The sequence below is a fragment of the Streptomyces sp. NPDC046909 genome (assembly GCF_040644695.1).
In the GTDB taxonomy this organism is placed as follows: Bacteria; Actinomycetota; Actinomycetes; order Streptomycetales; family Streptomycetaceae; genus Streptomyces.
Map to the genome: position 1 here is coordinate 56,004 of NZ_JBEYXC010000001.1, position 115,343 is coordinate 171,346.

The 115,343-nt window shown below is 70.2% G+C and carries 97 protein-coding genes (2 of these 97 cut by a window edge); 55 read left to right on the forward strand and 42 right to left on the reverse strand.

Annotation, left to right across the window (positions count from 1 at the left end; translation table 11 throughout):
- The 3 genes in view from ABZ928_RS00285 to ABZ928_RS00295 are tightly spaced (at most 18 nt apart) and all read right to left on the reverse strand, a layout consistent with a single transcriptional unit that may run on beyond the window.
- Positions 1-1,022, reverse strand: partial view of an NAD(P)-dependent alcohol dehydrogenase gene (locus tag ABZ928_RS00285; RefSeq protein ID WP_361514057.1) — the 5' portion only. Its footprint begins 79 nt before the window's first position; only the first 1,022 of its 1,101 coding nucleotides appear in the window; it begins with the start codon at positions 1,020-1,022; its stop codon lies off the left edge, out of view.
- Between the two features lie 18 nt (positions 1,023-1,040).
- Positions 1,041-1,232, reverse strand: coding sequence for a ferredoxin (locus tag ABZ928_RS00290; protein WP_361514897.1), 192 nt, complete (start codon positions 1,230-1,232; stop codon positions 1,041-1,043).
- Entirely contained in the window at positions 1,232-2,839 is a 1,608-nt protein-coding gene (locus ABZ928_RS00295; protein WP_361514059.1) for an AMP-binding protein, read from the reverse strand. The genes ABZ928_RS00290 and ABZ928_RS00295 overlap by 1 nt, the downstream gene beginning before the upstream one ends.
- Before the next feature lie 474 nt (positions 2,840-3,313).
- Here ABZ928_RS00295 and ABZ928_RS00300 point away from each other — a divergent pair, with 474 nt between their 5' ends.
- The gene (locus ABZ928_RS00300; protein ID WP_361514061.1) at positions 3,314-4,783 is read left to right on the forward strand and encodes an MFS transporter; all 1,470 of its coding nucleotides are present in this window, start codon (positions 3,314-3,316) and stop codon (positions 4,781-4,783) included.
- A gap of 92 nt (positions 4,784-4,875) precedes the next feature.
- The gene (locus ABZ928_RS00305; protein WP_361514063.1) at positions 4,876-5,253 is read left to right on the forward strand and encodes a limonene-1,2-epoxide hydrolase family protein; all 378 of its coding nucleotides are present in this window, start codon (positions 4,876-4,878) and stop codon (positions 5,251-5,253) included.
- Between the two features lie 689 nt (positions 5,254-5,942).
- Here the strand turns inward: ABZ928_RS00305 and ABZ928_RS00310 are convergent.
- Positions 5,943-6,182, reverse strand: coding sequence for a hypothetical protein (locus ABZ928_RS00310; RefSeq protein WP_361514065.1), 240 nt, complete (start codon positions 6,180-6,182; stop codon positions 5,943-5,945).
- A 305-nt stretch (positions 6,183-6,487) separates the two neighbouring features.
- On the opposite strand from ABZ928_RS00310, the gene ABZ928_RS00315 reads away from it, so the two are divergent.
- From ABZ928_RS00315 to ABZ928_RS00325, 3 genes are all read left to right on the forward strand, one after another.
- The gene (locus ABZ928_RS00315; protein ID WP_361514898.1) at positions 6,488-7,504 is read left to right on the forward strand and encodes a zinc-binding dehydrogenase; all 1,017 of its coding nucleotides are present in this window, start codon (positions 6,488-6,490) and stop codon (positions 7,502-7,504) included.
- 209 nt (positions 7,505-7,713) lie between these two features.
- Positions 7,714-8,799, forward strand: coding sequence for a helix-turn-helix domain-containing protein (locus ABZ928_RS00320; RefSeq protein ID WP_361514067.1), 1,086 nt, complete (start codon positions 7,714-7,716; stop codon positions 8,797-8,799).
- Between the two features lie 9 nt (positions 8,800-8,808).
- Positions 8,809-9,687, forward strand: a complete 879-nt coding sequence (locus ABZ928_RS00325; protein WP_361514068.1) for a hypothetical protein — start codon at positions 8,809-8,811, stop codon at positions 9,685-9,687.
- 289 nt (positions 9,688-9,976) lie between these two features.
- Here the strand turns inward: ABZ928_RS00325 and ABZ928_RS00330 are convergent, their stop codons facing one another.
- Positions 9,977-11,578: an acyl-CoA synthetase gene (locus ABZ928_RS00330; protein ID WP_361514070.1), complete on the reverse strand. Its 1,602-nt coding sequence runs from the start codon at positions 11,576-11,578 to the stop codon at positions 9,977-9,979.
- Positions 11,579-11,697: 119 nt separating this feature from the next.
- Positions 11,698-13,491: an FAD-dependent monooxygenase gene (locus ABZ928_RS00335; RefSeq protein WP_361514072.1), complete on the reverse strand. Its 1,794-nt coding sequence runs from the start codon at positions 13,489-13,491 to the stop codon at positions 11,698-11,700.
- A gap of 161 nt (positions 13,492-13,652) precedes the next feature.
- On the opposite strand from ABZ928_RS00335, the gene ABZ928_RS00340 reads away from it, so the two are divergent.
- The 13 genes from ABZ928_RS00340 (at position 13,653) to ABZ928_RS00400 (ending at position 24,299) form a co-directional block, all read left to right on the forward strand.
- On the forward strand, positions 13,653-14,273 hold the full coding sequence (locus tag ABZ928_RS00340; RefSeq protein WP_361514074.1) for an RraA family protein: 621 nt from the start codon (positions 13,653-13,655) through the stop codon (positions 14,271-14,273).
- Positions 14,274-14,290: 17 nt separating this feature from the next.
- A complete protein-coding gene (locus tag ABZ928_RS00345) occupies positions 14,291-14,704 on the forward strand; it encodes a RidA family protein (protein WP_361514076.1) in 414 nt (137 codons plus the stop codon).
- A complete protein-coding gene (locus tag ABZ928_RS00350) occupies positions 14,704-15,675 on the forward strand; it encodes an amidohydrolase family protein (protein ID WP_361514078.1) in 972 nt (323 codons plus the stop codon). The genes ABZ928_RS00345 and ABZ928_RS00350 overlap by 1 nt, the downstream gene beginning before the upstream one ends.
- A 15-nt stretch (positions 15,676-15,690) precedes the next feature.
- Positions 15,691-16,674 (forward strand): hypothetical protein, encoded by a 984-nt coding sequence (locus tag ABZ928_RS00355; protein ID WP_361514080.1) that lies wholly within the window; start codon positions 15,691-15,693, stop codon positions 16,672-16,674.
- Positions 16,671-17,381: a 4-carboxy-4-hydroxy-2-oxoadipate aldolase/oxaloacetate decarboxylase gene (locus ABZ928_RS00360; RefSeq protein WP_361514081.1), complete on the forward strand. Its 711-nt coding sequence runs from the start codon at positions 16,671-16,673 to the stop codon at positions 17,379-17,381. The genes ABZ928_RS00355 and ABZ928_RS00360 overlap by 4 nt, the downstream gene beginning before the upstream one ends.
- Entirely contained in the window at positions 17,378-18,049 is a 672-nt protein-coding gene (locus ABZ928_RS00365; protein WP_361514083.1) for an RraA family protein, read from the forward strand. The genes ABZ928_RS00360 and ABZ928_RS00365 overlap by 4 nt, the downstream gene beginning before the upstream one ends.
- A gap of 28 nt (positions 18,050-18,077) precedes the next feature.
- Positions 18,078-19,016 (forward strand): NAD(P)H-binding protein, encoded by a 939-nt coding sequence (locus ABZ928_RS00370; RefSeq protein ID WP_361514085.1) that lies wholly within the window; start codon positions 18,078-18,080, stop codon positions 19,014-19,016.
- Between the two features lie 68 nt (positions 19,017-19,084).
- Positions 19,085-19,759 carry a GntR family transcriptional regulator gene (locus ABZ928_RS00375; RefSeq protein WP_361514087.1) on the forward strand — a complete coding sequence of 225 codons (675 nt, stop codon included), beginning with the start codon at positions 19,085-19,087 and terminating at the stop codon, positions 19,757-19,759.
- Positions 19,760-19,824: 65 nt separating this feature from the next.
- The gene (locus tag ABZ928_RS00380) at positions 19,825-21,003 is read left to right on the forward strand and encodes a thiolase family protein (protein ID WP_361514089.1); all 1,179 of its coding nucleotides are present in this window, start codon (positions 19,825-19,827) and stop codon (positions 21,001-21,003) included.
- Positions 21,004-21,041: 38 nt separating this feature from the next.
- A complete protein-coding gene (locus ABZ928_RS00385) occupies positions 21,042-21,827 on the forward strand; it encodes an enoyl-CoA hydratase-related protein (protein WP_361514091.1) in 786 nt (261 codons plus the stop codon).
- Positions 21,828-21,919: 92 nt separating this feature from the next.
- Entirely contained in the window at positions 21,920-22,657 is a 738-nt protein-coding gene (locus ABZ928_RS00390) for a GntR family transcriptional regulator (RefSeq protein WP_361514093.1), read from the forward strand.
- Positions 22,658-22,711: 54 nt separating this feature from the next.
- Positions 22,712-23,035 carry a hypothetical protein gene (locus tag ABZ928_RS00395; protein ID WP_361514095.1) on the forward strand — a complete coding sequence of 108 codons (324 nt, stop codon included), beginning with the start codon at positions 22,712-22,714 and terminating at the stop codon, positions 23,033-23,035.
- A gap of 133 nt (positions 23,036-23,168) precedes the next feature.
- Entirely contained in the window at positions 23,169-24,299 is a 1,131-nt protein-coding gene (locus tag ABZ928_RS00400; RefSeq protein WP_361514097.1) for a DUF3500 domain-containing protein, read from the forward strand.
- A gap of 63 nt (positions 24,300-24,362) precedes the next feature.
- Here ABZ928_RS00400 and ABZ928_RS00405 read toward each other — a convergent pair whose 3' ends face one another.
- Positions 24,363-25,184, reverse strand: coding sequence for an alpha/beta fold hydrolase (locus ABZ928_RS00405; protein WP_361514098.1), 822 nt, complete (start codon positions 25,182-25,184; stop codon positions 24,363-24,365).
- A 17-nt stretch (positions 25,185-25,201) separates the two neighbouring features.
- A complete protein-coding gene (locus ABZ928_RS00410; RefSeq protein ID WP_361514100.1) occupies positions 25,202-26,311 on the reverse strand; it encodes an LLM class flavin-dependent oxidoreductase in 1,110 nt (369 codons plus the stop codon).
- Between the two features lie 311 nt (positions 26,312-26,622).
- On the opposite strand from ABZ928_RS00410, the gene ABZ928_RS00415 reads away from it, so the two are divergent.
- The 4 genes from ABZ928_RS00415 to ABZ928_RS00430 all read left to right on the forward strand — a co-directional run bounded on the left by ABZ928_RS00415 (position 26,623) and on the right by ABZ928_RS00430 (position 30,666).
- The gene (locus ABZ928_RS00415; RefSeq protein ID WP_361514102.1) at positions 26,623-27,075 is read left to right on the forward strand and encodes a flavin reductase family protein; all 453 of its coding nucleotides are present in this window, start codon (positions 26,623-26,625) and stop codon (positions 27,073-27,075) included.
- Between the two features lie 43 nt (positions 27,076-27,118).
- Positions 27,119-28,012 carry an LLM class F420-dependent oxidoreductase gene (locus tag ABZ928_RS00420; RefSeq protein ID WP_361514104.1) on the forward strand — a complete coding sequence of 298 codons (894 nt, stop codon included), beginning with the start codon at positions 27,119-27,121 and terminating at the stop codon, positions 28,010-28,012.
- Positions 28,013-28,114: 102 nt separating this feature from the next.
- Positions 28,115-28,999: a fumarylacetoacetate hydrolase family protein gene (locus ABZ928_RS00425; protein ID WP_361514106.1), complete on the forward strand. Its 885-nt coding sequence runs from the start codon at positions 28,115-28,117 to the stop codon at positions 28,997-28,999.
- Positions 29,000-29,094: 95 nt separating this feature from the next.
- Positions 29,095-30,666 (forward strand): long-chain-fatty-acid--CoA ligase, encoded by a 1,572-nt coding sequence (locus ABZ928_RS00430; RefSeq protein WP_361514108.1) that lies wholly within the window; start codon positions 29,095-29,097, stop codon positions 30,664-30,666.
- 69 nt (positions 30,667-30,735) lie between these two features.
- On the opposite strand, the gene ABZ928_RS00435 is transcribed toward ABZ928_RS00430, so the two are convergent.
- The 5 genes from ABZ928_RS00435 to ABZ928_RS00455 form a co-directional block, all read right to left on the reverse strand.
- Positions 30,736-31,890, reverse strand: a complete 1,155-nt coding sequence (locus ABZ928_RS00435) for an acyl-CoA dehydrogenase family protein (protein WP_361514110.1) — start codon at positions 31,888-31,890, stop codon at positions 30,736-30,738.
- Positions 31,891-32,046: 156 nt separating this feature from the next.
- Entirely contained in the window at positions 32,047-32,808 is a 762-nt protein-coding gene (locus ABZ928_RS00440; RefSeq protein ID WP_361514112.1) for a nuclear transport factor 2 family protein, read from the reverse strand.
- Between the two features lie 84 nt (positions 32,809-32,892).
- On the reverse strand, positions 32,893-34,404 hold the full coding sequence (locus tag ABZ928_RS00445) for a carotenoid oxygenase family protein (RefSeq protein WP_361514114.1): 1,512 nt from the start codon (positions 34,402-34,404) through the stop codon (positions 32,893-32,895).
- A gap of 289 nt (positions 34,405-34,693) precedes the next feature.
- Positions 34,694-35,656: a LysR family transcriptional regulator gene (locus tag ABZ928_RS00450; RefSeq protein WP_361514116.1), complete on the reverse strand. Its 963-nt coding sequence runs from the start codon at positions 35,654-35,656 to the stop codon at positions 34,694-34,696.
- Between the two features lie 105 nt (positions 35,657-35,761).
- Positions 35,762-36,787: a LysR family transcriptional regulator gene (locus tag ABZ928_RS00455; RefSeq protein ID WP_361514118.1), complete on the reverse strand. Its 1,026-nt coding sequence runs from the start codon at positions 36,785-36,787 to the stop codon at positions 35,762-35,764.
- Positions 36,788-36,976: 189 nt separating this feature from the next.
- Here ABZ928_RS00455 and ABZ928_RS00460 point away from each other — a divergent pair, with 189 nt between their 5' ends.
- On the forward strand, positions 36,977-37,732 hold the full coding sequence (locus ABZ928_RS00460) for a CoA transferase subunit A (protein WP_361514120.1): 756 nt from the start codon (positions 36,977-36,979) through the stop codon (positions 37,730-37,732).
- On the forward strand, positions 37,729-38,379 hold the full coding sequence (locus ABZ928_RS00465) for a CoA transferase subunit B (RefSeq protein ID WP_361514121.1): 651 nt from the start codon (positions 37,729-37,731) through the stop codon (positions 38,377-38,379). The genes ABZ928_RS00460 and ABZ928_RS00465 overlap by 4 nt, the downstream gene beginning before the upstream one ends.
- A gap of 15 nt (positions 38,380-38,394) precedes the next feature.
- On the opposite strand, the gene ABZ928_RS00470 is transcribed toward ABZ928_RS00465, so the two are convergent.
- Positions 38,395-39,315, reverse strand: coding sequence for a LysR family transcriptional regulator (locus ABZ928_RS00470; RefSeq protein ID WP_361514123.1), 921 nt, complete (start codon positions 39,313-39,315; stop codon positions 38,395-38,397).
- Between the two features lie 118 nt (positions 39,316-39,433).
- On the opposite strand from ABZ928_RS00470, the gene ABZ928_RS00475 reads away from it, so the two are divergent.
- Genes ABZ928_RS00475 through ABZ928_RS00510 form a run of 8 tightly spaced genes read left to right on the forward strand, consistent with a single transcriptional unit; the run spans position 39,434 to position 47,087 of the window.
- Positions 39,434-40,969 carry a carotenoid oxygenase family protein gene (locus tag ABZ928_RS00475; protein ID WP_361514125.1) on the forward strand — a complete coding sequence of 512 codons (1,536 nt, stop codon included), beginning with the start codon at positions 39,434-39,436 and terminating at the stop codon, positions 40,967-40,969.
- Between the two features lie 8 nt (positions 40,970-40,977).
- A complete protein-coding gene (locus ABZ928_RS00480) occupies positions 40,978-41,619 on the forward strand; it encodes an MBL fold metallo-hydrolase (protein WP_361514127.1) in 642 nt (213 codons plus the stop codon).
- Between the two features lie 39 nt (positions 41,620-41,658).
- The gene (locus ABZ928_RS00485; protein WP_361514129.1) at positions 41,659-42,414 is read left to right on the forward strand and encodes an SDR family oxidoreductase; all 756 of its coding nucleotides are present in this window, start codon (positions 41,659-41,661) and stop codon (positions 42,412-42,414) included.
- A gap of 27 nt (positions 42,415-42,441) precedes the next feature.
- Complete coding sequence (locus ABZ928_RS00490) at positions 42,442-43,017, forward strand: carboxymuconolactone decarboxylase family protein (protein WP_361514131.1); 576 nt, start codon at positions 42,442-42,444, stop codon at positions 43,015-43,017.
- 57 nt (positions 43,018-43,074) lie between these two features.
- Positions 43,075-43,947 (forward strand): fumarylacetoacetate hydrolase family protein, encoded by an 873-nt coding sequence (locus ABZ928_RS00495; RefSeq protein WP_361514132.1) that lies wholly within the window; start codon positions 43,075-43,077, stop codon positions 43,945-43,947.
- Complete coding sequence (locus ABZ928_RS00500; protein ID WP_361514134.1) at positions 43,944-44,804, forward strand: fumarylacetoacetate hydrolase family protein; 861 nt, start codon at positions 43,944-43,946, stop codon at positions 44,802-44,804. Before ABZ928_RS00495 ends, ABZ928_RS00500 begins: the two co-directional genes overlap by 4 nt.
- On the forward strand, positions 44,801-45,586 hold the full coding sequence (locus ABZ928_RS00505) for an SDR family oxidoreductase (RefSeq protein WP_361514136.1): 786 nt from the start codon (positions 44,801-44,803) through the stop codon (positions 45,584-45,586). The genes ABZ928_RS00500 and ABZ928_RS00505 overlap by 4 nt, the downstream gene beginning before the upstream one ends.
- A 40-nt stretch (positions 45,587-45,626) precedes the next feature.
- The gene (locus ABZ928_RS00510; RefSeq protein WP_361514138.1) at positions 45,627-47,087 is read left to right on the forward strand and encodes an aldehyde dehydrogenase family protein; all 1,461 of its coding nucleotides are present in this window, start codon (positions 45,627-45,629) and stop codon (positions 47,085-47,087) included.
- Between the two features lie 217 nt (positions 47,088-47,304).
- Here the strand turns inward: ABZ928_RS00510 and ABZ928_RS00515 are convergent, their stop codons facing one another.
- The 3 genes from ABZ928_RS00515 to ABZ928_RS00525 form a co-directional block, all read right to left on the reverse strand.
- Positions 47,305-47,721: a roadblock/LC7 domain-containing protein gene (locus ABZ928_RS00515; RefSeq protein WP_361514140.1), complete on the reverse strand. Its 417-nt coding sequence runs from the start codon at positions 47,719-47,721 to the stop codon at positions 47,305-47,307.
- Positions 47,722-47,817: 96 nt separating this feature from the next.
- Positions 47,818-49,758, reverse strand: coding sequence for a nitrate- and nitrite sensing domain-containing protein (locus ABZ928_RS00520; RefSeq protein WP_361514142.1), 1,941 nt, complete (start codon positions 49,756-49,758; stop codon positions 47,818-47,820).
- A 544-nt stretch (positions 49,759-50,302) separates the two neighbouring features.
- Complete coding sequence (locus ABZ928_RS00525) at positions 50,303-52,699, reverse strand: SpoIIE family protein phosphatase (RefSeq protein ID WP_361514144.1); 2,397 nt, start codon at positions 52,697-52,699, stop codon at positions 50,303-50,305.
- Positions 52,700-53,095: 396 nt separating this feature from the next.
- On the opposite strand from ABZ928_RS00525, the gene ABZ928_RS00530 reads away from it, so the two are divergent.
- Complete coding sequence (locus ABZ928_RS00530) at positions 53,096-53,731, forward strand: TetR/AcrR family transcriptional regulator (protein WP_361514146.1); 636 nt, start codon at positions 53,096-53,098, stop codon at positions 53,729-53,731.
- Between the two features lie 37 nt (positions 53,732-53,768).
- Here the strand turns inward: ABZ928_RS00530 and ABZ928_RS00535 are convergent, their stop codons facing one another.
- Genes ABZ928_RS00535 through ABZ928_RS00550 form a run of 4 tightly spaced genes read right to left on the reverse strand, consistent with a single transcriptional unit; the run spans position 53,769 to position 57,501 of the window.
- Complete coding sequence (locus ABZ928_RS00535) at positions 53,769-55,082, reverse strand: Gfo/Idh/MocA family oxidoreductase (RefSeq protein ID WP_361514148.1); 1,314 nt, start codon at positions 55,080-55,082, stop codon at positions 53,769-53,771.
- Positions 55,083-55,093: 11 nt separating this feature from the next.
- Entirely contained in the window at positions 55,094-55,666 is a 573-nt protein-coding gene (locus ABZ928_RS00540) for a hypothetical protein (RefSeq protein ID WP_361514150.1), read from the reverse strand.
- Between the two features lie 12 nt (positions 55,667-55,678).
- Positions 55,679-56,539 carry a carbohydrate ABC transporter permease gene (locus tag ABZ928_RS00545; RefSeq protein ID WP_361514152.1) on the reverse strand — a complete coding sequence of 287 codons (861 nt, stop codon included), beginning with the start codon at positions 56,537-56,539 and terminating at the stop codon, positions 55,679-55,681.
- Complete coding sequence (locus tag ABZ928_RS00550; protein WP_361514154.1) at positions 56,536-57,501, reverse strand: sugar ABC transporter permease; 966 nt, start codon at positions 57,499-57,501, stop codon at positions 56,536-56,538. Before ABZ928_RS00550 ends, ABZ928_RS00545 begins: the two co-directional genes overlap by 4 nt.
- A gap of 225 nt (positions 57,502-57,726) precedes the next feature.
- Here ABZ928_RS00550 and ABZ928_RS00555 point away from each other — a divergent pair, with 225 nt between their 5' ends.
- Together ABZ928_RS00555 and ABZ928_RS00560 are read left to right on the forward strand one after the other, a co-directional pair.
- Positions 57,727-59,028 carry an ABC transporter substrate-binding protein gene (locus tag ABZ928_RS00555; protein ID WP_361514156.1) on the forward strand — a complete coding sequence of 434 codons (1,302 nt, stop codon included), beginning with the start codon at positions 57,727-57,729 and terminating at the stop codon, positions 59,026-59,028.
- A 36-nt stretch (positions 59,029-59,064) separates the two neighbouring features.
- Positions 59,065-60,393 (forward strand): enolase C-terminal domain-like protein, encoded by a 1,329-nt coding sequence (locus tag ABZ928_RS00560; protein WP_361514158.1) that lies wholly within the window; start codon positions 59,065-59,067, stop codon positions 60,391-60,393.
- Positions 60,394-60,417: 24 nt separating this feature from the next.
- On the opposite strand, the gene ABZ928_RS00565 is transcribed toward ABZ928_RS00560, so the two are convergent.
- A complete protein-coding gene (locus tag ABZ928_RS00565; protein ID WP_361514160.1) occupies positions 60,418-61,422 on the reverse strand; it encodes a LacI family DNA-binding transcriptional regulator in 1,005 nt (334 codons plus the stop codon).
- Between the two features lie 247 nt (positions 61,423-61,669).
- Positions 61,670-64,975 carry a S8 family serine peptidase gene (locus ABZ928_RS00570; protein ID WP_361514162.1) on the reverse strand — a complete coding sequence of 1,102 codons (3,306 nt, stop codon included), beginning with the start codon at positions 64,973-64,975 and terminating at the stop codon, positions 61,670-61,672.
- Positions 64,976-65,318: 343 nt separating this feature from the next.
- Between ABZ928_RS00570 and ABZ928_RS00575 the strand changes: the two genes are divergently transcribed.
- Genes ABZ928_RS00575 through ABZ928_RS00585 form a run of 3 tightly spaced genes read left to right on the forward strand, consistent with a single transcriptional unit; the run spans position 65,319 to position 67,802 of the window.
- Entirely contained in the window at positions 65,319-65,780 is a 462-nt protein-coding gene (locus ABZ928_RS00575) for a hypothetical protein (protein ID WP_361514164.1), read from the forward strand.
- 37 nt (positions 65,781-65,817) lie between these two features.
- Complete coding sequence (gene cseB, locus ABZ928_RS00580; RefSeq protein ID WP_361514165.1) at positions 65,818-66,486, forward strand: two-component system response regulator CseB; 669 nt, start codon at positions 65,818-65,820, stop codon at positions 66,484-66,486.
- The gene (locus tag ABZ928_RS00585) at positions 66,483-67,802 is read left to right on the forward strand and encodes a HAMP domain-containing sensor histidine kinase (RefSeq protein ID WP_361514167.1); all 1,320 of its coding nucleotides are present in this window, start codon (positions 66,483-66,485) and stop codon (positions 67,800-67,802) included. The genes cseB and ABZ928_RS00585 overlap by 4 nt, the downstream gene beginning before the upstream one ends.
- A 374-nt stretch (positions 67,803-68,176) precedes the next feature.
- Here the strand turns inward: ABZ928_RS00585 and ABZ928_RS00590 are convergent, their stop codons facing one another.
- Complete coding sequence (locus ABZ928_RS00590; RefSeq protein ID WP_361514169.1) at positions 68,177-68,821, reverse strand: TetR/AcrR family transcriptional regulator; 645 nt, start codon at positions 68,819-68,821, stop codon at positions 68,177-68,179.
- A 92-nt stretch (positions 68,822-68,913) separates the two neighbouring features.
- Here ABZ928_RS00590 and ABZ928_RS00595 point away from each other — a divergent pair, with 92 nt between their 5' ends.
- Positions 68,914-69,240 (forward strand): hypothetical protein, encoded by a 327-nt coding sequence (locus tag ABZ928_RS00595; protein WP_361514171.1) that lies wholly within the window; start codon positions 68,914-68,916, stop codon positions 69,238-69,240.
- 103 nt (positions 69,241-69,343) lie between these two features.
- On the opposite strand, the gene ABZ928_RS00600 is transcribed toward ABZ928_RS00595, so the two are convergent.
- The 7 genes from ABZ928_RS00600 to ABZ928_RS00630 form a co-directional block, all read right to left on the reverse strand.
- Entirely contained in the window at positions 69,344-70,261 is a 918-nt protein-coding gene (locus ABZ928_RS00600) for a shikimate dehydrogenase (protein ID WP_361514173.1), read from the reverse strand.
- A gap of 12 nt (positions 70,262-70,273) precedes the next feature.
- Positions 70,274-71,020, reverse strand: coding sequence for an ABC transporter ATP-binding protein (locus ABZ928_RS00605; RefSeq protein WP_361514175.1), 747 nt, complete (start codon positions 71,018-71,020; stop codon positions 70,274-70,276).
- 67 nt (positions 71,021-71,087) lie between these two features.
- A complete protein-coding gene (locus ABZ928_RS00610) occupies positions 71,088-72,968 on the reverse strand; it encodes a branched-chain amino acid ABC transporter ATP-binding protein/permease (RefSeq protein ID WP_361514177.1) in 1,881 nt (626 codons plus the stop codon).
- A complete protein-coding gene (locus ABZ928_RS00615) occupies positions 72,965-73,834 on the reverse strand; it encodes a branched-chain amino acid ABC transporter permease (protein WP_361514179.1) in 870 nt (289 codons plus the stop codon). Before ABZ928_RS00615 ends, ABZ928_RS00610 begins: the two co-directional genes overlap by 4 nt.
- Before the next feature lie 10 nt (positions 73,835-73,844).
- A complete protein-coding gene (locus ABZ928_RS00620) occupies positions 73,845-75,011 on the reverse strand; it encodes an ABC transporter substrate-binding protein (RefSeq protein WP_361514181.1) in 1,167 nt (388 codons plus the stop codon).
- A 57-nt stretch (positions 75,012-75,068) separates the two neighbouring features.
- Positions 75,069-76,826 (reverse strand): thiamine pyrophosphate-binding protein, encoded by a 1,758-nt coding sequence (locus ABZ928_RS00625; RefSeq protein WP_361514183.1) that lies wholly within the window; start codon positions 76,824-76,826, stop codon positions 75,069-75,071.
- Positions 76,823-78,322 carry an aldehyde dehydrogenase family protein gene (locus ABZ928_RS00630; protein WP_361514185.1) on the reverse strand — a complete coding sequence of 500 codons (1,500 nt, stop codon included), beginning with the start codon at positions 78,320-78,322 and terminating at the stop codon, positions 76,823-76,825. The genes ABZ928_RS00625 and ABZ928_RS00630 overlap by 4 nt, the downstream gene beginning before the upstream one ends.
- Before the next feature lie 129 nt (positions 78,323-78,451).
- Between ABZ928_RS00630 and ABZ928_RS00635 the strand changes: the two genes are divergently transcribed.
- The 5 genes from ABZ928_RS00635 to ABZ928_RS00655 all read left to right on the forward strand — a co-directional run bounded on the left by ABZ928_RS00635 (position 78,452) and on the right by ABZ928_RS00655 (position 84,634).
- A complete protein-coding gene (locus tag ABZ928_RS00635) occupies positions 78,452-79,243 on the forward strand; it encodes an IclR family transcriptional regulator (RefSeq protein WP_361514187.1) in 792 nt (263 codons plus the stop codon).
- A gap of 24 nt (positions 79,244-79,267) precedes the next feature.
- Positions 79,268-80,470: a CoA transferase gene (locus ABZ928_RS00640; RefSeq protein ID WP_361514189.1), complete on the forward strand. Its 1,203-nt coding sequence runs from the start codon at positions 79,268-79,270 to the stop codon at positions 80,468-80,470.
- Positions 80,467-81,288 carry a citryl-CoA lyase gene (locus tag ABZ928_RS00645; RefSeq protein WP_361514191.1) on the forward strand — a complete coding sequence of 274 codons (822 nt, stop codon included), beginning with the start codon at positions 80,467-80,469 and terminating at the stop codon, positions 81,286-81,288. The genes ABZ928_RS00640 and ABZ928_RS00645 overlap by 4 nt, the downstream gene beginning before the upstream one ends.
- Positions 81,289-81,473: 185 nt before the next feature.
- A complete protein-coding gene (locus ABZ928_RS00650) occupies positions 81,474-83,636 on the forward strand; it encodes a PQQ-binding-like beta-propeller repeat protein (RefSeq protein ID WP_361514193.1) in 2,163 nt (720 codons plus the stop codon).
- 14 nt (positions 83,637-83,650) lie between these two features.
- On the forward strand, positions 83,651-84,634 hold the full coding sequence (locus tag ABZ928_RS00655) for a ThuA domain-containing protein (RefSeq protein ID WP_361514195.1): 984 nt from the start codon (positions 83,651-83,653) through the stop codon (positions 84,632-84,634).
- Positions 84,635-85,124: 490 nt separating this feature from the next.
- Here the strand turns inward: ABZ928_RS00655 and ABZ928_RS00660 are convergent, their stop codons facing one another.
- Both ABZ928_RS00660 and ABZ928_RS00665 read right to left on the reverse strand, forming a co-directional pair.
- Positions 85,125-85,523 carry a hypothetical protein gene (locus ABZ928_RS00660; protein WP_361514197.1) on the reverse strand — a complete coding sequence of 133 codons (399 nt, stop codon included), beginning with the start codon at positions 85,521-85,523 and terminating at the stop codon, positions 85,125-85,127.
- Positions 85,520-86,374, reverse strand: a complete 855-nt coding sequence (locus ABZ928_RS00665; RefSeq protein WP_361514199.1) for an IS5 family transposase — start codon at positions 86,372-86,374, stop codon at positions 85,520-85,522. The genes ABZ928_RS00660 and ABZ928_RS00665 overlap by 4 nt, the downstream gene beginning before the upstream one ends.
- A 447-nt stretch (positions 86,375-86,821) precedes the next feature.
- Between ABZ928_RS00665 and ABZ928_RS00670 the strand changes: the two genes are divergently transcribed.
- Both ABZ928_RS00670 and ABZ928_RS00675 read left to right on the forward strand, forming a co-directional pair.
- Positions 86,822-88,870 (forward strand): APC family permease, encoded by a 2,049-nt coding sequence (locus tag ABZ928_RS00670; protein ID WP_361514201.1) that lies wholly within the window; start codon positions 86,822-86,824, stop codon positions 88,868-88,870.
- Between the two features lie 150 nt (positions 88,871-89,020).
- Positions 89,021-90,349 (forward strand): class I SAM-dependent RNA methyltransferase, encoded by a 1,329-nt coding sequence (locus ABZ928_RS00675; protein WP_361514203.1) that lies wholly within the window; start codon positions 89,021-89,023, stop codon positions 90,347-90,349.
- 192 nt (positions 90,350-90,541) lie between these two features.
- On the opposite strand, the gene ABZ928_RS00680 is transcribed toward ABZ928_RS00675, so the two are convergent.
- From ABZ928_RS00680 to ABZ928_RS00690, 3 genes are all read right to left on the reverse strand, one after another.
- Positions 90,542-91,591 carry an amidohydrolase family protein gene (locus ABZ928_RS00680; protein ID WP_361514205.1) on the reverse strand — a complete coding sequence of 350 codons (1,050 nt, stop codon included), beginning with the start codon at positions 91,589-91,591 and terminating at the stop codon, positions 90,542-90,544.
- Positions 91,592-91,756: 165 nt separating this feature from the next.
- The gene (locus ABZ928_RS00685; RefSeq protein WP_361514207.1) at positions 91,757-92,560 is read right to left on the reverse strand and encodes a fumarylacetoacetate hydrolase family protein; all 804 of its coding nucleotides are present in this window, start codon (positions 92,558-92,560) and stop codon (positions 91,757-91,759) included.
- Positions 92,557-93,189 carry a TetR/AcrR family transcriptional regulator gene (locus ABZ928_RS00690; RefSeq protein ID WP_361514209.1) on the reverse strand — a complete coding sequence of 211 codons (633 nt, stop codon included), beginning with the start codon at positions 93,187-93,189 and terminating at the stop codon, positions 92,557-92,559. The genes ABZ928_RS00685 and ABZ928_RS00690 overlap by 4 nt, the downstream gene beginning before the upstream one ends.
- 184 nt (positions 93,190-93,373) lie before the next feature.
- On the opposite strand from ABZ928_RS00690, the gene ABZ928_RS00695 reads away from it, so the two are divergent.
- From ABZ928_RS00695 to ABZ928_RS00715, 5 genes are all read left to right on the forward strand, one after another.
- Positions 93,374-94,981: a bifunctional 3-(3-hydroxy-phenyl)propionate/3-hydroxycinnamic acid hydroxylase gene (locus tag ABZ928_RS00695; protein WP_361514211.1), complete on the forward strand. Its 1,608-nt coding sequence runs from the start codon at positions 93,374-93,376 to the stop codon at positions 94,979-94,981.
- 13 nt (positions 94,982-94,994) lie between these two features.
- Positions 94,995-95,870 (forward strand): alpha/beta hydrolase, encoded by an 876-nt coding sequence (locus ABZ928_RS00700; protein WP_361514213.1) that lies wholly within the window; start codon positions 94,995-94,997, stop codon positions 95,868-95,870.
- Complete coding sequence (locus ABZ928_RS00705; protein WP_361514215.1) at positions 95,867-96,883, forward strand: VOC family protein; 1,017 nt, start codon at positions 95,867-95,869, stop codon at positions 96,881-96,883. The genes ABZ928_RS00700 and ABZ928_RS00705 overlap by 4 nt, the downstream gene beginning before the upstream one ends.
- A gap of 272 nt (positions 96,884-97,155) precedes the next feature.
- Entirely contained in the window at positions 97,156-98,862 is a 1,707-nt protein-coding gene (locus ABZ928_RS00710; RefSeq protein WP_361514217.1) for an RICIN domain-containing protein, read from the forward strand.
- Positions 98,863-99,097: 235 nt separating this feature from the next.
- Positions 99,098-101,755 carry an RICIN domain-containing protein gene (locus ABZ928_RS00715; protein ID WP_361514219.1) on the forward strand — a complete coding sequence of 886 codons (2,658 nt, stop codon included), beginning with the start codon at positions 99,098-99,100 and terminating at the stop codon, positions 101,753-101,755.
- Between the two features lie 72 nt (positions 101,756-101,827).
- Here ABZ928_RS00715 and ABZ928_RS00720 read toward each other — a convergent pair whose 3' ends face one another.
- The 5 genes from ABZ928_RS00720 to ABZ928_RS00740 form a co-directional block, all read right to left on the reverse strand.
- Complete coding sequence (locus ABZ928_RS00720) at positions 101,828-104,248, reverse strand: non-reducing end alpha-L-arabinofuranosidase family hydrolase (protein ID WP_361514899.1); 2,421 nt, start codon at positions 104,246-104,248, stop codon at positions 101,828-101,830.
- 189 nt (positions 104,249-104,437) lie between these two features.
- Complete coding sequence (locus ABZ928_RS00725) at positions 104,438-105,229, reverse strand: hypothetical protein (RefSeq protein WP_361514221.1); 792 nt, start codon at positions 105,227-105,229, stop codon at positions 104,438-104,440.
- A complete protein-coding gene (locus tag ABZ928_RS00730) occupies positions 105,226-105,756 on the reverse strand; it encodes a SigE family RNA polymerase sigma factor (protein WP_361514223.1) in 531 nt (176 codons plus the stop codon). Before ABZ928_RS00730 ends, ABZ928_RS00725 begins: the two co-directional genes overlap by 4 nt.
- A gap of 115 nt (positions 105,757-105,871) precedes the next feature.
- Complete coding sequence (locus tag ABZ928_RS00735; RefSeq protein ID WP_361514225.1) at positions 105,872-107,071, reverse strand: acyl-CoA dehydrogenase family protein; 1,200 nt, start codon at positions 107,069-107,071, stop codon at positions 105,872-105,874.
- Positions 107,064-107,924: a MaoC family dehydratase N-terminal domain-containing protein gene (locus ABZ928_RS00740; RefSeq protein WP_361514227.1), complete on the reverse strand. Its 861-nt coding sequence runs from the start codon at positions 107,922-107,924 to the stop codon at positions 107,064-107,066. Before ABZ928_RS00740 ends, ABZ928_RS00735 begins: the two co-directional genes overlap by 8 nt.
- Positions 107,925-108,012: 88 nt before the next feature.
- On the opposite strand from ABZ928_RS00740, the gene ABZ928_RS00745 reads away from it, so the two are divergent.
- On the forward strand, positions 108,013-108,945 hold the full coding sequence (locus tag ABZ928_RS00745; RefSeq protein ID WP_361514228.1) for a LysR family transcriptional regulator: 933 nt from the start codon (positions 108,013-108,015) through the stop codon (positions 108,943-108,945).
- Positions 108,946-108,983: 38 nt separating this feature from the next.
- Here ABZ928_RS00745 and ABZ928_RS00750 read toward each other — a convergent pair whose 3' ends face one another.
- Positions 108,984-109,913, reverse strand: coding sequence for an alpha/beta hydrolase family protein (locus tag ABZ928_RS00750; protein WP_361514900.1), 930 nt, complete (start codon positions 109,911-109,913; stop codon positions 108,984-108,986).
- 263 nt (positions 109,914-110,176) lie between these two features.
- On the opposite strand from ABZ928_RS00750, the gene ABZ928_RS00755 reads away from it, so the two are divergent.
- From ABZ928_RS00755 to ABZ928_RS00765, 3 genes are all read left to right on the forward strand, one after another.
- Complete coding sequence (locus tag ABZ928_RS00755; protein ID WP_361514230.1) at positions 110,177-111,640, forward strand: WGR domain-containing protein; 1,464 nt, start codon at positions 110,177-110,179, stop codon at positions 111,638-111,640.
- 136 nt (positions 111,641-111,776) lie between these two features.
- On the forward strand, positions 111,777-112,706 hold the full coding sequence (locus ABZ928_RS00760; RefSeq protein WP_361514232.1) for a pirin family protein: 930 nt from the start codon (positions 111,777-111,779) through the stop codon (positions 112,704-112,706).
- 207 nt (positions 112,707-112,913) lie between these two features.
- Positions 112,914-115,343: the beginning of a glutamate synthase-related protein gene (locus tag ABZ928_RS00765; protein ID WP_361514234.1), read on the forward strand. 3,045 nt of this gene lie beyond the right edge of the window; 2,430 of the gene's 5,475 nt are visible here — the first part of the coding sequence; it begins with the start codon at positions 112,914-112,916; the stop codon falls past the right edge of the window.

Sequence of the window (115,343 nt, forward strand, 5' to 3'; positions counted from 1 at the left end):
ACCGCGTCGAGCGCGTAGGTGCGGATCAGCCGGTCGAACGGGAACCGGCCCCGCTGCCACAGGTCGATGAGCCGGGGAATGAGCCGCTGGGGGACGGCGTCGCCCTCCATCAGGTACCTCACCGTCACGCCCGCCGCCATGAGCCGTCCCGGCAGCGTGAGGTCGCCGCCCGCTCCGACCAGGCCGCACACGCCGCGGGCGCGCAGCGAGTCCAGCGCGGAGACCACCACCGACGGCACGGCGGTCGTGTCGAGCGCCCGGTCGACGCCGCCGGTCCAGCCGGTGATCCGCGCGGCCACGTCCGGATCGGCGCCGTCGACGACCCGTGTGGCGCCCAGTTCCAGCGCCAGCTCCCTGCGCTTGGCGTTCAGGTCGACGGCGATGATCTCGCTCGCTCCGGCGACCTTGGCCGCCATGACGGCGGCGAGTCCCACGGCGCCGGCCCCGAAGACCGCGATGCTCGATCCGGCCCTCACCTCCAGAGCGAGCAGGACGGAACCCGCACCTGTCTGTATCCCGCAGCCCAGAGGACCGAGCAGTTCCAGCGGAAGCTCCGGGTCGACGCGGACCATGTTGCGCTCGGTCGCGATCGCATGGGTGGCCAGCGAGGACTGCCCGAACCAGCGTGCGGCGACGGGTTCGCCGTCCCGGTCGGTCATCGGCGTCGAACCGTCCGGGCGGACACCGAACAGATTGCGGGGGGCGAATTCGGCGCAGTAGGACGGCTCCCCGTCCAGACAGTGAGCGCACCAGCCGCAGGAGTCGTAGCTGAGCACCACGTGGTCCCCGACGGCGAACCGGGTGACGCCGGGACCGACCTCCTCGACGACTCCCGATCCCTCATGTCCCATCACCGTCGGTCGCGGCAGCGGAAATCCATGACGGGTCAGCAGGTCGGTGTGGCACAGTCCCGTGCCGACGATCCGGACCAGCGCCTCGCCGGGGCCGGGAGGCGCCAGTTCCACCTCTTCGAGGGTGAACGGTCCGGCACCGTCCCGGAGTACGACGGCATGTGTCTTCATCGCGCTTCGTCCCTTGGTTCAGTCGGTGGCTGCGATGGCGGCGGCCGGACACACGCGGACCGCCTCGCGCACGGACTCCGCCTCGGGAGCGTCGGCTTGTTCCTTGACCAGGACGACGACGCCGTCGTCGTCCTGGTCGAACACGGCGGGAGAGATCATCACGCACTGTCCCGAGGCGACACAGCGGTCGGGCTCGATGGTCACGCGCATCATTCGGTCTCCTTGACATAGGCGTCGCGCAGCACGCGGCGCTGCAACTTTCCGGACTCGGTCCGGGGGAACTCGGACAGGAACTCGAACTGGCGCGGGCACTTGAACGACGCGAGGCCCTGACGGCAGAAGTCGCGCAGGTCTTCGGCGAGCGAGTCCCCGGGGACGGCCTCCGGCGCGGGCTGGACCACCGCGAGGAGGCTCTGGCCCCACTCCGGATCGGGCCGGCCGATCACCGCGACGTCCGCCACGGACGGATGGGTGATCAGGTGCTGCTCGATCTCCGCCGGGTAGATGTTGACCCCGCCGGAGACTACGAGGTCGGTACGGCGGTCGAGCAGGAAGAGATAGCCGTCCTCGTCGAAGTACCCCATGTCACCGACGGTCACGAGGCCGCCGACGCGGTTCGCCGCGGTCTTCTCCGCGTCGTGGTGGTACTCGAAGTCGGCCATGCCCACCTCGAAGTAGATGATCCCGGCCTCGCCCTGGGGCACCTCGGCACCGGTCCCGTCGAGGATCTTCACCGTCATGCCGGGCTTCGGCCTGCCCAGGGTGCCCGGTCTGGCCAGCCATTCGTCCGGGCCGACCGTGGTCACATGGCCCTCGGTGGAGCCCAGGTACTCCCACACGATGGGGCCGACCCAGTCGAGCATGCGCCGCTTGGTCTCGACCGGGCAGGGCGCGCCGGCGTGGATCAACAGCCGCAGGCTGGACAGGTCGTGACGCTGCCTCACCTCGTCGGGGAGACGGAGCAGACGGTGGAAGTGGGTGGGCACCATGTGGCTGCTGGTCACCCGATACCGTTCGACGTCCCGCAACGTGGCCTCGGCGTCGAAACGGTCGTGGACGACCAGCGTGTGTCCGGCGTGCAGGAAGCTGAGCGCGTGGAACCCGGGGGCGGAGTGGTAGAGCGGAGAGCAGACCAGGTGCACGCCGTTTCCCGGAGTGATGCCGTATTTCCCCAGCGAGTCGCGGTGAATGGCGGGGAGGAACTCTTCCGGTTCGACGGCCGGCATCCTGCGTTTGACGCCCTTGGGCCGCCCCGTGGTGCCGGAGGTGTAGCCCATGGTCACGCCTGTCCTGCGGTGATCCGGTGGGGTGCTGGGTTCGCCGTTGCCGAGCCGGTGGTAGGCGCGCCACCCATGAAGGTCGTCGGCGGAGGGGGCGTCGCCCACGACGAACCGGTGGCGCGGTAGCACTTCGGCCGGCTCTGTGTGGGTGGTGAGGGAGCGGGCGATGTCGGCGTTCGCGACGACGACGCTCGCGCCGCTGTCACTGATGATGTACGCCATCTCGTGCGGGCTCAGATGATGGTTGACCGGGACCAGCGTCATCCCGATCTGGCCGGTGGACAGCGCGAGTTCGAAGTACTCGGAGCCGTTGCGCACGATGGCCACCACCGTGTCTCCGGCGGTCAGGCCGAGCGACCGCAGGGCGTGCGACAGGCGGTTGGTCCGGGCGCCGAGATCCCCGAAGGTGAGCTGCGGGCCGGTGGGAAGTAGGAGCGCCGGCCGATCGGGGTGCAGCGCCGCGAGGCGATAGAACCCTTCGATCTGCTCGGCGGATCGGTCGTGGGGGGTCGTGGTGGAAGAAGCGCGCGAGGGCATCCCGCCTCCGTTTGGCGCTGGTGAAGTTCAGTGGGGGTCACAGATCGCTGGGGAACCGCGTGAGGCGATCACAGGGCGGCAACGGCTCGGTCGGGCCGCCCAAATTATTTCGGACGAAAATCGTCTGCTGAAAATCAGAGTACGACACAGGATGGGTCGCGCGTCAACTGTGTCGATCCACCGCGCGTGTTCCGTCGGGGTGGTGGCAGGCCTTGACGTGCGGTGTATGCGATGACTTACTGTCTCTACATCGGACGGAAATCGTCTGAAAATCTCTCGGAGCGGCCCCGGGGCCCGCTGACGGGGCCACGGCGCGCGGGCGAGGAAGCGCCGCTGCGCGGTCGGTCTGACCGAACCGCTCGGCACACCTCCGCTCCCCACCCGGCACCTGCCGCCGGCCGGAGGGGAAGGCCTGCCCGGCGCTCCGCCGGAATCACTTTCCCTCGGAGACGACTACTCGAATGGGACATACGCGTGGCCCGTACCTCTGAATCCGGCCCAGCCCTCCGACACGATCGTGCGGTCGTCTACGCACTGGCGTACTCGGGCGTCATCGTCGCGTTCGTGTACACCCTCATGGTGCCGCTGCTGCCCACACTCCCGTCGCTGTTGCGGACCTCCGCCTCGGACGCCTCGTGGGTCATCACCGCCACCCTGCTCACCGGGGCCGTCTCCACCCCGATCGCGGGCCGCCTCGGCGACCTGTACGGCAAGAGACGCGTCCTTCTGGGCAGCCTGGGGCTGCTGGTCGCCGGGTCGCTGATCGCTCTGCTCGACGCATCGCTGGTCCCGGTGATGGCCGGCAGGGCCTTGCAGGGCTGTTCCCTGGGCGTCATCCCGCTGGGCATCAGCGTCATGCGCGATGCACTGCCCGCCGAGCGGCTGGGGTCGGGGACGGCACTGATGAGCACTTCCCTGGGCGTCGGCGCCTCGTTCGGCCTGCCCGCCTCCTCCGCGATCGTCCAATACCTCGACTGGCGCGCCCTGTTCGTGTTCTCGGGCTGCCTCGGCGCCGTGGCGATCGTGCTGGTCCGGCGTTTCGTACCCGCGTCGTCCGATCACCGCTCCGGGCGATTCGACCTGCCCGGCGCGGTCGGGCTGACAGCGGGTCTGGTGTGCCTGCTCCTCGCCGTCTCGAAGGGGGACGACTGGGGGTGGGGCAGCGTGGTCACACTCGGACTCTTCGTCGCCGCCGTCCTCCTCCTCGTCGGCTGGAGCGTCCTGGAGCTGCGGACCGCCGAGCCCCTGGTGGACCTGCGCACCAACGCGAACTCTCAGGTCCTGCTCACCAACATCGCTTCGGTCATGGTCGGTTTCCTTCTCTTCGCGCAGTCTCTGGTGTCTCCTCAGCTCCTGCAGTTGCCTGAGGCGACCGGCTACGGACTGGGTCTGTCGGTGGTCGCCGCCGGACTGTGCATGATCCCGTCGGGCATCGTCATGATGGCCGCGTCCACGGCGGGTGCCCGCCTCTCGGCGGCCCGCGGCCCGAAGGCCTCGCTCGTCTGCGGATCAGCGGTCGCCACCTGCGGCTACGCCATCGGCATCGGGCTGATGGACAACGTCTGGCAGGTCATTCTGGCCACCACCGTGATCGCCAGTGGCATCTCGCTCGCGTACGCCGCGATGCCCGTGCTCATCATGGAGACCGTGCCGCCGTCCGAGACGGCCGGAGCGAACGGCGTCAACGCGCTGATGCGGGCGATCGGCACGTCGACGTCCAGTGCTGTCATCGGCACTGTGCTCGTCCGGACGAACCAGCCTTTCGGAGACGGCTCGGTCCCGTCCATGACCGGCTTCCGACTCGGGTTCGGCATCGCGGCCGGGGTCGGCGTGGCAGCTGTGGTGACCGCGGCTGCCATTCCGGCCGCCATACGATCCCGACGGCTCACGCGCCGAGAAGCCGCCGCGCCACCGGCCGGCCACGAGATGCGCCAGAGTTCGTAGCCCGCGCACCCCAGCCACGCCGACCGGTGGCCAAGCCCACCGCGCGATCCCTCGAGTGTCCGCCTTCACCGTCCGGAAAGTGAGCCAAGCACATGCCAAGCCCCGATGCCGTAGTCCGTTCGATGTGCGAATGCTGGAACGCCTCGGCCCCCGACCCCGGCCGGATCAGTGAGTTCTTCGCCGAAGACGCCGTCTACCACAACATTCCCGTGGAACCCGCGGTCGGCCGCACAGCCATCCGCGACACCATCGCGGGCTTCCTGACCATGGTGGATCGCATCGAGTTCGAGATTCACCACCAGCTCGCGTCCGGCAACGTCGTCATGAACGAACGCACGGACACGTTTCACGTCGGCGGGCGCGCGACCCCGCTCCGCGTCACGGGTGTCTTTGAGGTCGACAACGGCCTCATCACCGCCTGGCGCGACTACTTCGACATGGCCCAGGGCAGCCGGGCCATGGGACTCTGACCGGCGGTCCGTATCGGTGAGGGCGGGCAACCGGGTCGGGGCGTGTCCAGCATCGGCCGATGTATTTCGGTGAGTACGCCGCTGAGCGGGAGGCCGATGGCCACGGCCTCCATCACTGCCTCGCCCGGTCACTCGCCCGTGCCGATCCCTGGATCGCGCCGCCCACGCTGTCCACCCGCTGTCGGGTCTGCGCCCGACCGGGCCCGCCGCGAAGGAGGACGCGTTCGGGGTGCCCGATCCACGGGGCGCGGAAGCCGCCCGTACGTGATGAGCCCGGCCGACGGCGGATGACGGGCTCGGACAACGTGTGCTCCAGGGCCGGGCGTTGACCGGGGCATGAGTCCTGGAAAGACGCGTGTTGCCGTTCCGCCCCTCGTCCTGGTCGCCTACGGCGGATGGTCGTGACGCCCTCTCGGGCCCGGGCAGCGGAACGGGGTCCGTCAGGCATACGACGGACCCCGCGTGGAGGCGTGACCGAGCCGGGCGGCGGTTGTGACCGCAGGCCGCAGGGCCGACTCGTTGCCCGGTGACCGGCCTTGCTCTCACACCGGCAGGGAGATCCCCGCGGCTCTGCGAGAGGTGTCTCGGCCATCACCCCGTCCGTCGGTTCGACAGACACACCGGACCCGAGCCGTCGCCGACACTCCGGCCGCGAACGCAGCCGGGGGCGCTGCACCCGCTGCCCGGTACTACTTCACCTGCCGCTTACAGTCCGCGATGACCCGGGTCGAGTCGTAGGGACGAATGTTCGTCAGCTTGGTGCCGCCGTCCTTGGCGCATTGCTGCGTGAGGGCGTCCTGCGTCCCGATCCGGTCCTGCCAGACATCCTCCCGCCCGGCGAAGGCGGAGCCGGCGCCCGCGACTTGGAGCCCGAGGAGGGTGAAGGTGACCGCGGACAGCGCCCACCGGGTGCGACGACGACTGGTCACGGTCCTGTTCTTCCTGAAGTCCGGGGTTTCTGCATGAGTGGTCGACTTGTGCATGGGGGGTCCTGACAAGAGAGGCGTCATGTGGGGGTCTGCTCCGTGCCGCAGGAGCAGGCGGTTCGGGAACCTGAAGCGATTCCTGACGTGCGTCAGATTATCTCCCGCCTGATCAATGTCAAGGGCGGGGCTTCAGATCCGGGCCGGCCTCGTGAGGGGTTCGTGGCGTCGCTTGACAGGTGTCAGATTCCAAGTAATCTGACACCTGTCAGGCGCTTCTGTGAAAGGAACTCATGATGACCCCGACGACAATGAAGGCGGCTCGGATCCACCGGCAGGGCTCGCCGGAGGTGCTTGTTCATGAAGACGTGCCGGTCCCCTCGGTCCGTCCGGGTGAGGTACTCGTGCGCAACGAAGCCGCAGGCGTCAACTTCGCCGACATCGAGCGCCGCCGCGCCGGCTACTACCCGGTTCCGGTGACCGAGCTGCCGCACATCCTGGGCGGCGAATACGCGGGGGAGGTCGTCGAGGTGGGCGAGGGGGTCACCGATGTGAGCGTCGGGGACAGGGTCTTCGGGATCGTTCCGACCCAGGCGTCCGGCTGTTACGCCCAGTACGTCGCAGCGTCGGCCGACGACGTGTACCCGCTGCCCGACGACATCGCGTACGTTGACGCGCCCGCGCTGCTGATCCAGGGACTCACGGCCTACTTCCTCGTCCGTGACGGAGTCCGGCTCGACAAGGGCGAGTCCATTCTGGTGCTGGCCGCCGCCGGAGGGGTCGGCTCACTCGCCGTGCAGCTGGCCCGGATCATGGGGGCGGGCCGGATCGTCGGCGCGGCCAGCACACCGGAGAAGCGGCGTCTGGTCCTCGATCTGGGCGCCGACGAAGCCATCGACTACACCCAACCGGGGTGGAGCGCCGACGTGTTGCGTGCCACCGACGGCCGGGGCGTTGACGGGGCGCTGGTCAGCTCCGGCGGTGACTCGGTCAGCGAGACGTTCGCCGCTCTGGCGCCCCGTGCACGCGTGGCGATGTACGGGACGGCGAACGGGGAGATGCCGGCCGTCGACCTGGTCGCCGAGACCGCGGCCGGCCGGCTCCTGATGAACCAGTCGCTGGGCCTGTTCAGCCTGTACTACTACCAGGCCCACGCCCGTGACGAGATGAGGCAGGCACTCCACGAGCTGACCGAACACGTCCGCATGGGACGGCTGCGGCTCGACACCGGTCGCCGAATGCCGCTGTCGGCAGCGGCCGAAGCCCACCGGTTGATCGAGAACCGGCAGACCACGGGCAAGGTGGTCCTGCTGCCGTGGGCGGACTGACCTCCCACCGCCAAGGATGTGGGACGAGGCCATCGGGCGTCTTCAGGGGTGAACTGGCCGTTCGCCAGGGAGATCTGCTCGGTGGCCTGTCCCATGCGCAGGAAGCCGCAGCCGTCACCGGACGCGCGCTGCGGCGTGTGCTGTATGTCTCAGGGGCCGCCGGCGAGGGTGGACCAGAAGTCCCTTAGCAGCGATTGTGAGTGGCCTTGATGACTCCCGACCCCGTGCGAGAACTCACCGCCGCGCAGCACGCCCAGTTGGTTCGGCTGAGCAACGGCACGTCGACGCCGCAGGCACAAGTGCTGCGCTGCCGCATCGTGTTGGCCGCGGCGACCGGGGCGACGCGGGCCGAGGTCGCCCGCAGATTCGGGGTCTCCGCGCAGACGGTGGACAAGTGGCTCAGGCGGTACGCGGTGGAGGGGCTCGCGGGGTTGCGGGATCGCCCCAGGCCAGGGGCGCCGCGCAGGATCGAGGACGCGGCGGTCGCCGAGGTGTTGCACATCACCCGCCACGAGCCGCCACCGTTCGGCGGGAACTGGTCCAAACGCACGCTGGCCCAGCGGGCCGGGGTGTCGGCTTCGACGGTGGCGCGCATCTGGCGTGCCCATGGAATCACGCCGGGTGTCGACGCAAGGCCGGTCGCACCCGTGCCCGGCTACGCTGCGTACAGCGAGCAGCCGCCCATCGTGCCGAGAGCCATCTATACGAACGGGGCACTCTCCGTTCTCGCGCTCCGGAGCACCGCCGGCCCGAAGGCCGTCGCAGGCCTTGTCGCTTCTCCTTCCGGGAGCGGCCCCGCGGAGCCCTCCGAAGGAGCGGGAGGCGGCGCCGGGCATTTCGCCGCCGCTCTCGCCCTCCTTGCCTCCGCGGCCGAACGAGAGCCGACCGTCGGGGGGCGCCCGACTCCCGGGTTCACGGCGTTGCTGCAGCGCTTGGCGATGACCAGGCAGGCGGACACCGAACTGCACGTGATCTGTTACGCGGGCAACCCTGCCGCCTTACTGGCGCTGCACCGCTGGCAGTTCGAGCAGCCCCGGCTGGCCGTACATCTGACACCGACCCGCAAAGCCTGGTTGTGGGTGGTGCAGGACGTGCTGGCCGGGATGGAGCCGCAGGCTCCGGGTTCCGGGGCGCGGGAGGCCCAGGCGGAGATCGAGACGGAGCTGCGCGCGTGGCGGTGCGGGCGTGGAGCCGACCCGTTCATCTGGGAGCGAGCCGACTGGCCCGACCCGGTACCTCGAGCTCCACTTACTTCTGGTCCAGACGTCAAGAGACGGTCAAACAGATCCTCCTAGGCTCCGGCCATGACTTCTGACAACACGTCACCGCACGCACAGAAGACCGGTGCCCCGGCGTCCGAGGCCACAGCGCCCGCCGCACACAGGGAGCCCAACAGGAAAGTGGAACGCCGTACGGTCCTTGCGGCACTCGGCATCGGCGCCGCCGGCCTGGGGCTGGTGGGCGCCGCCTCCCCGTCCCAGGCGAGCGCCGTCCGGTCCGCGCGCGCCAAGACGGCGGCGGGCACACAACCCGCCTGTGTCCTGGCGCCCGAGGTGACGGCGGGGCCGTACTACATCGACGAGGAGCTGATCCGGCGGAACATCGCCGAGGACTGCGAGGGACTGCCGCTGGAGACGCGGATCATCGTCGTGCACGGCACCGAGTGCACCCCCATCCCCGGGGCGGAGGTGGAGGTGTGGATGTGCGACGCGGGTGGCTACTACTCGGGACACCTGGACGTCTCTCCGGACGTTCCGCCGAAGGGCTCGGAACACCTGGAGCCCACCGACTCCTCCAGGTTCCAGCGGGGTATGCAGATCGCCGACCGGCGCGGCGAGGTGCGCTTCCGCTCCATCTACCCGGGCTGGTACTACGGGCGGGCGGTCCACATCCACATCACCGTGCATGTCGACGGGCTGGAAGTGCACACGGGCCAGCTCTACTTCCCCGAGGAGATCAACAAGAAGGTCGCGCTCATGGAGCCGTACGTGCGGCACACCGGGACCAGGCGGATCCCCAACGAGGAGGACATCGGCTACCTCAACTACGGCGGCGAGAAGTCCACCCTGGACGTCCGGCCGTTCCGTCCGCACCGTCCGGAACTCGGCTACCTCGCGTCGATCACGACCGGTGTCATCCCCGGACAGACCCCGCCCGAGCCGACCTTCCCGCCGTCCGCCTGACAGCAGGCAGGGCAAGGGGCCGCCAGCGGTCTTCCCCGGCTGACCGCTCCGGTCTGCGGTGACGCCCGCTCCGCGTCAGGCCGGGCGGGTCCGCCGCATCGGTTTGGACACGCGAGACGAGAACCCCGGTCCGCTCGACGGCCGGGGTTCTCGGCATGCCGGATCCCGCGACCCCGGGCAGCTACGTGAACGAAGTCCCCGTGGTCGGGGCAGCCTGACCAGGGCGGCGCCCGGTACCGGCCGTGCGCCGCACCGGCGTACTCCGTCTCTTCGTGTACCCGGCGCGGTATCAGGCCCCGGACATCCAGGGAGCCCGCGCGTCGGCGCGCAGCTCCCGCTTGAGGATCTTGCCGCTGGCGTTCTTCGGCAATTGGGCGGCGAACTCGATGTGCTTGGGCGACTTGAAGCCGGCCAGGCTCGCTCGGCAGTGGGCGATGAGTTCCTCAGCGGTCGCCGAGGCGCCCTCGCGCAGGACGACGACCGCCGTGACGGCCTCGATCCACTCGGGGTGGGGGAGGCCGAAGACCGCGGTCTCGGCCACTGCCTGGTGCTGGTAGAGGACTTCCTCGACCTCGCGGCTCGCGACATTCTCGCCGCCGCTCTTGATCATGTCCTTCTTCCGGTCGACGACCGTGAGGTAGCCCTCCGAGTCCAGCACGCCGAGGTCGCCGCTGTGGAACCAGCCGTCGGCGAAGGCGTCGTCGGTGCGTTCCGGGTCGTTCCAGTAGCCGAGCATGGCGTGCGGGCTGCGGTGCACGATCTCCCCGATCTCTCCGGGCGGCACCGGCCGGTTGTCGTCGTCGACGACGAGCGTCTCGACGTTCAGCCCGGGGCGGCCGGCAGAGCCGGCCTTGCGGACCTGGTCCTCCGGCTTCAGGATCGTGGCCACCGGTGACATCTCGGTCTGGCCGTAGAAGTTGAACAGCCGGACGCCGGGCAGCCGTTCGCCGATCTCCTTCAGCACCTCCACCGGCATGATCGAGGCGCCGTAGTAGCCCTTGCGCAGCGAGGACAAATCCCGCTTGTCGAAGTCGGGGTGGCGCAGCAGCGCGATCCACACGGTGGGCGGACAGAACAGCTTGGTCGCCCGCTCCTTCTCCACCGTCCGCAGGATCGCCTCGGCGTCCGCCCCCGGCAGCACGATGTTGGTGGCGCCGAGGTAGATGCCCGGCGTGAGGAAGCAGTGCAGTTGGGCGCAGTGGAACAGCGGCAGGGCGTGGATCTCGATGTCGTCCCCGCTCATCTCGCCGTCCACGGCGCAGGTGACGTACTGGGACATCAGGCTCCGCGCGGACAGCATCGCGCCCTTGGGGCGGGACTCGGTGCCGCTGGTGTAGATCAGCTGGGCGAGGTCGTCGTCGGCCACGAAGACGTCCGGCGCAGTGGGGTCGTCGTGCGCCATCCAGTCCTCTACGGACTCCCAGCCCGCCGGCGCCGCCGCCCCGCTGTCGGGGATCACGCCGCGAACCGTGACCGCGGCGGCCAAGTCGGCGTCCTCCAGAGCCTGTTCCGCCACCGGGAGCAGGGCGTCCTCGACGACCAGCCCCGTCGCGCCGGAGTGGCCGAGGACGTAGCCGACCTCGCCCGCCGTCAGCATGAAGTTGACCGGCACGGACACCGCGCCCAGCCGCGCGAGGGCGAAGTAGAGGACCACGTAGGCGTGGTTGTTGTGGCTGAGCAGGGCGACCCGGTCACCCCTGCCGACACCGCGGGCGGCGAGCGCGTTCGCCGTGCGGTTGACGGTCTCGTCCAGTTCGGCGTACGTCTGCCGCAGATCGCGGTAGACGACAGCGGTGCGGTCCGGTACCCGGGCCGTCGAGCGGCTCAGCAGGTCGCCGAGCGAGGCGCTGCGGACCCGTGCGATCCGTTGCGTGAGTTCGTCGTTGAACATGTCGCTCCTGTTGGGCTCTTGTGGGGGTTCGCCCCCAAGGGGCGCGGGGCTGTAGTGGACATGCGGCTACCGCCGCGTGGGCGCGACCAGCCACGACGGCGCCGCGGACGACCGACGGCTCATCGCCGCACTTCCAGCGGAGCGCTCAGCACCGCGGACACGGCGTCGCGGAGTTCGGCGGGGCGGTCGGCGGACCAGTCGGCCGCCCGCCAGGCCACGTGCAGGTCCGGGCGTACGAGCAGGGCGCCCCCCGCGCCGACCTCGCGGGCCTCGGCCCACTCTCCGTGCGGGTCGGTCCACTCGGCGCCGTCGCCGACGACGCGCAGATGGACGGTGGCTTCGAGGCCGGCGACGGCCGCGGCCCAGCCGTCGGCGTGCGCAGGGTCGACGATCAGGGTCAGGCCCCGCGGGGCGACCGTGGCGTGCACCGACTCCCGGACACCGTCCCGGTCGAGCCACACATGGGGGAGGTGGTGGCCGGGGCGGGTGCTGGGCGCGTAGTCACGGAGCGGGTCCTTGGTCACGGGCGGCGGGGTGCCGTCGGGGACCAGCGCGCCCGACTCGTAGTGGTAGCCCAGCTCCACCCCGAGCTGGCTGTAGTTGTCCACGTTGCTCGCCACGGCCTCGGCGACCGCGCGCCGCCTCTCGCCGTCCGGTCCCTCGGCGAGCCAGGAGCGGACCGCCTCCCAGCCCTCCTCCTCGGACTGGTCGGCCCGCAGGCCCAGGGCCGCCGCGATCCGGCCGTGTCCACCGACGTTGGTGAGGGAGTGGCCGACGTTGAACGCGCCGACCGGTCGCCGCTCCGTCTCGTAGCTGTCGAGGAGCGCGTCGGTGGCCTCACCGGACAGGACGGCGTCGAGCTTCCAGGCGAGGTTGTGCACGTCCTGGACCGCGGTGTTGAGTCCGAGTCCTCCGGTCGGCGGGTGCCGGTGGGCCGCGTTGCCCACCAGGAAGACGGGGCCGAGCCGCTGGTGGCGGGCCGTGACGCCCTCGAGCTCCCAGTGGCTGACGGTGTGCACCTCGATGTCCAGATCCGGGATGCCGAGCATCCGGCGGAAGCCGGCGAGGACCGCCTCATGGTCGTGGCGCGCCGGATCGTCGGTGCGGAAGGAGGCGTGCACGGCCCACTCGGCGGAGTCACGTCCCCAGGTGTCGGGGCCCATCGCGCACAGGACGCCTGAGAAGGAGCCGCGGCCGTCCGGGTTCAGGAAGTAGTAGAGCAGCGTCTCGTCGTCCTCGATCCACTGCGACAGGTCGATGGTGGCGTGTGCGGTGACCATGTCGAGCAGCCCGGTGGGGCCGTCCATCTCGATGCCGAGCAGATCCGCGCAGGTGCGTCCGCCGTCCGCCGCGACGACGTACCGGGCGCGCACCTCGTACTGCTCGCCGCTGTCCCGGTCCCGCACGGTGGCCGTCGCCCCTTGCCCGCCGCCGTCCTCGTCCGGGGCGAGGTGGACCAGCTCGTGGTGGAAGCGGATGTTCTCCACCCCGCAGACCTCCTCGGTACGGACCCGCAGCAGCCTGTCGAGACGCATCTGGGGCACGTTGGCGTACCGGCAGGGACTGGCCCGTGCGTAGCGCTCGGCGTCCGGGCCGCCGCCCCAGGCGGGCAGCGACCCGATCAGCTGTCCGGCGGGAGCGTCCCCGGCGAGGGTGGTGTGCCAGGCCACCTGGTGCCAGCGGTCCTCCGGAGGGCAGATGTCGTAGACGGCGTCGGCCACGCCCATCTCGGTGAAGACCTCCATCGTGCGCTGGTTCAGCAGATGCGCGCGGGGCAGCTTCGACGCCTCCCGATGGCGTTCCACCAGCAGGACGTCCACACCTCTGAGGGAGAGCAGGACGGCCGCGCAGAGTCCGGCGGGGCCGCCGCCGACGATCAGGACATCCGGTTCACGGTGGGGGTGACTGCTCATCACGTCGGCTCCTTGCCAAGCGGACTGGTGCGTCTCACAAACCGTAGAGCCGTGGAGAGATTGAATGCAATAGTGAACTCAAAATCGGGCGAAGGATTGAATTCAATCTTGCATCCATCTACGGTGGAGTGCATCCGCCGACCAAGGAAGGACGGGACACCATGACCATGGGGAGCACGGGGAGCATCACAGCCGCCACGCTGTCCTCGGCGACGCTGCACGAGGCGGCGGGCCGGATCGGAGCGCTGCCGTCCGCCATCGGCCCCGCCTTCACTGGAGCGCGGGTCGTGGGCCCGGCCTTCCCGGTCGCGTCCCCGCCGGGCGACAACCTCTGGATCCACCGTGCCGTGTACGCCGCCGAGCCGGGTGACGTGCTCGTCGTGGACGTCGGCGGCGGAACCGAGTTCGGCTACTGGGGCGAGATCCTGAGCACCGCCGCCCTGGCCCAGGACCTGGCCGGCCTCGTCATCAACGGCAGGGTGCGCGACAGGGACGCACTGGCGGATCTCGGTCTGCCGGTGTTCTCCGCCGGGCTGTGCATCCGCGGCACCGGCAAGGACTTCGACGCCACCGGCTCGCTGGGTACGCCGGTGCGCATCGGTGACGTGTTCGTCGAGCGCGGCGACCTGGTGGTCGGCGACGCGGACGGCGTGGTGGTGATCCCGAAGGCGGACGCCGAGGCCGTACGGAAGGCCGGCGCCGAGCGCGATGCCAAGGAGACCGAGCTGATGCGTCGTATCCGCGCGGGGGAGCGGACCCTCGACCTCTACGGCTGGCACTGAGACAGGAGCGACGACCGATGACCGCAACCCGCAGACAGCCGATCGAAGTACCCGGAGTGCACCACGGCGGAGCCCCCTTCCCGCTCGCCGTCCGGATCGACAACCTCCTGGTCTCCAGCGCCGTGCACGGCATGGACCCCGACACCGGGAAGGTCCCCGACGGCCTGGAGGCGCAGACCGCCGGGGTGTTCGCCAACGTCCGCCGGATTCTGGCCTCCGCCGGTGCCGGCACCGGCGACATCGCCAAGGTCACCGTCTTCCTCGGCGAGGGGCAGTCCCGCGAGCCGCTGAACACCCAGTGGCTGGAGATGTTCCCCGACCCGGCGGACCGGCCGGTGCGCCACACCGTGCCCTCTACGCTCCAGCCCCCGCTGCTGATCCAGTGCGAGTTCACCGCCGTACTGCCCACCCGATCCCCCGAGGAGCCCTAGTGATCATCGACAGCCACGCCCACCTGGTGGCGCCCGACTCCTTCTACGGTCTGTGGACCTTCCTGGAGGCGGCCGGCACCTACCACGGGCGGCTCCCCTCCAAGGCCACGGAGGAGGAGCTGCTCACCTCCGCGCGCCGGCAGATCTCGCTGATGGACGAGGTCGGCACCGACATCCAGCTGACCTCGCCGCGTCCGTTCCTGCTGAAGCACTCCGCCCGGTCCGCGCAGACGGTGCACTGGTGGATCGAGGCGAACAACGACGCCATCGCGACCCAGGTCGAGGCCTTCCCCGACCGGCTGCGCGGTGTGTGTGCCCTGCCGCAGGTCGCCGGCGAGCCGATCACCACGGTCTTCGACGAACTGGACCGCAACCTGGAGCGCGGCTTCGTCGGCGTGCTGCTCAACCCCGACCCCAGCGAGGGCGCCGGGACCACACCGGTCATGGGTGACGAGTACTGGTACCCGCTGTACGAGCGGCTGGTCGAGCGTGACGCGCCGGCGCTGCTGCACCCCGCCGCCTGCTACGGCCGCGAGAGCTACAGCGAGCACTTCATCACCGAGGAGAGCCTCGCGATCAACAGCATGATCCGCGCCGGGGTGTTCCGCGATTTCCCCGACCTGAAGATCGTCGTCCCGCACGGCGGCGGCTCGGTCCCCTACCAGCTGGGCCGCTGGATCGCCCACGACCGCGGCATCCTCAGCGACCGTACGGGCGACCGCGAGACCTTCGTGGAGACCCTGAAGCGGTTCTGGTTCGACACCTGCCTCTACACGCAGGAGGCCTTGGAGCTGCTGATCGCCGTGGTCGGCGCGGATCGCGTCCTGTTCGGCACCGAACGGCCCGGCAGCGGCGGCAGTCTGGAGGACCTCAAGCCGGTGATCGAGAAGATCCCGACGCTCTCCGACGACGAGCGGCGCGCGGTGTTCGAGGGCAACGCCCGTCATGTCTACACGCGGCTGAACAGCTGAAGGGATAAGTCTCAGATGGCGAACATCGTTGCCGTGGCAGGCACTTCGCACAGCCCCATGCTCGGCATGGAGCCCGCGAAGATGTGGGCGCTGCGGGCCGAACACGATAAGTCCAACACCGAGTTGTACGACACCGACGGGGTGATCCGTCCCTACGCGGAGATCGCCGAACGTGCGGGAGACCGCTACCTGGACGAACTGGCGCCCGATGTCTGGGACCGTAAGTTCAACCAGGCGCACGCCGACATCAAGCGGCTCGCCGCGGATCTCGTCTCTCTCGACCTGGACGCCGTCGTCATCGTCGGCGACGACCAGGACGAACTCTTCAACCACCGGAACCTGCCCTCCATCGCCGTCTACCACGGCGAGGAGATGACCACCCACCATCCCGTCGAGATGGGCCTGGGCCCCCAGATCATCGAGGTGCAGCGCCACCTCGGCATGGACGGCGAGACCTACCCCGCCGACGCCAAGCTGGGCCGCCACATCATCGAGAGCCTGGTCGACCAGGGCTTCGACATCTCCTCCAGCGACTCCACCGCCCCGGACACCGGCTTCGGGCACGCCTTCGCCTGGGTCGCGGGACGGCTCCTGAAGGGGCACACGATCCCGTCCGTGCCGATCCTCCTCAACACCTACTTCAAGCCCAACCAGCCGACGCCCGCCCGGTGTTACGACCTCGGAGTGGGGCTGCGCAAGGCTGTGGAGGCCCTTCCGGGCGACGCCCGGGTGGCCGTCGTGGCCTCCGGCGGGCTCAGCCACTTCGTGGTGGACGCCGAACTGGACCGCACGCTTCTCGACGCCATGGGCGAGCACGACGCCGCCACCCTGCGATCCCTGCCCGCCCACCGGCTGGACTCGGGAACCTCCGAGATCCGCAACTGGATAACGGTGGCGGGCGCGGGCGGCCACCTGGCCACCAAGTGGGTCGACTACCTGCCCGCCTACCGTACGCCCGCCGGCACCGGCGTCGGCCTGGCCTTCGGACTGTGGGCATGACCGGCCGGGCACATCCAGCCCCGGCCGAGGAGAAGGTGGCGGACGAGCTGGTGGTGCGGCTGGCCGCGCTGGACGCCTGTGCCGTCTCCGACGCGCTCGACAGGCTCGGCCTGCCCGGCGCGGCCCTGGGCCTGACCGCGTTGGCCGCGCCGCGTCGGATCGCCGGACGCGCCGTCACCGTGCACCTGGTCGACGACCGGCCGGGCGCGGCACCCGGCGGGCGCCACCTCGGCACGGCGGCGGTCGACGCGTCGGGGCCCGGTGACGTCATCGTCGTGGCCCACCACGGCAGACGACATGTGGCCGGCTGGGGAGGCGTGCTCTCCGCGGGTGCCAGGCGCAACGGCGTGGAGGGTGTCGTCGTGCACGGCGCCTGCCGGGACGTGGACGAGGCCCGCGAACTCGACCTGCCCCTGTACGCGACGACGGGCGTGCCCGTCACCGCTCGGGGCCGGGTGGTCGAACGCGCCTGGAACGTCCCCGTCGACATCGCCGACGTACCGGTGTACCCCGGCGACCTGGTCATCGCCGACGCCAGCGGTGTCGTCTTCGTCCCGGCCGCACACGCCGAGGAGGTGCTCGCCACCGCCGAGGCGATCGTCACGAAGGAGCGGGCCATGGTCGAACGGGTACGGGCCGGCCATCCGATGGCCGAGGTGATGTCCGCCGACTACGAGACCATGCTGGACGGAGGAGCGCGACGATGACGGAATCGGCGCAGAACCTGGTGAAAGCGCTGAACGACCTCGACACCAGTCATGTCAGCGACGCCCTGGACCGCCTGGGCATCAACGGGCAGTGCCTGGGCGTGCTGCCCCTGGACCGCTCCTTCCGCCTCGCCGGACCGGCTTTCACCGTGCGGTACGTGCCGGTGGGCACCGACCCCGGCACCGTCGGCGACTACATCGACGACCTGGACCCGGGCACCGTCGTCGTCCTGGACAACGCGGGGCGCCTGGACGTCACGGTCTGGGGCGACCTGCTGACCGCCACCGCCGCGCGGCGGGACATCGGCGGCACCGTCATCGACGGCGTCTGCCGCGACTCCGACCGCGCCTTCGAACTCGGTTACCCCGTCTACAGCCGGGGGCGCTGGATGCGCACCGGCAAGGACCGGGTCCGAGTCGACGGCTACCAGGTGCCGGTGAGCATCGGTGGCGTCCGCGTGGAACCGGGCGACCTGCTGCTCGGCGACGCCGACGGCGTCGTGGCCGTCCCGATGTCCAGGGCCGAGGAGGTCATCGCCGCGGCCGAGCGGATCCGCGACGCGGAGAACCGGATCCGGGCCGAGGTGGAACAGGGCACCTCGCTGACGGAGGCCCGCGCCGCGGCGGGCTACCACACGCTCCAGACCCGGGACCGCTCCGGCCACTGACGGCACGCCCCCTGAGAGAGGACTTCCGATGTCCCGCGACACCATCAGGAAACCCGTTCCGGGCAGCGTCCTCGTCTTCGGGGCGACCGGCCGGATCGGCAGGCCACTGACGGAGTTCCTGCACCGGGAGGCACCGCGGATCCGGCTGCGCGTGGCGACCAGCGACCCGGAGCGCGTCGACGGACTCCGCAGCGCCTTCCCGTACGCCGAAGTGGTCCGCGCCGACTACTTCGACCTGCCCTCACTGGAGGTCGCCGTACAGGGGATGGAGGGCGTCTTCGTCATCGCCCCGACCGGGACGGACGAACAGAGCGCCATGACGAACCTGGTCACCGCCCTCAAGGGAGCGGGCACGGCCGTGCACGTCCTGCGCGTCCTCGGCATGCAGCCGGAGGCCAACCCGCGCCGCCTCCCGCAGCACATACGCGACCTGGGGACCGGGCTGCCCACCCAGCACCCCCTCGCCAAGCGGCTCCTCGACGAGAGCGACCTGCCGGTGACGTACCTGAACGTCGGCGCCACCTTCATGGACAACCTCATGCGCACGAAGGACGGTCTGCGCCGCGAGCGCAAGCTGGTCTGGCACGACCGACTCATCCCATGGATCCATCCCGCAGACGTGGCCGAGGTCGCCGGACGCCTGTTCCTCTCCGACAACCACCGGCACATTGGCCAGTTCCACACCCTGAACAACGGCCATGACCTCAAGCGCTACAGCGATGTCGCCGAGCTCATGAGCGAGGTCTTCGGTGAGGAGATCACTCACGACGGTAGCAAGGAGGGCTTTCTGCGGGCGTACGACAGGTTCGGGGTGCGCCCGGCATCGGAACTCTGGGACTTCTTCACCTATGAAGAAGAGAACGAAGTCGTCTGGGCCCGCAACGACTTCGTCGAGCGCACCATCGGGCGCAAGCCGCTCACCCTGCGGGAGTGGCTGAAGGACAACGCGAGCGCACTGCTGCCGTAGCCGGGGCCGGGGAGGTGACGATCCTTATACTGCCTGCAAAATTGGATTCAACCTCCAGGAGTGATCGCGTGACGGCAACCCATCGGCGCACTTTGGTCAAGGAAGGCGCCAGCGCCGAGCGGGCGGTGCGCGAACTGCGGAACCAGATCCTGCAGGGCCGGCTTCTGCCGGGTGAGCAGATCCGGCAGGAGGAGATCGCGGAGCAGCTGCGGATCAGCCGGGTCCCGGTGCGCGAGGCGCTCAGCGTCCTCAGCAGTGAAGGACTGCTGACGCACCGCCCCCACCAGGGGTACTTCGTCACCAAGCGTTCCGCGGAGGAACTCGCCCAGATCGGCCTGATGCTGGGTCTCCTGGAGAACGAGCTGGCGCGCACCGTCGTATGGCCCTCGGACGAGGTGATCGCGGAACTGCGGTCGCTCAACGAGGCGATGGAGCGTCTGGTCGACCAGTCCGAGTGGGTCGAGATGGTGGACCTCAACCACGAGTTCCACCTACGCATCTTCGGTCTCTCCCCACTCCGGCTGGTGCTCGACGAGGTGCGACGGCTGTGGATGCTGGCGGACGCGTTCATCGCGATCGACTACGCGACACGGGAGCACCGGCGGCGGACGGTCGCGCAGCACGAGCGCATCGTCAAGGCGCTGGCCGCCCGCAGCAGGGCCCGGTTCCTGAAGAGCGTCCACGACCACCGCGAGAGCACGGATGTCGGAGCCCGGGCGGGCATGGGGCATCGCAGTACCTGAAACGGCCCGTCGTCCCCTGCGACACGACGGGCCGCACAACCGTAGACAACGGAAGGACACCCGTGATGGAGCAGGAGAAGGTCCTCGTCCTCGACGGGGCACGCACGCCCATAGGGGGTTTCGGGGGCGCGTTCGCCGATGTTCCCGCACACGAACTCGGCGGCGCCGCGGCCCGCGAGGCGCTGACCCGGGCGGGCGTGGCGCCCGGCGAGGTCGACGAGGTCGTCATGGGGTGCATCGGCCAGGTCGGGCCGGACGCGTACAACGCCCGCCGCGTCGCCCTCGCTGCCGGTCTGGACATCGCCACCCCGGCGTACACCGTCAACCGGCTGTGCGGCAGCGGACTGCAGGCCGTCTGGTCGGCGGCGATGCAGATGCGTTGGGGCGGTGTGGACATCGCGCTCGCCGGCGGCGACGAGAACATGAGCCGCATGCCGTTCTACGACTTCGGCGCCCGCTCCGGCTACCGCCTCGGCGACCGCACGCTCCACGACGGCACGGTGCTGATGCTGACCGACCCGTTCCACGGCATCCACATGGGCGTCACCGCGGAGAACGTCGCCGCCAAGTACGGCGTCTCCCGCCGGGACCAGGACGAGTTCGCGGCGCTGTCCCAGCAGCGCGCGGCGTCCGAGGCGGCCCACGCCGCCTTCGCCGAGGAGATCACCCCGGTCGGGACCGGCGGCCGCAAGCCGCGCACGGTGGACACGGACGAACACCCGCGTCCCGGCACCACGGTTGAGACGCTGGCCGGGCTGCGCCCGGCGTTCCAGTCCGGTGGCACGGTGACGGCCGGCAACTCCTCCGGCATCAACGACGCGGGCGCAGCCCTGGTGCTGGCCAGGGAGTCCGTGGCGGCCGAGCGGGACCTGCCCGCGCTGGTGTCACTGGAAGCGGTGGCGACCGCCGCGATGGAGCCCGAACTGATGGGCTACGCGCCGGTGCCCGCGCTGCGCAAGCTGTTCGAGCAGACCGGCACCTCGCCCTCCGACATCGACACCGTCGAGCTGAACGAGGCCTTCGCCGCGCAGGCCGTCGCCGTCATCCGGGACGCCGGGCTCGATCCGGAGAAGGTCAACCCGTACGGCGGCGCCATCGCCCTGGGCCACCCGGTGGGCGCCACCGGGGCGATCCTCACCCTGCGCGTCGCCAAGGACCTGGTCCGCCGCGACCTCGAACTGGGCGTGGTCACCATGTGCATCGGCGGCGGACAGGCCCTCGCGGCCCTGTTCCGCCGCGTGTGACGCTCCCCCCGCACCTCTCAGGAAAGAGTGGGCACCACATGACCGATCCCGTCCGTTGCGACTACGAGGACGGAGTGGCCCGGATCGTTCTCGCCAGGCCGGACCGGGCCAACGCCGTCGACCTGGCGACCGCACGCGCCCTCGGTGCGGCGGTCGACCGGGCGGGCGCGGACGACGTGCGCGCCGTCGTCGTGCTCGGGGAGGGCAGGAGGTTCTGCGCCGGCGGCGACGTGGCGGCGATGGCCGCCGCACCTGACCGGCCCGCGTACCTGGAACAGCTGGCCACGGAGTTCGACGAGGTCCTGCGCAGGCTGGCCGCGCTGCCGAAACCGGTCGTGGCGGGCGTGCGGGGAGCCGCGGCGGGCGCGGGCCTGGCACTGATGCTCAGCTGCGATGTGATCGTGTCGGCCGTCTCGACGAAGTTCGTCATGGCGTACGGGGACATCGGGCTGACGCCCGACTGCGGCGTCTCCTATCTGCTGCCGCGGGCGATAGGCCAGCAGCGCGCGCTCGAACTCGCCCTCACCGGCCGTGTGCTCACCGCGGTGGAGGCCAGGGAGTGGGGGCTGGTCACCGAGGTCGTGGACGAGGCGTCCGTCGACGCGCGGGCCGTCGCGCTCGGCGAACTGCTCGCGGCGGGACCGGCACATGCCCTCGGGGAGACCAGGCGCCTACTGCGCTCCCAGCACCTGACCCGGGAGGAGACGGGCCGGGAGGAGGCCAGGGTGATCTCCGAGGCGGTCGACGGGGACGAGGCCAAGGCCCTGGTCGACGCCTTCGCCGCCCGTGGCCGGAGGGGCGCCGCGGGGAGCCCCGCCCGCTGACATTTCACAGAGTTCCTTGTGCAATGCATCCGATAGACTGCGCGTCAGTGAGCGCTGCAGCCGGTGCAGGACATGAGGAGGGACCGGACCCTGTGAGTGAACCCCAACCCGATGCCGTACCCCTCGGGGAATCTGCCTATCTGCGGATCCGGGCCGACATCATCAGCTGCCGGCTCGCTCCGGGCGCGCGGCTCACCGAGCGGCGGCTCGCCGCCGACACGGGATTCGGGATCTCGCCGGTCCGGGACGCGCTGACCCGCCTCGATCACGAAGGGCTGGTGCGCACGCTGCCGAGGAAGGGGTACCAGGTCAAGCCCCTCACCATCAAGGCGGTCGACGACCTCTTCGACTTCTGGTCCGTCATCGGGCCCGAGGTGGGCCGCCGGGGCGTGGCCGGGGCCACCGCCGCTCAGCTCGACCGGATGATCGCCATCAGCGAGGAGATGGTGGCTCTCGCCAGGGAGCAGGGCCGCACACGCGAGGTGGTCCGGCGCTCGGTCGAGCTCACCGACGAGATGTTCACCGTTTTAGCCGCGGCGACCGACAACGAGTACCTGACCGCCACGGGCGCCCGGCTGTCCGGAGAGCTGTCGCGGGTGTGGACCCTGGTCATCGACTCGGAACTCCTGGACTACGGCGAGCCGCTCATCCACGCGGACAAGTGGAAGGACATCTTCCTGCGCCGGGACGGAGACCGGATCGCGGAGTCCATGCGGCACTACATCGAGCAGGCCCACAACCGGGTCCTGCGCACTCTCGCTCGCTGGCCCTCCGTGATCGCGACCGAGGTCGTGCCGCTCGGCCGGACGTCGGTCGGGAACGACTCTTGACACCGTGATATGTCAGATCTAGTGTCTGGCATATCACAAGGGAAGGGGTGGCTCGTGTACCTCCGTGTGGACCTCCAGGAGGTTCCTCCCCTCGTCGAGGTGCACGAGCCGGAGGACTTCACCTCCTTCAAGGTCGTACTCGTTCCCTCCACGCACACGTGGGTGGAGCCGGAGGCGCTCACGCGCCTGGCGGGACGTGCCCGGGACGACGCCTGGCGGGAGCGGCTCGCGGCGATGACCGCCTACGCGCGGCGTCAGGGGTGGACCGACGGGCAGGGCCGCCTCCGGGCGCACGTCGAAACCGTCGTGGAGCCCGATGAACCGGTCGGGCACCCGGAACGAGACATGCGACCACCTGGTGCCGGGACGGCCTCCTGACGATCGCTCACTCCCCCGCGTCGTCAGGAGGCATTCACCATGGCCGCCGGAGCCTGTCCGCGGCCCTGACACGAGCCGCCGCCGCACTGTTTCCCGCACGTCCACCGGGGCGGCCGGCCAGGAACGGTCTGACATGACGATCGACGCCAACGCCGCGACGCAGACGTACGAAGCCCCGGAGACCATCCGCCGGATGCTCGTGACCACGTGGGCGCTGCTGTACAGCCTGGACGGCTCCCAGCGCCGCGAGTGCGAGTTCCCGATGGACCATCCCGGCCGTACCGACTGGGACTTCATCCCCAAGCCGGACCGTCAGGGGATACCGCTCGCCCGCCTGAACTCTCATCAGCGCACCCTCGTGCACAGCCTCCTGGCGGCCTCGCTGAGCGAACAGGGCTACACGCAGGTGCTGCAGATCATGGCGATGGAGAACATCCTGCGGGAGCGCGAGCAGCAGGTGCTCGGCGCGCCCACGGGCGACTTCCGCAACAGCGACCAGTACTTCCTGGCCTTCTACGGCCGGCCCGGCTTCGAGGACACCTGGGGCTGGCGCTTCCTGGGGCACCACGTCTCGCTGAGCTACACCGTCGTCGGCCAGCGCTGGCTCACCGTCACCCCCTGCAACCTGGGCGCCCAGCCCGCCAGGGCCGGAGTCCTCGCCCCGCTGGCCCCCGAGGAGGACCAGGCGTTCGCCCTGCTGCGTTCGCTCACGCCGGCACAGCGGGAGCGAACGGTCATCCACACGGTGGCACCCGCCGACTACGTCACCCGGCAGGTGCCGTTCATCGGCAAGGTCGAGTACCCCGACCACGAGGACCTGGGCATCCCCTGGTACCGCATCACCGACGAGGACCGTGAGGCCCTGAAGTTCGTCAAGGACGATCCGAAGGGCGTCCGCGGCAGCGAACTCGGCGGCGGGCAGGGCGACGCGCTCATGGCGCTCGTCGAGACCTTCCTGCGCCGCATGCCCGACGAACTGGCCCTCAAGCAGCTCGCCCGGGTCGAGCGGGAGGGCCTGGACAACCTGTACTTCTGCTGGGCCGGGGGACAGGAGCCCGGCACGCCCCACTACTTCCGCATCCAAGGGGCGTCCCTGCTCGTCGAGTTCGACAACGCCATCGACGACGGCAACCACGTCCACTCCATGTGGCGGGACTACCGCAACGACCTCGGCCACGACCTCCTCGCCGACCACTACGAGCGGGAGCGCACCACGGGGCACCACCTGGCCACGCGACTGCGGTCCAGCGTCGCCGACGAGTGAAGGCAGATGCGTGAAGGCGGGCGGGCCAAGGTCCCGGCCCGCCCGCCACGGGATTGCCCCGGATCACGGGTTGACGAGGGTGGACTCCTCGGGCAGCAGGAACGCCCAGCCGCGGGCCAGGAAGTCGCCGACCAGATCCGCGAAGGCCTCGGGCCGGTCCGCCTGGGCGTCGTGCGCCGCCTGGTGGATGAGGACGTAGTTGCAGTTCGGCATGGCGCCCTTGAACGTGCGCCCGTTCTCCGGCGGGATCACCCCGTCGCAGTCCCCGTACACGACGAGCGTGCGCACCTTGCAGTCCGCGAGGCGGGCCACCAGATCCTCGTCACGGTGCGGCAGCGGCCCCAGCAGCCGTCCGACCAGGGGCCACGCGCGGGCCATGACGGCGGGGTCCGGCGGCTGCCAGGCCGGGGCGCGCTCGGGGTGCCGGCGGAACCTGCGGAGCATCTCCTGCGGCGGCATGTCGGGGGAGGGCCGGGTCTCGCCCTCCCGGAAGGTCGCCGGGGCCTCCAGCACCAGGGAGAGCAGCCGCTGAGGGTGTTCCAGCGCGACGAAGGTGGCGACGGCGCCCCCGAAGGAGGTGCCCAGCAGATGGTACGAGTCCAGTCCCAGGGCCGTGGTGATCGCGTCGACGGCCCCGGCCAGCTCGGCGAGCGACTGGTGCCGGTCGTTGGGCTGTTCGCCGAAACCTGGCATCTCGACGAGGATCACCCGGAAGCGCTCGGCGAGCAGATCCAGTGCGAAGGAGAACGCCGGGCCGCCCGCGCCGTGCAGCACGACCAGCGGAACGCCCTCCCCCGACTCGTGGTAGCGGACGGTGAAGCCGTCGGCCTCGACCGCGTGCGCGGTGAAGCCGGTCCCGGGCTCGGTGGTGGTCGCGGTTGTCATCTGCGGCTCCTGTTCGGTCAGACGGAGGCGGGGGCGTCGTCGTGCAGGGCGGGGATCAGTTCCCGGCCGATGAGCTTGATGGAGCGCATGACCTGCTCGTGGTCGAGCGCGCCGCTGGGATCCACGAGGACGAGCTCCACGCGCCCCATCCCGACGTGCCGCTCGACCTCCCGGATCTGTTCGAGCACGGTCTCCGGGCTGCCCAGGAAGGACGGGCCGAACTGAGGTGCCATGGAGGGGTCCAGCGGCGCTCCCTTGGGCGCCCCGGCCATCGCCGCGCCCGCCGTGGCCACCGTGAGGAAGACCTCGAAGTTGTCGGTCGACGCTATTCCGTCGCCCCACGGCCACCGGTCGCCGGTGTCCAGCCGTGCCTGCTCGTCGGTCTCGGCGACGTAGGCGCCCTGCCGGTACAGGATGTTGTCCGCGGTCGGCGTCCAGCCGGCCTCCTCCGCGGCCTCGCGGTACGCGGCCACAAGAGGGACGACCTTCTCGGCCGCCATGAAGCTGAAACCGGCGTCGCAGCGCATCCGTCCGGCGAACCGGGCCGACGCGAGACTGTTGGCGGACAGCAGGATCCTCGGGTGCGGCTTCTGCATCGGCTGGGGGAACAGGGCGATGCTCCGGTAGCGGTAGTACCTGCCCTCCCAGCCGAACGGCTCGGGCTCGGTCAGGGCCCGGATGACCAGTTCGACGGCTTCCTCGAACTGCTCGCGGGACTCCCAGGGGTTGGTGCCGTACGTCATGTACTCGTTCGGCGTGCCGCGCAGCAGGGCGAAGCGCAGCCGGCCCTCCAGCATGTTGTCGAGCGTGGCGTACTGCTCGGCGACCAGGATCGGGTTGTGCAGGGGAAGGTCCGTGCCCATGACACCGATCCTCGCGTCCGGCAGCCGCTCGCCGATCACGGCGGCGAACAGGTGCGGAACGGCGGTGAGTTGTGCCGTGTAGTGGTGCTCGGCCACGTTGAGCTGGTCGAAGCCGGCCTCGTGGGCGGCCTCCATCTGTTCGAAGCCCTGCCGGATGGACTTCGTGCCCTGTTCGCTGTCGTACCACCGGGGCCGCAGGGGCCAGGCCTCCGGTGTTTCGAGCTTGCCGTAGTACTTGACAGGAGAGAAGAGCTCGACCTGCATGCGGGAACTCCTTCGGAGGAGACTTCTGCTGTGGCAGGAAATCCAATCTGAGACATCACAAGCTAGGTTTGAGGTGTCAGCCGCGTCAACAGGTGCGATGCGGCGCGTTTGCCGCACCTTGATTTGCTGGTGCGAGAAAACTTGAAACATCACCTTGACCAGAGTGACACATCACAAGCAGGCTGTAGGAGTCGCCGACGATCCGCTCATGCCACGTTCGAGAAGGCGGTATCTCCGTGAAAAGCAGCGCTCCTTCGCAGTCCGCGCCTCCCTCTCGGGGCGGTGTGCCGGCCGAGCTCTTCCGACGCGTCATGGGATCGGTCTGCACACCTGTCGCCGTGGCGACGGCCGTCACCGAGGGCCGGCCGCACGGCACCACGGTCAACGCCTTCTCGGCGCTGTCCCTCGACCCGCCGATGGTGATGGTCGCGCTGGACCGCGGTTCCGCACTGCTCTCGATCCTGGAGCACACCCGCAGGTTCGGGCTCAACGTCCTCAGCGCCGACCAGGGCGACCTGGCGCTGAACTTCGCCGGCAAGAGCGCCGACAGGTTCGCCGGGGTCGCCTGGCGGGAGGACTGCGCACTGCCCCGGCTGGACGGCGTCATCGGCTGGCTCGCCTGCGAGGTGACCCGCTTCGTCGACGGCGGCGACCACCTCGTGGTCCTCGGCACGGTCAGTTCCGCGTCCTGCCGCGACACCGCACCCCTGACTTACCACCGCCGGGCGTTCGGCACCCACACCGTGCGGGCCGCCGGCCTCTGACGCGACGCCCTGCCGCGCACCACGACCTGTCCAGGAGGTCCCCTTGACCCTCAAACTCAGCTGCGACCTGGCGTACTTCGGCGCACCGGAGGCCATCCGCGACGTCGCCCAGGCGGCGGAGGACCTGGGCTACGACAGTCTGTGCTTTTCCGAGCACGTGGCCGTGACCACCGACACTCCGCTGCCCCCAGGTTTCTCCCGCGACGACCCCTGGCACGAGTCCATGACGTTCGCCGCCTATGTCGCGGCCGTCACCAGCCGCATCGAGATCACCACCTCGATGATGCTGCTGCCCCTGCGCCCCACCGTGCTCGCCGCCAAACAGGCCGCCGAGATCGATCTGCTCTCCGGCGGACGACTGCGGCTGGGGGTGTCGGTCGGCTGGAACGAGCCCGAGGTCGCCGCTCTCGGCCAGAACCCCCGGGAGCGCGGCGCGCGTCTGGAGGAGCAGGTCGAGGTGATGCGCCTGCTGTGGACCGAGTCCGAGGTGAACTACGAGGGCCGGTTCCACGACCTCACGGGGGTCGCCATCCACCCCCGGCCGAACCGTCGTATTCCGCTGTGGATGGGCGCGGGCGGATTCGCCCGCGGTGTTCCCACGGACGGTGCTCCCACCGACAGGGCGCTACGCCGCATCGCGCGGTTCGCCGACGGTTACAAGATGATGGCGCCGCTCGGCCTGCACCCGGAGAAGGCGCGCGACACCGCGGAACGGCTGCGCGCGTACGTGCGGGAGGCGGGACGGCCCGAGGAGGCCGTCGGGATCGAGGCCAGGTTGCTCACCCAGGTCGTGCCCGAGGAGAAGTGGCGGGATGTCCTGGAGGAATGGTCCAAGGCCGGCGCGACCTATCTCGGCCTGGGCAACCGCATCGTCGGAGGCACTCCCGACGACCAGATCGCTGCCCTCGCCCACGCCATGAACGTCCTGCGGGGCTGAGGCGGGGATGCGAGGCGCGGCGTGCTCAGGGCTCGGGCCGGGCGCCCGGTGCTCGTGGACGGTGTCGCCGGCGGGACGCCGGCCGGGCCGAGGAGGACTGGTATGACGGAACTGACATGGGCCGAAGGCGTCGGACTGGGGCGCGCGGACCTGCCGGACGGCGCCGCCATGGTGCTGTACCGGCCGGGGGCCGACACGGCGCACCTCGCCACGGTGGACGGCGCGGGATTCGCCGATCTGCCCCCGCTGCTGGAGGCGGCCGCGGGGGACGCCGTCCGCATCGAACCGGGCGAGACGGTCGCGCTGGACGAGGCCCGCCTGCTGAGTCCCGTCGGCCGGCCGCGCAAGATCATCTGTGTCGGTCAGAACTACCCGGCGCACATCGGCGAGACGGGCAACGCAGCCGCCCCGCCCCATCCGGACCTGTTCCCCAAGTGGGACAACGCGCTGGCAGGTCCCCTCGACGAGCTGGCCCTGCCCCCGGAGTCGGACCAGGTCGACTTCGAGACCGAACTCGCCGTCGTGATCGGCCGGCGCTGCCGTCGGGTGCCCGTCGAGGACGTGGCCGACGTCGTGTTCGGCTACACCGTCGCCAACGACGGCTCCGTGCGCGACTACCAGATGCACACCAAGGGCCGTACGGCGGGGAAGGCGTGGGACTGCCTCACCCCGCTCGGGCCGGTCGTCGTCCCTGCCCAAAGGCTCGGCGGGGTCCGGCCCGACCTGCGGATCACCGGGCTACTCAACGGCGAGGTCATGCAGGACGACCGCACCGGCGGCATGGTCTTCGGGATCACCGAACTGGTCACCTACCTCTCGACGTTCCTCACCCTGGAGCCCGGCGACTTGATCCTCACCGGCACCCCGTCCGGCGTCGGCTTCGTCCGGCGCCCGCCCCGGCTGCTGTGCGACGGCGACGAGTTCGAGGCGCGCGTCGAGGGCATCGGAGCCCTGCGCAACCGCTACGTCGCGGAGAAGCGGGCCTGAGCGCCAGACCCCCTCACCGGCTCATCCGCGTGAAGGGGCAACACCTCGAAAGGCCCAGCCCACTGGGCACATCTGCCGTCTAAGGAGATCGCGCAATGCAGGGAACACTGGCCTGGCCGCTGGAGAGCGCGGCCCGCTCGCACGGCGCACGCACGGCCGTCATCGAGGGGGAGCGGCGCCTCACCTACCGGGAGCTGCACGAGCGCGTCCGGCGCATCGGGGCCGGACTCGACGAGGCGGGCATCGCACCGGGCGCGGTCGTCGCGGTGCTGCTCGCCAACACCCTGGAACACCTGGAGGCATGGCTGGCCGTACCGGCGTACGGAAGGGTCTTCACCAGCCTCAACACCCGCCTGGCCGTACCCGAGTTGGCGGCCACGCTGGAGGACAGCGGCGCCGAGACCCTGATCGTGGACGCGCCGAATCTCGATGCGGGCCGCTCCGTCCGCGAACGTGTCCCGGGTCTCAAGCGGCTGCTGTTCGTCGGCGTCGCCTGCCCGGAGGACTGCGAGCCCTACGAGTCGCTCATGGCCGCCGAGGGAGTGGCGCCGCCCGAACTCGATTCCGACGCGCTCGCCGTCCTCCTGTACACGGGAGGTACGACCGGACGCTCCAAGGGCGTGATGCTCAGCCACGCCAACATCCTGGCCAACTGCAAGGCGCTCTGGCACCAGGACGGGTTCACCCGTGAGGACGTCGTGCTGCACGCCCCGCCGTTCTTCCACTCGGCCGGCGCGCAGATGATCCACGCGGTCACCTGGGTCGGCGGCACCCATGTCCTGACACCCCGGTTCACCCCTGAGGGCTATGTGCGGGACGTGGCCAAGCACCGGGCCACCGTCGCGTTCCTGGTCCCCACCATGATCAACATGGTGCTCGACCATCTCGACACCCATCCCGCGGACCTCGGCAGCCTGCGCCTGCTGCACTACGGTGCCTCCCCCATGTCGGAGAAGCAGCTGCGCCGGGCGACCGCCGCCCTGGGCTGCGAACTCGTGCAGGGGTACGGCACGTCGGAGACCAGCCCGGGACTCACCATCCTCTCCCCCCAGGACCACCGCAGGGCGCTGGAGGGCGACCACCCGGAGCGGCTGGGGTCCGTGGGGTACGCGCTGCCCGGTGTACAGCTGGAGATCCGGGACCTCGACGGGCGTCCGGTCCCGGACGGCACGGTCGGTGAGGTCTGGGTCCGGGGGCCGAACGTCATGCTCGGCTACCTCAACCACCCTGAGGAGACCGCCCGTGTCCTGGTCGACGGCTGGTACCGCACCGGTGACGGCGGCTACTGCGACGAGGACGGCTATGTGTTCCTCGTCGACCGGATCAAGGACATGATCATCACGGGCGGGGAGAACGTGTACTCCCTGGAGGTGGAGCGGGTCCTGGACAGTCACCCGCTGGTGCGGGAAGTAGCCGTCGTCGGTGTCCCCGACGAACGATGGGGCGAGCGTGTGCACGCGGTGGTCGTCACCGACGCCGGGTCCGGCCTCACGGAGGCCGCTCTGATCGACCACTGCCGCGAGCACATCGCCCGCTACAAGGTGCCCAAGTCCGTGGACGTGCGCACCGAGCTCCTCCCGAAGTCCGGCGCCGGGAAGATCCTCAAGACGGTTGTCCGCCGCGAGGCGCGGACCGGCGGGCAACCGGTGACGGAGACCGGCCACTGATGACGAAAAGCCGGGCGCTCCCGTGAGGGGAGACGCCCGGCTGCAGCCGTGCGCGCGGGGAAACCGGCCTCACTCGCCGATGGTCCCCAGAGCAACATGCCCCTTGAGCAGGTTGCGGGCGATCGTGCGGCGCTGGATCTCGTCGGTGCCCTCGAAGATCCGCATGACGCGCAGGTTGCGGTACCAGCGCTCGACGGGCAGCTCCCGCGTGTAGCCCATGCCGCCGTGGATCTGCAGGACCCGGTCCACCACCTGATTGGCGATCACAGAGCCGTGGAGCTTGGCGACGGCGGTCGCGTGCCGGGCGTCCAGACCCTGCTGAGCCCGCCACGCGGCGTACAGGGTCAGCCATTTCGCGGACTCGATCTCCACCTGGCTGTCGGCGATCTGCCACTGGATGGCCTGGTAGTCGGCGATGGGCCGGCCCATCGACTCGCGGACCCGCGCGTGCTCCAGGGCCATCCCGAGAAGCCGCTCGGACGCGCCCACGGCACGGGCGGGAATGAGGTACCGCTTCTGCCCGATCCACGACAACGCCAGATCGAGGCCGCCCCCGACCTCTCCCAGGACGTTCTCACCGGGCACCCGCACCTCCTCGAAGGACAGCGACGCGGCGGGCCAGTCGCCCATCAGTGCGATCGGCGAGGACTTCCAGCCCATCTCCCGGTCCACCAGGAAGGCGGTGACGCCCTCCCCGGTACGGGCGAACAGGATGCAGAAGTCGGCCTCCGAACCGTCGGTGATGAAGGTCTTCTCACCGTTGACCACCCAGTCGCCGCCGTCCCGCCGGGCGGAGGTGCGGATGTTGCGCGCGTCGGAGCCCGCCCCCGGCTCGGTGAGGGCGAAGCACGAGCGGCGTTCCCCCGCGATGGTCGGCAGCAGATAGGTCTCCTTCTGCTCCGGAGTACAGGCGAAGAGGACGTTGTCCGCGCCGCCGCCGAACTCGAAGGGTACGAAGGTGCGCCCGAGTTCCATCTCCACGATCGCGTGCATGACGGCGCCCAGGTCCATGCCGCCGTACTCCTCGGGCGTGGCCGGTCCCCAGTAGCCCGCGGCACGGGCCTTCTGCTGGAGAGCGGTCAGGACGCCCGGTTCGAGCGAGGGAAGCCCCGACCGCTCGTTGCGCAGGACGGTCTCCTCCAGCGGCCTCAACTCGCGGTCGACGAACCGCCGGATCGTGTCGCGTACGGCACGCTCCTCGTCGGAGAGCGAGAAGTCGATCATTGCTGCCTCCAGGGATGACCATGTGCGGGGGAGGGGGCGGGAGACGGAGCGGACTCACCGCCCCGGAGCTGCTCGGCACGACCGGCACCCCGGATCGCCCGGCCGTGCGGGAGATCCGGGGTACCGGGAGATCCGGGGGGTGGCCCGGGCGGATCGTCAGAACAGGCCGTTGTCGTGCGGGAGTCGGTCGGGGACGGGCATGACGACGTCCCAGTGCTCCACGATCTTTCCGTCGGCCACGCGGAAGAGGTCGTAGCAGGCGGCGGGGCCGCCGAAGTCGACCTCGGACTGGGTGAGGACGAAGTTGCCCTCGGCGACGACCAGGTGGAGCTTGAGGTAGCGGGCCGTCCTGCCCTCCGACTTCCACTGCGCGACGGCGGCGGTGAGGCCGTCGAGACCGTCGGCGATCTCGGGGCTGTGCTGGTGGAAGGTGTCGGCGGAGACGTAGTCGGCGACGGTGGTGGGGTCGTCGCCGACGAGGACGGTCTCGACGAAGGCCGTGACGAGGGCGCGGTTGGCCTCGGTCCGGTCGAGGTCGGTGATCTCGGTAGGACCATCGGTCTGGGTGCGGCCGGAGACGGTGGTGGCCGCCTGGGGAGCGAGGGCGTCCCAGTGCTCGGCCGCCTGGCCGTCGGTGTCGTAGCGGAAGACGTCGAAGGCGACGAGGGGCGTCGGGCCGGCACCGTGGTAGGTGCCGTGCAGGGCGACGAGGTCGCCGTCGGCGAGAACACGGTGGGTCTCGTGGTGGAAGCCGTCGGGGATGCCGGCGATGAGCTGACGCAGGGGCTCGCGGCCGGGGCCGGCGGTGGGGCTGTGCTGGATGTAGTCGGGTGAGACCCAGCGGTCGACGGCGGACGGGTCCTTGTCGCCGATCAGTTCGCCCCAGGCCTTGAGGGCGGTGGCCTTGACGTCGTTCATGGGTGCCTTTCCGGATGTGGGCAAGGTGAGGGGGAGGTTGGGCGTCGGCCAGAACGGACGCCCCGAGTGCTGGGCGCGGTCCGGTCAGCTCGGCTCGAGCTCGTTGCCCGGGATCCAGGTGCCGTGGAAGCCGTACCGGAGCCGGAAGGGGATCTTGACGGTGGCGATCGGCCCCGCACCGATGTCCAGGGCGTCCAGGATCACGAAGTCGGTGCGGCTCTCCTCCCGGCGTTCCACGAGGGCGACGAGGTAGCCCTCGCCCTCGTCGGCGTCCTCGCTCTTGGGCACGAACACCGACTCCTCGGGGGCCGCGTTCTCCCCCGGGTAGTAGCTGGTGCGCACCCCGGTCTCGGCGTCCAGGTGGACGATGCTGTTGAACGGCGGGCCCATCGGGCCGAACTCGGGCAGCGGGCCGAGCGTCGGGTTGAACGTGCCGAGCCAGGTGTGGCGGTGCTTCTCCATCAGGGCCCGCGGGTCGACCCGGGGGAAGTCACCGGGGAAGTCCCACAGCTGGGTGGAGGTGTACTGGTTGCCGCCCTCCATGACCGGGCTGTCGCTGCCCTGCTTCATGTCGAGGACCCAGCGCTGCAGGATCGGCGGGGCCTCGGGCATCTCTTCACCCGTGGCCAGCTTCGGGAACTGCGACAGCCATCCGGTCTTGGTGACGAAGTGTTCGAGGGTGATGATGTCGCCCTCGGACCAGCCGTTGACGGTGTGCGTCTCCATCAGGAGGTCGGTCGAGAACCACTTCATGCCGGCGACGCCCTCGTCCCGGGGGATGACCGCGATGTGCGAGCGCTCCCGCGGGTCCCACATGAAGTACTGCGGTTCGGTCTTCAGCCGCTCGCCGTCGGCGATGAACGGGGCGAAGGTGAAGATCAGGTGGTCGCGGGTGACGATCCAGTCGTGCACGGCCGACGCGTAGGGGGCGACGAACCGTTCGGTCCGGGTGACCGCGCCCTTGGCGTCCATCTCGAACAACATGATGTCGTTGTCCGGCTTGCGGCTGGGGAAGTAGGAGAAGGCGATCATCTGCCCCGTACGGGGGTCGATCTTGGGGTGGGCCGTGAAGGTCTTCCCGGTGATCTGGCCGTTGAAGTCGTAGATGCCCTTGGTCTCCAGCGTGTGGGGGTCGAGCTCGTAGGGGAGCCCGGCCTCCTTCAGGGCCAGCAGCTTGCCGGCGTGCCAGACCACCGCGGTGTTGGCGTTGTTGGCCAGGTCCAGGTCGGGCACTGACGGGTCGTCGGTGTACCAGTTGCGGTAGGCCCCGACGAGTCCGCGCCGGGCCTTGCGCTCGGCGAGAAACCGCTCGGTACGGACGAACCGGGTCCGCAGGTCGGCGTGACCGTCCTTGATGCGGATCTTGGTGACCATGCCGTCGCCGTTGAGGAAGACGTCGAACGGATGATTCGGCGGGTACTGGGCGTCGGCCGCGTTGCGCAGGAACGCGCCATCCAGGTCCGGGGGGATCTCGCCCTCGACCTCCAGGTCGTAGACGTCGGCCTCGATCCGGGAGGGAGCGAAGTAACCCCGGTAGATGATGGATTCCGGGAAGCGGACCGGGGCACCGGTGGCCCGGTCGGGAGTGGTTGTCACGCGAACCGCCTTCAGCAACGACGAGTCACCGGCCGTCCCAGCCGATGACCACGAAAAGGGAATGCTGGACTGCGCCATTCGGCGAAAGGGCGTGAGCCGGTCGGAGGGCTCCGGCGGACTTGGACGCCCCGTTCTCGTCACTTTAGGAAGAAGGCGGCCGGGCAGGGAAACAAAGGTTGTCGATCCCATGCATGAACGTGGTGGATGACCGGTCGGACGGGGAACTCGCAGCGGGTCCCGGACGTTCGGGGGAAGGCCCCGTGCCGGCTGAAGGCGCTGGACCCGGTGCTCAGAGCCGGTCGCCGGGTTCCCGGGCGAACGTGGCGGCGAGCGTACGCAGTTGGCGGCGCAGCCAGACATGTGCCGGATCGGCGCGGTCCCGGTCCGGGTGCCAGTACATGGTCTCCATGGGAGCGGGCAGCGGCACGGGAGAGGGCAGAATCCGCAGTTGCGCCGACTCCTTCAGCGACTCGGCGAGCAGCCGCGGAAGGAACGCGACCATCCTGGTCTCCTGGAGCAGGAGCGGCAGCAGCGTGTAGCTGGACGTCGTGGCCTGCACGGTGTGCGCGATGTCGTGGGCGGCCAGTTCCTGGGCGAGCATGGAACCGATCTGGTCACCGCTGCGGATCGCGTGCTGCAGATGGGGCAGGGTCCGCAGGTCCTCCTTGGTGATCCGGTCACCGACCGTCGGGTGGTCCTTCCACACGGCGGCGACCAACTCGTCGGGGAAGAGCCCTTCGTGGGGGAACTCTCGGATCCGGTGCGCGATGACCGTGTGCATCGGTGCGATGAGCAGGTCGATGTCGTTGTGCTGGAGATGGTCCGCGTAGCTGTCGTCCATCGTCTCGATCCGCAGGCTGACCCCGGGGGCCCGTTCGGCGAGGACCTCCAGCAGGGGGCGCAGCAGCACCATGCCGACGTACTCGCTGGCCTGGATGACGAAGGTGCGGTCGCGCAGTCCGGAGTCCGGCAGGACCGGCTCCCTGATGAGCTGTTGGATGTCGGCCAGTACCTCCCGCACCGGCCGGACCAGGCTCAACCCCAGGGGCGTCAGCTGCAGTTCACGTCCGTGCGCGACGAGCAGCGGATCGTCGAACGCCCGTCGCAGCCGGCGCAGCGCGGCACTGGTCGCGGACTGGGTCAGATGCAACTGCTGTCCCGCGCGCGTCACATGACGCTCGGTCAGCAGGGCGTCGAGGACCACGAGCAGGTTCAGATCGAACCGCCGCAGGTCGAAGCGTGAGTCCTCCAAGCCACTCCCTTCAGCCGGACGGCCCGTCGCCTCGCCGGAGCACCCCTCGACGGCAGACGGAACGGCGGGGTCCGCACTCGGCTCCGGGACCACCGCCCGGCGAGCCTACCGGAGGCGGTGATGGGCAGGCCCCGGATGGATCTCGTACGTGTCGTCACCGCCGGCGGTGACATGCCCCGCGGCGTCGTCCGCCGTCCCGCGCTCCGCGTCGGCGACGCGGCCGCAGGCGGCTGTGTCGAGTCCCATGCCCACGCGGGCGGCCGTCTCGCGCAGCCAGATGTGGCCCGCGTCGTGAGTGTGGACGGGATGCCACCACATCGCCTCCCGCAGCGGTGGCGTCTCGTAGGGGGGCTCCATGACACGTACGCCCGGCAGACCGCTCAGGGCGGCCAGGCCGTGCTGCACCAGCGCGACACGACGGGTGCCCGACACCAGCAGGGGGAGCGACTGGAAACTGTCGGCGCAGACCTCGACGCGCGGGACGACGCCGAGCGCGCCCAGTTGCCGGGCGGCCAGGGTGTCGTGTGATCGCCGGTAGGTAGCCCAGGGCAGGCGCTCCAGGTGGTTGAGAGTCAGCCGGTCGGTGACCTCGTCGTTCGTCTCGGCGACCAGGACGGCCCAGCGGTCGGAGAACAGGTCGACGAACGGGAAGCCGTGTATCAGTCCGTGCGGCAGCAACAGTCCGTCCACCGTGCTCAGTGCTGTCTCGGTCAGGTCCGCGGGATCGGCGGGAGGCCGACAGAAGCGCAGCCGTACGCCCGGTGCCTCCGTATGTGCCGCACGGGCGAGGGCGGCGCCGAACACGGCGACGGCGTAGTCGGAGGCGAGCAGCGTGAACTCGCGTTCCTCGCGGTCCGCAACGAAATCGGCCCTGCTGGTGAAGACCCGCTCCAGCACGTCGCAGGCGGCGGCCGTGCGGCCGACCAGAACCCGGCCGAGGGCGGTCAGTTCGTACTGCCCGCCGGCACGGACCAGGAGATCGTCGTCGAAGTGACGGCGCAGGCGGCCCAGCGCCGCGCTCATCGCGGGCTGGCTGAGACCGACGCGGCGGCCCGCGCGGGTGACGTTGCGCTCCTCCAGCAGGGCACGCAGGGAAAGGACGAGATTGAGGTCCAGGCCGGACAGGTACACAACGCCTCCAGAGCGAGTGACAGGGCCTTCGCGGCCTTATTCAGGCGATGAATTCCTGCCATGCAGAGAATTCATTTCCCGGATTGCGGAAGGTGGGCCAGATTAGACACATCGCGATTCGAGAGGGCAAGCCCGTGAATTCCGCGGCACTTTTCGAGTCACGGCTCTCCGGTAGAAAGGACCGAATTCGTGGACAAGGTCAGCCTGAGCGCGGCGAAGGCGGTCGCCGACATCCCCGACGGCGCGTCGCTGGCCGTCGGAGGCTTCGGTCTCAGCGGCGTGCCCGAGGTGCTGATCCGTGCGCTGCACAAGCAGGGCGCAGCCGGTCTGCGGGTGGTGTCGAACAACTGCGGTGTGGACGGGCGCGGGCTCGGCGTGCTGCTCACCGACGGGCGGATCGCCCGGGTGACCGGCTCGTACGTCGGTGAGAACAAGGAGTTCGCCCGTCAGTACCTGTCCGGCGAACTGGAGGTGGAGCTGGTGCCGCAGGGCACGTTGGCCGAGCGCCTGCGTGCCGGCGGCGCGGGCATCCCGGCCTTCTACACCCCGGCGGGTGTGGGCACGCAGGTCGCCAAAGGCGGGCTGCCATGGCGGTACGCGGCGGACGGCGCGGTGGCCGTCGCCTCGCCGGCCAAGGAGACCCGCGACTTCCAGGGGCGTACCCATGTCCTGGAGGAGGGCATCACCACCGACTTCGCGCTCGTCCGGGCCTGGCGCGGTGACCGCCACGGCAACCTCGTCTTCCGCAAGGCGGCCGCGAACTTCAACCCGCTCGCCGCCATGGCCGGGCGCATCACGGTCGCCGAGGTCGAACAGCTCGTGGAACCAGGCGAGTTGAGCCCGGACGAGGTGCACCTGCCCGGCGTCTACGTGCAGCGGGTCATAGAGCTGACAGCCGCTCAGGCGGCGGACAAGCAGATCGAGAAGAGGACTGTACGCGCATGAGCTGGACCCGCGAGCAGATGGCGGCCCGCGCCGCCGCCGAACTCACCGACGGCTCCTACGTCAACCTCGGCATCGGCCTGCCCACCCTGATCCCCGGCCATCTCCCACCGGACGTGCACGTCGTCCTGCACTCCGAGAACGGCATCCTCGGCACCGGCCCCTACCCGGACGAGGACGAGGTGGACCCCGATCTCATCAACGCGGGCAAGGAGACGGTGACCGTCCTGCCGGGGGCGTCCTTCTTCGACTCGGCTCTGTCGTTCGGGATGATCCGGGGCGGCCACATCGACACCGCCGTGCTGGGCGCCATGCAGGTCTCCGAGCATGGCGACCTGGCCAACTGGATGATCCCCGGGAAGATGGTCAAGGGCATGGGCGGGGCGATGGACCTGGTCCACGGCGCCCGCCGGGTGATCGTGCTGATGGAGCACACCGCCAAGGACGGCACCCCCAAGATCCTCAAGGAGTGCACCCTTCCCCTCACCGGCGAGGCCTGCGTCCAGCGGATCATCACCGACCTGGGTGTCCTCGACGTCACACCTGACGGGCTCGCGCTGGTGGAGACGGCCCCCGGTGTCACGATGGAGGAGATCCGTGCCCGCACCGACGCCAACGTGTCCGCCGATGCGCTCACCGCTCACTGCTGACCGGGCCCGCCCCGGTCACTCGGAGGCTTGCGGTCCGCTCCCCGGAAGCCGGGCGAGGGCCAGCCGGAGAAAGGCCTGGGCCGCGGGTGATGCCGGTGCCGGGTCGCGGTGGGCCAGTGCGAGTGGTGCGAGTGCCTGCGGGTCTTCGAGGCGTACGACACAGTCGGCGTGGTCGGCGGGAACGACGGCGTCCGCCACCGGGCGGGGTACGACGGTCACCCCGATCCCCTCAAGGGCCAGCGAGGCGAGATCTCCGGCGCTGCGCAACGCGCACACGCTCCGGCGGCGGGCCCGCGCCCGCTTGAAGGCGGCGTCGACCTGCGTGCGCAGGCCGGTGTCCGGGAAGCACTCCAGGAAGCGCTCGTCCGCCAGCTGTCCCAGGTGCGCGGTGCCGGTGCCGCGCAGCCGGTGCCGCCGCCCCACGACGGCCACGAGCGGCACCAGGCGCAGCAGGTGGTACGCGATCCCCGGCGGCAGCTGGTGCTCGTGCAGGGCGACGAGGGCGACGTCGAGGTCGCCGGTCAGCAGCTGGGTGCCCGCCTCCGCGCCGTCGACATCGAAGAGCGTGAACTCGACGGCGGGGAACGACTCCTGGTACTCGCGCAGCAGGCCGAGCTGGTCGAGGTTGCTCGCCGTGAGGGTCACCGCGCCGAAGCGCAGCCGCCCCCGTACAGGTCCGTCGAACGAGGCGATCTCGGCGTGCATCTCCTGCACCGCCGTGATCACCCGCCGGGCGCACGCGACGAACGTCTGGCCGGCCGGTGTCAGCCGCACGCTACGGCTGGTGCGCTCGAACAGCAGGGCCCCGACCTCGCGTTCCAGCTGGGAGATCTGGTGACTGAGCCCTGACTGGCCGATGCGGCAGCGCGCCGCGGCGCGGGTGAAGTTGAGCTCGTCCGCGATGGCCACCGCGTACTCCATCTGCCGCAGATCCATCGAAGACTCCGATCATTTCATGCATTTTTCAGTGTTGGACGCCGTGACTGATGGCAGAGCAGACTTCTTATCAATCACGTTCTCCGTTAGATCCAACCTTGCCATATGGGAGAGAACCATGGCCACTGCAATGACGCAGCCCGGCGGCACACCTGGCCGGGAGCCCGTGGGTACCCAGCCGCCGCCTCAGACCATGCAGTTCCCGGACACGCCCAAGTTCCGCGCGTTCTTCGCCCCGTCACGGATCGAGGCGGACGTGTACGACCTGGAGGTGGAGGGCCGTATACCTCCGGAGCTGTCCGGCGCCTTCTACCGTGCCGCCGCCGACACCCAGTACCCGCCGCGCTTCCCGAACGACGTGTACATCAACGGCGACGGCATGATCCACATGGTGCGGTTCGAGAACGGCCACGTCGACCTGAAGACCAGGTACGTCCGCACCCAGCGCTTCGAGCTCGAACGCCGGGCCCGCCAGGCCCTGTTCGGCGCCTACCGCAACCCCTACACCGACGACCCGTCCGTCGCCGGCATCGACGACGGCAACGCCAACACCTCGATCATCTGGCATGCGGGCAAGCTGCTCGCGCTCAAGGAGGCGGCGCTCCCGTACGAGCTGGACCCGGTGACGCTTCAGACGCGGGGCATCTACGACTTCTCCGGCCAGATACCCGGGCGTACGTTCACCGCGCACCCCAAGCACGACCCGCGCACCGGCGAACTGATCGCCTTCGCTTACAACGCCAGCGGCCTGCCGGACAAGCAGATCCACATCCACGAGATCTCCGCCGACGGCAAGGTCACCCGCTCCCAGACCTTCGAGGTGCCGTACTCCTCGATGGTGCACGACTGGCTGGTCACCCGGGACCACTTCGTCTTCACCATCTCGCCGATGGTCGCCGACCCGGAGCAACTGCGCACCGAGGCCCAGTACTTCGTCTGGGACCCGAACAAGGAGACCTACGTCGCGATCATCCCCCGCGACCAGGGCGTGAGCGGCATCAGGTGGTTCCGCAGCGAGCAGCTGATGGAGACGCACTCCCTCAACGCCTGGACCGACGGCGACACCCTGGTGGCCGACCACTTCACCACCAAGTCGGGCTGGTTCTCCCAGTTCCCGAAGACGACCGTCGGCCCGCTGCCCGAACAGCCGCCGTTCCTGCACCGCTGGACGTTCGACCTCACCCGGGGCGCGGCACACTGGGACGACGCCGTCGACACCTACCGCAGCGAGCAACTCCTCGCCTCGCCCGGTGACATGCCCCGGGTCGATCCACGCGTACTGATGGAGAAGAACCGGCACGCCTGGGTCGGCGGTTTCCACCCCGATCTGCCCAAGGGCGAACTCGGGCCGATGGGCCCGCCCTTCAACTCCGTCATCCACCGGGACGATCACACGGGTGAGACGGCCTACTGGGCGCCCAGCGAGCACGCGGCTCCCGAGGAGCCGGTGTTCGTGCCGAAGGCGGGCGACTCCGACGAGGGCGAGGGCTACCTGCTGGTGCTGGTCGGCCGACGCGACCAGTCCCGCCACGACTTGGTCGTCCTCGACGGCCTCGACATCGCCGCAGGCCCCGTCGCGACGGTGAAGATCCCCTTCCGGCTCCGGTACGGCTTCCACGGCACCTGGGTCCCCGACAGCGAACTGCGGAAGTGAGACCCGCCATGCGACTCACCAGACACGGCCACGCGTGTGTACGGCTGGAGCGGGACGGCGTTGTCATCGTCGTGGACCCCGGCAACTACACCGATCCCGACGTGTTCGACGGCGCCCACGCCGTCCTCGTGACCCATGAGCACGTCGATCACTTCTACGAGCCCGCCCTGCGTGCGGCGCTCGACACGGACCCCAAGCTGCGGATCTGGGCCAACCGATCCGTGGCGGGCAAGCTCGACGGGCTCGGCGGACGGGTGACCGTGGTCGGCGACGGGGACACCTTCGACATCGAGGGCGTCGCCGTCGAGGCGCACGGCGAACTCCACGCGCCCACCCACCCTGACCTCCCGCAGGTCACCAACGTCGGATTCCTTGTGGACGGGACCGTCTTCCACCCGGGCGACGCGTTCACCGTGCCCGCCCGTCCGGTGGACACACTTCTGCTGCCCGTCCACGGACCGTGGTCCAAGATCGGCGAACTCATCGACTACGTCCGCGAGGTCGAACCCCGCCAGGCGTTGTCCATTCACGACGCAACGCTCAACGAGGCGGGAAACAAGCAGGTCGACATGTTGCTCGGCCTGGGCCTGCGGGACTCGGCCGCCGGCTACACGCGCCCGGCCACCGGAGCCGGGATCGAGATCCCCTGATGCACCTTTCACACATATGCCAAGGAACGGAGGCCCGCCATGGGATGGCTCGGGCTTGAAGGACGTCGCACCCTCGTCATGGGAGCGGGTGGTCTGGGTACCGCCTGCGTCCAGGCGCTGGTGGAGGCCGGAGCACGGCTCGTGGTCGTCGACGCGGACGAGGCGCGGCTGAAGGAACTGCGCGAGGACCCGGCCCTCGCGGACGCCGGCATACGGACCCTCACCGCGGACCTGACCACCTCCGAGGAGTGCGAGCGGGCGGTCACCACGGCCGCCGCCGAACTCGGCGGTCTCGACGTGCTGGTGCACGCGGTGGGCACCAACGACCGCCGCCCCGTGGTGGACACGCCGGACGAGGTCTGGGAGCGGATCGTCACCCTGAACCTGTCCAGCGCGTTCTGGACCGGGCGGGCCGCGGGCCGCCTGATGCGTGCGTCCGGCCGTGGCCGCATGGTGTTCTTCTCCTCCGTCTCCTCCCGGCTCGCCCACCTCCACCACGCTCCCTACGCGGCGTCCAAGGGAGGCCTGGACCAGATGATGAAGGTCATGGCCCGCGAGTGGGCCCCCGACGGAGTCACCGTCAACGCCGTGGCCCCCGGCTACACGGAGACCGAGCTGACCCGCGCCTACCTGGAGAAGCCCGGCATGCGCGAGCAGATGACCGGCCTCGTTCCCGCGGGGCGTCTCGGCGCCCCGGAGGACGTGGCGGGTGCCGTGCTGTTCCTCGCTTCGGACCGGGCGTCCTTCGTCACCGGGCAGGTCCTCTACGTCGACGGCGGCCGCACGCTCGTCTGATGCCCGACTCCACGGAAGGAAGTGCGCATGACCTCGAGATTGGCCGGGCTGTCGCCCGCGGACCTGAATGAACAGCAGGCAGAGGTCTATCGGGCCATCACCGGTGGACGCCGTGCGGCGGGGCCGCAGTCGTTCGCCCTGGCCGACGAGGAGGGGCGGCTGCGCGGCCCGTTCAACGCGATGCTGCTGAGCCCGCCGGTCGGCTACGCGGTGCAGGCGGTCGGCAGCGCGGTGCGCTACGACAGTGTCCTGACCGACCGAGCGCGAGAGACGGCCATCCTTGCCGTCGCCGCTCATTGGGGCAGCGCCTTCGAGTGGGAGGCTCATCAGGCGGTGGGGCGTGCCTGCGGACTCAGCGAGCGGGTCATGGATGCGCTCAGGGTCGGAGCCGTCCCCCACCTCACGGACCCGTTCGAGCGGGCCGCGCTGCACATCGCGCAAACGCTCCTCCTGGCCGGTGAGCTCTCCGACGACGAGTACGACGACGCCGTACGGACGCTCGGGCACCGCGCCCTCTTCGAACTCACGACGCTGGTCGGGTACTACAGCATGCTCGCCCTCCAACTCCGCGTCTTCGCAGGCGAGGGGCCGTCAGCCGGCTGAGCGGCCGCACCCCTGGCACAAACTCATTCACCCCTCATCATCGGACAGGCGGGACACATGAAGCTGGTCACCTTCGACGAAGGACGCGTCGGCAGGCTGGAGCTGGAGGACCGAGTCGTCCTCCCTCTCGAGGTCAGCTCGACGCGTGAGTACTTCGAGCTGGACGGCAGGGTGAAGGAGACCCGGGAGCGTCACTCACTCGACGACGTGACGCTGCGCGCTCCCATCGTGCCGAAGAAGTTCTTCCACACATCCGGCAACTTCCGCGAGCACGAGGACGAGTCGAAGAACGTCGACTGGTCGCACCCCATGCACAAGGGCATCGTCTTCTTCCAGAACGTCGACGCGATCGTCGGCCCCGACGAGCCCGTCATCTACCCCGAACACCTCACCACCGAGCTGGACTACGAGCTGGAGATCGCCGTCGTCATCGGCAAGCCCGGAAAGTTCTTCGGCGTGGACGACGCCCCCGACCACATCGCCGGATACGTCGTCTTCAACGACATCACCGCCCGCGACATCCAGCGCCGCGAGATGGAGTCCGGGGTCTTCTCCTTCTGCAAGGCCATCGACACCTTCTGCCCCGTCGGCCCCTACATCGTCACGGCCGACGAGATCCCCGACCCCCAGAACCTCGACATGGAACTACGGGTCAACGGTGTGGTCCGGCAGAAGTCCAACACCAACCGGATGTCGGTCTCCATCCCGCACCTCGTCGCCTACCACTCTCCGCAGGGCTACAGCGCGGGCGACCTGATCACCACCGGCACCGTCCAGGGCGTGGCCGGCTTCAGCGGCGACCCGGAGATGTACCTCAAGCCCGGCGACGTCATCGAGGCCGAGGTAGAGCGCCTCGGCGTGCTGCGCAACCGCATCGTCAGCTGGACCGAGGGCCACGGCACGCCCGTACCGGAGAAGGTGGACTGGTGAGGCTCGCGGTTCTCTACGGTCACGCGGTCCTGATCCGGGGCGACCGCGCCGCCGGTGTCCGCGTTGCCTCGAACGGTCGGCTGCCCGCCGACCCGATGGCCCTGCTGGAGCAGTGGGACCGGCTGCGGGTGCTGGAGGCGAGCCTGCCCGACGAGGCGTACGACATCGAGGTCGACCCCGATGCCCTCGGCGCCCCGGTGCCGCGCCCCCGGCAGGTCTTCGCGGTCGCCCTCAACTACCCGCCGCATGCCGCAGAGGCGGGCTTCACACCGCCCGAAGAGCCGCTGGTGTTCACCAAGTTCCCGACCTGTCTGGCGGGTCCGCGCACCACCGTCGAACTGCCCGAGGGCAAGGTCGACTGGGAGGCCGAGCTGGTCGCGGTGATCGGCCGGCACACCCACAGGGCGAGCGAGGAACGGGCCTGGGAAGCCGTCGCCGGGCTCACCGTCGGCCAGGACCTGTCCGAGCGGGTCTCCCAACTCCAGGGGAAACCAGCCCAGTTCAGTCTCGGCAAGTCCTTCCCCGGCTTCGGTCCGACCGGCCCGGTCGTCGTCACCCCGGACGAGTTCGACGACCCCGACGACCTGGAGATCACCGGACTGCTCAACGGCGAGGTCGTCCAGCACGACCGGACCAAGTCCATGATCTTCCCGGTCCCCGAACTCGTCGCGCGGCTGTCCGCCGTCGTACCCCTGCTCCCCGGCGACCTCGTCTTCGCCGGTACCCCGGCGGGGGTCGGCAACCGGATGAACCCGCCCCGCTATCTGACGCCGGGCGACGAACTGGTCACCCGGATCGAGGGCATCGGCGAGATCCGCCAGCACTTCACCGCCGTACCCCGAAGGGACGCCCCATGACCCAGCAGAACATCCCCCGCCGCTTCGAGGGCCGCACCGTCCTCGTCACCGGGGCCGGCACCGGCTTCGGCGCTGAGATCGCCGTACGCGCCGCCCAGGAAGGAGCCCGGGTGGCCGTCCACTACCGCAGCTCCGCAGCCGGTGCGGAGAAGACCGTGGCCCGCGTCAAGGAGATCGGCGAGGACGCCTTCACGGTGCAGGCCGACATCACCAGCCATCAGGACATCCGGCGGATGGCCGAGGAGGTGTTCACCCGCTTCGGCGGACTGGACGTCCTGGTCAACAACGTCGGTGACGTGGCGCGCGAGCAGATGTCCTGGCGGGACCTCACCGAGGAGTCCATCGACCACGTCCTCGCGGTCGACATCAAGGGCACCATGCTGTGCGTGCACGAGTTCGGCGCCCGCATGCTGGACCAGGGTCACGGTTCCATCGTCAACATCGGCTCCACCGTCATCGTCCGCGGCAGCGCGCGTGCCCCGCAGTACGCGGCCGCCAAGTACGGGCTGCTCGGCATCACCAAGTCCTACGCCCAGGCGTTCGCCCCCGCGGTGCGGGTGAACACCTTCGCCCCCGGCTTCATCGAGACCGAGGCCACCCTCACCCGCCAGGACTGGAAGTCCGGCCGCCGCGAGGAACTCCTCGCCAAGACACCCCTGGGCCACATCCCCGGCCCCGCCGAACTCGCCGGCACGGCCCTCTTCCTCGCCACCGACGACGCCTCCCACATGACCGGCGCCTACCTGAACGCCGACGGCGGCTTCAACATGATCGGCGCCTGAGCGCCGGACAACCCCTTTCCCGACGAAGGCAGATGACACCATGACCATCAACCGCAGTCTCCTGATCGGTGGCAAGGAGATACCCGCCGCGTCCGGCCGGACCACCGCCGACACCAACCCCTGGACCGGCGAGGTGTACGCCACGGTCGCCGCCGCCGGTCCGGAGGACGTCCGCGCCGCGGTGGACGCGGCGGACGCCGCCTTCGCGGAGTGGGCCGCGCTCGCGCCCTTCGCCCGGCGGAAGATCTTCCTGGACGCCGCCGCACTCATGGAGCAGCACATCGAACTCGCCGTGGACCTGGTGGCCGGTGAGGCCGGCGGGACCCGGCTGTGGTCGATGTTCAACGTCATGGTCGCCGCGAACTTCCTGCGCGAGGCCGCCTCCGCGATCACCGCTCCGCGCGGAGACGTGCTCTCCACCCAGGAGCCGGGCGGACTGAGCCTCGCCGTCCGCGAACCGCTCGGCGTCGTCGCGGCGTTCGCGCCGTGGAACGCGCCGGTCATCCTCGGCACCCGCGCGGTCGCCGCCGCGCTCGCCGCGGGCAACACCGTCGTGGTCAAGGCCAGCGAGGATGCCCCGATCGCCTGCGCCCTCTTCGTCGCCGACGTCCTGCGCGAGGTCGGGCTGCCCGACGGAGTCCTCAACGTCATCACCAACGACAAGGCGGACGCCGCCGAGATCGCCGAGACGCTGATAGCGGACCCACGGGTGCGCGCCGTCAACTTCACCGGCTCGACCGGCGTCGGACAGATCATCGGCACCCTTGCCGCCCGCCACCTCAAGCCGGCCCTGCTCGAACTGGGCGGCAAGAACTCCGTGGTCGTGCTGGAGGACGCCGACCTCGACCACGCGGTGAACGCCGCGACGATCGCCGCGTTCATGAACGCCGGCCAGATCTGCATGTGCGCCGACCGCATCCTGGTCCACGCATCCCTGGTCGAGGAGTTCACGCGGCGGTTCACCGCGAAGGTCGCGGCCCTGCCGAGCGGCGACCCGGCCCTGCCCACCACCGTCATCGGCCCGCTGGTCGACAAGGCCGCCGCGCAACGCGTCGCCGCCCTTGTCGCGGACGCGCGGGCGAGAGGCGCCCGGGTGCTCACCGGTGGCGGCGCACCTGAAGGTGCCCTGCATCCGGCGACCGTCCTGGCCGACGTCCCAGAGGACGCGGCGCTGCACCGCACGGAGGCCTTCGGCCCCGTCGTCGTCATCACGTCCTTCGCGAACGACGACGAAGCGGTGACGCTGGCCAACGACACCGAGCACGGCCTCAGCTGCGGTGTCATCACCGAGAACGCCACCCACGGCCTGAAGGTGGCACGCCGTATCCGCACCGGCATCGTCCACGTGGGCGACCAGTCGGTCGGGGACGAGCCGCAGGCCCCCTTCGGCGGATTCGGAGCCTCCGGCTACGGCCGTTTCGGCGGGCGGTGGGGCATCGAGTTCTTCTCCAACACCCGCTGGGTCACCGTCTCGACCGAGCGACCGCACTACCCCTTCTGAGGCCGCGGCTGTCGTGATGGTCTCGGCGCGACAGCCGCCCCACAGGACGGACGAGCACCAGTCGGATCATCGCCATCGTGACCCTCGTGTCCACGGTGGCGGTGATCCGTTCGCCGTCGCGGGCCAGGACGGAAGCCGACAAGACCGCGACGACCGGAGGTAGCCTGATCGCGTCTACGATCACGCGCATGTCGCGCGTCGTACCGGATCCCGGACTTCAGTTCGGCAGCGGAGCCTGGCGGTGCCGGCCGACGACCTGGGGGGTGAGGAGCGCGCCCGCACGGTCGGCGAGGACGGCCATCTCGTAGCCGATCAGGCCGATGTCGCAGCCCTCCTCGGCGAGGATGCCGAGGCAGGAGCCGTCTCGCATGTTGTTGACCAACATGAACCCGTCGAGCATCTCGATCATGACGAGTTTCATACCGCGGTAGCCGTGTGTCTCCGCCGCGTTCCCGGCAAGGGACACGATGCCGGACACCACGGCGGACAGATGGTCGGCGCGATCCCGGGGGAGGCCGTCCGAGGCTGCTATGAGCAGGCCGTCCGAGGAGACGGCGATGGCGTGACTGACCCCGTCGCTGGTACGGACGAATTCCGAGACGAGCCAGCCGAGGTTCTGATGCGCGGAGGACACGGGTGACGATTCCTATCTGGTCAACTGGCTTTCCAGCCATCTGGATTTCTTGCCGTCCTGCTGTTCAGCTCGCGGACGACGGCCGCCGGCTGCTGGTCATCCGGCCTCGGCGCGCGCGACGCCCGCCCGGAAGCTGTTGAGGACGGACGAGATCTGCCGATGCGGATCCGGCGGCGGCGCCTCCTCGGGAACGAGGATCCGGGCGGGCAGGGTGACAAGGGCGGACACTCCTCCGGCCGGGCTGTGCGAGAGCATGACCTCCACGCCGAGGCGGCGGGCGAGCCTGCCGACCACGTAGTGCCCGAGGAATCGGGTGGGCGCGACGAGGAACACCTCCTCCCCGGCGATGCGTGCGTTGGCGCGGGCGAGGTCCTCGGGGGACATGCCGATTCCGTGATCGACGACAGCGAGGTTGAACTCCTCGCCCTCGGCCCAGCCATGGATGTCCACCGTCTGGTCCGGCGGCGAGTAGGTGAGTGCGTTCTCCACCAGTTCGGCCAGCAGATGGGACAGCTCGGAGACGGCTCGGCCGCTGATCCGGCGGGGTTCGATCGCGGCGATGGCGACCCGGCGGTACTGCTCCACCTCTCCGATGGCGGACTGGACGACTTCGAGGCTGCTGGCCGTCGCGCTGCGCACCTGGGGTGAGCGTTCGTCGACGAGGACGAGCAGGCTCTCGGCGTTGCGGCGCATACGGGTGGCGAGATGGTCGAGCTCGAAGAGTTCGGCCAGCGCCTCGGGGTCGAGTTCCTGCCGTTCGAGGGCGGTGATGAGGGCCAGTTGGCGACGGACGAGGCCCTGGTTGCGCCGTCCGAGGTTGGCCAGGGACTCGGCGCTGTTGCGGCGCAGCACCGTCTGTTCTGTCGCCAGGTCCAGAGCTGTCCTCTCCACGTTGCGCAGCGCTGTGACGACCCGGGAGATCTCCTCCGGGGCGCCGTCGGCCGACGGCGGGATCTCCTCGGACGGTACGAGCTGACCGGCCTGGATGAGGGCGACGGTCCGGGGAAGCCGATGCCGGGCCACGTCGTCGGCTTCGCCGGCGAGCGCGTCGAGGGGCCTGGTGATGGAGCGGTTGGCGAGGACGGCGGCTGCGGCGAGCACGGCGACCACCAGCAGCATGATGCCGAGGTAGCCGAGGAGCGCGAGTGTGGCCTGGTCGCTCAGGGTCTCGGCGCGGGCCAGTGCGTCGGCGTCGACCCGCTGCTGGGCCTTGTAGACCGTGCTGTCGAGGCGGCTCAGGTCACCGAGGTACTCCGAGACCGGGGCGTCGAGCCGCCTGCCGTCGTACGCCGCGACCGCCTTGGCCTCGACGGAGTCCAGGCGGCCGGACATTCCTCCGAGGATCTTCTGGACGGCTTCGCGTTGCGCGGGACTGGCGATTCTGAAGAATCGGTCGATGGCGGATATCCGGGTCGCCCTGCCCTCCATGAAATCGACGTAGTTAGTGCCGCTGAACTTTCCGGCGACGAGAACTCCGCTGAGCAGGCTGCCGGCCTGACTGCCTGCTTCCTTCGCCTCGGCGAGCGCTCCCAGTGCGGCCAGGTCGTCACGCAGCTGCCGGTCGCCGAGTCCGTTCATGCTCTCGGCCGGGTTGGCGCTGTTGAGGGCGCCGATGGCGTCTGTGTAGAACGCGTTGGTCTTCTTCTGGTCGGCGGTGCCGGAGTCCACTTGTGAACGGACCGAGGCCAGTCGGCTCAGGGCGCCCAGTGTGTCGGTCACCGCTGGTTCGTCGCGCAGCTCGACGCGGAAGGAGTCGACTTTCCCGCGCCCGTCGGTGACCTTCTCGCGGAAGCTGTCACCGCCCGACAACAGGGCGCTGGTGAAGGTGCGCTCGTACTGCAGACTGTCCACCAGGGCCTGGATCCGCAGGGCCACGTCGATCCGTGACCTGGTGTCACGGGCGTCCTGGTACACCTGCAGTTGCTTTGCGACGGCCGAGCCGACCAGTGCCAGCAGCAGACAGGTGGGGACCGCCAGGATGACCGCGGTACGTCCGCGGATCGTGCGCCAACTCAGCGCGGCCCGGATCGCACTCACTGATCGCGCGGTGCGGCCACGAACGTGGGACGGCATGTGCAGCTTCCCCCCTGCGCACAGACACAAGCATGTCATATGGGTGAAACATGTGTTGTTCTATCGCATTAGGTTTCGAAAGTGAAGATAGGTGGAGCGTTGCTTTATATATGGACTTGGGGCGACTTGGGGTGGGGGCACGCCTGCCGTCGAGTGTGGTCCTGGTGGCCCTGGGCACCCACCCCCTGGATGATTGAGGCTCTGAATGACCGTTATTCGCATGGTTGATGACTCCCGGGCTGTGACGGGTAGGCCTGGTCTCTCCTCTTGAACAGACGGCGAAACCGCGGCAGTTGGCGGGATCGCGGGCACCGGTGGTACGGCAGCACCCGGGGAACGCCGTGCTGCGCGGCGTGGACCTGGCTGGGCGGCGTTCGTCGTCCCGCTGGGTGGTGTGGTGCTCCCGGTGGAGGACCACGGGGCGCCGACCGGTCCTTCCCGACGGCGCACCGCCGGCACCACGTCGCCGTGGGCGTCGCTCCCGTCGGACCGGACGCTCGGTGAGCCCTCAGAGCGGGAACGACTCCAGCAACGGAGCGCTCGGGAGCTCGGTGAGGGTCGGTGACACCTCGGTCCAGATCGTCTTGCCCGTGGACGTGTAACGGGTGCCCCACCGTCGTGTCAGCTGGGCGACCAGGAACAGTCCGCGGCCGCCCTCGTCCTCCGACGCGGCCCGCCGCAGGTGGGGGGAGGTGTGGCCGCCGTCCGAGACCTCGACGATGAGTCCGCGCTCCCGGATGAGCCGTAGCCGCACGGGGGCGCCGCCGTACTTGACGGCGTTGGTGACCAGCTCGCTGACGACGAGTTCGACGACGAAGGCGGCGGACTCGTCGACATCCCACTCGGCGAGGCGGTCGCGGACCAGTGACCGCGCACGGGCCACCTCGCCGGGCTCGACGGGCAGGTCCCAGGTCGCGACCAGGTCTTCCGCCAGGGCGTGCACGCGGACCAGCAGCAGTGCCGCGTCGTCCTGCGGCGGCCGGACCAGCAGTGCCCGCAGGACGGCGTCACAGGCCTGCTCCAGCGGAGCGCCCCCGGGACGCGTGAGGCGCGCGCACAGGGTGCGGATGCCGACGTCGATGTCCCGCTCCCGGTTCTCGACCACTCCATCGGTGAACAGGGCGAGCATGGCTCCTTCCGGCAGTTCGAGGTCGATGCTCTCGAAGGGCAGGCCGCCGACGCCCAGGGGCGGCCCCGCGGGCAGGTCCACCAGGTCGGCCCGTCCGTCGGCGGTGACCAGGACCGGAGGGATGTGACCGGCGCGGGCCATGACGCAGTGCCGCGTGACCGGGTCGTAGATCGCGTACAGGCAGGTCACGCCCAGCGCTTGGTCCTCGTGCGTGTCGTCGGCGGGCTGCGCGACGCCGACCCGCGCCACCAGGTCGTCCAGGCGGGCGAGCAGTTCGTCCGGCGCGAGGTCGAGGGCCGCCAGGGCGGCCACCGTGGTGCGCAGGCGGCCCATGGTGGCCGCGGCCCGCATACCGTGCCCCGCCACGTCCCCCACCACCAGGCCCACGCGCGCGCCGGAGAGCGGGATGACGTCGTACCAGTCCCCGCCGACGCCGGCGGGTCCCTCGGCGGGGAGATACCGATGGGCGACCTCGATGCCGGCGGGGCGGGGCAGGGTGTGGGGCAGGAGGTCGTGCTGGAGCATGAGCGCGGTGGCGTGTTCTCGCATGTACATGCGGGCGTTGTCCACGCACACCGCCGTGCGGGAGACCAGTTCGACGGCGAGCGCGGTCTCCTCACCGTCGAAGGGGGAGCGGCTTCGGGACCGCTGGAAGCCCGCGACGCCCAACACGGCGCCGCGGGCTTCCAGCCGTACGACGAGTTCGCCGGAGACCGGGTCGACGAACGGTTCGCCCTCGGCCAGGCACCGCAGCCGCGCGGTGTCCGAGGCCGTGGGCAGCGGGTCACCCGCCGCCGCGGTCGAGGGTCGCTCCGCGAGTCGGCACAGGGCCGGGGGAAGCCCGGGGCCCTCACTCCACGACTGGGGCTCCTCGCCGCGCAGTACCGGTTCCAGGAGGTCCACGGTGGCCGTGTCCGCGAATTCGGGGACGACGAGTGCCGTCAGTTCCGCGGCCGTGCGCCGGATGTCCAGGGTGGTGCCGATGCTGCCGCCGGCCCTGCTCAGCAGGGCCATTCGCTGCCGTGCCACATGGCTGTCGGTGGTGTCGAGGCTGACCTCGCAGACCCCGATCGTCCGTCCGTGTTCGTCCTGCAGCCGGAAGTAGGAGCAGGTCCAGACGTGGTCGCGGCGGGGGTCCACCCGGGCCGGACTGCGGTAGCGGATGCCGGTCACCGGTTCACCGGTGCGCACGACGTGTTCGATGATCCCCTCGATGTCGGTCGGCCGGCCGCCCTCGTGCAGTTTCCCGCCCTCCGGGAGGATGTCCTTCACGAACCTGCCGACGGATTCCTCCAGCGGTGTGTCGAGCTCCTTCTCGACGGCCGTGTTGATCCAGCTGACCCGGCCGTCGGGGTCGTACACGACCAGTTGGACGGGTGACTCGCGGTACAGCCCCGCGAGCATGGCCCGGCCGATGGTGCGGTGCCGCAAGGGCGCCGTGTCCGTCGCCGTGAGCAGCCAGGCCGCTCCGGCGGCGGCGTGGGACAGGGGTGCGAGGCTCAGGGAGACGGACACCGTACGGCCGTCGCGATGGCGCACCGTACGCACCCCGAGGTCCTGCGAGGGCCGGCCCGCCGTGGCGAACGGACCGGTACCCGTCCCGGTGTCGGTGAGGATCTCGTCGGCGGATCGGCCGAGCACCTCGGAGGGGCGGTGGCCGAAGAGTTCCTCGGCTTCCCGGCTCCATCCGATGACTCGCAGGGCGTCGTCCAGCACCCCCGTCGCGCTCTCGGACGACAGCGACTGCGGCGCGGAGGCTGCTTCATGGGTGTTCATGAGGACCGTCATGACTACTGCCGAGGTGGATGGGTTCCGATCAGTTCAATGTACTGCCGGGGCGACCCGTACGACTTCGATGTCGCCCGGCGGGACCACGACCACGTCGCCTTCGGCAAGGGCGGCGGAGCTGCCGGTCCACGTGACACGAGCCCGTCCGCTCGGGAGCGACGGAAAACCGCTGGTGCCGCGGCCGACGGGGACTCGTGCGGGCGGGGCGGACCCACCCTCGTCCGCGCTTCCCGCCGGCCGCCCGGCGAGGCCTGGGCCGAGGGGAATCTGATGTCTGTCAAGTAGGCTGGCTCGCGGAGACGGGCAGGAAGCTTGGAGGTATGCGTGGGAGCACGAGACGTAGCGGTTCGCAGGCCCGGACGGCCGGGGGCGGACACTCCCGCGGTGCCCGAGGAGGAGAGCATCCTGCTGCGCGGCCTGGAGGCCTTCGCGGAGCTGGGCTACGACCGGGCCTCAGCCCGTGAACTCGCCCGTCGTCTGGGTGTCAGCCACAACTTCATCAACGACCGGTACGGGTCCAAGGCCGCCTTCTGGCGCGCGGTGGTCGACTCCGCCATGGGGGCGCAGTTCGAGGTCATGCCGGAGGTCGACACCTCGGCCGACGACGTCGAGCAGCTGCGGCAGTTCATCACCGGCCTCTACCGCACGTCCGTGATCAGACCGCAGCTCGGCCGGATCTTCGTCGACGAGTTCTCCCGGGACTCCGAGCGACTCGACTACGTGTACGAGCGCTACATCGCCCCGACGCTGCAGACCATCGTGCCCGGCATCGAGCGCCTGGTGGCCGCCGGACGCATGGGACCCGTCCCCATGGACGTGCTGTTCTTCGCGATCATCGGCCCCATCAGCGGCATGGTGGAGGTACCGCTGGCCAGGCGCCTGGGCCGGCCCGAGGGCGCTTCACCGGAGCAGCTCTCGGCCACCGCCGAGATGTTGGCGACGTTGGTGGTCAATGGGTTGCTCGCCACCGGTTCCGGCCCGAGTGAGCAGGGCCGCCGGGTGGACGAGCCGGAGGGTTGACGGGTCAGGTCCGTCAACCCTCCGACGTATCTCACGGTCAGACGTCGAGCAGTTCCCGGGTCCGTACCGGGCCGCCCGTCTCGAAGGACCGGTTCGCCGCCAGCCCCGTGACCAGTGAGCGAGCTCCGTCCACGGCGTCCGCGGCCCGCCCCAGCGGGTCGGCCACGGGCTCGCCGAAGAGATCCTCCAGCATCCGTACGTCGCCGCCGCCGTGTCCCCCCTCGCCGGTCCGCACCTTCAGCTCGCGCGGCGGTTCCCAGAACCGGCGCAGCAGCAGTTCCGTACGTCCCGCGGTGTCGCCCACCGCCTCCCCGTGCAGAACGGCGCTGTCACCCGGCACGACCACCTCGGACCGGGTCCACGTGGACTCCTCGACCAGCAGTTCCAGGCGTCCCGCGCTGCCGTTGAAGGAGATCCGGTATCCCTCCCAGGGGGCGTAGGCGGTGAGGTGGTACGTGAGAGTGGCGCCGGACGCGTAGCGGACGAGGACCGCCATGTCGTCCTCGATGGTCACGCCCGGTCCGAAGACGTTCTGGTCGCGGTGGTAGCCGTCCGCGCCCTCCGCGTCGAGGTACAGCTCGGTGAGCAGGGGCGAGTCCGCCAGCCGTACGGCGAAGGGGTCGTCTTCCGCTGCCGGGGAGCCGTGCGCCCGGCGGTAGTCGCGGGCCAGGCCCCGGCGGGCGCCCGCCTCGTCGCCGTAGAAGAACAACCCGCCCTGCGCGTACACGGTTTCGGGTTCGCTGCCCAGCCACCAGTTGACGAGATCGAAGTGGTGGGTGGCCTTGTGCACCATCAGGCCACCGGAGTTGGCCTTCTCGCGGTGCCAGCGGCGGAAGTAGTCGGCGCCGTGGCGCAGGTCCAGCAGCCACTCGAAGTGGACGGAGCCGACCTCGCCGATCTCTCCGGAGGCGATGACCTCCCGTACGGCCGAATGCACCGGGTTGTAGCGGTAGTTGAACGCGACCCGCACCTCGCGGCCGGTGCGCCGCTGGGCGTCGAGAATGCGGCGGGCCTTGTCGGCGTCCGTCGTCATCGGCTTCTCGGTGACCACGTCGCAGCCGGCCTCCAGGGCCTCGACGATGTAGTGGTCGTGGGTGCGGTCGACCGTGCAGACGACGACCAGGTCGACGTGTTCGCGGCGCAGCATCGTCGTGAAGTCCTCGGCTGCGTACGTCGGTACCGAGGCGCCGATCCACTCGTTGTGCACGGCCATTCGGTGCGGGTTGACATCGCAGAAGCCGACCACTTCGACCCGGTCCGCGTAGGGACCGGCGAGCGCGTTGGTGAAGAGCCGGGCGCGGGCGCCCAGTCCCACCACGGCGCAGCGGCGGCGTGCGGTGTCGGAAGGCATGGGGTCTCCGTTCAGTTCGCGGACAGCTCGGGGGACGGGGACAGCGGGCGCCACGCGTCGACGGCCGTGGCGGCGAGGGCGAGCGGGCCGAGGGCGACGAGCAGCAGGACGGGGGACATGGCCACCAGCGCAGCGGCCGCGACGGCGGAACCGGCCAACAGGACGGGCACGAGCGGCCACCGGGGCATCGAGCGGAACGCCGACACGGTCACCGCGCGCCACGCGAGCCCCTCCCGCCAGCCCGCCGCACACCGCAGACCGAGGGCCACCACCAGCGCGCCCGCCGCAGCCACCGGGACACCCATCCCCGGCCCGTGCGCGTCCAGCGCCAGCGCGTCCAGCCACAACAGCGCCAGCACTCCGGTCGGCACCAGCCAGACCGCGCGCCCCGAGCGCAGCACGCCGCGCAGCGCCGCCAGCAGGGTCGCCGGCGTCACGCCCGGACCGCCCCTGGCCTGCTCGCGCAGCACCGCGCAGCCGGCGACGAACGCCGGGAACGCGGTGACCACGGGCAGCGAGCAGACCACGAGGAACACGCCGAGCAGCAGACAGTCGGCGAAGAGGGGGAACCAGGAGCGTCGCATGGCGTCGTACCCCTATCCCTTGAGTCCGGAGGTCTGGACGCCCTCGACCAGCAGCCGCTGGAAGGCGAAGAAGAACAGCATCACCGGCACGAGCGTCAGCACGGACATCGCGAACATCGGGCCGAAGGCGGCGCTGCCGGACTGGTCGACGAACAGGTTGAGACCCAGTTGCAGGGTGTAGGTGTCCGGGTCGGCGAGATACATCAGCTGGGGCAGGAAGTCGTTCCAGCTCCAGATGAACGAGAAGATGGTCGTGGTGACCAGGGCGGGTTTGAGCAGCGGCATGATCACGTGCCAGAAGGTGCGGTACGGGCCGCAGCCGTCGATGATCGCCGCCTCGTCCAGCTCGCGCGGCAGCGACCGGATGAACTGCACGATCAGGAAGACGAAGAACGCCTCGGTGGCCAGGAACTTCGGCAGGATCAGCGGCAGATACGTGCCGACCATGCCGAGCTTCTGGAAGATGATGTACTGCGGGATCAGCACCACGTGCAGCGGCAGCATGAGCGTGCCGATCATCAGCGCGAAGTAGAGGCCGCGGCCCCGGAAACGCAGCCGCGCGAAGGCGTAGGCGGCCAGTGAGCAGGAGACCACGTTGCCGACGACGGTCCCGACCGAGATCAGCAGCGAGTTGCCGAACATCCGCCACAGCGAGATGCCGCTGACCCCGTCGATCGCATGGGTGTAGTTGCCCGGTGTGAAGACCTGGGGGATCGGGCTCAGGTTGGAGATGATCTCGGTGCCGGACTTCACCGACGCGGTGAACAGCCACAGCACCGGATAGAGCAGTACGAGACCGATCGCGACGCAGACGAGGTGCCAGAGCGCCGAACGCAGCCGGCCCGCGGCCGGGGGTGCCGTAGTGGTCGTCACGACGCGTCCTCCTGTCCGTAGTGGACCCACATACGGGAGGTGCGGAAGACGAGCGCGGTGACCAGCGCGATCACGATCAGCAGCACCCACGCCATCGCGGAGGCGTACCCCATGTGGAAGTTGGTGAAGGCCTGTTCGTACAGGTAGAGGGAGTAGAGAAGAGTCGAGTCGGCCGGTCCGCCGGCGCCGTCGCTGATGACGAACGCGGAGGTGAACGACTGGAAGGAGTTGATGATCTCCAGGACCAGGTTGAAGAACAGCACCGGGGACAGCATCGGCAGGGTGATGGACAGGAAGGTGCGCGCCCGGCTCGCCCCGTCCAGCGAGGCCGCCTCGTACAGCTCCCTCGGAATCTGCTTCAACCCGGCGAGGAAGATCACCATGGGAGCGCCGAACTGCCAGACGGTCAGCGTGATCAGCGGGTACAGCGCGTAGTCCGGGTTGTCCGTGAAGCCGCCGAGATGGATGCCGAACGAGCTCAGGGTCTTGTCGGTGAAACCGTCGGTGGCGAACAGTGACCGCCACACGAGCGCGACGCTGACGCTGGCGCCGAGCAGGGAGGGAGCGTAGAACGCGGCGCGGTACAGACCGACTCCGCGCCGGGCCCGGTTCAACAGCAGTGCCACGGCGAGCGCGACCGCCAGTTTGAGCGGGGCGCTGATGAGGACGTATTCGAGGGTGACGCCGATGGAGGTGAGGAAGCGGTCGTCCTCCAGCATGTAGCGGTAGTTGGCGAGGCCCACCCACTTCGGCGAGGTGAACAGGCCGTAGTCCGTGAACGACAGATACAGGGACGCCAGCATCGGTCCCACGGTCAGCGCGATCATGCCGATCAGCCAGGGCGTGAGGAAGACATGCGCCGACAGACCCTGTGAACGGCGGCGCGGTACTGGGGTGTTGGCGTCGGTGGCGCCGCCGCGCGGGCGGGGCAGAGGTCGGGGCGGGGCGGTCGCCTGGGCCATCGGGGGCTGCTCCTCCACGTCGAGGATGGATGACGGCGGCAACGTTTGCACGCGGGGCGGACGATCGCAAGAGTCAAGGACCTGCGTGATTGTTCGGTATCCGCCATTGACTCGGGGCGGCTGCCGAGCGTAGCTTCCGGGCCAGTTGGGAACAGAGTGGGAACGTTTGCACTCGCTCCCCGAACACCGATCGCCCCACCGAGCGAAGGGCCGCCGATGTCCCCGATGCGCCGACCCCGTGTCCTGCCCGCGCCCTCACGCCGTCAGGTGCTCGCCTCACTGGGCGCTCTCGGCCTGGGCGCCGCCGTCGCCGGCTGCGGCACCGCGGACGCCTCGGCCGACGGCGAGGTGACCCTCAACTTCCAGTGGTGGGGCGGCGACGAGCGCAACCTGGCGACCCAGAAGGCGGTCGAGCTCTTCGAGCGAAGCCATCCGAAGATCAAGGTCTCGGTGTCCTTCACCGGGTACGACAAGTACTTCCAGCGGCTGGCCGCCCAAGTGGCCGCGGGCACCGGCCCGGACGTGCTGCAGATGGACTACTACCAACTGCGCGACTACTCCGCCAACGGCCTGATCGCCAACCTCAGCGGACCCGACTTCTCCGGCATCGACGTCAGCGGCATCCCCGAGGTCTACGTGGACGCGGACCGGCTGGACGGCGACCTGTGGGCGGTGCCCACGGGGATCTCCACCCAGGCCCTGCTCGTGGACCCGAAGATCTGGCAGCAGGCGGGCGGCCTCCCCAAGCCCGGCTGGACCTGGGACGATCTCATCGACGACGTGGGCCCCGCCCTCCGGAAGGCGGCCCCCGACCGGTATCCGCTCACCGACTTCGGCCGCTACAGCGAGACCTTCGACCTCTGGCTCAACCAGCGCGGCAAGTCCCTGTACAAGGCCGACGGCGCGCTCGGCTTCACCCAGTCCGACCTCACCGCGTTCTGGGAGCTGACCGCCCGCCTGCGCGACAAGAAGGTCTTCACCCCGCCCAATCTCACCGCCTCCTACGACGGCAACACCTCCAACTCCCTGCTGGTGCGCAAGATCTCCACCGCCGAGTTCAACCTCACCGGCACGGTCGCGCCCTACTTCGAGGCCTACGGCGACATCGACCTCGTCCCCTTCCCCACCGAGTCCTCCAGCGCCCCGCTCGGGCTGACCGCGGGGCCGGGCATGATGTGCGTACGGCAGAGCAGCGCGCACAAACGCGAGGCCGCGCAGCTGATCGACTTCCTGCTCAACGACCCCGAGGCGGGCAGCGCCCTCGGCGTGGTGCGCGGACTGCCGCCCAACCGGCAGACCCTGAACCGCATCGCCCCGAAGCTGAGCAAGGGCGACCGGACGGTGTACGAATACGTCAGTTCGCTGGAGAAGCGGTTCCTCCCGATGTCGATCCCCCCGTCCGGCTCCGACGAGGACAAGCTGGAGTTCCGGCGGGTCAACGAGGACGTGCTGTTCGGGAACAAGACCGTGCGGGAGGCGGCGGCCGAGATGTTCGAGAAGTACAACAGCACCGTCCCCAAAGGCTGATCCCCGCACGGCTAGGCCGCCGGAAGGCTTCCGCACATGATCATCCAGGAACTCCGCGTCACCCCGATCGCCTTCGCCGACCCCCCGCTGCTCAACGCCGACGGAGTGCACCAGCCGCATGTCCTGCGCGCCGTCATCGAACTCGACGTCGCCGACGGCCGCGGCGGTACGGTCACCGGGCTCGGTGAATGCGCGGGACACGCCTGGCAATTGGACTGGCTGGAGCTGGTCGGCTCACGCCTGCCCGGCACCAGCGTGTACGCCACCGGAGCCCTGTCGCGGCTGGTGCGGGAGCTGCTGTCCGGGCAGGCCGACGACATCGACTACGGTCCCGACGCGCCCTGGCGACGCTGGGCCGATCGCACCGACCCGCCCGAGTCACGCGGCCCGGCGCCCGTTCCGGCGCCCGCCTTCGACGTACGGCGGGTGTACTCGGCGCTGGAGGTGGCCTGCCTGGACGCGCAGGGTCGGCTGGCGGGCGTACCGGTCGTGGACCTGCTCGGCGGCCCGGTCCGGGACTCGGTGCCGTACAGCGGCTACCTGTTCTACAAGTGGGCCGGGCATCCAGGCGCGGAGGCGGACGAGTGGGGCGAGGCCCTCACACCGGACGGCGTCGTGGCCCAGGCCAGGCGCATGGTGGACCGCTACGGCTTCCGCTCGCTCAAGCTGAAGGGCGGGGTGTTCCCGCCGGACGAGGAGATCGCCGCGCTGCACGCGCTGCGCGCCGAGTTCCCGGACCACCCGCTCCGCCTCGATCCCAACGCCGCCTGGACCCTGCCGACCACCCTGGCGGTGATCGGCGAACTGGCGGACGTCCTCGAATACCTGGAGGACCCGGTGGCCGGCGTCGAGGACATGGCCGCCGTCGCCGCGCGGACGACGCTGCCGCTCGCCACCAACATGTGCGTGACCTCGCTGGAGCACATACGCCCGGCCGTGGAGCGCGGTGCCGTGCGGATCGTGCTCGGCGACCACCACATCTGGGGCGGTCTGCGGGCCGGTGTCGCGCTCGGGGACGTCTGCCGGGCCGTCGGCTGGGGACTGTCCATGCACTCCAACTCCCACCTCGGGATCAGCCTCGCCGCGATGACCCACGTGGCGGCGGCCACGGCCGGACTCGGACACGCCTGCGACACGCACTACCCGTGGAACGCGGCGGAGGACGTCGTCGTTCCGGGCGCGCTGTCGTTCACCGACGGCTCGGTCCCGGTCCCGCCCGGCCCCGGTCTGGGTGTCGAACTCGACCGCGCGGTACTGGACCGGCTCCATGCCAGGTACCTGGCCCTGGGACGTGAGCATCGCAACGACACCGCCTACCTGCGGAGTGTGCGACCGGAGTTCGAGCCGACGATGCCCCGCTGGTAGGAGCGGTTCCCTCGCCGAGCGGGCTCAGCGCCGCTCGATCGCCGCCGTCGACCCCCGTACCACGAGATGGGTCGGCAGGACCCGCTGCAAGGGCTGGGCATCCTCTTCCGCCGGTGTCCCCAGGATGCGGAACAGCAGGTCGACCGCTGCCCGGGCGGCCTGTGCCTTGGGTACGCCGACGGTGGTCAGCGGGGGTGCGGCCATGCCGGCCAGGGCGATGTCGTCGCAGCCCACCACGCTCATCTCCTCCGGCACCCGTACCCCGCGCGCGGTGAAGCGGCTGATCAGGCCGAAGGCGACGATGTCGTTGAAGGCGACCACGGCGGTGGCGCCGCTGGCCAGCACCACGTCCGCGGCGCCCGTGATGCCGCCGTCGAAGTGCGGGGCGACGCTGCCGGTGTGGATGATCTCGACCTTCCCGGAGCCCGCCATGGCCTCGATCCCCGCGGCCCGTTCCTGCGCGGTCCAGGTACTGCGGGGGCCGCCGACGTACGCGATCCGTCGGTGGCCGAGGGCGTGCAGGTGGGTGAGGGCGTCGGTCATTCCCTCGACCATGTCGGCGGTGACGCTCGGGAAGCCGGGCTCCTGGCGGTGCAGCAGCACGATCGGCTTCTGGGTGAGCCGGTCCAGGGAACCCAGTTCCTCGCTGCTCAGATGCGGGGCGCACAGCACGATGCCGTCCACCTCCGGTGCCATCGTGCGGATCGCGTCCAGCTCCAGGCCCTCGTCCCGTTCGGAGTCGCTGACGAACACCGCGTGGCCGAGGCCCCGGGCGCGGGCCTGCGCGCCCTTGCAGATGTCCGCGAAGAAGGGGTTGAGCAGGTCAGGGACGATGACCCCGAGATGGCCGGTACGGCCGGTGATGAGACCGCGGGCGGCCCGGTTCGGCTGGTAGCCGAGCCGGTCGGCGGCGGCCTGGACCCGCTCCCGGGTGACCGCACTGGCCCTCCCATCAGGATCGAGCGCCCGGGACACCGTGGACGGGGAGACCCCGGCCGCCTTCGCAACTTCTCGAATCGTCACCTGCACGTGCCGAGGTTTACACCCCTGCTCGCGAGCGTCAATGGAAGATCGCCGAGGTACGCGTGCCTCGCGGAGTCCGCTGCCGGCGCACCCGTGAAGCAAGCCGTGTGCCCGGCAGAACGGGGCTGTTCCTGGCGGACGAGGAGCGGCCCGCGCCATCCGGCGGGCCGGGCCCCGCGGACGGGGACGACACGGCGGCCCGCGGGATGCCGTACACCCCACGGACCGCCTCACTCACGCGTCCGGCTCGCGCCTACTTGCCGTAGTACGCGTCGTAGACCGAGATCTTCGAGGTGTCGCCCTTCTTGTCGGTGATGACGGCGCGCAGGGAGATCCCCTTGCCCTTGGCCGGGTTCTTCACGCTGACCCTGCCGTGGTGCACCGCGGTCTTCTTCCAGGTCCTGCCGTGGTCGTACGAGACGTACACGGCAAGCGACTTGAGGTTGCCGCCCTTGGCGGCTCCCTCGACGGTGACCGGGTAGGTGAGCGTCCGGCCCGCCACGACCCGGCCGTCGAGACCCGTCGGGGCCTTGAACCGGATGGTGGATACGGGGAGTTCGGTCGGCACGCCGGTCGAGGGCGACTTGGAGTGGAACGTCCAGCTCGCGTCGACCCGCGTGGACGCGGCCTGCACCTTGGCGCTGCGGGTGGCGGTGGCGGTGAGCCGGTACGCGGCCCGGGCGCCGGGGACCTTGAACGTCTTCTGGCCGGTGAGCGCGTCGCTGCTCGTGCCGACCTTCTTGCCGTTGCGGTACAGCGTGGTGCGCGCCGAGGTCAGGTCGGAGGAGGCCGCCTGACCGTTGCCGTCGGCGAAGAGGGGCAGCCGGCCGTAGATGCCGTCGGAGCCGTGGAAGACGCCGTACTCGCCCGGGACGACCCGGGGTGCGAACACCGCTGTGTCGAACGCCTTGCGGTAGGTCCTGCCGCCGGTGAACGTGTCGTAGTCACCGCTGTTGGAGGACGCCTCGGAGATCGGGGCCCCGTCGTCGTCCTTCTTCCCCGAGTACTGCTCGAAGTCGAAGTACCAGGAGGCGCTCCCGCCGGTCGACAGGTACAGCGTGCGCGTGGTGGGCAGCTGCTGCGGGACGGGGGTGTGCAGTCCGTAGCCGACGGGCACCGCGACGGTCAGGTCCAGGGCGCCGGTCCTGCCGGTGGCCGAGGCGCCCAACCCCGCCTTGACGGTGGCCAGTTCGCTCGCCTTGTAGTGGTGGACGTGGGTCCCCGCCAGCTTCGTCACCTCGCTGCCGCTGACGGTGTCGTACTCGGCGCCGGAGCCCTTGGTCCACTGCCCGGACCAGACCTGCACCAGACCGGAGGAGCGGGCCGGGCCGACGTGGGCGAGGCGGATGTCGGAGAAGGACGGCATCGTGACGGAGTTCGCCACCGCCGCGGGCTGGTACTCGTACGACACCATCGCCTGCAACGGCTTGGCCGCCGCGTCCGGCACGGTGATGTCGGGCGCCTTCGTCGTGTTCAGGTCCAGCGTGACCGTGGTGTTCCTGTCGATCCGCAGCACCGGCTGGGCCAGCCAGTCGACGCCGCCCTCGGTCGAGTCGGGGTCCTTCATGCTGAGCGAGTCCAGCATGTAGTCGCCCTTGGGGACGCGGAAGGTGACCGTGTCGGCGCTGGTCTGGTTGGTGTAGCCGCCGTCGCCCCGGGTGGTCGTCGACAGGGTCGTCAGGTGCACCGGCGTCTGGCCGGGGCGGTTGACGTACTTCACGGTGAGGCTGTACGCCTCCGGCTCCCGCTCGACGCCCACCGCGGTCCGGACACTCAGGCCGCCGCCGGTGGCGGTCACGTACGCCGAGTACATGCCGTTGACCGAGCCGCCGGGCTTGGCGTTTACGGTGACGGCGACGGACGCACGGCCACCGGCCGGAACCGTCACCTTGTCCGCGCCCAGGGTGAAGAAGCCGGCCGGAGCCGCCTTGCCACCGGGAGCCCGGGTCGTGTCCGACAGGGTCAGCGTGACGTCCTTCGTCCCGAGATTGCGGTACGTCAACTGCTGTGTGACCGGGGTGTCGTCGGTGTGCGGCCACTGCTGGACCGGGAAGCTCAGCGAGGACGTCTCGGCGATCACACTCTGGTCGAGCGCCTTGTCGACCTGGATACGACCCGAACCCTGCGCGTACGGCGAGTAGCCGTCGTTCCTGGCCGAGCCGACCAGCGCGGCCTTCAGCTCCTTGAACGTCCAGTCGGGGTGGGCCTGCTTGAGCAGGGCCGCGGCACCCGCGACATGCGGGGTCGCCATCGACGTACCCGAGATCGTCACGTATCCGGGCGGGTTCTCGCCGTACTCCTTGGCGATCTCGCTGCCCTTGGCCGAGGCCGCGGTGATGTCCACGCCGGGCGCGGTCACGTCCGGCTTGAGGGCGCCGTCGGCGGTCGGGCCGAGGCTGGAGAAGTCCGCCAGCTTGTCGTGGACGTCGACGGCGCCGACGGTGAGCGCGTCGGCCGCGCTGCCGGGGGAGTCGATGGTCTGGGCGCCGGAGTCGCCCTCGTTGCCCGCGGCGATGGTGAAGAGGATGCCCTTCTCCTCCGACAGCTTGTCGACCGTGGACTCCAGGGAGTCGACCCCGGGCATGTCGGTGCCGCCCAGGCTGAGGCTGATGATGTCGGCGCCCTGCTCGGCGGCCCACTCCATGCCCGCGAGGATGGAGGAGTCGTCGCCCTCGCCCGAGTCGTCCAGGACCTTGCCGTTGAGGAGCTTCGCGCCCGGCGCGACCCCCTTGTACTTGCCGCCGGACTTGGCGCCGGTGCCCGCGATCGTGGACGCGACGTGCGTGCCGTGGCCGACCTTGTCGCCGGTGGTGGCCGCCGAGGTGAAGTTCTTGGCGGCCGTCACCTGGCCCTTGAGGTCGGGATGGGTGGTGTCGATGCCCGTGTCGAGGACGGCGACCTTGACGCCCTTGCCGTCGTAGCCCTTCGCCCAGACCGCGGGTGCGCCGATCTGAGGCACGGACTTGTCGAGGCTCGCCTTGCGCACGGTGTCGAGCCAGACGTGGGAGATGCCCGGGGTGACGGAGTCGCCGTCGGTGAGCGCCTTCCACAGGTCCGGGGTGTCCTCGGCGGGCGTCTGCACGGAGTCCAGGCCGAGGGCCGCGAAGGTGCGGTGGGCGGTGCCCGCGTCGCGCACACCGGACTTGACGGCGCGCGCCGCGCCGCCCTTGTAGCCGACGATGACCTTCACGCCGTCGCCCTGGTTCCTGCGGTTGGCCGCCTTGGTCAACTCCGTGACGTCGAAGAGCCGTTGGTCGAGCTTTCCGCTCGCGATCATCCTGGAGGCGTCCGTCGGCAGCACGAGGGTGTGGCCGCCGACCCTGCGGATCTGCACCGGCACCCGCTGACGGCCCTCGGCGGGCTGGAAGCCGGTCACCCGGCCCTTGGCGTCGACGGTGACCCGGTCACCCGTGACCAGGGTGAGCCGGTGGCCGCCCGCGGCTGTGGTGTTCCGGGCGGCGGCGGCCGACGGTGCCGTGGGCACGGGTGTCGCCTGTGCCGAGGCCACCACCACCGTGGCGAGGACGGCCGTCGCCGCCGCCGCGGCCGTCGTTTTCACACTTCTGCGCAAGGTTCCCCCAGGGCTGGGCTTTTCGTTGAGGGAAGCGACGGTAGGGACACGGCCGCACAGCTGTTTCGCCGTTGTGCGGCGACGGCGTATCGATTTCGATGGGACGTCGCCGGACGGTTGTTACAAACCCAGGTCAGGGCGCTGGGCCGGGTAACGGTGGCCTCACGACAGGGGCTGTCGGACCGGCCGTGAGCCGGTGATCGAAATCACCGGCTGGGGGCGGCGCGGATCGCCTCGCCCGCCACCGATACTTTGTCGTGACATGTTTGCCCGACGCGGTCACGGTGTTTGCTCCGTGAGACCCGACGGCCCTGCGGAAGGAGCAGCGGGCATGCGGCTTCGCCGGTTCGTACGCCGGGCCGTTCCGACTGTCTGCGTGACCGTCTGTCTGGCCGGGTGCGGCGGCGTGGACGGCGGTGTCCGGGTCGAGGGCCCGGCGGTGACCTCGGTCCCCTGGTCGGGGCCGGTGTACATGACGGACTGGTACGGCCGCGCCTGGCAGCGCCCCAGGTCCGTCGACCCGACAGGCCGCGTCTCGCTGGGGCGGCTGACGTGGCGGGACTGGGGCTCGTCCAGGGCGCGGGCCACCGGTGTGGCGACGGACACGACCTGTCTGTCCGGCTGCCCCGACGGGGACCCGCCGAACTTCCGGGTCGAGGTCGTCCTCAGCGGACTGGTCGAGCGGGGGAACGTGGCGTTCTACGGCCACCTCACCCTCACGCCCGTCCACCCCCCGGCGCCGTTCTGGTCGGAGGGCTACCGCAGTACGGATCTGGACGTGCCGGATGCCTGAGTACGGCACGGGAGAGGACCGTGGGAGAGGGAAGCCGATGCACGAGGTGCTGCTGGTCGAGGACGACGAACTGATCCGGGAGGCCACGCGGCTCACCCTGGAGCAACGCGGCTACCGGGTGCGGACCGCCGCCGACGGGGTGACCGGGCTCGCGCTCTTCCGGGAACACCGTCCGGACGTGGCCGTGCTCGACATCATGCTGCCCGGTCTCAACGGGGTGAGCCTCGCGGGCCGGATCCGCGAGGAGTCGGGGGTGCCGGTGCTGCTGATCTCGGCCCGCAACGACCCGGTGGACGTGGTGATGGGCCTGGAGGCGGGCGCCGACGACTACGTCACCAAGCCCTTCGACGGCCCGGTCCTCGTCGCCCGCATCCGTTCCCTGCTGCGCCGCGCGGCCCCCGCCGGGCCGTCGGCCCAGGCCCGGCGGCTGCGCTTCGGGGACCTGGTGTTCGCCCCGGACTCCCTGACCGTGGAACGTGCCGGGAAACTGCTCGCCCTGACCACGACCGAGCTGAGACTGCTGAGTGAGTTCGCCGCGTCACCGGGGACCGTCCTCTCCCGGGACCTGCTCCTGGAACGCGTCTGGGACTACGCCTGGTCCGGCGACACCCGGGTGGTCGACGTCCATGTGCAGCGGCTGCGCGCCAAGATCGGCCGGGAGCGGATCGAGACGGTGCGCGGCTTCGGGTACAAGCTGTGCCCGTGAAGCCGGCGTCCTCGAACGGGCGCGTGCAGCCGCCGTCCTGGAGTGCGTTCGTACGGTGGCGATCCCAGCGGGTTCCCGGGTGGCGGAGCTCCCTCTACGCGCTCGTGAAGCCGCGCCCGCTGAACGTGGGCGCGAAGGTCGCCCTCGCGGTCGCCGTCGCGGCGGTGTGCGTGGCCGGTGCCATCGGGGTGCTGGTGCACCGGACCACCGCCGCCTACCAGCTGGACGCCGCCCGCTCCGCACTGGACCAGCAGCTGCTGAACGCGGCCGACGACCACGCCGCCGGACGCCGCTCGGCCGCCCGGGTCGACCCGGCCGGTCTGCCCGGCCCGGTGGCCCGCGCCGTGCGCCGCGACGTCCGGGTGACCTACCTGGAGCGCGGGGACGGGCATCCGGTGCTGTGGGCGGCGACCCGCGTCTCTGACCGCAGGGTCCTCGCGCTGCACCGCTCGTACGCCCCGGAGGAGCGTGCGCTGGCCTCCCTCGACCGGACGCTGGTGGTCACGGGCGCGGCCGCCACCGCGCTGGTGTCCGGGGCGGGACTGCTGCTGGGGGTGCGGATGGGCCGCCGGGCCGCGGCCGCCGCGCGGACGGCGGAACGCATTGCCGACGGCGACCTCGACGCCCGAGTGCGGCCCCGGGGCCGGGACGAGATCGCCCGGCTTGCCGCCTCCGTCGACGCGATGGCGGACGCGCTCGGTGCCCGCCTTGAGGCGGAGCGCCGGGTGACCGCCGACATCGCGCACGAACTGCGCACGCCGGTCGCGGGCATGTCCACCGCGGTCGGCCTGTTGCCGCCCGGCCGGGCGACGGAGCTGGTGGCGGGCAGCGTACGCAATCTGCGAGAGCTGGTGGAGGACGTACTGGAGGTGGCCCGGCTGGACTCCCAGGCGGCGGTGGTCGACACCGAGCGGCGGGAGGTCAGTGCGATGGCGCGGCGCGCGGTGGCGGGGCTCGACGGGGTGGAGGTGCGCGTCGTGGCGGACGCGGTCGTGGTGACCGATCCGCGTCGGGTCGAGCGCGTCCTGACCAACCTGGCCGCCAACGCCCTGCGGCACGGTGCCCCGCCCGTCGAGGTGGAGGTCGACGGTCCGGTGATCCGGGTCCGCGACCACGGCCCCGGCTTCCCGCCCGACCTCCTGGCCGTGCTGCACACCTCAGGACCGCAGCGCTTCCGCACGGGCGACCGCACCGGCGGCACCGGCCTGGGCCTGACCATCGCGACCGGCCAGGCCCGGCTGCTCGGTGCCCGGCTGACCTTCCGCAACCGTCCAGAGCGGGGCGCGGAGGCGGAGCTGCGGCTGCCCATGGAGTGAAGTCCGGTGTCGACGGCTCAGCTGGGCGCGTGTGTGCTTCTCCCCACCCTGTTCCCTCCCAGCACAGTGCCCGAGGTTTGCCCCATGCCCTCGAACCTCCCCTGCACCCGTCCGCGCCGGTGGTCGTCACCGCAGGGCCAAGGCACCGAACCCGGCGTGCCGCCGGGCGGTCGTCCTCGCGGTGACCGCCCCGGTCGCCGGGACCATCCTGACCGGCACGTCCGCGTTCGCCGCCGACAAGGCCGTCTCCAAGACCACAGCCACGACGCTCGATTCGGCCGAGCAGAAGACGGATGAGGACCGTCGGGGGGCGAGGTGGCGCGGTCCCGCGTGTCAAAGCGCTGTCGGTGGTCGACAGTTCGCCGTCGTGCGCGTCAGTCGGATTCGGGGCGCAGGATCGCGCTCAGGGCGCGTACCAGGTAGCGGCGTTCCTCCGTGCCGCTGACGGCGGCCGTCGTCGCGTCGCCGAAGAAGACGAGCAGGATCGCCTGGGCTTGCAGGATCTGGTGCACGGTGGCCGCGGCCGACGGCGTACAGCCGAAGCGTTCGCCGAAGCGGGATACGAAGTGATCGGCCGCGCGCCGCATCATCGCGGCGCCCTGGCTGTGCAGGTCGGGGTCGGCCCGCCCAGTGACCATGAAGGCGTGGAACACCGAGCGACGCTCCGCGAAGAGCCGCAGGAACAGATCCACCAGGCCGGTCAGCAGCTCGTCCGGGTCGTCCAGGTGCCAGAGGGGCTCGGATGTCGCCATCCAGTAGGTGGTGACGTCGTTCAGAAACCGGTCCTGGGCCGCGACGAGCAGGCCGTGCCGGTCCCCGAACCGGTGGTAGAGGGCGCCGTTGGACACGCCTGACTCCCGGCTGACGGCGGCGATGTTCAGCCCTTCCATTCCCTCTCGCTCGAGGATCGCCAGCGCGGCGTCAAGCATGCGGTCGGTCGACTGCTGGCTGCGCGACTGCACCGGTGCGCGCAGACCTTCCGGGAGCTTGTGTGGCTGGGGGGACTGTTGGTCGGTCACGAAACAGAGCGTACACTCCAGTCTAAAGTGGAGCGTACGCTCTATTTACAGCTGTGACCTGCGGGCCAGCACGATCTCGGAGGGATCAGCCCATGAACCCACGTACCAGTTCCGATCTGTCGTCCCCGCGAGCCGATGGAGGCGCCCCGCAGTCCGCCGGGCGTGCCGCGCTGATGGCGGGCATCGTGGGCGGAGTGATGGGGGCGCTGATGAGCGGACTCCTCAACTACTTCGTCCTCGGTCTGCCGGACACCGCGGCGGCGAACGCCGTCAATCACGCCATGAGCGGCCTGATCAGCGGTTTCACCGCCGGCTTCTTCGGGATACTGACGTATCGGCGCACGTCGGCCAGGCTGCTGCCGGACGCCGTCGTCGAGGAGAACGCGGTGGGCGGCGTCCCGGACGGACCCGGGCACTGACCCACGTGCCATCTGGCCCAGGCGCATCTCCAGCCCGGCGAGCACCGGCTTCGCCGCGGCGTCGAGTCGCCACTCGGCTGACCCGGCGACTCCGGCCTCCACCTCAAGGGCCTGATGCGTGGGCTCCCGGTCCTGGGAACGATGTGGCGAGCTCGGTGGCCCGGGCCAGCATCCGCGCACGATCAGGCTCCCTGCCCGTGAAGAGCCGGAAGGCGTCCGCGGCCTGGAACGCGAGCATGCCCAGACCGTTGAGGACGGCACAGCCCCTGGCCCGCGCGAGGCGCAGGAGTTCTGTCTCCAGCGGGCGGTAGACGACATCGGCGACCCACAGCCCCGGGTGCACCAGGTCGGCGGGGAGCGGGAGGCCGGGGTGGCCCGTCATGCCGGTTGGGGAGGTGTGGACGAGACCGTCGGCCCGGGATGTCACTGTGCCGAGGTCGGACGAGTCGGCCACGGTCGCGCGGCCGTCCCCGAATCGTAGGTTCAGCCGTGCGACCAGGGATGCGGCGCGATCCGGCACAGGGTCGGCGATCGCGAGGTGCCGGGTGCCCCGGGTGAGCAGTGCGTGGGCGACGGCCGCTCCTGCTCCGCCGGCGCCCAACTGCACCACCCGGCGCAGTCGCGCTTCGGGCAGCCCTTGGTCGAAGGAGGCCGCGAAGCCGGTGACGTCGGTGTTGTGGCCCACCGCCCGGCAGTCCGGGCCCCGGCCCTCGAAGACGACCGTGTTGACCGCGCCGACGGCCTCGGCCTGGGGAGCGAGCGCGTCGAGATGGTCCAGGACGAGTTGCTTGCAGGGGTGGGTGATGTTGAGTCCGCGAAACCCCATGTCGCCCGCGACGTGGACCAGTTCGCCGACCCGGTCGGGTGGGCCGCCGAGCGCGTCGAGGTCGATGAGCCGGTAGAGGTAGCGCAGGCCCAGCCGGTCGGCTTCCGCCTGGTGGAGCATGGGGCTGAGCGAGGTGCCTATGCCGGAGCCGATCAGGCCGACGAGATACGAGTCCTGGGCCGTGGGCCGGGTCATCGCCACTCCCGTTCACAGGCCCAGGTAGATCTGACGGACCCTGCTGTCCCGGCTGAGTTCCTCCGACGTACCCGTCATGGCGACACTGCCGTTCTCCATGACCAGACAGTGGCTGGTCGCACCGAAGGTGAGCTTGGCGTTCTGCTCCACGAGCAGCAGGCTCAGCCCCTCCTCCCGCAGCCGCACGAGGGTGTCGAGGATGAATCCCACGAGGAGAGGAGACAGCCCCATCGACGGCTCGTCGAGCAGCAGGACACGAGGCCTCGCCATCAGAGCACGGCCGATCGCCAGCATCTGCTGCTGTCCTCCGGACAGGGCCCCGGCCAGCCGGCCGCTCATCTCCCGCAGCACCGGGAAGAGTTCGTACACCTCGTCCAGGGTCGCCCTGGTCTCGGCGTCCCAGCGCCTGGCGTACGCCCCGAGCAGCAGGTTCTTCTCCACGGGCAGCCCGGGGAAGACATGGCGGCCCTCCGGTACGTAGCCGATGCCGTGCCGCACCATGTCCCGGGCCCGCACCTTCGTCAGGTCCCGGTCGCCGAGCATGACGCGACCCCCGCTGCGCGGCACCAGGCCCATCAGCGCCTTGAGCGTGGAGGTCTTGCCCGCCCCGTTGGCGCCGATGACGCCGACCGAGTCGCCCGGGGCCACGGTGAAACCGATGGAACGGACCGCGCAGACCCCGCCGTAGTGGACGGAGAGATCCTCGACGGCGAGCGTGCCGACGGACTCGGCGCGGGGGGAGACGGAGACGGCTTTCATCGGATCGGCTCCTTCGGTTTCATCGTGTCGGCTCCTTCCGGTTTCCTTGAGTCGGTTCCTTCCGGTTTCATCGGGTCGGCTCCTTCCGGGACGGGGACGGGTTCTCGGCCGGGGCGGGCAGCGGAGCCTTCAGAGGTACCTCCTCCGCCATCACCGAGTCGCCGAGATACGCCTCGATCACCTCGGGAGCCGCCACCACCTCGGCCGGGGTGCCCTCCGCGATGACCGTGCCTCCGGAGAGGACGGTGATCTGCTCGCACAGGGACATGACCAGGCCCATGTTGTGCTCGATGAGGACCACGGTGGTGCCGCTGTCGCGGATGGAGCGCACGATCCGGGCGAGCTGCTGCATCTCCTCGCCGTTGAGACCCGCCGCCGGTTCGTCGAGCAGGAGCAGACGAGGCCGGGAGGCCATGGCGCGGGCGATCTCGATCCGGCGCTGGATGCCGTACGGAAGGGACGCGGGCGCGGCCGAGGCGAAGTCGGTCAGTCCGAAACGGTCCAGCAACTCAGCCGCCTCGGCGCGCAGTTGATGTTCCTGCCGGATGACGCCGGGCTGCCACACCGCGTACCGCCACAGGGCGTGCGTGCGGGTACGGTCGAGGGCGACGAGGATGTTCTCACGCACCGTCAGCAGCTGGAAGAGGCGCAGGTTCTGGAAGGTCCTGGCGACGCCGAGCCGGGAGAGGGTGTACGGCCGGGAGGTCGTGGTGGTGTGGCCGGCGAAGGCGACCTGGCCGGACGTCGCGCGGTAGAACCCGCTGATGACGTTGAACAGGGTGGTCTTTCCCGAGCCGTTGGGGCCGACGATGCCGCGGATCTCGCCGGGCGGAACGGTCAGGGAGACGTTGTCCAGGGCACGCAGCCCGCGGAAGTCCTTCGTCACATGGGCGACTTGCAGAAGCGGTGCGGCGTCGACGGCCGGGGCGCGCTCGGCGGTGTCGTAGGGCTGGAAGGGGCGCAGTTCGGCGCGCCGTTCGGTGCGTCCGATGCGACGGTTCACGAACTCGCGTACCCGACCGGGGACTCCGGCCAGACCGGTCGGCGCGAACACGACCATGAGGACGACCACCACGCCGTACCCGAGCTGCGCGTACGTGGAGAAGTCGGAGAGCCACTCGCGGACCAGGGTCAGGCCGACGGCGCCGACCACGCAGCCGGTCAGGGAGCGCCGGCCGCCGATGATGACCATGGCGAGCAGGATGAACATGTTGCCGATGGAGAAGGTCTCCGGGGCGACGTACCGGATGAGGCCCGCGTACAGCACTCCGGCCAGGCCGCCGAACAGGCTGGCGAGGACGAAGGCGGTCATCCGCAGCAGCGGGATCTCGGCGCCCACCGCCGCGGCGGCCAGCGGATCGTCGCGCATGGCGCGCAGCCGGCGGCCGAGCGAGGTGCGGACGACGAAGAGCCCGAAGCCGAGGCCGATCGCGCAGACCGCCAACTCCAGGTAGTAGTAGAGGTATTCGCTGGAGAGGTCGATGCCGGGCAGGGTCGGCTGGGGGATCGCCGAGATGCCGTCGGCGCCGCCGGTGACCGAGGCGTTGGTGATCCAGTTGATGAAGCCGAGGGCCAGGCCGAGGGTGACGATCCCGAGGTAGTGCGACTGCATCCGCAGGGCCGGGATGCCCACCAGGAGCCCGGTCGCCATGGTCGCGAGGAGCGCGAGGACGGCCGCCGCCCAGAACCCGTACCCGGAGTGCGTGGTCAGGATCGCGACGACGTACGCGCCGACTCCGAAGAAGGCGACCTGGGCCAGGTTGATCTGGCCGGAGACGCCCATGGCGAGGCCCATGCCGATGGCGAGGAGGGCGTAGATGAGAGCGATGTCGACGACATGGATGGCGTACCCGTCCAGGCCGTACGGCAGCAGCCAGAGCACGAGCGCCGCGGCGGCGATCGCGGCGGCGCGGACCGTACGGGGGCCGCGGAACCCTGGGAGCCTCACGCGCGGCTCACCGTCCTCTCCCCGAAGACGCCCGTCGGGCGGATCATGATGGCCACGGTGAAGACCAGGAAGGTCACCAGTACCGAGTAGCCCTGGAAGTGGCCGGCGGCGTAGGAGTCGAGGACGCCGATCGCGAGCCCGCCGACGACCGCGCCGGGGATGGAGCCGAAGCCGCCGAGCATCGCCGCGGCGAAGCCCTTGATGCCGAGGGCGCCACCGAGCGAGGCGTCGACGTACAGCATCGGGCCGACCAGGCCGCCGGCCAGGGCGGCGAGGCCCGCGCCGATGGAGAAGGCGAGGGCGTTGCTGCGGCCGACGTCGATGCCGACGGCCGTCGCCGCCTCGTGGTCCATGGCGACGGCCTGCATGGCGGTGCCCCGCTTGGTGCGGGCCAGGAACCAGGCGAGGCCCACCACGGCGAGCGCCGCGACCGCCATGACGAGCAGGTCGTACGTCCGTACACGCACCCCGAACAGGTCGAGCGGGGCGGCGCGCACGGGGGAGGGGACCGCGCGACCGGTGGTGCCCCAGATCAGGATGGCGACGGCCTGGAGGACGATGCCGAAGCCGATCGTGCCGATCAGCATCAGGTCGAAGTCCTTGTTCTCCAGCGGGCGCAGCACCCGCTCGATGACCAGACCGATCGCGCCGGTGACGACGATCGCCACGATCATGGCGACGGCGAAGGGGAGTTTCGACGTCAGATAGAAGGTGGAGGCCGCATAGGCGCCGATCATCGCGATGTCGGCGTGCGCGAAGTTGACCAGGCCCATCGTGCGGTAGACGAGGGAGAACCCCATGGCGACCAGGGCGTAGACCGCTCCGAGGCTCAGCCCTCCGACGAGTGTTTGCAGTGTTTCCTGCACCGGGCGCCCCTTACTGCCCGGCGGCGGGGACGAGCTTGCCGTCGCGGATGACGCCGATGGTGGTCTGTGTGATGCCCACTCCGGTCTCGTCGTACTGGAAGTCGCCCAGGAGCCCCTGGTAGCGGGTGGCGCGGATGGCCTCCGCGAGCTTCTCGCCGGTCGCGCCCTTGCTCGTCTTCAGGGCGGTCAGCAGGATGTTCGCCCCGTCGTAGGCCTTGGCGCCGTGCAACTCAGCCTCCTTGCCGTACGCCGCCTGGTAGGCGGCCGCGAACTTCTTCGACGCGGCGCTGACGTCGTTGCTCAGATAGGGCGAGCTGACGATGGTGCCCTCGACCGCGGCCTGGCCGGCGGTGTCGATGAAGACGGGCGTGCCCTGGGGTGCGGCGCCCGCGAAGGGGGCGGTGATGCCCAGGTCCCTGGCCTGCTTGACGATGAGCCCGGCCTCCACCTCCTCCGACCCGATGAAGATCACCTCGGGCTTCTTGGAGCGGATGGTGCCCAGGGCCGCGCTGAAGTCCTTCTGGTCGGTGGTGACGACCTGGTCGGTGGAGGGGGTGACGCCGAGATCCTTCGCGGCCTTCAGGAAGGCGTCGTGCTCGCCCTTCCCGAAGGACCCGTTGTTGGTGATCATGGCGATGTTCTTGTAGCCCTTGTCCTTGACCAGGTACTGCGCCAGCGTCGAGTCGTACGTCGTGCTGGTCGGCCCGTTGAGGAAGAGGTACGGGCTCTTCAGCGCGACCAGGCCGTCGGACTGGCCCGAGGTGATGTTGGGGATCTTCGCCTGCTGGAGCACCGGCGCCATCGCGATGGTCACCGCGCTCTCGGCCGTACCGATCATCGCCACGTACTTGTCGTTGACTATCTTGCGGGCGAGGTTGGTGCCGGTCGTCGGGTCGCCCTGGTCGTCGAAGAGCTTGAGCTGGATCTTGCGGCCGTCGATGCCGCCCTTCTTGTTCCACTCGTCGACGGCGAGCTTGGCGCCCTTGTACTCCCAGTCGCCCAGCGAACTGAGCTGGCCGCTCTGCGCGTCGACGACGGCGATCTTGATGGGGCCCGAGTCGGAGCCGGCGTCGTCGCTCGACTCGCCGGGCGCGCTGCACGCGGTGAGTGCGGCGGCGGTGGCGGCGGCCGCGCAGAGAGCGGCACGGAGGGTGCGCGGGCGTGGCGTGCTGGACATGAGGTCACCTCGCTGAGAGGAGGGGCGGGGAGTCGCGGGACGTGCCGTGGTGCGTCGTCAGGCGGGGAAGTCGCCGCGGTAGATGTCCTTGATGTTCCAGTGGCCCGGAGTCGGCACCGGCTCGTTGACCATGGGGACGTCGAGGACGGCGGGCCGGCGCCGGGCGAGCGCGTCGGCCAGGGCCTTGGAGAGGTCGGCGGGGGAACTGATCGCGTAGCCGTCGGCTCCGCAGGACCGGCCGAGGGCCGCGAAGTCCGGGCTGTACGGGCGCCCTTCGGGGTCGGTGAACTCACAGCCGTAGGAGCGGCCGAAGGACGAGGCCTGGAGGTCGGCGATGGTGCCGTGGGCCCGGTTGTTCATCACGACGAAGACGACCGGGAGGCCCCGCTCGACCGCCATCGGCAGGGCGGGCAGTTGCGCGCTCATCCCGCCGTCGCCGATCAGGGCGACCACCACACGGTCCGGCTCGGCCAGTTGCACCCCGACCGCCGCGGCCGGCCCGAAGCCCATCGTCGAGGCTCCGCCCGGGGTGATGAACCGTCCCTGGGCGGGGAGTTCGTAGCACTGGGCGACACCGTTCTTGTTCCAGCCGACGTCCGTGACGAGCACCGCGTCCTCGGGCAGCGCCGCCCGCAGATCGGCGAGGATCCGCTGCGGCCGCAGCGGGAAGTCGTCACTGCGGCCGTCCTGGAGGGCGGCGTCGAAGACGGCACGCCGCGCCGCCGCGATCGTCGCGCGCAGGCCGTCCCGGACCAGTGGTTCGGGCCTGGCCGCTCGTACGGCGGCGCCGATGGCCCGGACCGCGTGCCCGACGTCGGCGACGGCACCGATGTGGGCCGGATAGTTGCGGCCGATCTCGGCGGGGTCGATGTCGATCTGGATGAGCCGGCTCGACGACGCGCCGTCACCGCCACCGAAGGACCAGGTGTACGCGGGATCCCAGGAACTGGCGTCGGTCTCCGCGAACCGGGTGCCCAGCGCGAGCACCACATCGGCGCCCTTGGTGTACTCGTGGGTGGTCGCAAGCCCCCAGAAGCCGGGCATGCCCAGCAGCAGGGGATGGTTGTCGGGCAGCACCCCCTTCCCCATCAGGGAATGGGCCAGCGGAATGTCGAGGTGTTCGGCGAGCTCCAGCACCGCCCGGCGGGCGGCGGGTTCGCGCAGTCCGCCGCCGAAGTAGATGAGGGGGCGCTCGGCGGCCAGCAGCTCCCCGGCGACGCGCTCGGCGGTCGGCCCGTCCAGACCGGGGAGGGGCGAGCCACCGGGCAACGGGTACTGGTCCTCGTACGGCTCGACCTGCCGGTTGAACAGGTCCATCGGTACGTTCACGAGTACGGCACCGGGGCGTCCGGAGGTCGCCGTCCAGAAGGCCCGCTCGGTGGTGCGCGCCAGGTCCTCGGCGCGGTGGACGTGCCAGGCGCGCTTGGTGAACGGGCGGTAGATGGCGGTCTGGTCCGCGTCGGCGTGGAGATTGACCTCCTGGTGCGGGTGACGCCCGTAGTAGTACGAGGGGATGTCACCGGAGATGACGACGAGCGGGACGGAGTCGAGCGCGGCCGTGGCGACTCCGGTGACCGCGTTCATCATGCCGGGGCCGACATGGGTGAGCAGGACGCCGGGCTTGCCCGAGGCACGGGCGTAGCCGTCGGCGGCGTGCGCGGCGGCCTGTTCGTGCCGCGCGATCACGAACTCGATCGAGCTCGGGCCCAGCGCGTCGAGCAGGGCGATGTTGGTGTGGCCGCAGGTGCCGAAGACGAACTCGACACCGTACGACTGAAGTTGGCGGACCAGGGCCTCGGCCGCGACGACGGTCATGCGCTCGCTCCCGGGTCGGTGACGTCGCCCCAGATCGACAGGCCCCGGAGCAGGAGTGTTTTGACGACCGTGTAGTCCTCGATCATCGAGCGAGGGGTCTCACGGCCGAAGCCGGAGTCCTTGACCCCGCCGAACGGGACATGGTCCAGGCGGTAGTTGGAGGTGCCGCCCACGATCAGCCCACCGGTGTCCAGGACCCGCCAGGCGGTCATGATCCGGCGGATGTCATGGGTGAACAGCCCGGCCTGAAGGCCGTAACGGCTCTCGTTGCAGGTCGCGAGGACCGTGTCGAAGTCGTCGTAGGGAAGCACGGCGACCAGCGCGCCGAACACCTCGCGGGCCACGACGGCGGAGTCCGGCGGCGGACCGGCCACGATCGTGGGTGCGGCGGTGGCGCCGTCCCGGGTGCCGCCGCGCACCACCCGCGCCCCCGCCTCGGCGGCCTCGGCCGACCAGCGGACCACGCGCTCGGCGGCCGCCTCGTCGACCATCGAGCCCACGTCCGTGCCCGGGTCCAGCGGGTCGCCGACGCGCAGGTCGTCGACGGCGGCGGCGAACGCGTCGAGGAACGCCTCGTAGCGCGAGGCGTGGACGTAGACACGCTGGACGGAGATACAGCTCTGCCCTGAGTTGCTGTAGCCGGTGCGCGAACAACTGCGGGCCGCCTGCCCGATGTCGGCGTCCTCGCAGACGATCGTGGCGGCGTTGCCGCCGAGTTCGAGGACGAGCCGCTTGGCACCCGCGACGCGAGCCACCTCCCGGCCGGTCGCCGCGCTGCCGGTGAAACTGATGACGGCGACCTCGTCCGCCGCGCAGAGCAGCGCCCCGACCTCGCCGCCGCCGTGCAGGAGTTGGACGGCCTGCGCCGGCATCCCGGCCGCCAGCAGCAGGGCCACGACCGCCGCGGTGGTGGCCGGTGCCTGGGGCGGGCCCTTGACGAGCGTGGTGTTGCCGGCGGCGAAGGAGGCGCCGAGTTTGTGCGCGAGGAGGTTGGCGGGGGCGTTGAAAGGCGTGATGGCGAGGGCGGTTCCGGCCGGCGCCCGATAGGTGAACGCGCTGTTCCCGACGCCACGCTCCCAGCCCGCGACCGGCAACGTCTCCCCGCCGATACGGCGGGCCTCGGCCGCGCACACCGCGAAGGTGTCCGCCACCCGGTCGATCTCCCCGAGCCCGTCCTTGACGGGCTTGCCCAACTCCACGGCGAGCAGCCTCGCCAGCTCCTCGCGATGGACCAGGGCCGCCCCGGAAGCCCGGTCCAGGACGTCGGCACGGAACGCGGGTGCGAGCCCGGCCACCGTCCGGGCCCCCGACCGGGCGTAGTGGAGGGCACGGGCCGCCTCCTCGCCGGTGGCCGTGGTGGTCCGGGAGACGAGGCGCCGCAGATAGGGGCCGGTCCGGGTCAGTTCGGGGCCCGCGCCGCCCCATTCACCGGCGACGTACGGCGGCGCCTCGGCGACCGCCAGGTCCGCCCCGGCCTTGAGAAGTGAATCCAGCATGCCAGCTCCCAGAAAACCGTTCAGTGGTACTGGTGGACTGCTCTGTGGTTCGGCGTGTAACGTACGGGCGCCAACTCGCGGTGACAAGGGGGAAGTTCGAGGAAGTTTCCGAGGCGACGGGGAGATCACATGAGTCGGAGCGAGCAGGAGCAGACGGCGGAGGCGACCGGTGTCCGCAGTGTGCGCAGGGCGCTGGACATCCTGGGGCTGCTGACGGAGGACCGGCCCACGGTCACCCTGCGGGAGATCGTCGACGCCACCGGGCTGGCCAAGACCACGGCGGTCCGCATGGTGCAGACGCTCGAACAGTGCGGGCTGCTCTGGGACACCCCGGCCGGCTACACCGCCGGTCCCGGCCTGTGGCGCTGGGCCCACCTGGCCCACACGAGCTGGGAACTCCCCCGAGAGACCCGCAAGTTGTTCCAGGAACTGGCCGAGGAACAGCAGGAGACCGTCAACCTCTTCATGCTGCGGGGCACGTCACGCGTCTGTGTCGCCCAGCAGGAGAGCCCGCAGCCGCTGCGGCACGTGGTGCGGGTCGGCGACGAACTGCCCCTGTGGGCGGGCGCCTCGTCGAAGATCCTGCTGCGCGCCGCGCCGGACAGCCTGCTCGACCGGATCGCGGTGACCTCGCCGTACGGGACGAGTCACGCCAGGCAACTGCGCGTATGGGCGGACACGGCCGCCGAACACGGCTTCGCCGTCAGCCGCGGCGAGCGGGACGAGGGCCTGACCGCGGTGGCCGTGCCGGTCACCGGCCGGAGCGGCACCGTCGTCGCGTCGCTCTCGCTCAGCGGCCCCAGCCACCGCTTCCCCGAGTCCGTGATCCAAGGGTTCGTCACCGCGTTGCAGGGCGTCGCCCGGCGCATGTCCGACCAGGGCTTCGACCACCCCCTCAGCCCGCGCACTCCGATGAAGTGACCCCACCGCAGAAGGAGCCGGTGCATGACCGAACGACCGCTCTGTGGCATCCGCGTTCTCGATCTCACCAATGTGCTCGCAGGCCCGTACTGTAGCTACCACCTGATGCTTCTCGGCGCCGAGGTCGTCAAGGTGGAGCAGCCGGGAAAGGGCGATCTCGCCCGCGCGCTCGGCCCCGATCCGGACCTCAACCGGGCCGGGATCGGCGCCTCGTTCCTGGCCCAGAACGCGGGCAAGAAATCCCTCACCCTCGACCTCAAGGACCCCGACGACCGGGCTGACTTCGAGGAACTCGTGCGCGGCGCGGACGTTCTCCTGGAGAACTTCCGGGCCGGAGTGCTGAGGCGTATCGGATACGGCACCGAGCGACTGCGGGAACTCAATCCCCGTCTCGTCAGCTGCGCCATCACCGGTTTCGGGCAGTCCGGGCCGATGAGTTCCGCACCCGCCTACGACCAGATCATCCAGGGCCTGTCGGGAATGATGAGCATCACCGGCACAGCCGACACCGCACCGCTGAGGGTGGGCTTCCCCGTCTGCGACTCGCTCGGCGGTCTCGGCGCGGCCCTGGCCATCAGCGCGGCCCTGCTCGGCCGGGAGCGCACGGGCCAGGGCGTCAGCCTGGACGTGTCCATGCTGGAGGTGTCGCTGTCCGCGATGGGCTGGGCCGTCTCCAACTACCTGGTCAGCGGCGTGGATCCGGAACCGATGGGCGACCAGAACGCCACCGCCGCTCCCTCGGGGACCTTCGAGACCGCCGACGGAGGGCTGAACATCGCCGCCAACCGGCAGGAGCAGTTCGTCACGCTCTGCCGGCTGGCCGGGGTACCGGAGCTCATCGACGATCCACGGTTCGCGGAGCGCGAGGCCCGCAAGGCCCATCGGGCGGAACTCAACGCCGAACTCAACGCGGCACTGGTCCAGCGGACGGCGAAGGAGTGGGAGGAGACGCTGTCGGCGGCCGGGGTACCGGCGGCCCGTGTACTGAGCGTCCCCGAGGCCGTGGAACTGGAACAACTGCGCCACCGCGGCTTCTTCACCAGCCTCCCCTATCCGGACGGCTCCCCGCGCACCCTCCGGGTCAGCGGCAACGGTGTACTGGTGGACGGCGCACCCTTGCCCGCGACATCCGCGCCACCGCTGCTCGGTGAGCACGATCCCGAACGGAGCCGGCTCATCTCCCGCTGGCGGGCGCGGAGCCAGGCATCCGGGGCGACGGGCTCATGACCGTCGGCGAGCAGGACGGCCAGGTCGCCCGGTGGTGGGCCACCGCGGTCAGCCGGATCGAACCCGGCGTCGTCGAACTACGCGAACACCCCATCCAGGACCTGATCGGCACGACGACCTTCGTGGAGATGATCTGGCTGCTGCTCCGCGGCGAGCTGCCACGTCCACCGCAGGCCCGGCTGCTGGAGGCGGCCTTGGTGGCCGGCGTCGACCACGGCCCTCAGGCGCCCTCGATCGCCGCCGCACGGATGGCGGCGACCTGCGGGGTGGGGCTCAACAGCGCCATGGCCACCGGGGTGAACATGCTCGGCGACGTGCACGGCGGAGCCGGCCAGCAGTGCGTCCAGCTGCTCCGGGAGATCACCGACCACCATGGGCAGGGCGTGCCGTTCGACGCGGCCGTGACCGAGGTCGTACGGCGGTGGCGGGAGCGTTCCCGCTATCTCCCCGGCTTCGGGCATCGCTTCCACCCGGTCGACCCGCGACGCGACCCACTGCTCGCCCTGGTGGACCGGGCCGTGGCGGACGGAACGGTGGCGGGTGACCAGCTGCGGGCCGCCCGTGCGGTCGAGGACCGGCTCAATCGCGGGCGCGAGGGAAAGAAACCCGTACCCATGAACATCGACGGCGCGACCGCCGTCATCTACGCGGAACTGGGCTTCGCGGCGCCGCTCGCGCGCGGGCTCTTCGTCCTGAGCCGCAGCGTGGGCATCCTGGCCCACGCCTGGGAGGAGAGCGGACAGGGCCGCCGCAACAAGAGCCCCATGCCGCCCAGCATGATCCCGGTTCATCTGGACCCGTCAACGCCGCACCTCTAGACGGCGGTTGACCCACAGCTCCGAGAAATCCATCGGTCACATCCCTTGCGGGAGCCGCGACGCGTCCCTAACGTGACGACGCGTTCACGCCAACCCATTGAGTGGCATCAGCGAACCATCTAGTGGTCCTTGATCGAATCGAGGCAACGATGGAAAGACGCATGGAACGACGCATGGAACGACGCATGGAACGACGCACCTTCCTCCTCTCCGCCGCGGCCGGCGGCGCCGGCACGGTCGCCTCTCTCGCCTCCCCGGCGTCCGCGGCCGAGTCCTCCTCCGCTCCCGGCCTCGCCCTGCCCGTGCCGCCGCAGTCCGCCGCCCTCGGCGTCAGCGCGGCCGACTGGCCCAAGGTCGGTGGCAACTACGGCAACCAGAACCACTCCACGCTGCGCTCCCTCACCCCGAAGAACGTGAAGCGGCTCGGCGGGGCCTGGCACGTCAACCTGGAGGGCGGCTCCACCAGCAGCTACCAGCAGTGCACGATCGTCGTCCAGGACGGCGTCCTGTACGTGGAGACCACCCAGCAGAACGTCTTCGCCGTCGACGGCCGGACGGGCGAGGTCATCTGGAAGACCAACCTGGGCACCGAGACCACCAACATGCGCGGCGTCGCCGTCGCCGACGGCAAGGTCTTCACCATCTCGGGCGCCAACATCGTCTACGCCCTCGACCGGCGGACCGGCGCGATCGTCTGGCAGAAACCGCTCATCGTCGAGGACAACGGCGGCGACGACGGCTGCGACAACAACAGCGGCCAGTGCGGCGGCAACAGCGGCGGACTCGCGGGCGCCGTCGTCCACTTCGACGGCATGATCTACATCGGCACCGAGGGCTCCACCGCCGGGGCGCGGGGCCGCGGCTACGCGCTGAACGCGAGCACCGGTGACGTGGTGTGGACCTTCTGGGGCCCGCCCGGCCCCGGCGAGTTCGGGCACGACACCTGGGAGGGCGACTCCTGGAAGACCGGCGGCGCGGTGCCCTGGATCCATCCCGCCGTGGACCCCGAACTCGGCCTGGTCTACTGGACGTTCGGCAACCCCTACCCCCGCACCGACGGCTCCTCCCGCGCCGGGGACAACCTGTTCGCCAACTCGATCGTCGCCATCGACGCCAAGACCGGGAAACGGCGCTGGCACTTCCAGTCCGTCCACCACGACATCTGGGACGCCGACAACGTCATGGCGCCCGTGCTGGCCGATCTCCTCATCGACGGCAAGAAGCGCAAGGTCGTCGTCTACGGCTCCAAGACCTGCTGGTTCTACATCCTGGACCGGCGCACCGGAGAACCCGTCCACGGCATGGAGGAGCGCGAGGTCCCCCAGCACGCGGCCCAGAAGACCTCTCCCACCCAGCCGTTCCCCGGCGGCGAACCCTTCACGGATCCGTTCCCCCGCCTCGACAAGACGACCAGACCCGTGCCGTTCTACCCCACCGGCGGCCTGTACTCCGTCTTCTGGGACCGGGCCACCATCATCTTCCCCGGCGCGGGCGGCGGCGGGGACTGGGCGTTCCCGTCGTTCAGCCCGAAGACCGGCTACGTCTACATCGGCTACGGCCTCGTCAACTCCTCCTACTCCAACACCCACGGCGGACGCGTCAACACCGCCCGCCCGCTGGGGGAGTTGTTCGGCGGCGGCCTGGTCGCCATGGACCCGCGCACCAACACCGTCGCCTGGCGCAAGGAGGGCGACTGGTCCCTCGCCCACGGCAACGGCATCCTCACCACCGCGGGCCGCCTCCTCTTCCAGGGCCGTCCCGACGGCGTGCTCGAAGCGATGGACGACACCGACGGCACGACCCTGTGGACCTGGCAGTGCGGGGCCGGGGTCAACACCATCCCGGTCAGCTACGAGATCGACGGCGAGCAGTACGTCGCCGTACTCGCCGGCGGCAACGGTCTGCCCTTCCCCGACATCCCCAAGGGCGACCACCTGTGGGCGTTCAAGCTGGGCGGCACCGTCGCCGAGGCCCCGGCCCCCACCCCGCCCTCGCGCCGCAACCAGATCCGCACCGCCGCCGTCACCGGCGCGGCGGCGAACAACACCGTCACCCTCGGCCGGATCTGGAACACCGCCACCGGAGCCCCCGGCACGGTCGAGAACACGGTCGCCCAGACCGCGATGGCACCCCAGCACCTCACCGTGCCGGTGGGCACCACGGTCACCTTCTCCAACCCCGCCGACAACCAACTGGCGCACGGCGCCGCGGCGTTCTTCGACGCCGAGTTCGACACCGGCCTGCTGATGCCGGGCCAGTCCTACACGTACACCTTCGACACCGCGGGCGAGTACTTCTACAACGACCCGGCCTTCCCGCAGTCCACCGGCAAGATCGTCGTCCAGTGAGAGGACGGACCGTCATGACGGCAAGAACCCGCACCCCGCTGGCCGTGGCACTGGCGATCACCCTCATCGCCGCCCTGGCCGCCTTCCTCGGCGCCCACCGGCAGGCGTCCGCGAGCGGCACGGACAAGGCCACCGGAGCCCAGCAGCTCGGCGACCCCGACTACGGCGTCTGCCGAGGCACCAGCCCCGCCTGCTACCACGACTGGGGCAACTTCACCCCGGCGACCGACGGCTACCGCGTCCTCCTCTACACCCGCACCGCCGGCCCCCGCCACGCCGACCTCGGCCCCGCGCTCGCCACCGGACTCAACCCGCCCCTCACCGACGCCAACGTCGTCCAGAACGCCGTCGTCAAGATGGGCCAGGCGAACGGCTTCGCCGTCGACTGGACCGAGGACGTCACCCAACTGGCCACACCGGCACGGCTGTTCAACTACAACGCCGTCATCTTCTACTCCACCAGCCGGGACACCCTCGACGACGCCGCACAGACCTCACTGCGCCAGTACATCCGCGGCGGCGGAGGCTTCGTCGGCATCCACAACGCCTTCGGCACCGAGTACAACTGGCCTTGGTACGAGGGCCTGTTGGGCGGCGCTAACTTCTACGACCACGGCCCGCTCCAGCCCGGAACCGTCGTCACGAACGACCGCCACGACACCTCCACCGAGGACCTCCCAGCGCGCTGGACCTTCACCGACGAGTGGTACAACCTCGTCCCCGCGCCCTCCGAGGTCCGTGTCCTCGCGACCGTGGACGAGTCCACCCTCGCCGAGGGCGTCACCGGCAACCAGGGACACCCCGGCCACGGCCGGCGTCACCCGGTGGCCTGGTGCCAGTACTACGACGGCGGACGCGCCTGGCTGACCACCCTCGGCCACGACGCCAGGGACTTCTCGACCGACGACTCGTTCCCTGGAGCGCGGGAGTTCCAGAAACTGATCCTCGGCGGTATCGAGTCGGCGATGGGCCGGGAGCCCTTCTGCGGGGCCGCCTGAGACGTGCCCCACCTCGTCCGGCACCGGGTGCCCCGGAGGGGTGAGGGGAATTGCGCGACCAGCCGCGACGCAACCGCGGCGGCCGACAGCAGACTGCGGCGCTTCCGGCAGAACGCAGGGCACTCAGCCGACTGCCGGAGACCGCTGCGGCGGGAAGGCGCAGCGGCGCGTCCCCTCTGGCCCGCACCTGCTCCAGGGGGACGCGTTCCTCTACCCTCGGGGAGGTCATCAACTACCGCATGACATCTGCCCGGTGACGGAGCCCAGATACTGGTCGAGTAGATCGTTGAAGCCTTGCCGTCTTGAAGTTCGCAGGTCGGAGGGGTTGCAATGAACTTCATTTGGACGGCCTCAAGCGTTGTCCAGCACGATCGGCACCTACATGCCGTCTAGGCCGCGACGTCCTTGGCCGCAGGCTTGGGAATGTTCACTTGGCCCATGGCCCGCTCGATCGTGATCTCGATAACCACGCGCTCGGGATCAGTGGACGTTAAGTCCGCTTCTGGTAGCGGCCTCGTCCGGGTTGAGTGAGGAAGCCTTGGCGGGTGAGGCGTCCGAGGCGGCTGCGGGTGATGTTGACGGATGCCTCGTCGGTTGGCATACCGAGGCGTTCGTGCAGCTCACGGGCTCGGAACTCTTGATTGGGATGCTGGTTGAAGGTGTGCACGATGGCCTGGTAGACGGTGTTCGTCTCGGGCGGTGCGGGTTGGCCTGAAGCCGGTGCGAGGTCGGCGATGACCTTCCGGGTGGTGACCAGGTTCGCGAGTCGCGCTTCGGTCTCGGTCAGAGCGGCGGTCAAGTGCTGGATCTGGTCACGCAGTTCGTCGGCACGGGCTGCGGTCTTGTCGTGCTGGGCCTGGAGGTCGGCCAGGAGCTCGAGGACGTTCACGCGGCCAGTCCGAGGGTGTCGCGCCAGGCTGGACTCGGTGTGGTGAGGCGGCGGGCCATGTTCGCGATCGAGGCCCAGTAGACGCGCGAGGTGGACGTGTCGGGCCGGTGATCGTACTCGCGGGCCAGTCTGCGGTGCAGCATCAACGTGCCGTTGACCTGCTCCACGATCCACGTCTTCGGTTGCGGGACGAAGCCTTTGCCCTGGTCGGCCGGGCTGCGGCGGACGACTTCGACGTCGATGTCCAACAACGCGCCGTGGATGAGGACTTCGTCCTTGAAGCCCTGGTCCACCAGTGCCTTCTCCAGACGCATCCCGCACCGCTCGGCGGCCTGGTCGAGCAGGGCGGTGCCGGCCATGTTGTCGTGGGCGGATGCGGCCGGCACGACGACGCCGATGATCAGCCCCAGCACGTCGACGGCCAATCCCCGCTTGCGGCCCGACACCTTCTTGTTGGCGTCCAGCCCCGTCGTGGTCTTCGGGACACCCGCGGCCGCGCGCACGGACTGGGTATCGAGGATCACGAGGGACGGGTCCTCTAATCGCCGGGCCTTCTCCCTCACCTGGCAGCGCAGGAGTTCCTGAATCCGCTGGTCAAGGCCGTCCTGGCGCCACAGGCCGAAGTAGTAGAACACCGCCGACCAGGACGGCAGATCATGCGGCAGGTAGCGCCACTGGCAGCCCGTCCGGTTCTGATAGAAGATCGCGTTCACGACCTCCCGCAGATCGCAGGATCCAGGATCTCCGGTCGCTGACCGCGCCACCCTCTCCTGCTTCCAGGCCGTGATCATCGGCTCGATCAACACCCACTGCTCGTCCGCTAAGTCGCTGGGGTACGGCTCTCGCTCCATGCCCGCATCTCAGCATGCACATGCCCAGCAGATGGCCCGTCCGACGATCAGTACCTCGATCGAGCGATCACGAACCGAGGAAGATCGGACTTAACGTCCACTCAGACCGGCCACCAAGCTACACACGCACGGTCCGTGCCGGGCACCCCTGTGCAGGGCCCGGTGTGATCAGCGGCGGCTGATGCTGCGGACGCTGGCAAGAGTCAGGATTCCGAGGCCGACGAGTGCGGCGGCGGCGCCGATCAGCTCTGCGGTCGCGTGCATGGAACCTCCAAGGGCGGCAACAGGCCGGTTCTGGCGGGGGAACAGGCGGGTTTTTGTCATATAGGCATGCGCATCGCGCCACCTGCGGAATCCGCAGCCGGGGCGCCCCGTGTTTTCACCCGGAGGGCAGAAGCGGGGTGGCAGGTGGTTGAGCACCCGTTCGAACGCCTACGATGGTCTGTCGTGTCCAAACTGACCGACGTGCCCAAACGGATTCTGATCGGGCGCGCACTGCGCAGTGACCGGCTGGGGGAAACGCTCCTGCCGAAGCGCATCGCCCTCCCCGTCTTCGCCTCCGACCCGCTGTCCTCCGTGGCCTACGCACCCGGCGAGGTGCTGCTGGTCCTGTCTATCGCGGGCGTGTCGGCCTACCACTTCAGCCCCTGGATCGCCGTCGCGGTCGTCGTGCTGATGTTCACGGTGGTCGCCTCCTACCGGCAGAACGTCCACGCCTACCCGAGCGGCGGCGGTGACTACGAGGTCGCCAACACCAACCTCGGCCCGAAGGCCGGGCTCACGGTCGCCAGCGCCCTGCTCGTCGACTACGTCCTCACCGTCGCCGTGTCCATCGCCTCCGGCATCGAGAACCTCGGCTCCGCCGTCCCGTTCGTGGTCGAGCACAAGGTGCTCTGCGCGATCGCGGTGATCGTGCTGCTCACGCTGATGAACCTGCGCGGTGTGAAGGAGTCCGGCTCGCTGTTCGCGATCCCGACGTACGTGTTCGTCGCGGGCGTCTTCATCATGATCGCGTGGGGTGCGTTCCGCGGACTGGTCCTCGACGAGACCATGCGGGCGCCGACGGCCGGATACGAGATCAAGGCCGAGCACCAGGGGCTGGCCGGTTTCGCGCTGGTCTTCCTCCTGCTGCGGGCCTTCTCCTCCGGCTGTGCCGCGCTGACCGGCGTCGAGGCGATCTCCAACGGTGTTCCGGCGTTCCGCAAGCCGAAGTCCAAGAACGCGGCGACCACGCTGGCGGCGATGGGCCTGCTGGCCGTCACCATGTTCTGCGGCATCATCGCGCTCGCCATGGTGACCAAGGTCCGTATGGCCGAGAACCCGGCCGTGGACCTGCTGAAGAACGGGGCCGCGATCGGCTCCGACTACGTCCAGAACCCGGTGATCTCGCAGGTCGCCGAGGCCGTCTTCGGCAAGGGCAGCTTCCTGTTCATCGTGCTGGCCGCGGCGACCGCGCTGGTGCTGTTCCTGGCCGCCAACACGGCCTACAACGGCTTCCCGCTGCTGGGCTCGATCCTCGCTCAGGACCGCTACCTGCCGCGCCAGCTGCACACGCGCGGCGACCGTCTCGCGTTCTCCAACGGCATCGTGCTGCTGGCGGGCGCGGCGGGCCTGCTGGTCTGGATCTACGGCGCCGACTCCACCCGCCTCATCCAGCTGTACATCGTCGGCGTGTTCGTGTCCTTCACGCTCAGCCAGACCGGCATGGTCCGGCACTGGAACCGCCACCTGGCCGCCGAGAAGGACCCGGCGAAGCGCAGCCACATGATCCGCTCCCGGGCGATCAACGCGTTCGGCGCCTTCTTCACCGGCCTGGTGCTGGTCGTCGTCCTCGTCACCAAGTTCACGCACGGCGCCTGGGTCGCGCTGCTCGGCATGGTGATCTTCTACGCGACGATGTCGGCCATCCGTAAGCACTACGACCGCGTCGCCGACGAGATCGCGGCCCCCGAGGGACCGAGCGACGACAGCGTCCGCCCGTCCCGGGTGCATTCGGTGGTGCTGATCTCCAAGATCCACCGGCCGACGCTCAGGGCGCTGGCGTACGCCAAGCTGCTGCGCTCGGACACCCTGGAGGCGCTCAGCGTCAACGTCGACCCGGTCGAGACCAAGGCGCTGCGCGAGGAGTGGGAGCGGCGCGGGATCGACGTACCGCTGAAGGTCCTCGACTCGCCGTACCGCGAGATCACCCGGCCCGTCATCGAGTACGTGAAGAGCCTGCGCAAGGAGTCGCCGCGGGACGCGGTGTCCGTGATCATCCCCGAGTACGTGGTCGGCCACTGGTACGAGCATCTGCTGCACAACCAGAGCGCGCTGCGGCTCAAGGGGCGGCTGCTGTTCACGCCGGGGGTCATGGTGACCTCGGTGCCGTACCAGCTCCAGTCCTCGGAGGCGGCGAAGCTCCGCGCCCGCAAGCGGCAGGAGTGGAGCGCGCCGGGTGCGGTGCGGCGGGGGCCGGCGGAGGAGCGGGCGAAGGAGTCGTCGGAGCGGACGTAGACTGGTGGGCTGTTGTTGGGTGGGCGGTCTGTCGGCCCGCCCGGTTCCCTTTGACCTGTCTCACCGATCTGTCTCGCTGACTTGTCTTGTTGGCTTGTCTCGTTGGCTTGTCCCGCCCTTTTCCCCTTGACGTTGTGGAGTCACCCCGCCATGCAGGCAGAACCGAAGAAATCGCTGGTGGGGGAGGAGTACGAGGTCGAGGTCGGCCCCGTCGCCCACGGTGGGCACTGCATCGCCCGTACGTCCGACGGGCAGGTGCTGTTCGTCCGGCACACGCTGCCGGGTGAGCGGGTCGTGGCGCGGGTGACCGAGGGCGAGGAGGGCGCGCGGTTCCTGCGCGCGGACGCGGTCTCGGTGCTCTCGGCGTCCAAGGACCGGGTCGAGGCGCCCTGTCCGTTCGCGGGTCCCGGCCGCTGCGGCGGCTGCGACTGGCAGCACGCCAAGCCGGGGGCACAGCGCCGGCTCAAGGGCGAGGTCGTCGCCGAGCAGCTCAAGCGGCTCGCCGGGCTCACGCCCGAGGAGGCCGGCTGGGACGGCACGGTGCTGCCGGCCGAGGGCGACAAGCTGCCGACGGGACAGGTGCCCGCCTGGCGTACGCGGGTGCAGTACGCGGTGGACGCCGACGGCAACGCCGGGCTCCGCCGGCACCGCTCGCACGAGGTCGAGCCGATCGACCACTGCATGATCGCGGCGCCGGGCGTGACCGAGCTGGGCATCGAGGCGCGTGACTGGTCCGGGATGGCGTCGGTGGAGGCGATCGCGGCGACGGGGTCGCAGGACCGCATGGTCATCCTGGAACCCCGGCCGGGTGCCCGCCTCCCGCTCGTCGAGCTCGACAAGCCCGTGTCCGTCATGCGGGTCGAGGAGAAGGACGGCGGCATCCACCGCGTCCACGGGCGCGCGTTCGTCCGGGAGCGCGCTGACGGTCGTACGCATCGCGTGGGCAGTGGCGGTTTCTGGCAGGTCCATCCGATGGCCGCGGACACCCTGGTCAAGGCCGTCATGCAGGGGCTGCTGCCGCGCAAGGGCGAGATGGCGCTCGACCTCTACTGCGGGGTGGGCCTCTTCGCGGGCGCCCTCGCCGACCGCCTCGGCGAGAAGGGCGCGGTCCTCGGCATCGAGTCCGGCAAGCGGGCCGTCGAGGACGCGCGGCACAACCTCGCCGGCTTCGACCGGGTCCGCATCGAGCAGGGCAAGGTCGAGAGCGTCCTGCCGCGCACGGGCATCACCGAGGTCGACCTGATCGTCCTGGACCCGCCGCGGGCGGGCGCGGGACGCAAGACGGTGGAGCACCTGACGTCGCTGGGGGCCCGCCGCATCGCCTACGTCGCCTGCGACCCGGCCGCGCTGGCCCGGGATCTGGGGTACTTCCGGGACGGGGGGTACCGGGTGCGGACGCTTCGGGTGTTCGATCTGTTTCCGATGACGCATCACATGGAGTGCGTCGCTGTTCTGGAACCCGCTGCAAAGGGGCAGTGACCCGCGGTTCTCGGGTTTGAGTCCCCGCCGTGCCGGAGTCAGTCGGACGTCGGCGGTGTCTTCGGCGCGCGGAACAGGCAGCCGATCGCGGCGGTCAGGACGATGATGCCGGCCGATCGCGACGGCTTCCTGTGTGGCCTCGGCCTGGTCGTCGGGCTTGCGGAGCGGGGCTGTGGACATGAGGAACCTGGCTCAGTCGGTGCCGGGCTGGACGAGCTTGAAGACAAGACGCGCGGCGGTGCGCTGGGCCGCCCGGCGCAGCCGCACCGGTGCCGGAAGGGCTGGGGACGGCGTTGGGGGAGTGGCGGCCAGACGGGGAAACAGTGCCTCGGCGTTGGTGCGGTTGACGGCCTTGAGCGTGCCCGAGTCGACATGGCTGTCGAGGCCGTTGGCGAAGTACTGGCCCGCGGGAGTGGGGGCGAAGGGCCAGTCGCTGCCGAAGAGGATGTGTCCGGGGCGGGCGAAGGCGAGCAGGGTGGGCAGGGCGGCGGGGCTGGAGGACAGGGCGGTGTCGAAGTAGAAGGAGCGGAAGTCGTCCAGCACGTCGAGCGGGCTGCGCCCGGTGTCGCCTGCGATGGTGACGGCCATGCGGTGCGAGGTGTAGGGGACGAAGCCGCCGGCGTGGCTGAGGATGAACCGTATGTCCGGGTAGCGGCGCGGGATGCCGTTGCGGACCAGGAGGTAGGCGGCGCGGGTGGTGTCCAGGAGGAAGTCGGCGGCGAAGGCGGGAATGCCGTCGACGGGAGGAGCGGGCAGCTCCGCCGGGTGCACGAAGACCAGCGCACCGCGGTCGTTCAGGGTGCGCCACAGCCTGTCCTGGCCGTCGGCGCCGAGGTAGGTGCCCCGGTTGTTGGCGAGCAGGGTGACTCCGTCGGCGCGCAGGTCGTCCAGGGCCCGCGCGGCCTCTGCGGCGGAGGCGTCGGCGTCGGGCATGGGCAGGGTGGCGAAGAAGCCGAAACGGCCCGGGTGGTCGGCGGTCAGGGCCGCGGAGTGGTCGTTGAGGCGTCGGGCCAGGTCGGCGGCCTCGCCGGGGTCGGTGAGGAAGCCGGTGCCGGGCGTGGAGACGGAGAGGATCGAGGTGGTGGTGCCCAGCAGGTCCATCAGTTCCAGTGCCGACTCGGGGGTCCAGTCCGGCAGGGCCCGGCCGCCGGCGTCGGCGATTCCGGCCTTGGCGAGCTCCGCCCGGTAGAAGTCGGGCACCACGTGCTGGTGGACGTCGATGCGCTGTGCTGAAGGGGACATGCGACGGGGCCTTTCATGCGGGTCTGCGGGGTACGGCGGGGAAGTCGCGTCATTCCGGCCGCCGACCACGCACTGCCGATCACCTACTGCCGACCGCGCGACGAGCAGGCTATGGGTGTCTGCGCCTCGATGGCGGGATGGCGCGTTGGCGGGTGGGACGGTCGGTCAGACGAAGGACACCGAGACCGAGCCGAGGGCTCCGAAACGGGCCTCCGTCTTCTGTCCGGCGCCGACGAAGGGAGCGGTGGTCATGGCGCCGGGCAGGATCACGTGTCCGGCGTCCAGTCCGGTACCGAAGGCGGCGAGGGTGTTGGCCAGCCAGGCGACCGCGGCGGCCGGGTGGCCCAGGACCTCCTTGCCGCTGCCGGACACCATGTGGTCCCCGTTCACATACAGGTCGACGGTGACCGCCGCGAGGTCGGGCGCGTACTCCATCGGTGTCCAGGAGCCGCAGACCAGTCCCGCGGAGCTGGCGTTGTCCGCGACGGTGTCGACCAGGGTGATCCGCCAGTCGCGGATGCGGCTGTCGACGATCTCCAGTGCGGGAGCGACCGCCTCGGTGGCGGCCAGTACGTCCTCGGTGGTCACGCCGGGGCCGTGCAGCGGCCGGGCGAGGCGGAAGCAGATCTCGGGTTCGACGCGTGGGGCGCAGTAGCGGGCGGCGCGTACGGTGCCGCCGTCGCGGTGGACCATGTCGTCGAGCAGGTGCCCGAAGTCCGGCTCGTGCACGCCGAAGAGCTGCTGCATCGCGGCGGAGGTCAGGCCGACCTTGTGGCCGATCACCGTCGCCCCGGTGGCCAGTCGGCGGGTGATGTTGTCCTGCTGGACGGCGTAGGCGTCGGCGAGATCGAGGCCGGGCAGCGTCGTGGAGAGCGGTTCGATCGGTGTCGTCTGGCGTTCGGCCTCGCGCAGCAGCCGGGCGGCTTCCGTGCGTGGCGTGCCTGGCGGGGTCTTGCCTGGCGGGGTCACGCCTTGCTCCTGGCCGCCATGCGCGTCGCCGCGTCGTAGACCAGCTGGGCGTGCAGTTCGAGCAGCGCCACGAGGTCGACGGCGTCGCCGTTGATCTCCCGGTGGACGAACAGTCCGTCGGCGCCCGCGACGGCGTAGGTCGCCAGTGTGTGGACGGCGTCTTCGTCGAGGCCGGGGAACAGCGTCTGGGTCACCTCGGCGACCTTCGCGTGCGCGATGGCGCGGACCTGGAGGAACACGGTCCGGCCGCGGGGCTCGGTGGGACGTCGTTCCAGGGCGAGCATCAGACCCAGACGGAGGAAGTCGGGGGCATCGATCAGTGACTTCGCCACGTTGCCCGCCATGACGGTGATCCGCTCCAGCGGCGTACCCGTCTCCTCGTCCGGAAGCGTGACCGCGGCCAGCCAGGTGTCGAAGCTGCGTTCGATCACCGCGGCGATCAGGTCGTCCTTGTCCTTGAAGTGCCAGTAGATCGAGCTGGCGGGCAGTCCGCACTTGGCGCTGACCGCCGCGATCGACGTGCCCTCGTAGCCCCGCTCGCCCGCGATCTCCACGGTGGCGTCGAGGATGCGCTGCCGCGACTCCACCCCGTTCGCGCGCTTCTTGCGGGTCGTCTGCGGCCTCGTCATGGCAGGTGCCCCTCCTTGTGCCGTTCGCGCCGTGCCGTTCACGCCGGCTCTTGACCGTCTCCGACGACGAGCCTACCGTAGCAGCCGTTCCAATTGGAATAAGCGTTACAGCAAGAGCCGTGCAGTGCGAGCCGCGCACTGCGGTCTGAGCCGTGCACGATGGACGACAGTGAGGTGGCCTGGTGTGAGTGAGATCAGGGCCGGAACAGAGACTCAGAACAACGACTACGACGTGGCGGTGATCGGTTACGGGCCCACGGGCGTGACTGCCGCGAATCTGCTGGGGGCCATGGGCCTGCGCGTCGTCGTCCTGGAGAGCGACGCGGAGATCTTCAGCCGCGCCAGAGCCATCTCCACCGACGAGGAGGTCATCCGCATCTGGCAGCGGATCGGTCTGGCCGAGCGGCTCAAGCAGGACATGCTGACCGAACGGCCCGTCGACTTCGTCGACGCGAAGGGCCGCCCGTTCCTCAGCGCCCGCCCCACCCCGCGCGGCCACGGCCATCCGCCGCAGCTGTTCATCTACCAGCCCGCTCTGGAGCAGGTCCTGCGCGACGGCGTCGACCGGTACCCCCATGTGCGGGTGCTGCTGCGCCACGAGTGCCTGCGCGTGCGCCAGAACGCGGACGAGGTGGAACTGACGGTGGTCGGCACGGCCGACGACTCCGTTCACCGTCTGCGTGCTTCCTATGTGATCGCGGCCGACGGCGGCTCCAGCCTCACCCGCGCCCAGCTCAACATCGGCTACGAGGGCAGGACGTACGAGGACCGCTGGGTGGTCATCGACACCAAGATGCTCAAGCCCTGGCCGGACCACGACAAGCTGCGCTTCCACTGCGACCCGGCCCGTCCCGCCGTGGACTGTCCGACCCCGCTCGGCCACCACCGGTGGGAGTTCCCGATCCTGCCCGGCGACGACGAGAAGCAGCTGACTACCGACGAGGCCGTGTACCGGCTGGTCGCCCGGTACGGCATCTCCCGCGACAGCGTCGAGATCCTGCGCGCCACCGTCTACAGCCACCATGTCCGCTTCGCCGGCCGCTTCCGCATGGGGCGGGTCTTCCTCGCCGGCGACGCCGCCCACGCCATGCCCCCGTGGATCGGCCAGGGCATGGCCGCCGGCGTGCGCGACGTGGCCAACCTGTGCTGGAAACTCGACGCCGTCCTGCGCGGCGAACTGCCCGAGGCGGTGCTCGACAGCTATGAGGCCGAGCGCAAGCCGCACGTCAAGGAGGTCACCAAGCGGGCGGTGTTCGTCGGCCGGATCATCACCGAACGCCGCCTGCCGATCTCGCGCGTCCGCAACGGCGCCCTGCGCGCCCTGGACCGCATACCGGGCTTCGGCGACTGGATGCAGGACTCGAACTGGATCCCCGTCGCACAGTACGACGCCGGCCTTCAGGCCCGCCCGCGCACCAGGGCGACCGGCCACCAGGTCCCCCAGCCCTGGGTCACCGGCCCCGACGGCACCCGCGTCCGCCTCGACGACGCACTCGGCGGCCGATGGCTCCTCCTGCACGCCGGTACGGCCTCGTCCCAGCCGGCCTGGGACCTGCCGGGAGTCCCTTCCCTGACCGTCACGCCCGTCGGCTCCCGGCCGGCCGAGGGCACGCTCGTCGACAGCGACGGCGTCCTGCTGCCCTGGATGACCAGGCACGGCGCCGCCACGCTCGCCCTGCGCCCCGACGCCTACGTCTACGCAGCGGCTCCCGAAGGCACCCCGCTCCCACCCCCACCCCGCGGTTTCACCCCGTCCACGACCTCCCGCCCGACCGCCTCCGCCGCCCAGTGAGGACACCGGCATCATGACGACCACCCCGACCGGCCTGCCGACGATGCAGGAGACGACGTACGACATCGGCGGGCGGAAGATCTTCGCCGCGGAGACCGGAGACGGCCCGCCCGTCCTGCTGCTGCACGGCGGTGGCCCAGGAGCCTCCGGCGTCTCCAACTACGCCCGCAACATCGCGGAGTTGGCCAAGGAGTACCGGGTCATCGTGCCCGACCTGCCCGGCTACGGACGCAGTACCAAGGGCGTCGACGGCACCGACCCCTTCGGGTACCTGGCCGACGGCATCCGTGGACTGCTCGACGAACTCGGCCTGGAGAAAGCCCACTTGGTCGGCAATTCCTACGGCGGCGCCTGCGCCCTGCGCCTGGCCCTGGACACCCCCGACCGGGTCGAGCGCATGGTCCTCATGGGCCCCGGCGGCATCGGCACCACTCGGGCCCTGCCCACCCCCGGCCTCAACAACCTGCTGAACTACTACACCGGTGACGGGCCTTCGCGGGCGAAGCTGGAGAAGTTCATCCGCAACTATCTCGTCTTCAACGCCGCCGACGTCCCGGAAGCCGCGATCGACGAGCGCTACCGGGCCAGCATCGACCCCGAGGTGATCGCCGCGCCGCCGCTGCGACGGCCTTCGGGCCCCAACGCCCTGCGGACCGTGTGGAAGATGGACTTCACCCGCGATCCCCGGCTGTCCCGGCTGCCCGTGCCCACGCTGGTGCTGTGGGGAGCGAAGGACAAGGTCAACCGGCCGTCCGGGGGCCGGATGCTGGCCGAGCGCATGCCCAACTGCGACCTGTATACGGTCGCCAACACCGGGCACTGGGTCCAGTTCGAGCGCGCCGAGCTGTTCAACAGGCTGTGCGGCGACTTCCTGGCAGGCCGCCGATGAGCACCGGAGCGTCCACCGGCGCCTCCGTCTTCGGAGCCGTCCACCTCGGCTACATCGTCATCGAGACCAACCGCTTCACCGACTGGCGCCGGTTCGGCACGGACGCCATCGGCATGCACCACGACGCCCTCTCCCACGACCTGATGCGCTTTCGCCTGGACGACCAGGAGTGCCGTTTCCTGCTGCGGCGCGGCCCCGCCGAGGACGTCGTCGCCACCGGCTGGCACATCGACGACCACACCGCCTTCGAGCAGATCGAGGCCCGCGTCCGCGCCCACGGCGTGCCCCTCACCGTCGGTACGGATGAGGAGGCCGCGCTGCGGGGCGTCGAACGCCTGCTGCGCTTCCCCGGTCCCAAGGGCATCACCCAGGAGATCTACACCACCCCGGTGACGTCGGCCGAGCCGCTGCGCATGCTTGCCTCCGGGTTCGTGACCGGGGACTCGGGCATGGGACACATCGCGCTGACCTCGACGAAGCCCACGCAGATCCGCGGTTACTTCAACACGGTCTTCGATGCTCGCCTGACCGACTACATCGACGAGACCATCAGCGGCGTCAAACTCAAGATCCGCTTCCTGCGCGTCAACGAACGCCACCACTCCGTCGCCGTCGCCACCACCCGCGGCCTGCCCATCGACCCGATCCGCACCCGCGTGCAGCACCTCAACATCCAGGCCGCGAGCCTCGACGACGTCGCCCAGAGCTACCAGCGCGTGCACGAACTCGGCTTCGACATGGCCCTGTCCGTCGGCCAGCACACCAACGACCGCGAACTCTCGTACTACGCCCGCACCCCGTCGGGCTTCGAGTGGGAAGTGGGCTGGAACCCGATCGTCATCGACGAGAACACCTGGGAACCCACCACCCACCAGGGCATCAGCGTCTGGGGGCATCTCCCCGTCGGCCAGACCATCGTGGACAAGCTCCACCAGTTCCGCGTCGGCGCCCGCTCCCTGGCCCGCTCCGAGAACACGGTGCCCGCGCTGAGCGGCGCGGCAGGGGTGCATTAAGGGTGCGCCGCTGGCAGTTGGCGGCCGCCTTTTACGAATATGTGGGTCTTCGCGGCAACCTTTTCGCTCTCTCGGACCACTCAGTGTTGTCCGGCCATGTGGTCCGGTCAGAGCGACGGTTGAAAGAGAGCACAGACGTACCTGATGAGCGAGAGCCCAGACATGTGCCCAGATCACCAGAGTCATCGGTGGCGTCCCACGCCGGAGGCGGTCGCCCGAAGCATCGTGGCCGTCGGTTGCTGGCGCGTCGGGGGCTCTGGGGAGGTCTCGCCATGGTCGTCGTGGCCGGCTCGGCTGTCGTGGTCAGCCAGGCTTCGGCGGATCAGAAGAAGACCCCGGATCTGAAGAAGTGGTACGTCCTGGTCAACCGCAACAGCGGCAAGGTGCTGGACGACCACGGCTCCGCCAAGAACGACGGCGCGGCGATGGTGCAGTGGAGCCGTAACGGCGGGGCCAACCAGCAGTGGCGGTTCGTCGACTCGGGTGACGGTTACTACCGGCTGCAGAACCGGAGCTCCGGCAAGGTGCTGGACGACCTCGGCTGGTCGAAGACCGCCGGCTCCGCCCTCGTGCAGTGGAGCGACCTGAACGCCGCCAACCAGCAGTTCAAGCTGGCCAAGTCGTCGAACGGCCACGTGCGTCTGGTCAATCGCTTCAGCGGCATGGCTGTCGGCGTCAAGGGCGCCGCCAAGGCCAACGGGCGCAAGATCGTCCAGAATCGCGACCGGGCCGCCGCCAACCAGCAGTGGAAGCTCGTCGAGGCCGGCAGCGTCGGCAACACCGGGAACCCGGGGGGCTCCGGCAGCACGCCCACGGCCGGCGCCGGCGCTCCGGCGAGCCAGGCTCCGAGCAGCGCCCCGACGTCGCCGTCGACGTCTCCGGCCGCCACCAACGGCACGTCGACGAAGAGTTTCATGGGCAGTGACAAGGTGCTCATCGGCGGCTCGATGTCCGAGGCCTCGTTCAACGCCGCGCCGTTCGACGTGCGCTACGCCTACATACACAGCCAGCCCGCGCCCTCGTCGGAGGCCTATACGGCGGCGAAGTGCAAGGCTGAGTGGTCGAGTTGGTGGGGCTGCTGGGGCGGCACCAGCACGGCGCCCGGCAACCAGGTGACCTGGCAGGACGCCGAGGCGGCCAAGGCGACCTACCAGGGCAAGTCGCGACCGCAGAAGTATCTGTGGACCTGGTACTCCCTGCGGGACCTCGGGGACGCGGCGGGCGAGGGCGACGGCCCGGGCGAGGTCAAGGCCATCAACCGGACGGACCTGCTCACCAAGTACCTGAACGACTACCGGTTCTTCCTCCAGAAGATCGGCACGTCGCACGACGCGATCGACCTGGAGCCCGACTTCTGGGGCTTCGCCCGGACGCTCGGTAACCTGCACCAGGTTCCCTCGCAAGTGAAGGCCTCGAATCCGACGGACTGCGGATCGCAGGAGAACAGCGCCTCCGGACTCGCCCAGTGCCTGATCTCGATGGCGCACAAGTACGCGCCGAACACCGCCGTGGGGCTGCACCTCTCCTGCTTCGACTGGGAGACCGACGTCCAGAAGTGCGTCAAGGACTACGCGGACCTCGGGGCGAAGAACGCCGACTTCCTGGCCACCGATGTGTCGGACCGCGACGCGGGCTGGTACGCACAGCCGGCCCACGGCAGCCTCGACAAGTTCTGGAACGACCAGAAGGCCGCCGCCTCGCTGAAGTTCTGGAAGACGATGGCCGAGTCCGTGGGCAAGCCGGTCGTCCTGTGGCAGATCCCCGTGGGCAACATGGCGGGGAACAATACTTCCGGCCACTTCAAGGACGACAAGGTGGACTGGTTCTTCTCGCACATGGACCAGGTGGCGGACGCGCACATCGCCGGCCTGCTGTTCGGTGCGGGGTGGACGGAGCAGACGACGCCCGAGACCGACGGCGGAAACCTGTTCAACAGGACGATCGCCTATCACAACTCGGGTGGTACACCGCTTAAGTAGCGGTACAGCACTCCACTTAAGCAGCTGTACAGCACTCCACACGAAAGGCGCCGCCATCGCTTCGATGGGGGCGCCTTTCGTCGTCTTCGTCGGGCCGTGACGCCTTGAAAATATCTTGCGGCTCAAGGCAACCCTTTGAGTGGGCTGTGACAACTAGGAAGCAGATCTGGCCAGTTCCGGTGGCCGGCATCCGGATTTCCTCCGATGAACAGCGTCCAAGGAGAACAGCTCCCCCATGAACAACCCCACGAACGGCGGGCGCCGCGGGCGTCACCGCCGCCGCTGGACCGCGACCGGTCTGATGCTCGGCGTGCCCGCCGTTCTCGTGCCGTACCTCCTCTACGCACAGGAGGACTCGCAGGCCGCGACGGTCGACTCCAACGCCTACTACCGGCTGGTCTCGGTGCGCAGCGGCAAGGTGCTGGACGTCAACGCGTACTCCACCGCCGACGGCACCCGTATCCAGCAGTGGACCGACCAGAACACCGCCAACCAGCAGTGGAAGCTGAAGGCCGCCGGGGACGGCTACTACGAGCTGGTGAACCGCAACAGCGGCAAGGTGCTGGGCATTGCGGGCGACTCCAGCGATCAGGGGGCCGCCGCCGAGCAGCAGACCGACAGCACGGCCACGTCCCAGGAGTGGCGGATCGACGAGGTGAGCGGTTCCGACGCCGTCACCCTCACCTCCCGCAGGAGCGGCCAGGTCCTGGATGTCTCCGGGGGTTCCACGGCCCAGGGCGCGGCCGTCATCCAGTATCCGGGCCATGGCAGCACCAACCAGCAGTGGAAGCTGGTGAAGACGGCCGAGGCCCAGACCTCCGGGGCCGGCGAGGCACAGACGACGGCTGCGGCAGGACCGTACGTGTGGAAGAACGCCCAGGTGGCGGGCGGGGGTTATGTCACCGGGTTGGTGTTCAACCCGAAGGAGAAGGGTCTGCTGTACGCGCGTACCGACATGGGCGGCGCCTACCGCTGGGACAGCGCGGCCGAGCAGTGGATCCCGCTGACCGACTTCCTCGGTGAGAAGGACTGGAACCTGCTGGGCATCGACTCGCTGGCCACCGACCCCGTCGACCCCAACCGGCTCTACCTCGGCACGGGCACCTACACCAACGACTGGGCCGGCAACGGCGCGATCCTGCGGTCCACCGACCGGGGCCGTACCTTCCAGCGGACCGATCTGCCGTTCAAGCTGGGCGGCAACGAACCGGGCCGCGGGGCGGGCGAGCGGCTCGTGATCGACCCCGCGGACCACTCCACCCTGCTGCTGGGCACTCGCAAGAACGGCCTGTGGCGCAGCACCGACTACGGCGTGACATGGCGTCAGGTCTCCTCGTTCCCCGTCAAGGACGGGGCGAGCAGCGGCGCGGGCATCTCCTTCGTGACGTACGGCAAGGCCGGCAGCAACACGGTGTACGTCGGCGTCAACGACAAGTCCACGTCTCTGTACCGTTCGACCGACGGCGGCAGCAGCTGGCAGGCGGTTTCCGGGCAGCCCACCGGCCAGATGCCGCAGCACGGTGTGGTCTCCGGTGACGGCTCGCTGTACCTGACCTACAGCAACAGCATCGGCCCCATGGACGCGACGGCGGGCTCGGTGTGGAAGTACACGCCGTCGGGCGGCGCGTGGAAGAACGTCTCGCCGTCCAGCGGCAGTTACGGGTTCTCCGGTCTGGCCGTCGACCCGCAGAAGCCCTCCACGGTGATGGTCACCACCCTCGACCGCTGGTGGCCCGAGGACGAGATCTACCGCACCACCGACGGCGGTGCGACCTGGAAGGCGCTGGCCGACAAGTCGCAGCGGGACGCCTCCGGCGCTCCGTACGTCGGCACCCACACCGGGCACTGGATGACCGCGCTGGCCATCGATCCGTTCGACTCCGGGCACGCGCTGTACGGCACCGGCAACGGCATCTGGCGCAGCAAGGACGCGGGCGCCTCCGACAGCGGTGGCACCAGCCACTGGGCCGCCTCCGGGGCCCGCGGCCTTGAGGAGACCTCGCTGGCGGACGCGATCGCCCCGCCCGGCGGCGCCACCGTCATCACCTCCATGGGCGACCAGGGCGGCTTCCGCCACGACTCCCTGACCGAGGTGCCCGGCGGACGGATGGAGAACCCGCTGATGAGCAGCAGCACCGACATCGACTTCGCCCAGTCCGACCCCTCGGTGATGGTCCGTGTCGGGACCGGCGGCGCGCAGGACGGCGCCTACTCCACCGACGGCGGCAGCACCTGGAACGGCTTCGCCGCCGAACCGGTCCCCAGCGCGAACATGGGCCATGTCGCCCTCGCCGCGGACGGCTCCACCATCGTCTGGGCCGAAGCCGGCCAGGCCCCCTACCGCTCGACCGACAAGGGCGCGCACTGGTCGAAGGTCAGCGGCCTGGGCACCGACGCCGTGGTCGTCGCCGACCGCTCCTCGGCCAAGACCTTCTACTCCCTGTCCGACGGCAAGCTCTTCGCCAGCACCGACGGCGGCGCGACCTTCACCGCCCGCGCCACGGGCCTGCCCTCCGGCCGACTCGTGGCCGTTCCCGGCATCGCCGGAGACATGTGGATCGCCGGCGGTGACAAGGGACTGCTGCACTCCACCGACGGCGGCCGCAGCTTCACCACGCTCAGCACGGTGCAGTCCGCCGCCGCCCTCGGCTTCGGCAAGGCCAAGCCGGGCACCGGCTACCAGGCCCTGTATCTGATCGGCACGGTCAAGAACGTCACCGGAGTCTTCCGCTCCACCGACCAGGGCGCCACCTGGACCCGCGTCAACGACGACGCCCACCAGTGGGGCGCCATCGGCAGCCTCGGCGTCATCACCGGCGACCCCGACACGTACGGACGCGTCTACATCGGCACCAACGGCCGCGGCCTCCAGTACGGCGACCCGTCGTCCTGACCCGGACACCCACCCGCAACGGGGCCGCAGGCGAAGCGCCTGCGGCCCCGTTTGCCGTGGACGAAGGGCGGGTCAGCGCTTCAGGGTGAGGATGCCGGGCCGGTACGGCAGGTTGTCGTACGAGGTGTTCGGCGGGGTGTCGGGGGACTTGCCCTGGTAGAGGAACTGGAGGTTGCAGGGGTCGATGGTCATGGTCTGGTCGGGGTTGCTGCGGACCAGGTCACCGTGGCTGATGTCGTTGGTCCAGGTGGCGCCGCTGTTGGCCTTGCCCGCGAACGGGTTGGACTCGGTGGCCGCCTGCGGGGTCCACGGACCGTTCAGGCTGGTGGCGGTGAAGGAGCGGAAGTAGCGCTGCTCGCTCGCACCCCGAGCCTCGACGATCATGAGGTACTGGTTCTGGTCCTTGACCTTGTAGACCTGCGGTGCCTCGAACAGGTTCTTCGTCGTGTCGCTCATGACGGTCGTGTACGAGGAGCCGAAGCTGCCCGGGAAGTTGCCGATCGGCATGGTCGACTTGTAGATCTTGCCGTTGTCACCGGCGAAGAACAGGTACATGTTCTTGTCGTCGGCGATCAGGGTCTGGTCGATCGGGCCGGTGCCGGATTCGCCGCTGGGGATGCTGCCGGTGAACAGCTGCTGCGGCGCGGACCAGCTGCCCGGGTCGGTGGGGTCGCTGGAGGTGCGGTAGTTGAAGGCCCAGCCGCCGCTCCACTGGGACGCCAGCACCCAGATCTTCTTGGGCGCGAAGTAGAACAGCGTGGGCGCCACCGCCTTCTGGCTCATGCCGGTCTGGCGGGCGGACGTCATGTCCGACCAGTTCGTGAGGGGGCTGAACGCCATCGAACCGTAGGCGGATCCCGAGTAGTTCGTCCCGTAGACCAGGTGCTTGCCGTTGTAGGTCGCGGTGGTGAAGTCCTTCAGTGAGGCCCACCCGTTCGCGGGCTGCGCCAGCGCGCCCGTCGAGGTCCACCGGTACGTCGACGGAAGAGCACACGTCTCGCTCTTCGGCGCGGCGGTCGGCTGGAAGGCCCAGCGCTGGTTGGCGCGGCCGCCGTTGGTGTCCCAGATCTGGACGGGAGTGCCGTTGGCGGTCTTGCCGCCGGGGATCTCCAGCGCCCGGCCGCTGGCGACGTTGGTGAGCGTGTAGGAGCCGTCGCTGTTCCGGCCGGCCTTCCAGTGCTGGTGGGCGCCGCCGTTGGCGTCCCAGACCGTCAACTTCGTCCCGTTGGCGGTCTGGCCTGCCGGCTCGTCCAGCACCCGGCCGCTGGCGATGTTGGTCAGGGTGTAGGAGCCGTCGCCGTTCTTGGTGGCCTTCCACTGCTGGTTGGAGGCGCCGCCGGCGTCCCACACCTGGAGCGGGGTGCCGTTGGCGTTCTGTCCCGCGGGCTCGTCGAGCACGCGTCCGGCAGCCGCGTTGGAGAGCGTGTAGACGGTGCCGGAGGTAATATCCCCGGCCTGTGTGCCGCCGCCGGTGCTGCCTCCGCCGCCCGTGCTGCCGGTGCCGCCCAGGGCGGTGAGTACGGCGTTGTAGGCGGGCTTCTTGTTGCCGCTCGCGTCGAACAGCAGGGCGTTCTCACCGGTGCGCCAGGAGTCGCTGTCGCGGATGCCCCACACCGTGATGCCCGTGCAGCGAGCGACGTTCATGCACGCCTGGACGGCGTTGGTGTACGCGGTGGCGGACGCCTGGGCGATGTCGAGCTCGGTGATCTGGACGTCCACACCGAGCGCGGCGAAGTTGGACAGGGTGGTCTGGAAGCTCGCCGGCGGGCCGCTGCTGGCAAAGTGGCTCTGGAGGCCGACGCAGTCGATGGGCACACCGCGCGCCTTGAAGTCCTTGACCATCTTGTAGACGCCCTGGGTCTTGGCGTCGGACCAGTTCTCGATGTTGTAGTCGTTGTAGCAGAGCTTGGCGGCGGGGTCGGCGTCCCGGGCGGTGCGGAAGGCCTCCTCGATGAAGCCGTTGCCGAGCACGTCCTGGAAGACCGAGCTGCGGTGCTGGCCGCTGCCGCCGTCGGCGAAGGCCTCGTTGACCACGTCCCAGGCGTAGATCTTGCCCTTGTAGTGGGTCATCTCCTGGGTGATGTGGTTCTTCATCACCGTGCGCAGGGTGCCCGCGTCGGTGATGGACTTGACCCAGCCGGGCAGTTGGGAGTGCCAGACCAGGGTGTGGCCGCGCAGGCGCTGGCCGTGCGCGGAGGCGTGGCTGACGATCGAGTCGGCGGCGGCGAAGGTGAACGACCCGCGGGAGGGCTCGATGGCGTCCCACTTCATCTCGTTCTCCGGGGTGATCATCTTGAATTCCCGGTCGAGGATCGCGGAGTACGTGGAGTCGCCGAGCCTGCTCGCGGCCACTGCCGTGCCGAAGTAACGGCTGCTGCCGGCCGCCGCGTCGGCGGCCGTGGCCGGTGCGGCGGTCTCCGGCGAGAGTGCGGCCAGGGCGACCAGCGGTACGGCGGCACCCGCGGCGGCGAGAACCACGGCGGCGGCGATCACGCGGCGGGTCGCCGGACGGCGGCGATGAGGGTGGTTCTGATCTGACAACGGTATGTCCTTCACGGCACAGCGGGCCTTGATCGGGCCCCGGTACCTGTCAGTTGCCGCCACGCACACAAAGGTTGCCGTGATAAAGAGTGGAATTTTCACGGCCGTCGCCAGGCGAAGGACTTCCGACGTACGCCGCGTTCACCGGGTCGCGGCGAATCCTCCCCGGACCGATGCGGCGCCGCCCGAACTCCGCGCGTCGACGCGGTAGCCGTCGCCCGTGGCACTGCGGGCGCCGGTGCCGTTGTTGAACTGGGCGGCGAACTCATGGCTCCCGGCCGGCACGGTCAGGCCCGGCTTGAGGACCCAGCGGTAGACCAGCGTGCCGCCGGTCTCCTGGACGGTGACGGTGAAGTCACCGCCCGGCAGGGTCTGCCAGGTGCCGGTGTTCTTCGCCCCGCCGGTCTGGACGATCCGGATCTCGACCGTGAGCGAGGTGAGCGGCTGGGTCGTCTTGAGGACGAGGTTGCTCTGCGTCCAGTAGACGGTGCTCTTCGGATCCAGCGAGCCGGCCGACCACAGCGGCCCGTTCCGGCTCTCGTCGGCGGCCGGCGAGGGGCTGGTGGCCGACGGAGTCGGGCGCGCGCTGCCCGGGGTGGTGACCGGGGCCGGTGCGACAGGGGTGGGGCGGGCCGATGCCGGCTGCGGGGAGCCGACGGTCGGGGACGGGGTGGCGGGCGTGGTCACGGAGGGCGACGGCGATGGCGACGAGGTGGCCACGATGGCGGCGACGGCGAGGCCGCCGGTCGCCAGGATGCCGGTGGCGGCGAGCCCGGCGAGGGCGACCCTGGTCCCGGACCTCGCGAACGGTCGCGCGCGGTGACGGACGGCGGGGCCGGCCATGCCGCGTTCCATCCGGGCCAGCATCCGCGCACGGTCGGGCCGGTGAGCCTCGGCGGCCTCGCGCAGCCGACGGTCGATGTCCTCGTTCACCGGTTCCTCCTCCCTGACACCAGGTTCCCGACCGCGCTTGCGCCAAGGATCCTTTCCAGCTCAGCCATTCCCTTCGAGGTCTGGCTCTTCACGGTTCCGACCGATATGCCCAGTGCCGCCGCCGTGTCCTTCTCCGACAGGTCGAAGGCGTGCCGCAGCACCACGCAGGCGCGCTTGCGGAAGGGCAGCCGGGCGAGCGCGGCGCGGACGTCGAGTACGGCCGCCATGTCCGGCCCCTCCACCGTCTCGGGGTCGCGGGACCAGAACTGCGTGATCCGGCGTCGCTCCCGCACCGCGTTGCGGATCCGTCCGCGCGCCAGGTTGGCCACCACACCCCGGGCGTAGGCGAGCGGGTGGTCGGCCTGCCGCAACCGGTCCCAGCGCTGCCACAGGGCGAGCAGGGCATCCGCCGCGAGGTCGTCCGCCGCATCGGTCTCGCCGGTCAGGAGGTGTGCCAGACGAGCGAGCTCGGCATAGTGGCGTTCGAAGAATTCGTGGAACTCCGCGGACGCGTCTTCGAGGACCATCCCCCGGTCGCCCTCTCCAAGCCATGAAGTGCGCATTGGTTGCGCGTTCAACAACAGGGGCCGCAGCCTAACAGCGCCCTGAGGCCGCTGGGTCTTCGGGTGCGGCGGAGAGAGGTCAGGGAGTCTTCCTGGCGCGATCGACGAGCTGGCGGGCGATGACGCCACGCAGGATCTCGTTGGTGCCCTCGCCGACGATCATCAACGGGGCGTCGCGGAAGTAGCGTTCGACGTCGAACTCGGTGGAGTAGCCGTAACCGCCGTGGATGCGGACGGCGTTGAGGGCGATCTTCATGGCGGTCTCGGAGGCGAAGAGCTTGGCCATGCCGGCTTCCATGTCGGCGCGGCGGCCGGAGTCGTAGGTGCGGGCGGCGTGCAGGACGAGCTGGCGGGCCGCTTCCAGTTCGGTGGCCATGTCGGCCAGGTAGTTCCCGATGGACTGGTGCTGCCAGATGGGCTTGCCGAAGGTGTGGCGCTCCTGGGCGTAGCGCAGGGCGTCGTCGAGGGCGGCCCGGCCGACGCCGAGGGCGCGGGAGGCGACCTGGATGCGGCCGACCTCCAGGCCGCGCATCATCTGCGCGAAGCCTCGGCCTTCCGCCGTGCCCAGCAGGGAGTTCCGGGGGACGCGGAAGTCGTCGAAGGCCAACTCGCAGGCCTCTACGCCCTTGTAGCCGAGCTTGGGCAGGTCGCGGGAGACCGTAAAGCCGGGTCCCTTCTCGACGAGCAGGATGCTGATGCCCCGGTGGGCGGGTTCGGCGGCCGGGTCGGTGCGGCACAGCAGGGCGACCAGGCCGGAGTGGCGGGCGTTGGAGATCCACGTCTTGGAGCCGTTGACGACGTAGGTGTCGCCCTCGGGGCGGGCGGTGGTGCGCAGGGCCTGGAGGTCCGAGCCGCCGCCGGGTTCGGTCAGGGCCATCGTGGCGCGGAGTTCGCCCGTGGCCATCCGGGGCAGATAGCGGTCCTTCTGCTCCTGGGTGCCGTGTTCCAGGAGGAGTTTGGCGACCACGGTGTGACCGCCCATGGCACCCGCCAGGCTCATCCAGCCGCGGGCGAGCTCGGCGGTGACGGCGGCGTAGCAGGGGGTGCTGACGGCCGCCTCGCCCCAGGGCTCGGGGACAGCGAGGCCGTACACGCCCATCTTCTTCATCTGGTCGATGAGTTGACCGGGGTAGGTGTTGGCGTGCTCCAGTTCCCGCACCACCGGTCTGACCTCCTGGTCCACCCAGTGCCGTACGAGCTCGACGATCGCCGTTTCGTCCTCGGACAGGGACCAGGACCGGCCGGGCAGCGACGAGTCAGGCATCAGGGATTCAGGCATCAGGGGTGCTCTTTCGGTCGAGGGCTTCCGCTTCCATCGCCGGCCGGCGGTCCGGCGAGGCGGCCCAGAGGGTGGTCCGGCGGCCGTCGCGGCGGCCGTTGACGGTGAAGGCGTCGGGCAGGAAGAGCGGGGAGCGCGCCTTGTAGCGGAACGAGCTGACCGAGCTGAACGAGCCGAGCGGGAGGGCCTGTTCGGCGGCCAGGTCCAGCAACAGCGTTGCCAGCAGCGGGCCGTGGATGACGAGGTCGGGGTAACCCTCGACCGTACGGCAGTAGTCGGCGTCGTAGTGGATGCGGTGGCCGTTGAAGGTGAGCGCCGAGTACCGGAACAGGGCGGTGCTGTCGAGGTGCCAGGTGCGGCTGAACTCCGCGTCGGTGGGCGCTGGTTGGCCGTCGATCACGGCGGGGCCCATGGGCAGTTCGCGGTAGACGATGGTCTGGGTCTCCGACACCGCTGTCGCTCCGGCCACTTGGATGTCGTGGTCGACGGTGACGAAGTAGAGCCGTCCTGTGCGTCCCTGCTTCTCGGTGACGGAGCGGATGGTCGTGGTGCGGGTCGCCGTGGTTCCCAGGGGGAGGGGGGCGTGGAAGGTGAGTTCGCCGCCGGCCCACATTCTGCGGGGGAGCGGTACCGGTGGCATGGTGACGCCGAGTGCGGGGTGGCCGTCGGTGCCGAGGCTCGTGGCGCGTACGAGATCGTGGAAGTAGAGCCAGTGCCAGGCGGGCGGGAGGGTGTCCCCGGCCTTGAAGTCCGGGTCGCGGTCGAGGGTGACGGCCATGCGGTTCGCCTGCTCGGGGTCCAGGAAGGCCGTGGTGGTGCGGCCGCCGCCGATCCAGTCCTGCCAGTCGTCCATGACCTCATGATGAGCGCGCATTTTGCATGCTGTCGAATGACTGGTTTTCATGGCTCGATGACGGGGCGGAATACCGCGAGGGAACCCTATGGACATCAAGCAGCTCACCGCGGTCGTGACCGTGGCGGAGACCGGCAGCGTCACCAAGGCGGCCCAGCTGCTGCACCTGGTGCAGTCCGCGGTGACGCGCCAGATCATCGGCCTGGAAGAGGAACTGGGCGTGCCCCTCTTCGAGCGCACACGCCAGGGCATGGTGCCGACCGACGCGGGCGCGGCCCTCGTCGAGCGCGCCCGGCGGGTGCTCGTGGAGATCGAACGGGCGCGGGCGGAGATCCGTCCGGCCCACGGCCACGTCACCGGCATCGTCCACGTCGGCATCCTGGGCGCGGCGCTGGACCTGCTCGCGCAGCCGCTGGTCGAGGCGGTCGCCGAGAAGTACCCGGGGGTCGACCTGCGCATGTCCACGGCGTACTCCGGACACCTCCAGCAGTGGCTCGACGCGGGCGACCTGGACCTGTCCCTCGTCTACGACCTGGAGAGCACGCCGGCCGTGCACGTCGTACCCCTGCTGCGTGATCAGCTGTGGGCGGTCGCGCCGCCCGAGGCGGGACTCCGTCCCGACCGGCCCGTGGATGTCGCCGAGGCGCTGCGGCAGCCGTTCGTGATGCCCGTGCCCGGCCACGGGCTGCGGATCCTGATCGACCAGGCCCGCCTGGAGGCCCGGGTGAAGCCGCGGGTGACCGTCGAGGCCAACTCCATGGACCTACAGAAACTGCTGGTCAGGGCGGGGTGCGGCTGGACCGTCCTCCCCGCGCCCGGCGTCGCCGCGGACGTCACCGCCGGCACACTGAGCGCCGCCCCGCTCCGTAACCCGGAGATCCGCCGGACCGTCGCCCTCGGCCTGTCCCGCACGGGCCGCACACCGCCCGCCGTCGAGGCGGTCGCCGCGGAGCTGGTGCGGATCATCCGGGAGGCGGTGCGGGAGGGCCGGTGGCCGGCGGCGCGGCTCATCGACGGCTGATCCGTGGCTTCGGCGGCGCGGAGGAGTTCCCGGCGGGTTCAGTGACCCGGTCGCAGCGCGTCCAGCAGGAGGGGCAGGGAGCGGTGCAACTCGCGTTCCCAGTACGGCCAGTCGTGGGTGCCGGGGCCGTAGAAGTCGGTGGTGAGGTGTACTCCGGCGGCCTTCAGGCGGGCGGCGACGGCGTGGTTCATCTCGTTCAGTACAGCCTCCAGGTCGTCGGTGGCGCCGGGCGGGTCGAAGGGGCCGGCGGTGCCGTCGCCGCTCGACAGGAAGACGGGGGTCGAGCGCAGCCGCTTCGCGAGGTAGTAGGGGTCGTGCGCCTCCCAGACGGCGCGCTGGGCCACCGGGTCGCCCCACAGGCCGAGCGGATCCGCGCCGTAGTCCTTCAGCAGGTCCATCAGGCCGTACGGGAAGTCGCCGTACAGGGGGTGCACGACACCGCTGTAGCTCGCCGCCGCGCGGAACATGCCGGGGTGGTGGGCGGCGTAGAGGAGGGAGCCGAGGCCGCCCATGGAGAGCCCGGCGACGACCCGGCGGTGGCCGGCTCCGTAGCCCTGTCCGAGGAGTGGGAGGAGTTCGCGGAGGTGGAAGGTCTCCCAGGCCGGGGTGCCGCCCTTGCCGTTGTTCCACCAGTCGCTGTACCAGCCGTACTCGCCGGCCTCGGGCATCACGACGAGCGTGTGGCGCAGCTGCGGCAGGCTCGCGACGTCGGTCTGGCGGGTCCAGCTGTCGTAGGTGTCGCAGCAGCCGTGGAGGAGGAACAGGACCGGCCAGCTCCGGCCCTTCCGCTGCTCGTTCCAGCCGTCGGGGGTGAGCAGCCGTACTTTGGCGGTACGGCCCAGGGCGGGTGACTCGACGGTCAGATCGACCAGGCGGGGCCCGGCCTTCTCCTCGGCGACCACGCGGGCGCCGGCGCCCGCTCGGTCGACGGCCGCGGTCGCGGTCGCGGTGCCCGGCAGCACCGCCATGACCAGGGTGACCAGGACGGTCCAGAGCAACAGGCGGGCAGGGCCACGGCGCACGGAGGGCCTCCACTCTCGGCGAATCGATCGACCGCTGAACACAACTACCGGTTCGGGCCGGTATCTCCGGGAGCGTACGGATTGATCGTGTTCAGGTCACTACGCCAGACAGCTGAGACACGGCGTTGTCAGTGGTGACCACTAACTTGGAATCACGGAGATCGGCCGCGTCAGTTCCGGCCGAACGGGCCTTTGGGGAGGGGTGTGCTGTGTCCGCTGCGCAGACACGACAGTCGGGGAACACGACGTATCTGGAGCTGTCCCAGGAGAGCGGCGGTGCCCACAAGTTCTACGAGGTGACGGTCGACGGGACCACCGTCTCCGTGCGGTACGGACGGATCGGCGTGGACGGGCAGCGCCAGACCTCCACCTTCCCGACCGTCGAGAAGGCCCAGGCCGCGGCGGCGAAGAAGATAGCCGAGAAGGTACGGAAGGGGTACGCGCCCGCCGTCCAAGGGCAGCGCGCCGCCCGCCCCGTGACCCGGCGTCAGGTCACCTCCGCCCCGTCCACGGCACGGGCGACCGCCCCCGTGCTGTGGCGCTTCCGCACGGGCGCCTCGGCCTTCGGGATCCATGTCGACGAGGACCGCTGCTGGGTCGGCAACCAGAACGGCGATGTCTACAACCTGGGCCACGACGGGGAGGTGCTGGCGCACTACTCCCTGCCCGACGGAGTGAAGTGCCTGGTCGCGGACGACTTCTGGATCTACGCGGGCTGTGACGACGGCCGGGTGTACGACCTGTCGGCGAAGATGCCGTTCGCCGCGTACGAGATCGCCGCCGAGGTGGACATCTTCTGGCTGGACATCCACGCGGGCGTGCTCAACGTCTCCGACCGCAACGGCGGTCTGACGGTCATCGACCACGAGGACGAGCTCCAGTGGTCGCGCAACTCCTACGGGGAGCAGGGATGGATGGTGCGGGCCGACGACCGCGCCGTCTACCACGGGCACAGCCAGGGCGTGACGGCCTACGCGGCGGACGGCGCCGGCCAGCTCTGGCACACCGCGACCAGCGGCAATGTGCTCTTCGGCTGGCAGGAGGAGAACGCGGTCTACGCCGGCACGGGACGCCGGGTCGTCCAGCGGCTCGCCAAGTCCGACGGGCGGATCGAGGCCTCCTACGTGTGCGACGCCGCGGTGTACTCGTGCGCCACGTCCCCGGGCGGGCGGTACGTCTTCGCGGGGGACTCCTCTTCCTCCGTGTACTGCTTCACGGCCGACGGCACCCGGCTGTGGAAGCTCGGCACGGGAGGCGGCTCGGCGCTGTCCATGCAGTACCACGACGAGAGGCTGTACATCGTCTCCACGGACGGCTCGCTCGCCTGCATCGACGCGAGCGAGGCCGCGATCAACGCCGCCCAGTCGGGCACCGTCCCGGTCGCCGCGGACATCAAGCTGGCGGCGGCCCTGCCGACGTACGCACCGCTGACGGCCGCCGCCTCGGTCGCCACGGTCACCGCCGTCCCCGCGGGGAGCGGAGTCGTCGTGGAGTGCGTCGAGCGGGGCGGCCGAGTGCGGGTGCACGTGGTCTCCGAGGGTTATGAGCCGAGCTGGAACGTGCAGTTCCCGCGTGCGATACGGCAGCCGGGCGTGCGGTACGTGGTGGACGCGCTGCATGCCTCCTCCGGGGGGTTCTACCGGGTGCGGGGGGAGATCAGGCGCCTGGTGTGACCGGTGGGAGAGCATGCGCTCGGTGTGACGGGCGGCGGCGCGCGGCTTTGTCGTCGTCGGGTACGACAGGCCGCCCGTCCTGCGCGACGATGTACTTGTCGCGCGTCGCCTGAGATCCCTCGATCGAGGAGCCGTCATGAACGCACCGTTGACCGGTCAGCGGACCCTGACCCGGATCGCCGACAAGCAGCGGCTGGGCCCCGACGCCCAGGTCGACGACAAGGCCCTCGTCTTCGTCCCCAGCGACCCGGCGCTGACGGACCCGTTCCTCGTGCTGGTCGAGGACTGGTTCTCCACGCCGGGCTTCGAATGGCACCCCCACCGTGGCCTGGAGACCGTCACCACCGTGATCGACGGGGTGCTGGAGCACGGCGACAACCTCGGCCACGCGGGTGCCCTGGAGCCCGGGGAGGTGCAGTGGATGACGGCGGGCCGGGGCATCATCCACCGCGAGCTCGCCTACCGCGACGAACACGCGCATGTGCTCCAGATGTGGCTCAACCTGCCGGCCCGGAAGAAGCTGACGGCCTCGCGCTACCAGGACCTGACCAACGCCGGCATGCCCCGTCTGCGCGCCCCCGGTGTGACGATCGACGTCCACGCCGGCACCGTCGGCGGGGTGGAGGGCGCCGCCGAGACCCATCACCCGGTCCAGGGCGTGATCGCCACCCTCGACCCCGAGGCCTCCTATGAGCTCGAAGTCCCGGCGGAGCACCGACTCTTCGCCTACGTCATGACCGGACGCCTGCTGATAGGCGGCCAGGAGCTGCGCGCGGGGCAGACCGGCTGGTCGGACCCGGTCACCGGCCTCCCGGACCCGGCTTCCGGTCTCCCGGACCCCGTCACCGGACGCACGGCCGCGACCTCGCTTCAGCTGGCGGCCGTCGACCCCGAGGAGCCCGCCCGGGTCATGGTCTACAGCGGCACCCCGCTGCGTGAGCCCGTGGCGCTGGGCGGTCCGTTCGTGATGAACACGGAGGGGGAGATCGGCAAGGCGTTCGCCGACTTCCAGGCCGGTGCCTTCGGCCCGGTGCCGCGACAGGCGCGTCTGGCTTACGATCGTTGAGAACGCCCTGACGTATGTGCACCATGCACCTTGCATACAGGTTAGGTAAGCCTTACCGTTCACACTTGCACCACTCGGGGCCCGGCCGGATCCACCGGCGCGCCCGCGGCGAGAGCTCCATCGACGCAGCCTTGGCCGTTCCTCCCCCAGTGCCTCAGGGACCTGGGAGGTACCCCCAGCCGGAACCCGCTGCCACAGGACCCGCACTTGAATCCCAGCACCCTCGGTCTGTACGACCCTGCCCTCGACCACAGCGACTGCGGCGTCGGCTTCCTGACCCGTCTCGACGGGACGCCGAGCCATGACGTCATCCGCAAGGGCGACGAAGCGCTCCGCACCATCCCGCACCGCGGCGGCAAGTCCGCCGAGGGCGTCGGTGACGGCGCGGGCGTGAGCGTCGACCTCTCCGTCGAGTTCTTCGGCGCGCTCACCGGCGAGGAACTGCGCGCCGGGCACTTCGGCGTCGCCAACTGTTTCGTGCCGCTGGGGGACCGGGACGCCGCGATGGACCTCGTCCGCCGCAGCATCACCGAACAGGGATTCGAGATCCTGCTCGTCCGGGACATCCCCGTCGACCACTCCGTCGCCTGCCCCGCCGCCGAGCGCTACCAGCTGCCCATCGCGCAGTGGGTCTTCCGGGCCCCCGAGGACTGGCAGCGCTCCGACGTCGACGCGGCCGCCCACCGCGCCCTGCTGGCCGTGGAGGCCGTCGCCTACGCCGACGACGCGTACGCGGGCCTGTACCCGCTCTCCCTCAGCGCCCGCACCCAGGTCCTCAAGGGGCGGCTGAACTCCGGCGAGGTCATCCCGTACTTCCGCGACCTCCTGGACCCCCGGCACTCGGTCCGGTCGCTGTACTTCCACACCCGGTTCTCCACCAACACCGAGCCGCACCCGACCATGGCCCAGCCGTTCCGCCTCATGGCGCACAACGGCGAGCTGAACACGGACCGCAAGAACCGCCTCTCCGACGAGGCCCTCGCGCGCGCCCGCACCCGCAGCATCGTGCGCCCGCCCGGCCAGTCCGACTCCTCCCGGCTCGACCAGACCCTCCAGAGCCGGGTCTTCGACGACGGCCTGGACATCGTCGAGGCGGTCGTCTCGCTCATGCCGCCCGCATGGGAGAACGACCGCACGCTGCCCGACGGCGTCCGCGACATGCTGGAGTACTTCTCCCTCTACGAGGAGAAGAACGACGGCCCCGCCGCCCTGATCTTCAGCGACGGCGATGTCGTCGGCGCCCGCCTCGACCGGCTCGGCCTGCGCCCGCTGCGGACCGTCGAGACCGCCGAGTACCTGATGGTCGCCTCCGAGGCCGGCCAGGTCGCCTTCCCGGACGACGAGGTCGTGCACCGGGGCCGTATCGAGGCCGGCGGCATGCTCGTCGTCGACCACCGCACGGGCCGCGTGATGCGCACCCGCGAGGTCCTCGACGCCCTCGCCGCGCGCCGCCCGTACAGCGAGCTGCTCACCGAGGCCCGGGTCAACCTCGACGACCTCCCCGCCCCGGACTACTACCGCGGCACCACCACCCTCGGCTACGACGGCGACCTCACCCTCGCCGGGCGGTACGTGGCCTACTCGCTGAACCAGGAGAGCTTCCGGTTCATGCTCGACCCGATGCTCGCCGACGGGTCGGAGCGGATCTCCGCGATGGGCTACGGCAACGCCATCAACGCGCTCAGCGACACCGAGGGCGGCATGGCGAAGTACTTCTCCCAGCGGTTCGCCCAGGTCACCAACCCGCCGCTGGACAGCATCCGCGAGGCCGACGGCATGAGCATGCGGGTCGCGCTCGGCCCGAAGCCCGACGGCACGCACCAGACCAGCGGCCGCCAGCTCGTCGTGTCCTCGCCCGTGCTCGGGCATCTCGACATGGTCCGGCTGCGCGACCAGCGGATCGTGCCGCTGGAGCGGTTCGCGATGCTCTACGAGCCGGTGGCGGGCGACGAGTCCGCCAACGCCGACGCGCTGCGGACGGCGCTTCAGCGGCTCTGCGACGACGTCGAGCGGTTCGCGGCCGAGCAGGGCGGCATCGCGCTCCTCACCGACCGCGCGGTGTCCTCCACGCGCGCGCCCCTCCCCGTCATCCTCGCCGTCGCCGCCGTCAGCCAGCGGCTCATCGAGACCGGGCTGCGGCTGCGCGTCTCGCTCGTCGCGGAGAGCGGCCAGCTGGCCTCCTCGCACCACGTGGCGACCGCGCTCGGCTTCGGCGCCTCCGCCGTCTACAGCCTCAGCGCCCGCCTGCGCGCCGAGGAGAAGTACCCGAGCGCACCCGCACCCGCCGGTGAGATGACCGACACCGACCGGGCGTTGAAGAAGTTCCGCAAGGCCGCCGAGAAGTCCCTCGCCAAGACCATGGGCCGCGTCGGCCTGTGCACCGCCGAGAGCTACATCGGCGGCGAGTTCTTCGAGCCGAACTACCTCGACACCCGCGACGACGTCTTCGCGCGGGCCTTCCCGCACATGGAGGCGCCGGTCGGCGGTGTGGGCTTCGCCCGGATCGCGCAGGCCGCCACCGACTGGCACGAGCGGGCCCGCACGGTCGGGACCGAGCAGCAGATCCCGCTGCTCGGGCTGTTCAAGGAGCGGTCCGACGGGGCCGGACACTCGTTCGGTGTCACGGCGGTGCGCGGC

Coding starts and splice junctions, on each gene's coding strand:
- ABZ928_RS00490 (WP_361514131.1), top strand. CDS start 42,442: ATGACCTCGAGATTGGCCGGGCTGTCGCCCGCGGACCTGAATGAACAG.
- ABZ928_RS00595 (WP_361514171.1), top strand. CDS start 68,914: ATGAACCCACGTACCAGTTCCGATCTGTCGTCCCCGCGAGCCGATGGA.
- ABZ928_RS00495 (WP_361514132.1), top strand. CDS start 43,075: ATGAAGCTGGTCACCTTCGACGAAGGACGCGTCGGCAGGCTGGAGCTG.
- ABZ928_RS00425 (WP_361514106.1), top strand. CDS start 28,115: ATGACGGAACTGACATGGGCCGAAGGCGTCGGACTGGGGCGCGCGGAC.
- ABZ928_RS00410 (WP_361514100.1), bottom strand. CDS start 26,311: ATGCAGGTCGAGCTCTTCTCTCCTGTCAAGTACTACGGCAAGCTCGAA.
- ABZ928_RS00360 (WP_361514081.1), top strand. CDS start 16,671: ATGACCGGCCGGGCACATCCAGCCCCGGCCGAGGAGAAGGTGGCGGAC.
- ABZ928_RS00735 (WP_361514225.1), bottom strand. CDS start 107,071: ATGCCTGAATCCCTGATGCCTGACTCGTCGCTGCCCGGCCGGTCCTGG.
- ABZ928_RS00325 (WP_361514068.1), top strand. CDS start 8,809: ATGACTTCTGACAACACGTCACCGCACGCACAGAAGACCGGTGCCCCG.
- cseB (WP_361514165.1), top strand. CDS start 65,818: ATGCACGAGGTGCTGCTGGTCGAGGACGACGAACTGATCCGGGAGGCC.
- ABZ928_RS00690 (WP_361514209.1), bottom strand. CDS start 93,189: ATGACGAGGCCGCAGACGACCCGCAAGAAGCGCGCGAACGGGGTGGAG.
- ABZ928_RS00645 (WP_361514191.1), top strand. CDS start 80,467: ATGACCGTCGGCGAGCAGGACGGCCAGGTCGCCCGGTGGTGGGCCACC.
- ABZ928_RS00630 (WP_361514185.1), bottom strand. CDS start 78,322: ATGCTGGATTCACTTCTCAAGGCCGGGGCGGACCTGGCGGTCGCCGAG.
- ABZ928_RS00730 (WP_361514223.1), bottom strand. CDS start 105,756: ATGGTCCTCGAAGACGCGTCCGCGGAGTTCCACGAATTCTTCGAACGC.
- ABZ928_RS00345 (WP_361514076.1), top strand. CDS start 14,291: ATGACCGCAACCCGCAGACAGCCGATCGAAGTACCCGGAGTGCACCAC.
- ABZ928_RS00405 (WP_361514098.1), bottom strand. CDS start 25,184: ATGACAACCGCGACCACCACCGAGCCCGGGACCGGCTTCACCGCGCAC.
- ABZ928_RS00535 (WP_361514148.1), bottom strand. CDS start 55,082: ATGCCTTCCGACACCGCACGCCGCCGCTGCGCCGTGGTGGGACTGGGC.
- ABZ928_RS00475 (WP_361514125.1), top strand. CDS start 39,434: ATGGCCACTGCAATGACGCAGCCCGGCGGCACACCTGGCCGGGAGCCC.
- ABZ928_RS00480 (WP_361514127.1), top strand. CDS start 40,978: ATGCGACTCACCAGACACGGCCACGCGTGTGTACGGCTGGAGCGGGAC.
- ABZ928_RS00470 (WP_361514123.1), bottom strand. CDS start 39,315: ATGGATCTGCGGCAGATGGAGTACGCGGTGGCCATCGCGGACGAGCTC.
- ABZ928_RS00680 (WP_361514205.1), bottom strand. CDS start 91,591: ATGTCCCCTTCAGCACAGCGCATCGACGTCCACCAGCACGTGGTGCCC.
- ABZ928_RS00675 (WP_361514203.1), top strand. CDS start 89,021: ATGCAGGCAGAACCGAAGAAATCGCTGGTGGGGGAGGAGTACGAGGTC.
- ABZ928_RS00335 (WP_361514072.1), bottom strand. CDS start 13,491: ATGAGCAGTCACCCCCACCGTGAACCGGATGTCCTGATCGTCGGCGGC.
- ABZ928_RS00485 (WP_361514129.1), top strand. CDS start 41,659: ATGGGATGGCTCGGGCTTGAAGGACGTCGCACCCTCGTCATGGGAGCG.
- ABZ928_RS00320 (WP_361514067.1), top strand. CDS start 7,714: ATGACTCCCGACCCCGTGCGAGAACTCACCGCCGCGCAGCACGCCCAG.
- ABZ928_RS00385 (WP_361514091.1), top strand. CDS start 21,042: ATGACCGATCCCGTCCGTTGCGACTACGAGGACGGAGTGGCCCGGATC.
- ABZ928_RS00415 (WP_361514102.1), top strand. CDS start 26,623: ATGGGATCGGTCTGCACACCTGTCGCCGTGGCGACGGCCGTCACCGAG.
- ABZ928_RS00465 (WP_361514121.1), top strand. CDS start 37,729: ATGAGCTGGACCCGCGAGCAGATGGCGGCCCGCGCCGCCGCCGAACTC.
- ABZ928_RS00650 (WP_361514193.1), top strand. CDS start 81,474: ATGGAACGACGCACCTTCCTCCTCTCCGCCGCGGCCGGCGGCGCCGGC.
- ABZ928_RS00550 (WP_361514154.1), bottom strand. CDS start 57,501: ATGGCCCAGGCGACCGCCCCGCCCCGACCTCTGCCCCGCCCGCGCGGC.
- ABZ928_RS00540 (WP_361514150.1), bottom strand. CDS start 55,666: ATGCGACGCTCCTGGTTCCCCCTCTTCGCCGACTGTCTGCTGCTCGGC.
- ABZ928_RS00575 (WP_361514164.1), top strand. CDS start 65,319: ATGCGGCTTCGCCGGTTCGTACGCCGGGCCGTTCCGACTGTCTGCGTG.
- ABZ928_RS00555 (WP_361514156.1), top strand. CDS start 57,727: ATGCGCCGACCCCGTGTCCTGCCCGCGCCCTCACGCCGTCAGGTGCTC.
- ABZ928_RS00305 (WP_361514063.1), top strand. CDS start 4,876: ATGCCAAGCCCCGATGCCGTAGTCCGTTCGATGTGCGAATGCTGGAAC.
- ABZ928_RS00290 (WP_361514897.1), bottom strand. CDS start 1,232: ATGCGCGTGACCATCGAGCCCGACCGCTGTGTCGCCTCGGGACAGTGC.
- ABZ928_RS00640 (WP_361514189.1), top strand. CDS start 79,268: ATGACCGAACGACCGCTCTGTGGCATCCGCGTTCTCGATCTCACCAAT.
- ABZ928_RS00370 (WP_361514085.1), top strand. CDS start 18,078: ATGTCCCGCGACACCATCAGGAAACCCGTTCCGGGCAGCGTCCTCGTC.
- ABZ928_RS00295 (WP_361514059.1), bottom strand. CDS start 2,839: ATGCCCTCGCGCGCTTCTTCCACCACGACCCCCCACGACCGATCCGCC.
- ABZ928_RS00745 (WP_361514228.1), top strand. CDS start 108,013: ATGGACATCAAGCAGCTCACCGCGGTCGTGACCGTGGCGGAGACCGGC.
- ABZ928_RS00635 (WP_361514187.1), top strand. CDS start 78,452: ATGAGTCGGAGCGAGCAGGAGCAGACGGCGGAGGCGACCGGTGTCCGC.
- ABZ928_RS00600 (WP_361514173.1), bottom strand. CDS start 70,261: ATGACCCGGCCCACGGCCCAGGACTCGTATCTCGTCGGCCTGATCGGC.
- ABZ928_RS00510 (WP_361514138.1), top strand. CDS start 45,627: ATGACCATCAACCGCAGTCTCCTGATCGGTGGCAAGGAGATACCCGCC.
- ABZ928_RS00715 (WP_361514219.1), top strand. CDS start 99,098: ATGAACAACCCCACGAACGGCGGGCGCCGCGGGCGTCACCGCCGCCGC.
- ABZ928_RS00750 (WP_361514900.1), bottom strand. CDS start 109,913: ATGGCGGTGCTGCCGGGCACCGCGACCGCGACCGCGGCCGTCGACCGA.
- ABZ928_RS00760 (WP_361514232.1), top strand. CDS start 111,777: ATGAACGCACCGTTGACCGGTCAGCGGACCCTGACCCGGATCGCCGAC.
- ABZ928_RS00560 (WP_361514158.1), top strand. CDS start 59,065: ATGATCATCCAGGAACTCCGCGTCACCCCGATCGCCTTCGCCGACCCC.
- ABZ928_RS00710 (WP_361514217.1), top strand. CDS start 97,156: ATGGTCGTCGTGGCCGGCTCGGCTGTCGTGGTCAGCCAGGCTTCGGCG.
- ABZ928_RS00705 (WP_361514215.1), top strand. CDS start 95,867: ATGAGCACCGGAGCGTCCACCGGCGCCTCCGTCTTCGGAGCCGTCCAC.
- ABZ928_RS00605 (WP_361514175.1), bottom strand. CDS start 71,020: ATGAAAGCCGTCTCCGTCTCCCCCCGCGCCGAGTCCGTCGGCACGCTC.
- ABZ928_RS00315 (WP_361514898.1), top strand. CDS start 6,488: ATGAAGGCGGCTCGGATCCACCGGCAGGGCTCGCCGGAGGTGCTTGTT.
- ABZ928_RS00665 (WP_361514199.1), bottom strand. CDS start 86,374: ATGGAGCGAGAGCCGTACCCCAGCGACTTAGCGGACGAGCAGTGGGTG.
- ABZ928_RS00440 (WP_361514112.1), bottom strand. CDS start 32,808: ATGAACGACGTCAAGGCCACCGCCCTCAAGGCCTGGGGCGAACTGATC.
- ABZ928_RS00435 (WP_361514110.1), bottom strand. CDS start 31,890: ATGATCGACTTCTCGCTCTCCGACGAGGAGCGTGCCGTACGCGACACG.
- ABZ928_RS00740 (WP_361514227.1), bottom strand. CDS start 107,924: ATGGACGACTGGCAGGACTGGATCGGCGGCGGCCGCACCACCACGGCC.
- ABZ928_RS00355 (WP_361514080.1), top strand. CDS start 15,691: ATGGCGAACATCGTTGCCGTGGCAGGCACTTCGCACAGCCCCATGCTC.
- ABZ928_RS00430 (WP_361514108.1), top strand. CDS start 29,095: ATGCAGGGAACACTGGCCTGGCCGCTGGAGAGCGCGGCCCGCTCGCAC.
- ABZ928_RS00655 (WP_361514195.1), top strand. CDS start 83,651: ATGACGGCAAGAACCCGCACCCCGCTGGCCGTGGCACTGGCGATCACC.
- ABZ928_RS00620 (WP_361514181.1), bottom strand. CDS start 75,011: ATGTCCAGCACGCCACGCCCGCGCACCCTCCGTGCCGCTCTCTGCGCG.
- ABZ928_RS00400 (WP_361514097.1), top strand. CDS start 23,169: ATGACGATCGACGCCAACGCCGCGACGCAGACGTACGAAGCCCCGGAG.
- ABZ928_RS00505 (WP_361514136.1), top strand. CDS start 44,801: ATGACCCAGCAGAACATCCCCCGCCGCTTCGAGGGCCGCACCGTCCTC.
- ABZ928_RS00625 (WP_361514183.1), bottom strand. CDS start 76,826: ATGACCGTCGTCGCGGCCGAGGCCCTGGTCCGCCAACTTCAGTCGTAC.
- ABZ928_RS00700 (WP_361514213.1), top strand. CDS start 94,995: ATGACGACCACCCCGACCGGCCTGCCGACGATGCAGGAGACGACGTAC.
- ABZ928_RS00380 (WP_361514089.1), top strand. CDS start 19,825: ATGGAGCAGGAGAAGGTCCTCGTCCTCGACGGGGCACGCACGCCCATA.
- ABZ928_RS00365 (WP_361514083.1), top strand. CDS start 17,378: ATGACGGAATCGGCGCAGAACCTGGTGAAAGCGCTGAACGACCTCGAC.
- ABZ928_RS00330 (WP_361514070.1), bottom strand. CDS start 11,578: ATGTTCAACGACGAACTCACGCAACGGATCGCACGGGTCCGCAGCGCC.
- ABZ928_RS00525 (WP_361514144.1), bottom strand. CDS start 52,699: ATGAACACCCATGAAGCAGCCTCCGCGCCGCAGTCGCTGTCGTCCGAG.
- ABZ928_RS00340 (WP_361514074.1), top strand. CDS start 13,653: ATGACCATGGGGAGCACGGGGAGCATCACAGCCGCCACGCTGTCCTCG.